Here is a 115,343-nt window from a genome sequence, read left to right on the forward strand (position 1 = left end):
CTTCCGGGTTGAAATCTACTGGCGTGAGTTGGTTCGGGTTCCATTGCGTCTCCAGCAAGTGATCGTCGGGATGAATGAGCAGTTGCCAGTCCGCAATCTGCCCGGGCTGATAGCCAAGCACGGCATAACATTTGGTATTCAGCCATCGCTGGTGTGGCCTTTCCAAGTCCCAATACCAGACTCCCTCCAACGCAAACTCCTGAATAAAATCAAAGACAGGTTCATTGTTTTGTAGAATTTTATAGAACTCGTCTTTTAAATGGATCATAAATTTGTTAAATAAATTAGCGAAAGCTAGGGATAACTAACACATTTGGGCTGGTCGGATGGCTGGGCTTGGACTGGTTTTAACGTCCTTTATTGGTCTAATAGCATCAAAATTATTTTCTTTTACACGGACTTAATCGGATGGCACAGACGGCCGGCCGCTACCGTCACACTGCACCAAAGCGGCATAAATTTCGTGTACTTAATTGAAATAAAGAGCATTCAATCCATTGCCTGGCGGAAAGGGCAGGCTTGTGTCAGCTACCCCCTTCCTTTACTTTGAACGTAAATCGGCGGGCGAACTTCGGCTCTTATGGGTTATCTGAACAGCTCATGTGGACCTTGATTGAGACCGATGCGGTTGATTTTACAGGTCTGTCTCTTGGACAGGTATGTAATGTAGCACAAATCATACCAAAAACTATTATTATTTTAATAAAATATAGAAACAATTAACCACCAGCAACACGGAATTATTTCATTGATAATTAATGACTATAACCTAATTTAACTCCCGATAAGACACCTTCGAAAGCCAAGTGAAAAAATTGCATTATTCAATTAAATGCCTTTTAGCACCAAGCACTACAGCGCATAGAAAGCGGCTGATTTTGGGGCTATTCTTAAAATTAGATCGGGGATTCTACAAATCACAAAGGAAAGTATCGGGAAAACCTTGTGAGAGCCCAAGCGATGAGTCAATCCCGGCTGTGCGGCCGCAACCGGTTCTTGATGGCGAGCTTAATCGGTCTTGATAAGGGCCGGAAAGTAAGGGAAGCAAATCCCTAGTATGGCCAGGGTGAGCCTGTATAGTTGGTTGCTTTAGTGAACCTTGATGGGTACGAAAACAAGAAGGGAAAGTCACCAACAGGCTCATCCGGTCGGGTATAAAAATAACGCCGGATTCGTCCAAGGAATCCCACTGTCAGTCTACTTCTGTTGGAGTTCTTGTTGCAAACGTTTTTTTGGCTTCTTTTGGCAAATGGGTCGCAACGCCCGGTACGCTTGAGCGGAAACGTAGCAGAATAGTTGGGGGCCCAGGCGGGACCGGCCCAAACCGGAGGAAAGAAGTTTATCATTGATTTTCGATCGGGGCAACCGACCAAGGCTGTCCGTACCTAGCTGTCCACCCCGCAACTCACCCGGGCCGGTATTGGTTGGTATTTCAACCCCGACTACGAGCCTTATATGTTTCGGCCAGCCACGCTCGGTACGCTTGCTGTTCATGGATACCACGACGCGTGCTCTGCCCAATCCGTCGATCAAAAGTGACCTGCGGGGTGATAAATAGAACGGTTGACCCAGCAATTCCGCTGACCACCTAACTTCTTATTCCAGGAGGCCAGTATGGTTTGTTCGGTGGACTGCTACGGGAAGCATCCTCCTGCTGCTTTCCATAAGGGTATCTGCACAGGAATCGACCCGGCTATGCTGCGCCCTGATTTCCTGAAAACGAACCGATTGGCTCCAGTTTCAATTTTTTATGAACGGGCATTAACGCGCCGATGGGCTGTTCGGACGAGCGACTGCTAGTGGCCCACTAGTGCGCTCTGTGGGTTTTGGGCTGGCGATTGGGTATCAATGGCTGATCAAACGAAGGGTGGTGGTCGAGGTCGTCCACGGGCGAGGCGTGTTACCGCCTTCACTAACCTCCTACCACCCTACATTGCGGTACAGTACGTTGACAACCAACTCGAGCAATGATTACCTGACCTTTGACTTCCGAACGGGAATCAATCTGGGCGATGCACTTTAGTGACAATGGAAGGAAGAAATTGGGCAACCGCATACCTTAGTTGGTTTGCCAACGTGTTTGTCCCTCTACCAGAGCGGACAAGGATAGGTAACCACAACTTTGTCCAACCAGTAATCTGATAAACTTTTTTGGTTCATCAGGCAGGGATTTACCCTTCCGCTTACTTTGCCAGCCGTCAGGAATTGACCAACCGATTCCACTATGCTGCCTGTCAATAACTTATACACGCATTAATAGTCGAATTCTTTCGATACCTTGTACCCATACCGGAGCATAGACTTACCCCATCAAACCAGGCCATCCTACCGCATGGCTTAATCTGGGCCACAGCCCCTCAAGGAATACGCCATGAACGAAAAGAAGGTGCGGCAATTGGCTGCGGTTATGTTTGCTGACCTGGTGGGCTATACGGCCCTGATGCAACGGGATGAATACCGGGCCGCCACCATTCGGGCACGGCATCGATCGGTCTTCGAGCAACAGCATAAAGTACACCACGGAACGATTATCCAGTATTACGGGGATGGGGTCTTAAGTGTCTTTAAAAGTGCCGTCGAAGCCGCTCAATGTGCCATTGACATTCAGAGGTTCCTGCAGGAAGGCGAGCCCGTTGCACTTGGGATTGGTTTGCACATGGGTGATATTGTGTTTGACAACACGGAAGTGTACGGCGATGGGGTGAATGTGGCGTCACGGATTGAAAGTCTTGGCATGCCCGGGGCCATTTTCCTTTCGGGGAAATTAAATGATGAACTAAAGAATCAGGCGACGATTTCAACCACTTCTTTAGGCCATTTTGAGCTAAAAAATGTAACAGGCACCGTGGAAATATTTGCGATCACCAATATCGGCATCAAGGTTCCACTAGCCACCGAACTAACCGGAAAACCGGCTCAGACAAACCAACCCATTGCGGCATCTCCTATTAATATGAGTTCTGGAAAAGAAAATGATGTGCTCTTGACCAAACTCCATCTTTCTCCGCCCGGTAGCCAAACCGTTCATCGCGCTGAACTTTTTGAAAATCTGGCGACCGGCCTGAAAACTAAATTAATGCTCATCTCGGCTCCGGCCGGATTCGGGAAAACAACCCTCGTCAGTGATTGGATCATCCAGCAGAAGATTCCGGCGGTCTGGTACTCCCTGGATACGAGCGATAATGATGCGGCCAAATTTTTAAGTTATCTGATCACCGCCATTCAAGGCTTCTACCCGCAAGTTGGCCAAAATGCCCGGAAACTATTGCACTCACCCGGCCAGATCAGCCAGACCGCTATTGTCCAGCTTTTAATCAATGAACTCCTGGCTTTGCCAGCCCACTTTTTCATCGTATTGGACGACTTTCATGTCATTCATAACCGGGAGGTTTTAAGCCTGTTGACGTATTTTATCGAGTACATGCCCCCTACTATCCACCTGGTTATCCTCACCCGGGCCGATCCCCTTTTACCCATTGCCAAACTCAGAAGCCAGCACCAACTCGTTGAATTAAGGGCCGCTGATCTTAGTTTTTCTACGAATGAAATTCATGTTCTGTTTAACCGGACGCTAAAACTAAAGCTTAGCCTGGCGGATGTGCAATCCCTGGCCCATAAAACGGAAGGGTGGATTGCGGGTTTGCAACTCATTGCCCTGGCCCTGCACGGGCGGGAAGATGGGTCGGCCTTTATCCGGAATTTTAAAGGAGACAACCGGTATATTATGGATTACCTGATTGAGGAAGTTTTAAAAATTCAAACGCCTGAAATCAAAGAGTTTTTACTGCAAACGTCCCACTTAAAACAACTGTCCGGACCGCTTTGCGATGCGGTTTTGGATCGCCAGGACAGCCAAACGGTTCTGGAAATGCTGGAGAAAAATAACGTTTTTATCATTTCGCTGGATGCGGAGCGGAAATGGTACCGCTACCATCACCTGTTTGCCGATTTACTTCAACAACGCCTTCTAGTCCGGGAAAAATCGGAGGTAACGAAACTGCATACCAACGCCAGCGCCTGGTTTGAGCAGAACCAACTGTTGCCGCTGGCGATTGAGCATCGGCTGCAAGCCCAGGATTATGAAAAAGCCATGGCGTTGCTGGTTGAAATCATCGAGGAAATGTGGGAAAACGGTCAGCATGCTTCCATTATAAAATACGGCGATCTCTTGCCAGATGAGCTTATAAAAAAGAATCCGGGGTTTAGCGTATTCTATGCCTGGGTATTGATTACCGCCGGACAAATTCAAAAAGCCGCCCCGCTTTTAGCCCGTGCCGAACAACTCGCAAAGCAGAACCTGGACAATGGGCCGGCAACTGTGGACCAGAAAAAATTAATCGGTAAAATAGCGGTGGCTCTGGCCTACCAGCATTCTCTCCTGGGCCCGCCGGAGGTGATCCTGGAATACTGCCGGACCGCCCTGGAAAACCTTTCCGAAGAAGATCCTTTGTGGTTTAGCTGGGGATGGTATGCGGTCGGGATGGCCCAACTAGTCAGTGAAAACCTCCAGGAAAGCACCGAGGCTTTAAAAAAAGCATTGGCATTTGGTAAAAAATCCGGTAACATTTACCTCATCACCACCATAGCCACCACCCTGGCCTTCAATGAGGGCCGGTTGGGACGCTACAAGATTTCCTATCAGCGGAGCGTTGATCTGTTGGAATTCCTGAAAGAAAATGGGTACGCGTCTCTGGTCAAAACCGACTGGACCTTTGCGGTTTTGTTTGCCAATATGGCAGCCATCCGGTATTTCTGGGCCGATCTGGATGAGGCTGCCGAAAACATAAAAATAGCCTATAACCTCTGTATCCACGAAGCGGATATGACCTCCAAGGTCCTGGTACTGGTCGTCTATGCGGTGGTCTTGCATGGGCAGGGCGATCTGGCGGGGGCAGAACAAAAAATAAAGGAAATGGAAGCGATCATGCAAAAAAACAAGGTCAATCCGTTCCGGGAATCCATGTATATTGGCATCAAAGTCAGGTTGCTGATGATCCAAAACGAGTTGGAAAAAGCCCGTGCTTTTTTAGAGAGGCACGGCGTTGAAACGGGCAACGCCATTTCGTATACCGAAGAATACCGCTACCTTTCACTGGCTCTGCTGCTCATGGCAGAACATAAAATGGACGAGGCCTTTCGGCTGTTGTCACAGCTCTATGAAATGGCCAGCGCTCAGGGCCGCATTGAGCGCATGATTGAAATCAACGTTTTCCTTTCCATCATTTTCCTGGCGACGGGTGAAAAAGCAAAAGCCCTGGCTAGTTTAACCGAATCGTTGACCTATGCGGCCCCTGATGAAATTTTAATGTATCACCTCAATTACCTGGATCAGATCAACCCGCTCCTGGAGGAGGTATTCAAAAACCAGGCGACCGCTGAAGCAAAATTGCCGCTTCCATTTTTGGATAAACTCCGCCGTAGGATTGAAATTAGAAGGAAATCACCCGCTATCCCCGTTAACCTGACCACCCGTGAGCGGGAAGCCCTCCAGTTGATGGCGGAAAATCTGACCAACCAGGAAATCGCCGACACGCTCTTCATCTCCTTGAATACGGTCAAAACCCGGTTGAAAGATCTTTACCTGAAATTAGAGGTGGACAGCCGCAGCAAAGCCGTAGAAAAAGCCCGGCAATTGCATTTGCTTTAAATTTTAGTACACCCTTCGTTAAAATTCACCCCCAAAAACCACCCGAGCGGGTGGTTTTTTCGTTTGAGGCTACCCCTACTTTTGAATCACATTAAAGAATTCAATATGAAGGGCTTGACCGAAATAATAATAGAGGAAGATCTCGATCCAAAATGGGAAGACTGCTTTGACGGCATGACCATCCGGTATCGGGACAATCAGACCATTCTGCAGGTAACGTTAAAAGACAAAGCGCATTTGCACGGCATTCTGAACCTCATTCTGGACTTAAATCTGAAACTCATTTCGGTCAATTCACTGGAAGCGGGCTAGCCGGGGCCTCAACTCGGTAACGCCCATCGAATCGCGCTTTGAACGAAGTAAATCTCACAAAACAAAATTAAACATGCCATGAAATACCTCTTTATACTACTTTCCATCCTCTTCTTTTTATTTAGCCCGGTTTGGGGGCGGGCGCAGGTGTTGTCTCAAACCGTGCGAGGTACCTTAACCGATTCCGATAGCCAACTTCCCCTGATCGGGGCAACCCTGATCATCGCCGGATCTAATCCGCTGGTTGGTACCACGACTGACCAGAATGGGACCTTCAGATTAACAAACATTCCCACCGGACGCATTACCCTACGCGTATCGTACCTCGGCTATGAATCCAAAGCCATTCCGGATATTGTGGTCAACTCCGGTAAGGAAGTAGTGTTGAACCTGACCCTGCAGGAGTCCACCGAGAAACTGGCCGAAGTCGTGGTGAAAACCCACCTGGAAACTGGCAAAGCCCGGAATGAAATGGCCCTCATCAGTGCCCGTTCCATTTCATCCGAAGAAACGAGCCGCTACGCGGGCGGCTTTAACGACCCTTCGCTGATCCTGTCCAATTTTGCGGGGGTGGCCAACAACCCGAATGGCAACAACGACATCATTGTGCGGGGTAACTCACCCAAATATGTACAATGGCGCCTGGAAGGTGTCCAGATCACCAACCCGAACCATTTTGCTGACCAGGGAGCTATTGGCGGTGGTCTCAGCACCCTAAACAATAACATCCTGGCTACCTCGGATTTTTACACGGGTGCTTTTGCCCCCGAATACGGTGATGTTTTATCCGGCGTCTATGACGTAAAACTCAGAGCCGGCAATAATGAAAAACGGGAAGCGGTTTTGGGGGTAGGGATTCTGGGTACGGATTTAACCGTCGAGGGGCCGTTTAAAAAAGGGTATGGCGGGTCTTATCTGGTGAATTACCGCTACTCTACCATCTCCCTGCTAACGGATCTGGGTTTAACGGGGGTAAAAGGAAGCCCCAAGTTTCAGGATGCCGCGTTTAAGATTTTGTTGCCCACCAAAAAAGCCGGGGCCTTTTCCCTTTTCGGATTAGGCGGCTCGAGCAGTGCTTTCCTGAAAGAAGTAAAACCCGAAATTGCCGAAACCCCCGGGGACCGCTCCATGCTTAACGGAATTCGGGAGGACCTGGAGAAAGGGTCTTACTTAGTGAATCTGGGTTTGACCCATACGCTACCGCTTACCACCAGTAGTTATCTCCATACCACGTTGTCGTATTCGAAGGAGGGCATTAAAGATCAGGTTTTTGAATCCAGTATCGAAAAACAGTATGATGGTGCCGGGGCCTACCTGAACGATTCGGTGTTGACGACCCACCCGAATTACCAAAGCCACTTACTCAAATCGACCTACCGGGGCGGTCTTACCTATCACCATAAAATAAATGCCCGAAACACGATCCAGGTCGGCACGCAATACACACTGGTCGATTATGATTACCGGCAAAGCCATTTACGGGAAGGTTCGGACCATCGGGTGTATGTACTCGATTTCCAGGAAAAGGTGGGGACGATCCGCAGTTACATCAGTTGGAAACACCGGTTCAATGAAGCGGTAACGTTGGTTACAGGTGTACAAAATATGAATGTGCTGCTTAACCATCAAAGCACCCTGGAACCTCGGGTTTCCCTGAACTGGCAACTTAATCCGACCAATTCGTTTCAGGTCGGTTATGGAAAACACAGCACGATGGAAAGCGCCCACAACTATTTTACCCAGGTTGAATCGGCCGATGGAAAACTCAGTGAGCCCAACAAGAATCTGGGTTTGCTGAAGGCCCACCATTTTGTATTGGGGTACGAAAAACGGTTTACCCAGTCGCTAGTGACCAAAGCGGAAATGTATTACCAGTCCCTCTACCAACTCCCGGTCGAAAACCGGGCGAACAGTACGTTTGCAACCATTAACGAAGGCCCGGATTTTAATTATGTGGGTTTAGTCAACAAAGGGACCGGGAAAAATTATGGAATCGAACTGACTCTGGAACGGTCCTTTAGCCATCATTATTACTTTTTACTCAACGGCTCCCTGTACAGTTCCACCTATCGCACCTTGGAAGGAAAAACCCGAAATACGCCCTACAACGGCCATTATCTGATCAATCTGTTAGCCGGTAAAGAATTTACAAACTTGGGCAGAAAGAAAAATCAGGTCCTGGCCGTGAATGCCAAACTGTTTTTCAGCGGGGGTAGGAACATTATTCCGCTCTTAAGAGATGCGGCTGGAAATTTAGCCGTTGATCCGGCTACGAACACGTTCTGGGATTACGAAAAAGCGTACGAAACGTCCCTGGGCGATCTGGCCAAGTTAGTGCTCTCGGTCAGTTACAAATGGAATAAAGCCCGGACGACGAACGAGTTGTTTCTGAACCTGGATAATGTCACCAATCGGCAGGGCAAGCTGACGGAATACTACGACCCCAGCCAGCCTGGTTCGGTGGGCCACACGACGCAACGGGGCCTGGTTCCCAATCTGATGTACCGCTTGTATTTTTAGTCTGGACAGCAGCGTTTCAAAAATTAGTACTTGCCGAAACGACCCATGAAAAAGAAACGATTGATTTTAGGGCTTTGGTTTTTCCTTATTGGCGTTTATTTAAAGCGCGTTTAGAACTGTCCTATTGCGGTTTTCTTGTGTTTATCCTGGGCGTAAATACGCTAATCTACGGTTACATATTCTTCAACTCCGAGCCTGTTCCCCGAAAACCGGTATTGCCTGCAAGTACCGGAGCGGCTTCGCTTTCATGTTTTCCTGGTACACTTCTCCTGTTGCCACAATTGAATGAGTCTTACTTCAGAGCTTATAGTCAGAGCTTTAAGCATACCGCTAAAGTAGTTAATCAAACTTTCAATTAAACACGTAAAACTAAATTATCATGAACACTCCAATCAACTCAGTATCCATTTCATTCGCAGCCCTGGTGCTGTTGATGACCATTTCGATTACCTCTTTTTCGCAAGAGAGCCGGTTCAGTCTGTCTCTTAATTCCCTGACGACGAACTTTAACTACGGAAGTATGAATAAGGCCTTGCAACCGTATAAGAAAGATTTTAAAGGATTACAAATCGGTGCATCCTATCAGGCTGAAATAAGTCCGCTATTTTCGGTTGTGCCGGAGCTTTATTTTGCTCTGAAAGGAGGAAAACTGAAAGAGAATAATCCGCTGACCATCAACCCATCAACCGTACGCCTTTATACGGTTGAGCTGCCTGTTTTAGCCCGTATACACCTCCATCATTTTTATGTCAATGCCGGTCCTTATGCAGCTTACACCTTAGGAGGTCGCTTGAAAATAGCGGGTTCTGAAGAGATTCCAGCCTCTTCAAACAGGATTTCCTTTGGAACATCTTCGGGTGACTTCAAACGGTGGGATTTGGGTTTCCAGGCGGGTGCGGGGTATAGCTTTCGAATCAAAAGAACCCAACTTTTATTGGATGCTCGTTACGGCTATGGATTGGTAAACATCTCTCAGGACATCAAGCGATACAACCGAATGCTCAATATCAGCCTGGTTGTTTCGAAGAAGCCAAAGAAGAACCAAACTGAAAAACGGGGATAAAGATTAGTTTGCCGCGGTCTCAAAATAACTGCTAATCCATAAACCAGGTGTCCTGAACCCTTTGACGTGAGCCAGTGAAAGTTAAGTTTTTTACCGCACGGGCGGCCCCGCAACAGGATCTTTGAAGTTGCACAACAGAACAAGCCCGTTGAGTAGGCACCCGGTAATCCTTCATTAAGCTAGCGGCCAGCATCCGTTTCTGGGCTGGCCCACGCGGGCGGCCCCGTTAGAGCCACGTCCTGAAGCATTTGCTTATCCAGACTCAGATCGGCGACAAGCTGTTTTAATTGTTGATTTTCCTACTCTCCAGCGGCCCGGCTCCAATTGTCGAAGCCTCCGGAGATCAGGAACTCCCGGGCCAGCATACTTCTTCCACGCGGGCGGCCCCGTTCCAATTGTAGTAGGTGGCCTCACTTACGCGCATCTTCCGACAAACCTCCGCCACGGGTATGCCAGTATCAGCTTGACGTAGGGCGAAAATAATCTGCGCTTCGGTGAATTTGCGGTCCGCTGCCGCGGGTCTTTTTCAGAAGCGATTTTTCTATCTGTTTAAGTTATCAAAATCGCCCGAATTTCTCCACTCTATGAATGTCCAGTTTTGGGCTAAGGTCATTTTATGGACTTTACTCCTTAACAATTTGAGTCGGTACAAATAATGGAATCTGGATAATCAATGTTTCTATGCCTAAAGGAGTACAAACCGATTTAATCTGCCCACTAATGGTAAAATTGAATTTTGTCGAATCTGCCTGCCAGTTGGGATCCATCAAGGTCGATTCACAAAGTTGAAGTCCCTTAACTGATTTATCATTTTGAGGGTCTCTATACATAAAAAACCTTTTTCCGGTATAGGAAGCCTTCACATTATTGAGCACCTGGAAAGCTTTGCCATCGCAACCACAATCAGGCTTTGTAATATCTTTCTGCTGGCACGAAAGTAAAAGTGCTGCTCCCAGAATCGGTAAAGCGGAAAGTCTCATTGAATGAATTGGGTTTAATTTTTTACCTGACCCATTTGAAACACTAGCCGTTGTAATATATTGAAGATAAAATATTTAATAGTCTAAAAAACTTCCCATTAATCAGTCATACGTCTATTTGATATGCCACACTTGCCCTATGTTTTTGGTATCATAACCCATTAAACCAAGAGTTACTATAAGCACAGCTACGTATAGGAAAGCGGCTTTAAAATTCTCAAAGCTGGCTATACCTCCCAATAGTACCATCTGTGATTGTGGATCAATATAACTTAAAAGGAAGTCAAACCCATAAATCACAGTACCACCTAAAATGATTGCAAGATTTAAGACAACAATCAGTAAACCTAAGGATGCACACATAGCGATTGCTATTCTGGCATAGGCTGGTGGATTGGGGAGTAAAATCTTCTTCATAATAAACAAAGTTAAGCAACTTCTATAAAACTAACGTCCATTTATAAACCACACGTTTTATGGACTTATAAAAATACCAATAAATTTTTGGTATTTTGGGCAGCATACCATTGGATTATACAACATCATTCCTCCTATGCCTGACGAAAGTAAGTTCTACATCACGGCCATTGGGGTATCCGCTGGAGGACTGGAGCCCTTGCATAGTTTCTTTGCGCAAATACCGCCTGATTCCGGGCTTGCCTTTATTATTATTCCGCATTTAAATCGAGACTATGTGAGTCTAGCGGATCAACTCTTAGCCAAGTATACGACTATGCCTGTTTGTTGGGCTACTGAAGGGCAAGAAATAAGACCCAATAGCATATACATGATACCGATTAACAAAATGATGACCATTGAAAACAGTTATCTACACTTACAGGATAGACAGGTCGAGGAAAAGAGCAATTGGGCAGTCGACATTTTCTTTAAGTCATTAGCCAAGTCTCAGCAAGCGTATGCGATCGGTATTATTCTTTCAGGCGCTGGCACCGATGGGACCTTGGGCGCCATTGCCATTCACAATGAACAGGGCATGGTCATGGTCCAGGATCTCCAGACCGCTGAATTTACAAGTATGCCCCAGTCGGCTATCTTGAAGGACCATCCCACTCAAATTTTATCGCCAAAACACTTAGCGCAGGCTTTATTAACTTTTGTAGCTGAGTTAACCTGATTGCTACTTATAGAACCACAAAAATGAATATAAAGACAATTGCGAAAACAACGGTTGTTATACTAGTAGTAGCATCAAGTGTTTTATTTATTTTTCAAGGGAGTTTTACATTGTTTGATGAAGAGCCTATTGAAATTACCCAATTCAACTATAATAAAGCATCGTTCGCGATTTATTACATATCATCAAACGCTACTCAGCAAGACTATATTCAAATTAGAAGAATACTTTTGAAGGGTAATTTTAAAGTGCTTACTAGTTTTGAGCGGTACCAGATTCTATCGAGTTACAAACTATTTAATGATACTTTACAACTTGTTTTGTCTGATACATCCTCCTATAAACCACGGCAAGATACATTAAAAGTTAGAATTGAATAAGTGGGCACTAATTGCCTAAACAGGACATATCCGATTATGGATTCTTTATCTTATTTGGTTCCCGGTGACTCCGGCTATAGCACACGGTCAAGAGGATGGCCGGAATAATACGACCTGACAGTATTAAACCCTTCCAAACGGTTAAAACCCATGAATAGTAAAATATAAATCGATGCTAATTATTTAGAATACTGGAACTGTAGTCATCATTTGATACACTATCATTCAAGGCTCCAAGAGCAGCAAGGAATAGCCAAACCACTTCTAGGTCTAATCGGCGGTAGTGCCCGGTGGTAAATTGGCAGGGCTTGTTACGAAAGATAGCGGTTTTTACTAATACGATACCGTAAAATCAGCGAGTCAAATGTCCTTCAGTTTACCGTATCGCCTTCTAAAAAATCGCCAACGGTTGTTTACCATTTGTTATATTACTGATATCTTGCTACTTTTTAAAGCCTAATCTGATGCAAAGATGACTGCCCGGCAAAGCAAAAACTGGTGGCTTTACAATGACATATACTCCTTGCTATCTTTCGAAATACGCCGGATGATTGAAGACCTTATAACTCAGCTACCCGAGTTGTATAACACTCAGTCGTTTAAAATCAGGCTAATGAAGCGGTTGCTTAACGATGCCCTCAGTAAGGAGTCTCCTACCTTGCTGTTGGAAGAAATAGGAGAAATCGTTTTGGCAGCCTCTCTGGCAGGTGTACCCAAAAAAGTTCTCTTAACTTCCTCGTATGAACAAATCGCAAAAGCAACCATTACCGAGGCAAGAAAGTCGCCTAAATTCAAACAGGGAACTCTTTATTGTAAGGATTAATCGTATAGCAACGAAACCACCTCTTTCATGGCCGAACAAAAAGAAATATGGGGCTTAGTACCGGGTTTCTATTAAAAGTCTGGGAGCTTCAGGACTCGGATTGGATGAACTGCAGTCCGGGACGCACCAATTAGTACTTAAAAGCGGCCGTAACAGATCCAGCAATTTCGCATCTTTCAAATTGCTTGTTTTATCACTCAAACCAAATTCATTATGAAATTGAAACTGATCGTATCGTTTTTTCTTTTAACCGCTGGTTTTGCTGCGTTTAGTCAGGGAAAGCAAACCGCACCTGGTGTTGAAAAAGGCTTAATTAAAGTATCCGTCATGTACCCTTATGCCGAAGGTAAAACCTTCAATATGGAATACTATGAAACGAAGCATATGCCTATGGTAGCCGGGTTTTTAGGGGCAAATCTGGTCAAATACACCATTGAAAAAGGACTTTCCAGCGGTATTCCTAACCAACCACTGCCTTTCATGGCCATTGGCACATTCTATGTAAAAAGCTTAAGCGATTATCAAGCGGCCATCGCGCCAAACCGGGACGCCATTCGGGCAGACTTCCCAAATTACACGAATATCAGCCCGGTCATTTTGGTGAGTGAGGTAGTCAAGTAACCAGGGGTCAGAGGCTTGGCCATGCATCAGGTAAAGGCTCCCACAATTCCGGTAGTGCCTATCCGTAAACGATTGCTCGGTAGCAGACTAACGGCTTCTGAAACCATCGTATATACACCAAGGTATACCCCAAAGGCGGTTCTTTCGTTTCATTCCGGAAGCCTGTCTATCGGTAAGAAACAGAGCCGTCTACATGTCTCATCACTGTTTTTCCGCTAGTTAAATTAAAATAAGCTTTCTCCTGCAAAATAATTCACAGTGGGCGCAAGCTAGATGGCTTTCAAGCGTCAGGCGAAGTACAACTCCCGCCCAAAATAATATGCTTTTAAGTTGCTAGCGATAGTGATTCCACCAAATAACTAAATGAATAGTTTTTTAACTAATAAATAAGTTATACATTAGCCCACGGTTATCAGCAGAGAACCCAAACTCCTTATCTGATCACTAATTCACGTTGGCTATGATTCGGAATTATATCAAAGTTGCCTGGCGTCATTTGCTAAAATCCAAGGCGATTTCGTCCATTATGATGTTCGGATTAGCGTCTAGTATCGCTGCTTTCCTGCTAATTGCCCAGTACGCATCCGCTGAGTTTAGCTACGATGAATTCCATACCAATGCGGAAAACATCTATCGCATCCGGCTGGACGATTACAAACAGGGTGTTCTGGCGACCAGCAGTGTAATCAGCTACTATGCCGAAGCTCCGGCGATAAAAGAAGCCTTTCCAGAGGTCGAAAATTTCGTGCGGTTGCACCGGGCCGATGGCATGATCAGTTACCGCAAACCAACGGGTGAACTAGTCAGCTATCATGAGAAAAAAGCATTCTATGCCGACTCGTCTTTATTCAATGTATTTTCATTCCCGCTGCTAAAAGGTTCTACCAATCAGGTGTTGCGTCGGCCCGAGTCCGTTGTGATTTCAGAGACGATGGCCCGGAAATATTTTGGACCGAACAATCCGATCGGCAAAACGCTTCGGTTAAGCACCGATTGGCAGGGCGGTGACTACGTTGTGGAAGGGATATTTGCTGACATTCCGGCAACTAGTCACATCCATTTCGATTTTGTTTTTTCCATCCAGAATCTGCTCAAAAATCAGCAGTTTGCCACGGGAGGCTGGTACTGGACCAATTTCTATACGTACCTGCTCCTCAAACCAGGCACCTCGCCAGAAGCCCTGGAAGGCCGACTGTCCAGTGTCATCGAAAAGCACATTGGTAATCAATTGAAAAAATACAAGATCAGACAAACGTTCGTTCTACAACCTCTTCGGTCCATTCACCTCTATTCCCAAACGGCTTCAGAAGTCGAAGCTAACGGAAAAATTGGCAGCGTTTATGTGCTGATCCTCGTCGCTTTTCTGATTCTGGCCATTGGCTGGCTTAATTACATTAACCTGGCCACGGCGAGAGGGATTGAACGAGCAAAAGAGGTTGGTGTCCGAAAAGCGATGGGGTCTAAAAAAGGCCAGCTCATCAAGCAGTTTCTGGTTGAATCCTTCGGCCTGAATCTGGTATCCGTGTTGATTGGAATCGGTCTTTTTTTTCTGGCACTTCCCGTATTTGACGACTGGATTCAGGCTACCAACGGTTTTCACCGACTTCAGAAGCCCTTATTTTGGGTCATATCCCTGACTGTAGTTTGTCTGGGGTTCTTTTTTGCCGGATTCTATCCCGCTTTTATCCTTTCCTCGTTTAAACCAATTGCCATTTTAAAGGGGCATTTGCCTAAACAAGCCGGTGGCGAATCGTCCCGAAAGGCCCTGGTGGTGTTTCAGTTTACAGCTTCGATTTTCCTGATCATTGCCACCCTGGTTATTCATCAGCAACTCAATTTCATGCAGCAGCAGGATTTAGGGATGAACATCGACCAGAAGCTGATTATTAAAGCGCCCAAAGTATTACGAACGGATAGCTTCACCAATGACATTCGCTTTTTTAAGGACCAGCTATTGGTGCATACGTTCGTTCAGCAGGTGGCGACCTCCTCCGAAGTTCCGGGGCAGGAAATTTTCTGGACGGACGAATGGCAGCGGTTTCATGAGGCTGCCGCCGATTACAAACGGTGCAGTATGCTGGCGGTTGACGAAGATTTTATTCCGACGTACAAAATCAAGCTGCTGGCGGGCCGAAACTTCAAAAAAGAATTAGCGCCTGATAACGATGCGGTTATCATCAACCAAAGTGCGTTAAAGGCTTTTGGCTTCGCCACCGCAGAACAGGCTATCAATCAGGAGATTGGCAACGTAATACCCAAAAAGATCATCGGGGTCGTGAATGACTTCCATCAACAATCGCTTAAAACGGCAAATCGTCCCCTTATTTTTCAGCACATTCCCTGGAATAGTACCTTTCTGACAGTTTCGCTGCAAGGCAATACGGCACGGGAGTCGATAGCAATGCTTCAAAAAGTCTATCAGGAAGCATTTCCCGGCAACGCATTTGAGTTCTTTTTCCTGGATGATCATTTCCAGCAACAATACGAATCGGATGAACAGGTAGCGGCTCTGTTGAGTTGGTTTGCGGTTTTAGCGATTAGCATTGCCTGTTTGGGTCTTTTGGGTCTGGCTCTGTTCACGGCTAAAAACCGTACGAAGGAAATCGGTATTCGAAAAGTACTGGGAGCCAGCACGTCGAGCATTGTCCTGCTGCTATCCAGGGATTTTCTTAAGCCAGTCGGTCTGGCTATTCTTCTGGCTTCCCCCATGGCCGGGTACGCCATGAATTGGTGGCTACAGGAATTCGCTTATAAAACGGACATCAGGTGGTGGACGTTTGCCGCAGCGGGTGGACTTGCCGCAGGAATTGCCTTGGTAACGGTAAGTTTTCAAAGTGTCAAAGCCGCGTTGAAGAATCCCGTCAAGAGCTTGCGTAGCGACTGAGTTGGGGTTTAGTATGAGCCCGTAAAACCGTCATTTACGTTCTGTAAACATTCTTTTCCAGCCCTTCAGACGCAGTCACTTTCTACGGAAAAACCATCACGGACTTTAAAAGTCAAGAGGCTCAGAAGTAAGCGGCATTTTTAGGTGAATAGCAGGGTTCAAAGGGAGAGGCCGGCCCCACAATTAATTTACAGTGACCTGACTAAAATCAGTCGTAGCTTCCTTTTGCCGGTATTAATTTTTCTATCATTTTCGCACCTTTGCCGATGGGCTTGCTTTTGAGATGAGTTCTGGTTCTGCGGCCTTACTTCCCAGAATCGGATCCTGTGACAAGCAATAAAAAAAGGGGAGCGATAAAACTGGACTCCATCAAAATTCGATACCTTTCTGAAACCAGAGCTTTGCTGGAGCGAGGCCGTTTATTGATAGACGAACATGAAAAAACTGTATCTAGTACTGCTGTGTATGAGTGGTGTGTGGTCGGTCATGGCCCAAAACCGGGTGACGATCAAGGCCGATGAGTCCAAAATCGTGATCAATCGTCACATTTACGGCCATTTTGCCGAACACCTGGGGCGTTGCATTTACGACGGGTTTTACGTGGGCGAAGGCAATGCGAAAATTCCGAACAAAAACGGGGTGCGGCTCGACATTGTTGCCGCCCTGAAAAAAATGAAAATCCCGAACCTGCGCTGGCCGGGCGGCTGTTTTGCCGATACCTACCACTGGAAAGACGGAATTGGTCCGAAAGCCCAACGGCCCAAAATGGTGAATACCTGGTGGGGCGGGGTAACGGAAGACAACAGCTTTGGAACTCACGACTTTCTGAACATGTGCGAGTTGCTGGGCACCGAGCCGTATCTGGCCGGCAATGTCGGTAGCGGAACGGTGCAGGAACTGAGTGAGTGGGTGCAGTACGTCAACTTTCCAAAAAATAGCCCCATGTCGAATCTCAGACAAAAAAACGGCCGTCCGGAAGCCTGGAACGTGCGGTATTGGGGCGTGGGCAACGAAGCCTGGGGTTGCGGAGGCAATATGACGCCCGATTATTACGCCAACATCTACCGGCAGTATGCAACGTTCATGAACCCGGCGGTGGGCAAGGAACGCATTTTCCGGATTGCATCGGGGGCCAATTCCAGCGACTTTAACTGGACGGAAACGCTTATGAAAAACATTCCCCTCAACCTGATGGAAGGTGTGGCGCTGCACCACTATTCGGTGCACAGCTGGGAGGATGGCAAAAAAGGATCGGCAACCGATTTTACGGAAGCGGAGTACGTCAAAACCATGAAACAGGCCCTGAAAATGGACGAGTTTATTGAAAAACACGCGGCCATTATGGATAAATACGACCCGCAGAAAAAAATAGCCCTGGTCGTCGACGAATGGGGCGGCTGGTACAATGTGGAACCGGGCACCAACCCCGGTTTTCTCTTCCAGCAAAATACCATGCGGGATGCGGTGCTGGCCGGAGCAACGCTGAACATTTTCCATAAACACGCGGAGCGGGTCCGAATGGCCAATCTGGCCCAGGTCGTGAACGTATTGCAAGCCGTGATTCTGACCGAGGGAACCAAAATCGTGCTGACTCCGACGTATCACGTACTGGAAATGTACAATGTTCACCAGGATGCGACTTTATTACCGATCGATATTTCCACCAGTGATTATACGTTTGAAAAAGAAAAACTCCCGGCGGTTTCGGCTTCGGCCTCCCGCGACAAGGCGGGTAAAACACACGTGTCGCTAGTCAACATCCATGCCGGGCAGCCGCAGACGGTTACGGTTAACCTGAAAGGCATGAAAGCATCCGGTGTGACTGGCCGAATTCTGGCCTCATCGAAGGTGCAGGACCACAATACGTTCGATAATGCCAACAAAGTTAAACCCGTCGCTTTCTCCGACGCCAAACTCTCCGGCGATGAACTAACGGTCATATTACCACCCGCTTCGGTCGTGGTGCTGGAACTTCAGTAGCTGGTAAAACCGCAGAAGAGATTCGCTGGCGGTTCAGCAGCAGGAGCCATAAAAACGCGGATCGCCCCTACCCTTTCATTGTCAACTATTGATCTACATCAACAGGTTTAATTACCATACCTCATCGGTTTGCCGGGGCGGATGCTAGTAAGTTTGCTCCTGCAAAAGCGAGCAACCGTGATGATACAAAGAACCGTTTCCCGATTATATACACCGCACAACGAACCGGGCTTTCTGGGCGCCGGTCATGTGGCCCGTACCGTTTTGACAGGCGGCTTCGCCCAAACCGATCCGTTCATTTTCCTGATGGACGATATGCTGGACAAAAAAGACAACGAACCCGCCGGCGGCCCTCATCCCCATGCAGGCTTTGAAACGGTGTCTCTTCTGATCGATGGGGAAATAAAAGAAAGGCTGGAGTCCATGAAAAAGGGCGACTTCCAGATCATGACGGCCGGTAGCGGTACGGTTCACACCGAAACCATCGATGGGCCAACCAAAGGGCGTTTGTTTCAGATGTGGCTGAATCTCCCCCGAAAAGACCGCTGGGTTACACCCCGTATCCAGATTTTGCCTGCCGGGCAGGTACCGGTATTGGACAAAGACGGTGTCAACATGCGGCTCTACAGCGGCACGCTGGCCGGTATTCATTCACCGGTTAAAAACTACACACCCCTCATTGCCGCTGAGTTTACCCTGAAAGCAGGTGTTGACACCAGCGTTCAGTTTCCGGCCCGTTTCAACGCCTTTTTGTACGTCATCAGCGGCTCGGTCCAGATCGCGGATACAAAAATAAACCATGATCAGGTAGCGTGGCTGGATGTATTCGACACCGAAGACGCTAGTAATCTGACGATGCAGGCCGGCGAAAACGACACACGGTTCGTGCTCTATGCGGCAGAACCTACCCACGAAAACATCGTTTCCTACGGGCCTTTTATTGCCGATACCCAGGCCGAGATTGCCGACTTGTACCACCAATACAGAAACGGGACGATGACGCATATCGCTGCCGCCCCCGAAGCCCGGAAACTGACCTATTAATTTTAAAACAGAACGAACATGAGTTACACAATCGGCATCATCGGTTCAGGACATATTGGCCGGGCACTGGCCACGCATCTGGCCAAAACCAATTACCGGATATTGATCACCAACAGCCGCGGGACAGCATCGTTGACCGACCTGGTGGCTTCCCTGGGCGGATCGTTAACGGCCGCTGACTTTAACCAAACCATTGCCCAGGCCGACGTTTTATTTATTGCCGTTCCCTGGACCCAATTGCCGGATCTGGCCAGCGAAGTACAGAAATATAGCGGCAAGATCATGGTCGATGCCACCAACAATATCGTTTCAGCCAGCCCGTTTCAACTGGCCGATACGGCGGGTAAGCCAACGGGCGAGTATGTTGCGGCCCTGTTTCCCGCGCAGCGGGTGGTCAAAGCGTTCAATACCCTCGCGGCTGCTACCCTTGCCCAGCCCTCGCAAACCAGCCTGGGCAATACGGTTATTGTGATCAGTGGTGAGGATGCCGATGCGAAAAAAGAAGTAGCCGAAATTACAAAAGCAATGGGTTTTGAGCCGGTTGATCTGGGTACGTTCCGGCAGGGCGGTCACCTTCAGGATGTGGGCGGGGCTTTGTCGGGAATTGAATTCATCAAAGTAAAACGGTAGGCAACAGAATACGCGGGAAACAGCCTGTTCATTACCAGCGGCAGCCGGGGAATTGGTACCGGCATCGTAAACCGGTTATGCCTGCTCATCATCAACCCATATAATGGGCTGGAACAACGATCTTTATTGATCTATATCAACGTTTCACACCAACTTCGACGCTTACTTTTAAGCAGGAAAACCGGATCGTTCTGGCATTAAACCAACTAGCCTACCCATGGATACCCAATCAATCAATACGCTTCAGCAGACCCATACCGCTGTCTGGAACGAAAAAGACCGCACAACGCGTGATGCCCTGATGCAAACCATCTACGCCGACGCTATAAAAATGTACGACAAGGATTTTATCCTTACCGGCCCTACCGCCATTTCGGACTTTATCGACACGCTGTTTGCGGGTGATGCCAATTTTAAGTTTACGGTAACAAAGCCCATGGAAAGTACCCAAAATGGAGCCCGGCTCTACTGGGATATTCGTACGGGGCCGAATGTTTTAACGGGTATGGATTTTTTTGTTCTGGAAAAGGAGAAAGTAGCGCATCTGTATGTTTTTATGGATGCTCGGTAACCAGGTTACGGCAGGCGGTTGAAAGGTCATGTCCGGTTATCAAAGCACTGCCCGTTGCTCTGGCCCATCCTGTATTTCTTACTGATGGGCCGGTTATTTTTTTATCGATTGATGGCGAATGCGGCTCAGTGTTTCTTTGGTTATACCCAGGTAAGACGCGATCAGGTGCTGCGGAAAACGCTGCAAAAATTCAGGATAAAGTTTGATCAGTTCGCCATAACGATAATCAGCCGTGTAGTTTTTTGCCATATTCAAGCGTTTCTGCGCGGCAATGTACTGATTATCATCAAGCTTTATCCGCATTTCGTTGAAGGCAGGAATCGTATTGACCCGCTCGTAATACCCGTTTGCCTTGGGTAATAACAGCAACTCGGTTTCTTCCCAGGCGTCTATATTGTAGATAGACGGTATTTCTTTATGAAAGCTCTCGCGGTCGGACGTCCACCAGTTTTCGATGCATAAATTAAGCACATGCTCATGCCCTTTTTCGTCGACCGTGTACTGGCGGGTAGCCCCCTTCACAATAAAGGCAATGGATTTGCAGACTTCACCTTCCTGCAACAGAAACTGTCGTTTTCTCAATTTTTTAGGAATGAACGCTTCCTCGAGCAAGCGGATATCTGCCTCGGAGAGCGGACTGGAGGACCGTTCTTGTATATACTGGATAAGCGAAGTGAGCATCAAAACAGGATTGAACACTAGTATCGATCTGAGATGGACGTTTCAAGAATTTAACTTTGTAAAGATAAGGGCTGGCAAAGCAGCGTTTACTGAAAAAGAAAAATTGTAGGAAGCCTGGCCTGACTTCGGGAAGTCCTGCTTGAAAACGGATCGTTTCCGAAGAGATAATTGACCCACACCCAACTAGTGCAAAGAGAACTTCTTGGGTTTCATGCCGATATGCGCTTCAAACGTGCGCGTGAAATGACTCAGGTTAGAGAAGCCCATTTCGTATCCCACCTCCGAGACAGTGAGCTTATGCTCCTTAAGCAGCCGCGCTGCCGCGCTCATCCTGAAGCGCTGATAGTAGTTAAAAATGCTTTCCCCAAAGATCTGCTTGAACAACCGCTTTAGTTTGGACTTACTCATACCGGCGTCTTTGGCAAGATCATCCAGAACCGGGGGCGTAGCCAACTCAGCCAGAATCTGATCCCTGATGCGGTAGATAGCCTCCGCATCCGCTTCATGAAGCACCTGAATGGAAGTATCCTGCCTTTTCAGCAACGCTGCAAAAGTGAGACAGATGAGCTCTTCCGCTTTGATCCGGTAAAAAAAGGGGTGAAAAGCTTCCGGCAGGTCATTTTCGGTGATCTCTAAAGCCACCTGTTGAATTTTTGGTGAAATGATCTCTTCAAACAGGGTAGGCTGATCGCTTTCAAGGATCGTCTGCAGCACGGCATTGACACTTTGCAAGCCGAGCAGGCTCTTTAAACCAGACGCCTTTATGGCTACCAGAATGGACTTGAAATTAGTATGGCTGGGGTAAAACATTTCAAGGTTCAGATTGCCTTTACCAATCTGAACGGACGGGATAGTGCGGATGTTTGCCGGGCCCGGACCCTGGTCTCCGGAAGGCAGCACATTATTAAAAGTCATCAGGATGCGCTCATGCGGGTTAAGGTTGAAATTCCTTTTGATCAAAAGATCATCATTGAATTCACAATCCCGGATCATCAGCCCAAGGGCATCGCTCAATACAAAACCATGGAGATAGCCCCGCCCCCGGGTCTCAGGAACTTGCAGGTAACCGTTATCGCAGGTCGTCCCTAAAATTTCCGCCAGCTTGTCCAGAACGGCATCCGGCTCATTAACACTGAGTTCCAAAAATTGAGCTTTCACGACTATTTTTTGGCCAAAAGTAGCTATTTTACTCATAGTAGGCCCATTACTTTTGTTGAAATAACGATTTAGCGATGAAAACGACAAAACAAACAATCCTGCTATCCGGTGCAAGCATTGCCGGGTTGACGATGGCTTACTGGATGAGCCGTTATGGTTACGAGGTAACCGTTGTGGAAATCGGTGCTGAGCCCAGACGGGGCGGTTCGCCCATTGACGTACGCGGTGAAGCCCTGGATTGTGCCAGCCGGATGGGCATCCTGGATGCAATCAAAGAAGCAAAATTGCCCACGGAAGGTCTGAAATTCATGAATGCACAAAACGAGGTGCAGGGTATCATGCTGGTTGAGGAAATAGGCGCCATAAGGCCGGGTGATGATATCGAAATACGCAGGGACGATCTGGTAGACATTTTATATAAAAATGTTCGGGATGGTATTACGTACAAATTCAATAACCGGATAACAGCACTCGATCAGGATGCGGAAAAAGTAACGGCTACATTTAAAGACGGAACAACAGGTACGTACGATTTCGTTATTGGCGCCGACGGGATTCATTCCGGTGTCAGAAAGCTGGTATTTGGCCAGGAGGATCAGTTTACCCATTTCTTAAACTATTACTTTTCTGTATTTGCCGTGGATGGACGTCTGGGAGAGAAAAACTATGCCCATATGTATAATACACCCAATACGATGGCCACCGTTTATTTTTACAATACCGATTCAGCCGATGCGGTTTTGGCCTTCAGGTCTTCTCATAAAATCACTTACAATCGCTATGACATCCAGGAACAAAAGCAACTGGTTAGTGATGCCTTTGAGGGAATTGGCTGGAAAGTGCCCCAACTTATTGAAGAGTTAAAACAAGCTGATAACTTTTATTTAGATCAGGGTTGCCAGATAAAAATGCCGACCTGGACGAAGGGAAGGGTAGCTTTAATTGGTGATGCAGGGTATGCTCCCGCATTTCCAACGGGCATGGGCAGTACACTGGCCATCCAAGGTGCTACCGTGTTAGCCGATGCAATGGCCCAAAATGAAGATTATAACCGCGCATTCAAACTTTACCACGAAACGTTTCGGCCTGTGGTTGAAACGCTACAGGCCACCGTTTATGACGGAATGTCATTCATACTGCCGGAGACACAGGAAAAAATTGATGAACGGAATAAATCAGGCAGAGAAACCAACTAGTTTATTGACGGACCAAGGCGTGGTACAACCATCAGTATAATTGCGTAGCGGAGTTCTTCTAGAGACGACACGTTAATAATGATGCGTTATACCTTCTTCATCGGCTGGATAACAGCCATTCTCCTTCTGGGGTCTACCTTGATGGCATACGGACAAACGACCGCCGTGCTGACCGGTTACGTAACGGATGCCACCACGGGAAAACCGATGCCGTTTGCCAACGTCTACGTCAATGGATCAACGCGGGGCGCCATTACCGACGAAAAAGGCTATTATGCGCTGGCAGGTGTGCCCCTGGGTACGGTCGAAATTGCCGCTTCATTTGTGGGTTATCAACCGGCTACGCAAAAAATCCGATTTGATAATACGTCTCCTCAAAAAGCCAGTTTTCGGCTGCAACCCAGCGTCCAACTGCTGGATGCCGTAACCGTCCGGGGCAATCCGAAGAGCTGGGAGCGGCACCTGCGTCAATTTAAAAAGCTACTCTTCGGCGAGCCGTTCGGCGGACAGTGTCTGCTGGTCAACAGCGAAGCGCTCAATTTTAAAGAAAAGAAGGAGCATCTGTATGCGACGGCGAATGAGCCATTGATAATTGAGAATCAGGCGCTGGGATACCGGCTGATTTATGCGTTGCAACATTTCGACGCGGCTCCGTCGGGCAGCGTTTATTCGGCCGGTACGGCCCGGTTCGAAGAATTAAAACCCGAGAACGAACGGCAGGCCAGCCGCTTCCGGCGTAACCGGCTGACCGCCTACCAGGGATCGATTCGCCATTTAATGGCCAGCCTGATTGACAATACGTTCCAACAGGCCGGCTTTCAGGTTTATCAGGAAGACGGCACCAAAATGATACCGCTGGAACGCAGGCAGATCACCCTCGTGGCTGCAGTTAGTGAGTATAAGCGTCTGATTCCGGTTCAGGTTTCTACCCTGATTCAACCCGGTCGATTATCGACCGAACGCCGATTGGTTTCGCCCCTGAAACTGATCGTATTCTATACGCATGCGTCCTCGAATTTCTCGCCCTATCCCGATGCCCGTTACGCCTATACGGAAATGAACCTGCCTGGTGGTCAGATGCAAATGACCGTCAACGGGGTGATTACGATGCCGGAAGGGATGGAAGCAAAAGGTTCGATGGGCAACGACCGGTTATCGACGATGCTGCCTGCCGACTGGAAACCCGAAGGAAATGAGAAAGAGTCGCTTCCAAACGGCCCGCTGGCTACCCAGGGAAAACTCGCCCCACCCGACGCCAGCCTGGAACGGATTACGGCGGCTTTCAACGACCGATTCAAGGTGCTGGCACCCAGCGTGTTTGTTCACATCGACAAACCCTTGTATGCCACGGGAGACCGGCTCTGGATGAGTACGTACGTACTCGACGCGACCCATTACCAGCGAACCGGTGGCCAAACGGCCCTGCATGTCGACCTGTTAACGTCATCCGGGAAACTTGTGCAGCACCAGTGGGTACGGATCGTTGATGGACGCGGCCAGGGCAATTTCCGTCTGTCTGATACCCTGCTGACCGGAACGTACCGCCTGCGCGCTTATACCGACGAAGATGAGGCCCAGCGACGCCCCGCTTTCGAGCGGTCGGTGGCGATCTATAATCTGCTTCGGAACGAGGTATCCAGCCACACGGATTCGGTTCCGCAGCCGGTAGACGTTCAGATTTTGCCGGAAGGGGGGCGCTGGATTTGGGGTTTGCCCGCGCGTCTGGGCATAAAAATTATACAGTCAAACGGTCACGGCCTGCCCGTCGCGGGACGCATTGTGGATGATTTAGGAACTGAAGTCGTCCGTTTCAAGACCAATCAGCAGGGAATGACCAGCGTATCGATGGAGCCAAAGCCGCAGCGGACGTATTACGCCGAGGTCGCGTATACCAACCAGCCGCAACGCGTTCCGTTGCCCCGACCCGAAACGGAAGGGCTGTTGCTTTCGGCCGATGCGATCAGCGATACAACCCGCCTGGCGTTGACGGTCATGAGCACGAACCGCACCGGTTTAGACTCCGTGTATATTCTGATTCAACAGCACGGCCGTATGGTCGATCAGCGAAAAATTATCCTGCAAAATGGGGTGGCGAAGGTAAGCTTGCCCATGACGAGCTGGTTACCGGGCCTGGCGCAAATCACCCTTTACGATGCCATCGCCAGGCCGCATGCCGAGCGACTGGTTTTTGTTTCCGAATTCAGTGCGCCGGTGCGTGTGTTGATGAGCTTCAACAAAACCCGGTATCAGCCCCGCGAGCCGGTTGTTCTGAGCGTCAATCTGAATGATAACGGCGCACCGGCCTTAGCCGCGTTATCGGCATCGATTACCGATGCCGGCCAGGTGCCGGAAGATACCGCCGATGCCACGTTGCAGGCGCATCTCTTGCTGACGGGAGAACTCCGGGGACGAATCGAGAACCCCAACCACTACGTCGTGAATCATTCGGCCGAAACCCGGCAGGCGCTGGACGACCTGCTGCTCACCCAGGGCTGGCGACGGGTCAGTGGCACACCAGACCCGGAACCGCCCGGTGGTATATCGCTCAGGGGCCGCATTCTGAATTCAAAAAATCAACCCCTACCCGGAGCCCAGCTTACCGTGGTCTCGACAGCCGTTGGGCAATCGTTCGTAAAATCGGCAGACGCTGACGAACAGGGGCGGTTTCGATTGGCGGGGCTGGCTATAACTGATACCATTCAATTGATGACGCAGTTCACGGATCGTCGGTCGAAAAATAGTCTTTCAAAAGAGGCTTATCTGGTTCAGGAAGAGCCGGGCAGCCAGTGGGAACCCCTAAAAACAACCTTTGCTCCCCACTGGCCGGACTTCCGCGCTCAACTGGAAGCGATCCGTATCCGGCAGGAGGCAAACGCCGATTTTTACCGCGACAAAACGGCGAACGTGCTGAAAGAAGTGACGGTTCGGGCGCGAAAAAACGAGGAGAGGCCCGAGGATATTCAACGGCGTAGTTTGCACAATACGGCGGATGCCGTTCTGGTGTTCAATGACAAATCCCCTGTTTACTCAAATCTGTACGAAATGATTCAGGGACGATTGGCGGGTGTGACGGTTACCCGGGAAGGAGCCGCGCAAGCGCATAGCTACAAAGTATTCATACGGGGGGTGAATAGTTTCAAAAGTGGCCTGCAACCTTTGTATTTGATGGACGGTATTCCCATTCAGGACCCCGACGGAACCGCTTTGATGCAATTCAATTCAAGGGATATCGAACGGATCGAATTGCTGAAAAATTCGGGTACGGCGGGTATTTATGGGGTTCGGGGAGGGAATGGCGTAATTGCTTTTTACTCCAAAAGCGCCCGTTCTATGCAGAGCAGCGCGAAACCCCAAGCGGGGTTGACGCCGATCCAATTCATTGGGTATCCGTCGGTGCAGCGCGAATTTTATGTACCCCGCTATGATACGGATGTACCAACCGCCCCCCTTTCGGCCCCGGTCGATTCCCGGGACGTCTTGTACTGGAAACCCCTGATGCAAACCGATGGTCAGGGCCACAGCCAGCTACGGTTTCCGCTATCGGACGTCGTACAGACGTTGCGCGTAGTGATCCAGGGTATTACGGCCGATGGTCGTCCGGTATTGGGCGTTCAGGTGGTCCGGGTTCACTAAGGTTTCCTGAGCTTACCGGCCGGATCTTTAAAGGAACTTCACCCCAACGACCGCCCGGTTAAATCCGGTGCTCAGGCACTTTTTGGATCGTTTGACAGGCTTAATCGAACGTCTGCGCTCATTCTGAGGGAAGTTTATCAGATCCCTTTCGTTTGAGAACAGCATCAACGGCTCCTTCAGATCCCTGATTATGATGGCAAAGGCTTAGGTTCGCTGGCTTCAGTCCTCTTTCGGGCTAAATTTAAGGCTGTTGGAACCAAGCGGAAACGCCTTTATTTCATCCTTAAACTGCACGACAATCAGTGAGGGTCGGCCTTTTGGCCCTTCGACCCTCAGAACCGTTCCTTCACCGTATTGCTCATGCGTTACTTTTTTGGTAGCGAATCCTTTTTTCATTTTCATAAAAGTTTAGGGTAGTAATTTCATAAAAATCCGGGATTATTCAACTGTAGATTCGCTCACCAAGGCCCGGTTTGGTGCACGTATCAACGGGACAAAAGTTTGACGGGTCGGATAAAAGTTGTCGGCACTTTCAAGAAAGCCGTCAAAAGGAATCGAAAAATAGAAATTATCCTTCTAATCAATGGTTTGGTCCAATAATTGTCGTACATTTTGCCTCCACCGTAACAAAGCGATACCCATGTCTCAATTTATTCAGATTCAGCAAAACGATACCGTTATTCTCAACCGATTCGTCGAGTATTTGCAAAAGCAGGGACTCTGTGTTGGTCGGGAAGGAACCTACCTGGGAGAAGGCATCTGGTCTTCATTTGAAAAACACAATACCGAACAGGTACTATCCGACTTTAAAAACAGCATTGCCAATTATCCGGTCCAACCATCTGCCACAGTCAGAGCAGGCCGATAATTCCGGTCAGTGATTTTCATTCAACCCGAAGGACCGTTTTACTACCACCAAAGACACGGCGGAAAAAGCCGCCGTGTCTTTTTTTAATTTGGTGACGGCGGAAGGGATTCTCCGCACGCGGGGACCCGTTCAGGAAGCCCGTGCCTGTCGAATCATGCGTAAAACCCGCCGACTTTATCCGGGTTGCGAAGGGTCGCGCTTTTGCCAGTGATAGGCCGCCACCGAGTTCTTCCAGAAGTATTTTTCGGCCACGGTCCGGCTTTTGGCGCTGAAGTAGTCATTCACCAGGCCCAATCCGACGTGAAAAGGCAGCCACTGATCGCTGTTGGGCCAATCGCTCCCATAGAGCAACCGGTCTTCACCGAAAATACCGAAGAGTTCATCCAGCCGTGCCCGGTAGAAACTGAGTGTCTGCGGAATGGTTCCGTTCACCCGGCGCAGAACTTCCGAAATCTTCACATAAACCTGCGGGCGCTTGCCCAACTCCTGCAAATCGGCTTCATAGGCTTTTCGCGCGGCAGCCGCTTCCGGCGGATTCAGTTGCGGAAGATGATCGATGACGACCCGCAGGGCAGGCACCTGATCCGTGACTCGTACGATGGCAGCCAGCAGGGCCGGATTGGGGTTGGCGGCATCCAGGGTTAGTCCCGCCTGAGCCAGAAGACGCAGGTCGGCTACAAACCGGGGATTCGACAGTTGGCGGGCCGGATCACGGTCCCAAAGGTTTCCGTTCCGAATACCGCGAAACAGCGGATTGCGCCGGAAGCGTTCAAGCTGCCGCGGGAAGTCCGGCTGGCCCGGTTCAAGATTGCCCACGGTTCCGACAATGATGGTGTCTTTGCCAGCCACGTCGAGTACCCACTGGTTGTCTTCCAGCCAGGGGCTGGCTTCCACGACAATAGCGCCCCGGATTCCGAGGGGTGCCGCAATCTGGCGATAGCGGTCTGGCAGCGCGGGTTGATAAAGAATACCGTCTTTTTTGCTCGGCCAGGGTACGCCCTGGGGGCGATTTGGATCGAACAAATGAATGTGGGTGTCAATAATCGGGATGGCGGTATCCTCCCCGCCTAACGAAGGAAATCCGGTTGCCGCGGAAGCACCAACGGCCAGGGTCAGAAAATTACGACGGTTCATGGGCATGAAATTACGACCGTTTCCAGCCAGGGTCGGCAGCCATTGGCCTCCGATTGTTCGGCTGGAAGACCGGATTACGGTAAAGCAGTTCGGTTACCTTGCTACAGACCTCAGTTAATTTCCGGAGCGTCGGTGGCTGCTGTCGGTGGCTTCGGAAAGCGTTTATAAAACGGATTAGGATCGAACCGACTGGCATAAATCAGGTCGGTCAGGTAATCCAGTTTACGGGAAATCATGGGTGTACCATCCAGCATCAATAACTGCTGGTCTTTGGCCAATTGTCTTACCTGCGAGGCAGGAACGCCGGTAACTTCTTCAATCCGGCGGGCGATCTGCTGGTTTTTGCTCCCAAAAAACTGCAATGCTCCGCAATTATTCATCAATGTTTGCCAATCGTACGGGTAATTCGATTCCAGTTGCTGAAAATCCTGCCAGATTGTCCAGCATTTCAGTCCGTAGCCCCGGCACAAGGTGATGATACTGTAGAGGTAAGCAAAATGCCCTAATTGACCGGCCTCATCCAGCATAAACAGCGTTTGGGTATCCGGAATAACTTCGCGGCTGGTAATGGTCTTCAGCAAGATGCCAATCCAGAGTTTGAGCAGCGCCCGGTGCGAGGTGAGTTTGTCGGGCGGTACGACCATATAAATCGAAACAGGCCGGCCATCCCGGAAGTCATTGAGCGAAAAACTCGATGTGTTGGTAGCCTGCATCACATCGTTGCTGAGAAAGGGGGTGAGGTAGGCATTTGCCGTTGCCAGCACGCTGGGTCTGGTATTCTGATCGGGCATGGCCAGAAAAGCCGCAATCTGATGGTAACTGGCTTTGGGGATTTTCTTCCCAACCGTATCCAGAATTACCGCCAAAGAATAGACCGCATCATTGTCAAACAGCACATTACGAACCGACTGAAGAGTCCGCTCTTCCCGAGGTTTCATCGTGGCCACATACCCGATGACACCCGCCAGCAGCATACAGGCTGTAAGATCCCAGAACGGTTCTTTCGAACCCCGATTCCCTTGTGAAAACAGCTCGGCCATCAGCTGGGCCTCGGTTTCGACGTCGATGCCCGGCAAATCGAACACATCCATTACGTTAAAGGAGTCCGTTTTTTCGCCATTGACGCCAAAGGGATTCAGGCGGATGACGTGCTGCCCCATTTCGCGCCGGGCGCGGGCTGTGACCTGATAATTTTCGCCCTTAGGATCAAGCACCACCACCGAGCCCGGGTAGGTCAACAGCGTTGGAATAACGACACTGCGCCCCTTGCCGGTGCCGGTCGGTGCCACAGTCATGAGGTGGGCCGTACCGTCATAAAATAGATGTTGTGGTTCAACAGGCGGCTCCTCAACCACTTTTGGCCGGGCGTGAAAACCGGCAATTTCAAACGAATACGCAGAAGGATTGAGGGAATCGTCGCTGGTGTAGCCAACCAATACAGAAGCAGAGTCAAGGGGCATGAATTCAGGAAAGTAATGGGTCAGGAATAGAGAAACGGGTTTGTTAATCAATCAAAAATAGCAGATTATCCGTTTAATCCAACATGGCAAGACGGCCTCTTTTTCCTGATAAAAACCGCTTACCGGCTTCCCATTCTGGTGCTTCAACACGATCCTTGGCTCGTCACCGGCTGATGTATTCTAATATGACATCCGTTTAATCGCTCTAATAAAACCGCCTGGTGTATGATAAAACGAGACTTAAAAACGGCACGCTTGTTTTCAAAAAAAAGGTTTTTAGGCTGGCTGGTCAAGCGCGAATACCGGTGAGAATAGAAACCGCTTTTGGACCGGGTCGTAAACGTAATCGCCCTCCGGCTCCGATAAGCCTTCTTTTTCGAGGTACTCAATGACCGCAATATGGTTATTGAACGAAATGGGAGCGTTATCATCAGCTTTAAGTTCAAAAGTTGATTGATCGATGTTGTAGGAAACCGAATATTTCATGGCGTAAGGTTGAACGATAAAGGTCAATCAACATAACATCAGGCAGTGGGTTACTGTTTCTACCCATTGCTCTGTAACCAGATCAGGGTTTACTTTTTATCTTTGCCAACTGACAATCTCAACGATTATGAGCAAGACCCAAACTGAAATAACGTAGGATGAGTTAGAGAAAGAGGCCCGGCAGATCAACGAAGTTTGTCGGCCGGAGAACTGCGGGAAGTTTTCACGAAAAGCTTTTGCCGTTCGATATCCGGAGCGGTTTTGAGTTGAAGTTGCGGATTAGTATTCGCTCAAACCAAGGCCAACTCAGCGTACGACTCAACCAAAAATCAGTTATGAAAATCCTTTTAGTTGAAGACGAAGAGCGATTGGCCTCTTTTATCCGCAAAGGCATATCGGCTGAAGGCTACGAGGTCGAAGTCGCTTATGATGGACGTACCGGCCTGTCGCTTTTTCGCCGGGATAGTTATGATATCATCATCCTGGATGTCAATCTCCCCCAGATGAACGGCTTTGAGGTGTGTCGGCTGATCCGGTCGGAAAACGAGTCCGTACCCGTGCTGATGCTGACGGCACTGGATAGTCTGGCCGACAAGGCAGACGGTTTTAACGCCGGTGCTGACGATTACCTGGCCAAGCCCTTTGAGTTTCAGGAACTGCTTTTACGGCTTCGGGCCCTCACGCGCCGGAGTGGCTCCAAGCCCAAGCAGGTGGTGCGCCTGGCCGATTTGGAATTGAACCTGGACACGAAAACCGTGACCCGCGCGGGCAAACGCATTGACCTGACGACCCGCGAATACGCCCTGATTGAATACCTGATGCTCAACAAAGGAAAAATTATATCACGCGTAGACATCAGTGAACGGGTCTGGAGCCTGAACTTTGATACGACCAGCAATATCATCGACGTGTATATCAGCTACCTGCGCAAGAAGATTGACAAGGGATTTTCGCCCAAGCTGTTGCATACCATCGTTGGAATGGGGTATGTTCTGCGCGAGGATTGACCCGGACAGCGCGTACTGAAAATTACCTTTTTTCAACGTTTCAAAAAAAACCTTCGTGCTGATTCGAAACCGCCTGACGATTGTTTTTACCCTGCTGGCAACGGGCATTCAGCTCACGTTGTCGCTGCTGGTGTGGTATTTCTATTCATTATACCGACAGGAGGAATTTTATAGCCGGCTGGAGTCAAAAGCCCGCATTGCCGGCCGGGTCCTGATTTCCCGGCGACATCTCCATGATGATTTTTTCAAGAACATGGTCCGCACCGACTTGCTTACCATCGTGGAAGAGCAAATCAGCATTTATGATCAGAAGCACAACCTGGTATTTACCAACCGAACCCTGAAGGAATCCGATTATTACAAAGAAAAAATACCGCTCCTGACCACCGAATCGCTGGTTGAATTCAAAAACGGCCATCTGGAATCCATTGTCATCCCGTACCGGGACCGTGGGCAGCTTTTTTACATTTTTGCCTCGGGCTACGACCGGATCGGCCGGGCCAAACTGGGCACGCTGCAACAAATCCTGCTGCTGGCGAATCTGCTGGGTTTCGCCCTGATTGTGCTCGCCGGCTGGTACTTTTCCGGCGGAGTGCTCAAACCCATTGCCCAGATTGTGGATGAGGTGGAGCAGATCACGGCCGTCGATCTGCACAAGCGGGTTCATGAAGGAAACCGCCGGGATGAAATCGCTCAGCTCGCCATGACGTTCAATCAGATGCTTTTCCGGCTGGAAGATGCGTTCGTCTCCCAACGCAGCTTTGTCGCCCACGCTTCCCACGAACTGCGCACCCCGCTCACCAACACCCTAGGCACGCTGGAAACGTCGCTGCGGTATGACCAAAACCCCACCGACTGGCGCGACAGCATGGAAATAGCCGTTGAAGAACTGAAAAAAGTAATTGCCCTGACCAATGGCTTGCTTGGATTGGCGAAAGTTACGGACGGCCCCGTGGCCCTGACCACCGTTCAGGTAGACGATTGCCTGCTCACCGCCATCGGGCAGGTTCAGGGTAAGTATCCGGGTCGGAGCCTGCCGCTTCAATTCATGACCAACGAGGAAGAATCGTTCACCGTCAAAGGCAACGCAACCCTGCTGACGACCGCTTTTCTGAACATTCTTGATAATGCCTGCAAATATTCCAGCGAAGCGGTTTCGGTAGAACTACAGGCGAAGAGAGAACAGATCACGGTGACCGTAGCCGATCGGGGGCGCGGCATTTCCGAAACCGATGCCGCTCATATTCTGGATCCGCTCTACCGGGGAAACAATGTTGAAGGGGTTCCCGGCTACGGGATTGGCCTGGCCATTACGCAGAAAATCATCGACTTACACCAGGGCATCCTCCAGATCACCTCCAACGTAGACCAGGGAACGACGGTGACGATTAGTTTGCCGGGTCTGGTGTAAGCAGCCCAGCGTCCCGATTCACAGTAAGACGGGTTGAATTCACAGTAGCTTGAATTGAGATCAGGAAATCGCTTTTTTTTGATGTCAAATCGTTCGACAACATGAAAAAAGCAGTTTTAGTAGTGATTGCAGGTCTACTGACCGTTGCTGCCGCAAAGGCTCAAATCAACTGGGGTGCGTATTCCCACAGCTTTCCCGGCGAAGTTCAGGAGAAGCCTTCAGCCGTGGGTTTGATTTTGGCGATCCGGAAAGAGAATAACGCATTTTGGGCCATCCGGGAAACGAGTGACCATTTTTATACGCTGAATGCCGACTCCTCGTTCCGACGGCTACGCCCCCGGGAAATGGTGGCGCGTACGACGTTCGATACGGCCCGCGCTCAGTTCTTTTTGCATGGCGTTGGGCCGCAAAACGCTCCTCTGTACCAGTTTCGGGTTACGGAATACCCCGGTAATCGTGTTTTGGTCCCCTGGCGGGGTATCAACCGGTTTACGGATTCAACCCTGATCCATGACTCCGGCTTCCCGAAGATGGCTTATCTGGGTGGCTACCGAACCCGCCTGGGTTCTATGCTGATCATGGATGTGCGGAAACTGGAAGGCAATCAAATTATGGCCACCTCCTTGATTGCGTGGGAGTCTATCAAGCCGGTTGTAACGAATGTCTACACCTCCGACAATATTGACGAATTCCTCCAGCGGTTGCAATCCCCCTGGCTACCTTTCAACCAGCCCGCTGGTCGGCAGTCGCCCGTTCTGACCGTTTCCTCCACGAACACCAATCTGATATTTCTGCTGGGGAGCAACGCTTTCAGTAGAAACCAACTCCAATACGAAGTGATCCGGAACGGCAGCGTTTACACCCCCTGGCGAAACAATGATTACGATAACAGTTTTGTGTGGATCAAGGAGTATCCACCGGGTAGGTATGTGCTGAAAATGCGGTTTTCTGTCCAGCCAGCGCATGTTACCGAGTTTCGTTTTGAAATAGAACCGGTCTGGTACCAAACGAACCTGTTCCGCATTTTGGTCGGTATTTTTGTGGCGGCTTTGCTGGGGGCCGGTTTATTCCTAATCTTATTGGTTCAGCAACGGCGGAAAACCTGGCAGGAACAGGCTCATAAAACGAAGTTACAGCTTGAACTGAAGGCTATTTACGCTCAGCTAAATCCCCATTTTGTCTTCAATGCGCTCAGCTCGATTCAGAGCCTTGTCAATAAACAGGATCTTAAAGGTGCCAACAACTACCTGTCCGATTTTGCCCGGCTTATGCGGGAGTCGCTCAATCATAGCCACAAAGACGAAATAGCCCTTCAGCAAGAAATACAGACGCTGGATACGTATTTGAAGCTGGAACAGTTGCGGTTTAATTTTCAGTACAAAATCAGTGTCGATTCAACGGTTAATGGATCCGAAACCAGTGTGCCAGCCCTGCTCCTGCAACCTTTGGTTGAAAACGCGGTGAAACATGGCGTAGCGGTCCTGCAGGAAAATGGGTACATTACCGTTCATGTTAACCAGTCTGATCACACCATGATCATTACCATAACCGATAATGGCAATGGCTATACCGAACGTAAATCATCCGCCGGTTTGGGACTGCGACTTGTGCGGGACCGGATCAAGCTGCTGAATGAGCTTAAGCCGGAGCAGCCGATCTCGCTGACAATCAACACCCTTGTTCCCCGGGGAACCCAAATTACGCTTGCCTTTACCCACTGGTTTTTATGAAAGCGAAAGCCCTCCTGATCGACGATGAACAACCTAATCTGGATAATCTGCAGGCCCTGCTGGGTATGTACTGCCCGCAGGTGGTGGTCTGCGGGACCGCCCTCAATGCGGAGACCGGTAAAAGCCTGTTGTATACGCACCAGCCGGATTTGCTGTTTTTAGATATCCAGATGCCCCACCAAAGCGGCTTTGATTTGTTGCGTAGCCTGCCTGAGCACAATTTTGAGGTAATTTTCGTAACGGCGTACGATCAGTATGCCATCCAGGCGATGCGGTTTGCTGCGGTTGATTATCTGCTAAAGCCGGTGAACATCGGTGAATTACAGACCGCTGTAGACAGGGCCCTCAAACAGCGTCGTCTAAAAATCCAGAATCAACAGCTTGACAACCTGATGGATTTACTGACGGCGGGTTCTGCTAAAGAAGAGCAGCGTATTGCGCTGGCCACTACGAAGGAGACGCGTTTTGTGAAAATAAGCGAAATCATCCGTTGCCAGTCGTCCAACAATTATACCACCTTTTATTTGACCGATGGGGAAACATTGCTGGTATGCAAACCCATTTACGAATATGATGAGTTGCTCAAAGACTATGCTTTCCTGCGCTGCCATCAATCGCACCTGGTCAATAAACGGTTTATCAGGAGCTGGAAAAAGGAGTTTGGCGACTTTTTGGTGCTGACCGATGGGGCCGAAGTCCCCATTTCCAAAGGTAAAAAGGACGACCTAAAAAAAGCGCTGCACTTATAAAACGTGATGGGAACGCGGATGGAACGGATCAAAACGGATTTAATCGGTGTGGATCCGTTTTGATCCGTTCCATCCGCGTTCCGATTCCCTAACTGGCCCTGGTAACAAGGTTTTTGGGTCATATTTAGCCGTAACCGATCATCGGCTGGTGAATAGGAACAAGCGTTAATTTGTTCCTTGTAAATAAAAAATAAGATTATTTTTATATAATAACTCTTCACGGCGAACTATATGCGGTACGGTATTACACTTTTTTAATACCTTTTAATTTGCTTCTCATACCGTTCTAATGTTACGGAGCTTGCTTTGTGCTAACGTAAGACAGACACAAGCAATGCGACGCCGGAATTTCCCCTCCATTTTACTCTACGGCTTTGGGCTGGCACTGGCTCTTTCACTGGGATTCAATGGATTTCTGCTGTATGATCAAAACCGGCAGCGAAATCTTTACGGATACGAATTAGGCTATTCCGTCCATCCGATGGATCTCATGGCCTGGCAACAGCAGCTTTCGGATTGTAAACGAGCCAATCAACAGAAAGACAGCCTGATTCTCCGATTGGAGCAGATCCCCAACGCACCTCCGGGTGGAACCGTTGCCGTTCAGCGTATTCATTCAAAATAGTATCATCCAACATGTACATAACCCCCAAATACTCAGCTATGTTACCTAAGATTCTTATGAAGAGAATCCTCATTCTCCTAAGCATATGTGCCTTGTTGGGCAATATAGGTTGTTCAACACAGGCAGAAGAAAAGAAAGAAGAGGACGTCAAGTATCTCGTTACAAGCCCTTTACAGAAAGACACCCTGGCAACCAAAGACTACGTGTGTCAAGTCCATGCCATCCAGCACATTGAAGTAAGGGCGTTGGAAAAGGGTTACCTGCAAAAGATTTTTGTGGACGAAGGGCAGTATGTCCAACAGGGCCAGCTGATGTTCCAGATCATGCCCGTGGTTTACAATGCCGAACTGCAAAAATCGCAGGCAGAAGCGAACTACGTGGGCATCGAATACCAGAACACCAAGCGGCTGGCCGATAGCAACATTGTATCCAAAAATGAACTGGCGCTGGCCAAAGCCAAGTTCGACAAGGCCAACGCCGAAGTGAGCCTGGCGAAAACGCATTTGCAGTTTACCGAAATAAGAGCCCCGTTTAGCGGTATTATGGACCACTTTCAGGTCCGGCTGGGAAGTCTGGTCAACGAAGGCGATTTGTTAACGACCCTGTCCGACAACAGCAAAATGTGGGTGTATTTCAACGTACCGGAAGCCGAATACCTCGACTACAAAACCCACCAGAACGACAACATGAAACACGTGAAGCTGGTGATGGCCAATAACGAACTGTTCGACCATCCGGGCGTCGTACAAACCATTGAAGCCGATTTCAACAACGAAACCGGTAACATTGCCTTCCGGGCCACCTTCCCCAACCCCAAAGGTCTCCTGAGACACGGCGAAACCGGCAGCGTACGAATGACGGTACCGCTCAAACATGCGCTGATTATTCCCCAGAAAGCGACCTTCGAAGTCCTGGAAAAGAAGTATGTTTTTGTGGTGGATAAAAACAACGTGATCCGGTCCAGGGAAATCACCATAGCCGCCGAAATGCCGCACATTTTTGTGGTTCAGGGCGGTTTAAATAAAGGAGACAAGATCCTGCTGGAAGGCTTGCGTCAGGTACGGGAAAACGAAAAAATACACTACACCTTCGTCAAGCCGGACTCTGTCATCTCTCATTTAAGTCTGTATGCCGAGTAATCAACCCGTTTAAAAAGCAGAAGACATGTTCAATAAATTCATACGTAGACCTGTATTCGCTATTGTGATATCGGTCATGATAGTCTTTATAGGTATACTGGCGATCAAGAGCCTGCCTATTTCCCAATTCCCGGACATTGCCCCCACCACTGTCAATATCTTTATTGCGTATCCCGGTTCCAGTGCCGATGTACTGGTTAAATCCACGCTGATCACCCTGGAGCAGGCCATCAACGGCGTCCAGGACATGCGGTATATAGCGACCGATGCAACCAGTGCGGGGGAGGCCACCTTACGGATCATCTTTGAGCCGGGGACCGACCCCAATGTCGCCGTTATACGGGTGAAAACGAGGGTCGATCAGGTGATGCCGCTCCTGCCTGAACTGGTTCAGCGGGAAGGCGTTATCATTTCGCCGGTTCAACCCAGTATGTTGATGTACGTCAACCTCTATTCCAAGGCGAAGAGCATTGACGAGAAATTCCTGTTCAACTACGCGACGGTTAAAATGATCCCTGAAATTCAGCGGACCAGAGGGGTAGCCCGGGCCCAGATCCTGGGTAGCCGGCGTTATGCCATGCGCGTCTGGCTAAACCCGGAACGCATGCGGGCCTATAACATCTCCGTTGAAGAAGTTATGAAGGCCCTCGGGGAGCAAAGTATTATCGGGCGACCCGGCCGGATCGGTCAAAGCTCCGGTATTGCGGCCCAGTCGCTGGAATATGTGCTCACCTACAAAGGGCGGTATAGCGAGCCGAAAGAATACGAAGACATCATCATCCGGGCCAACTCCGAAGGGGAAAGCATCCACCTGAAAGACATCGCCAAAGTCGAATTGGGTAGTGAATTCTTTGATATCTATTCCAACCTGGACGGCCACGCTTCGGCGGCCATTGTGTTGCGGCAAAACTACGGCAGTAATGCCAGTGTGGTTATTGAGGAAGTAAAAAAGAAGCTCGAGGACATGAAAGCGTCCTTTCCGCCGGGTGTCGATTATAAAATCAGCTATGATGTGTCCAACTTCCTGGATGCGTCGATCGAGCAGGTTATTCATACGCTGCGGGATGCGTTTATCCTGGTTGCGCTGGTGGTGTTCATCTTCCTGGGTGACTGGCGTTCTACGCTGATCCCGATCCTGGCGGTTCCGGTATCGCTGATCGGGGCCTTCTTTGTGATTCAGGCGTTTGGCCTTTCCATCAACCTGATTACCCTCTTCGCCTTGGTACTGGCCATCGGGATTGTGGTCGATGATGCGATTGTGGTGGTGGAAGCCGTGCACGCCAAGATGGAAGAAGAGCCGCATCTAACGCCCTTCCGGGCGGTTCAGAAAGTGCTCGGTGAGATTAGCGGGGCCATTATCGCCATTACCCTCGTGATGGTCTCGGTATTCCTGCCTATCTCTTTTATGTCGGGTCCGGTGGGTACGTTTTACCGCCAGTTCTCGATCACCATGGCCAGTTCCATCGTAATTTCGGCCCTGATCGCCCTGACACTGACGCCCGTGTTGTGCGCCATGCTGTTGAAAAACCACCATGGACATCCGCCCAAGAAAAATATCCTGACCCGATCACTCGACAGTTTCAACCGGGGATTTGATAAAATGACCGGGCGCTATGTGGGCTTACTGAAATTAATCGTCAACCGCCGGTTCGTCACGTTCGCCATCCTGATCGGTTTCTGTCTGGGAATTGTATTCGTGAACAAGATTTTGCCCGCCGGTTTTATTCCGAACGAAGATCAGAGTACGATTTACGCCATTATCCAGACGCCACCGGGTTCTACACTGGAAAAAACCAACGAGGTGTCCCGTCGGCTCCAGAAAATTTGTGAGGAAGTTCCGGGAATCGAGTCAGTATCGTCTCTGGCCGGCTACGAGATCATGACCGAAGGCCGGGGTTCCAACGCCGGTACGTGTCTGATCAACCTGAAATCCTGGTCGGATCGTGACAAGAACGTGAAGGAGATCATGGAAGAACTGGAGGAGAAAACGCGAAACCTCGGCGCAACGGTCGAATTCTTCGAACCACCGGCCATTCCTGGTTTTGGTACGTCAGGCGGTTTTTCGATGCGCTTGCTGGATAAAACCACCGATACGGACTACAGCGAGTTCGATAAAATCAACAAGGAGTTCATGGACAATCTGGGCAAGCGGAAAGAACTCACGGGTTTATTCACCTTTTTTGCCGCCAATTATCCGCAGTACGAACTGGAAATTGACAACAAACTGGCCATGCAGAAAGGCGTGTCGATCGGAAAAGCGATGGATAACCTCAACATCATGATCGGGAGTACCTACGAACAGGGCTTTATCAAGTTCAACCAGTTCTTCAAGGTGTATGTCCAGTCCGACCCCAGTTTCCGGCGGCTTCCAACCGATCTTTTAAAGCTGTTTGTCAAAAACGATGCGGGCGAAATGGTGCCCTACTCGGCCTTCATGAAGTTGAAGAAGGGCCAGGGACCCAATGAAATCACCCGTTTCAACCTCTATAATTCGGCCGCCATCCAGGGTCTGCCCGCGAAGGGATATACCACGGCCGACGCCATCCAGGCCATCCGGGAAGTGGCCGCCAAGACGTTGCCACGAGGTTACGACATCGCTTTTGAAGGTCTTTCCTATGACGAATCGATCCGGGGCAATGAGTCTCTGTATGTATTCCTGATCGTGCTGGCCTTTGTCTACATGGTATTAGCCGCCCAGTACGAAAGCTTCATCATTCCGCTGGCGGTAGTGTTCTCGCTGCCGGTTGGGGTCTTTGGTTCGTTCCTCGTCCTCAAACTGATGGGGCTGGAAAACAACATCTACGCCCAGATCGGGCTCATCATGTTGATCGGTCTGTTGGGTAAAAATGCGGTTTTGATCGTGGAATTTGCCGTCCAGAAGCGACAGCAGGGTGAAACGATTCTGAACGCAGCCATTGAAGGTGCCAGAGTCCGCTTCCGCCCGATCCTGATGACCTCCTTCGCCTTTGTGGCCGGTCTGATTCCGTTGATCATTGCCACGGGTGCCGGTGCCATCGGAAACCGGACCATCGGGGCCTCGGCCCTCGGCGGTATGTTGTTCGGAACCATTTTCGGGGTCATCATCATCCCTGGATTGTACTACATATTTGGCAGTCTAGCCGATGGCCGAACGATGATTAAAGATGAAGAGGCTGATTCGCTGACCGAAAATCTGGTTCATCAATTAGACGCTTTTCCCGTAACCGAAGAAAGCACAAACCATGTTTAAAAAACTCATCTATACAGGTCTGGGAGTAGCCTGCATGACGTTAGCCATAACGTCATGCAAAACCCCGGCATTGGTTGGACGAATCGAGAACAGAACCGTTCCGACCAGTTACAACACGGTTCAGGACACGCTCAATTCGGGGAAAGCCATCTGGCGGGAATTTTTTACCGACCCGAACCTGACCGCCTTGATTGATACGGCCCTGAGCAACAACCAGGAATTGAACATTACGTTGCAGGAGATTCAGATCGCCCGGAACGAAATCAGAGCCCGAACGGGGGAATATCTGCCGTTTGTGGGCCTGCAAGCCGGTGCCGGCGTCGACAAAGTGGGCCAGTATACCCGGCCGGGAGCCATTGAAGAGAGCACCGAAATCCGGCCGGGCCACCAGTTTCCCAATCCGTTGCCAGACTTTCTGTTATCGGCCAATGCCTCCTGGCAGGTGGATATCTGGAATAAGCTGCACAACGCAAAACGGGCCGCAGCCATCCGGTATTTATCCTCCATCGAAGGGAAAAACTTTACGGTCACGAATCTGGTTTCCGAAATTGCCAACTCCTATTATGAGTTATTAGGCCTTGATAGTCAACTGGATATCATCAAACGAAACATTGATATTCAGACCAATGCCCTGGCCATCGTCCGCATCGAGAAAGAATCAGCCAAGGTGACCGAGCTGGCCGTCCGCCGATTTGAAGCCCAGGTGCTGCATACCCAAAGTCTCCAATTTGAAGTTCAGCAACGCATTGTTGAAACCGAAAACCGGATCAATTTCCTGGTAGGCCGGTTTCCGCAGCCCGTCCAACGCACGTCAACGGACTTCAACACGCTGGTGCCCGAAGTGATGCATGCCGGTATTCCTTCGCAACTCCTGCAAAACCGGCCCGATATCCGGCAGGCCGAGCGGGAACTGGAAGCCGCCCGGCTGGATGTTCAGGTGGCCCGAGCCAATTTTCTGCCGTCGCTGGACCTCTCCGCAGCCGTTGGGTTTAATTCGTACAAGCCCACTCTGTTGTTAACGCCCGAATCATTTCTGTATTCCCTGATCGGCGGTTTTACCAGACCTTTGATCAACCGGAATGCGATAAAATCGCTTTATTACAGCGCGAATGCCAAGCAGATCCAGGCGGTTTACAATTACGAGCGTACCATTCTGAACGCCTACATCGAGGTTGCCAACCAGCTATCCAACATTACGAACCTGCAAAAGAGCTATGATTTGAAAGCCCGACAGGTGGAGGCTCTGATCCAGTCGACCAATATTTCCAATACGCTCTTCAAGTCCGCCCGGGCCGACTATATGGAAGTCCTGCTGACCCAACGCGATGCCCTGGAATCCCGGTTCGACCTGGTTGAAACGAAAGTACAGCAACTGAATGCGATGGTCAATACGTACCGGGCACTGGGTGGCGGCTGGCGCTAATCGTTCCGCAACCTCCCGGAGCAGTTTAAGACCGGCAGTTCCTTCGAAGTGACCCCGCAGTGATTCCAAGCTTCCTCTTAATAAGGTATTTTACAGGCTATTATGCCCCACGGGAAAAGAAAAACCGGTAAGAATTCTTACCGGTTTTTCTTTTCCCGTGGGGCATTGCGTTTCGATGGCGGGCAAGTAGACACGGTCGGTATGGGCTACTCCGTTTTGTGAATAGTTACTTCCCCGATAACCAGCCCCTTGCGCAGATCAGCCCCACCCGCATACCGGATGTCCGATTCGCCGAAAGCCATTACGCCAATGCGGTTTGACGCATAAACCCGCAACTGGCTATCACCGTAGGCATGCGCGGAGACCGTCTGCCCGGTCAGATTCTCGGTGTCCAGGCGGTTTTCGCCGTAAATGCGAAACACCTGCTGGTCGGCCCTCCCCGACTGAATGGTCACCTTATTCTCGCCATACAGGAACGCTTTGAAGGTTTTCGTGTTTAGAGCAGTCAGGCAAACCGTTGCCTGCCCGTAGATCCGCAACTGGAATGAATCACTTGCCAGCAAGTCCCGGCATATGGCTTCTTCCTCACCCCGCACCTGCAGGTTTTTCAGGTGCCGGTAGGTTACGTATGCGGTTACTTTCACGTCTTTATCATAAATCGGTTTTTTATACGTCCGGTCTCCATCGTTCCACGTGCGCTGTTTTACCGTAAAGCGGGCATCATCCAGATAGATACGCAGGGTCTGGTTCCGAACCGAAACGTTTACCTTTTCCGGCGCAATGTTCTGATAAACCAACTGGATACGTTCCTGTTCACCCGCCACCAGAACGATACTGACGTGCGGACTCGTGATGACTTTGTCGAAAGAAGACAGGGGCTGAACCGGCGATTGGGCCTGGGTTAGCGGGGTCGCCATTGCAAGGCAAACGATTACCCCTATGATAAGCAGTTTTTTCATGAGAAATTGATTTAACGTTTCGATCGATATCGGCACCCGCTTGAGAAAACGAAACCGTATCCTCTCCGGCCACCCGTATAAATGACCCACAACCAGGTTGCTCCCCCCAGTCGACAACCTGATTTGTCCGAAATCGGACAAATGCGCGGAATGTGAGGGCAATTTTCTCCACCAACAGGCATCGCGTTGAATCAGCAACCCGTTCGATCCGGGCTACGGGTTTTGTTTTAACAGTAGGTTAACAAAACCGCTTCAGACTTGATGATACCGTAATCTGCTTCCAATTCCCTGGTTTTACCTTTGTTCAATAGCATTCGGTGCCGGTTAGTATCCGCGATGCCCGGCAAAACCTTCTGCCTTGCCCGGCCTCTTCCGTTCTGAAAGCCAGCAGGAAGTCCATTCGACTACCATCAGCACCAGTCAATCGATTTACATAACCCCTAAAATTCTCTCCTCTATCTATGAGTAAACTATCGTTACCTCTCTCGGTCGTAATTTTTGGTGTATTGGCGGGTGGGTTTGCCGTGACCTCCTGCGATGACCACCGTATTCCGGCCATTTCCTATCCGACCTTTGCCGAAGCAAGCGACCCGCGGGTGCTGGCCATTTCTCCCAACAATACGGTTATTTCCAACGGCGGTTTTGGCTCCGCGGTTGCCGCCGACCCCTCCGATCCGACCGTTTTTTATCTGTTGACCGACCGCGGGCCGAATGCCGCCGGATCGCAGGCGAATTCCATTATTTTCGGAAAAGCCGATTTTACTCCTCAGATTGGCAAATTCCGGCTGAAAGGGAGTCAACTGGTTCTGGAAGAGACGATTTTGTTGAAAAACGCTGCCGGGCAGGTATTGACCGGTTTGCCAAACCCCAGCGGAGCCGGAAGCACGGGCGAAACCGCCTTTGATTTGCAGGGCCAGGCCCTGACTCCCAGTGCAGACGGGCTGGATTCGGAAGGGCTGGTTCTGGCCTCCGACGGTACATTCTGGGTCAGTGATGAATATGGCCCTCACCTTGTTCATTTTGATGCGACGGGCAAAACCATCGAGCGGATCAATCCTTTTGGCAGTGGTACAGGCGGGCGCACGCTGCCCATGGTCCTGGCCCGGCGCCGGCCAAACCGGGGTATGGAAGGGCTGACGATCACGCCCGACGGCAAAACGCTGGTGGGCCTCATGCAGTCGCCACTCTATAACCCGTCGGCGGTATCCGGCTCAACCGTTATCCGTGTTTTGACTTTTGATATCGCAACGGGTACCACCAGGCAGTACGTTTACCTGATGGAAAATGCGAGTCTGACCGGTTGCAGCGAAGTAGCTGCTATTACCAATACCACCTTTCTGGCCTTGGAGCGCGATGGCGATTACGGCGGCAATCCGACTAAACCCGCGACCTTCAAGCGGGTGTACAAATTTGACCTGGCCGGCGCAACCGACATTTCCGACCCCGCTAACGGCGCTGGCGGTAAACTTTTCGGTGGGATGACGGTCGAGCAACTCAAAGACAAAGCCGGTTTGCAGGCAGCCGGAATTGTGCCCGTTACCAAAACGCTGGTTTTTGATTTATTGACCAACCTTTCTCCGGTATATCCGCACGATAAAGCCGAGGGAATTGCCCTTTTGGGACCGAATCAACTGGCGATTTCAAATGATGATGATTTTGGAGTTGTCGATAACGGACAAAACGGTTTTACGACCAAGATTTTGCCGGCAACGGGAAAAGCGGATTTGAATCGGATTTACTTCGTCACCTTGCCAGCTCCTTTGAAGTAGACCCGGACGCACGTTCACTAAACCGTTTTTCAGCTCGACTGGCATTTACCCGGGTTGTTTACCGACCGAAAGCCCTCCGGTATCGGTAAACAGCCCATTCCAGCCGTCTGGTAGTAGGCGTCTGGGCAGGAACAGCCCGGTTTTTGCCCCTATCCCATCGCTAAAATACCCTTTCCTTCGCCGTTCAGGCAATCCCAGGGTTCACCAACACAACATTTCTTACCCATTCGGCCGAACAAGCGCGGAAAATTTGCGTAGTCAAATAACTACATGTATATTTGTAGTCAAATGACTGCACGATGAATTTAAGACGCGACGTTTTTCAGGCCATAGCAGACCCGACGAGGAGGGCCATCCTGCTGCTGGTGACCTCACACTCCATGACCGCTGGTGCAATAGCCTCCAACTTTGACACCGCCAGACCAACCGTTTCCAAACACCTGCAAATTCTCACCGAGTGCGAATTGCTCGAACAAGAGCAAAACGGCAGGGAGATTTACTATCACATCAATGCCGGAAAAATGAAAGAAGTGGCCGACTTTATCGAGCCGTTCCGTACCCTATGGGAAGACCGATTTACGGCATTGGAAACCATCATGAAAACCTATAAAAGCAAGTAATATGGAACAAAAAACGAAAGTTATTGCCGAAGATGGCAAACAGGAAATCATCATTACCAGGGAGTTTGAATTGCCGCTCGAATTACTTTTTAAAGCATTTTCCGAACCCGAACTTGTTGAACAGTGGATGGGGACGAAAGTGCTGAAACTCGAAAGTAAAAAGCACGGAAGTTACCAGTTTGAAACGAGTGATGCCAAGGGAAATGTCGTATTTAAAGCCGATGGGGTATTCCACGAATTCAGCCCAAACCGGAAAATTATAAGAACCTTTGAAATGAATAATGCGCCCTTCGGCGTTCAGCTTGAGGTATGTGATTTTGAACCCCTTACGGACGACACCAGCCAACTACGGATGCACGTTATCTACGAATCCGTTGCCAAACGGGATCAGTTGTTGAAGTTCCCGTTTGCCCAGGGCTTAAATAGCGCACACAACCGGATTCAGGAAATACTCAGTACCTTAAAACAAACCCATTGAACCCTATGAATAGCCCAAAAAAGGAGTTATCGCCAGCAGAGCGGGAAGACGTAATCAATGGATTGAAAGCCCGTTTTGAGAAAAACAAGAGCCGACATCCAGGTCTTGAATGGGCCAGCGTACAAGCAAAACTGGATGGTGATGCTGAAAAATTGTGGTCGCTCAACGAAATGGAAAGAACGGGCGGTGAACCGGATGTGGTTGGTTATGACGACAGTACGGGTGAGTTCATTTTCTATGATTGTTCGGCCGAAAGTCCTAAAGGCCGCCGAAGTATTTGCTACGACCGGAAAGCTTTGGACGCCCGGAAAGACTATAAACCGGAAACGACCGCTATGGATATGGCCGCTGATATGGGCATTGAGCTATTGACGGAAGAACAGTATCGGGAATTGCAAAAAATCGGGAATTTTGACACCAAAACGTCGAGCTGGATTCGTACTCCGGACTCCATTCGAAAACTCGGCGGTGCCCTCTTTTGCGATCGGCGCTACGATACGGTTTTCGTGTATCACAACGGGGCCGAATCATATTATAATTCCAGAGCTTTCCGCGGCTTGGTAAGGGTTTAACTTTTGAAAAAAACCATACCCGTTCGATAACATACTATGAATTCCGATATGGATTAGTATGGCAATAAAGCCGATTTATTTTTTCACCTGATCCGGTCGCCAATAGGGTTCGGCTGATGCAATGAACTCCAGGGGCACTTCGGAGATGAACGTCTTTAGCCATTCCGCACAGTATTTCATCCCAGCCTGTTCGGACACCAGATGTCCCAAGATGATCAGTGCCTTTTTTTGGCCGGAAGCAATGGCATCCTGAACATACTCCATAAGTTCCCATTCGTGGGTTTCGCCCACGATGAGCGCGTCGGCTTGTGCCAGATAGGGAACACCGGGCATGAGGCTGACATTGCCCCAGCTGGCCATTACCCGACGCACCGGCAGCTGAGGATCCCCGATTACCCGCATGGTTTTTATGTTCAATTTAGCGGCCATTTCCTGCGCCAGCCGGGCCAATGTGGTTTCAGGAAAGGTAAAGAGTCGCGGGTTTTGTGGATCGAGCCTTTTCTCCCACCCCAGTTCCCGGATCATCCCCGTGGCGATGCCATCCGGCCGGCGCCCGTGCCAGTGATCATGGAAGTGAAAAACCGCCATATTGTGCTGCCGGATAAAATCACGTTTCAGCTGATAAAGGGGATCCTGCTCGACGGGCTCAATCCGATCCTGGTGCGAGTAATAGGTCGGCTCGTGGGTAATGACCATGTTCAGCCCCCTGGCTGCAGCCCGCTGGAGAACCTCCAGGGTAGCCATCATCGTACTGGCTATTCCCTGAACGGGCATTTCCGGAGTCCCCGCAATCAGATTGTCGACGGTCTGGTCGCGCCAGGGAATGCCGACATTGGCTTTGATGCGGTCAATGACCTGACCGACGGAAAGTGCCTGAGGGCCCGAGGGCCGAATGGCCTGGATTGCGGTCATTCCCAACGAAGCCATCAGGAAGGTGCGACGGGACGTGGTGTAGGTTGCCATTTAATCCACTTTATTTGAATTGTTTTCAATATAGTACGAATGTACACTTAATAGGATTCGTAGCCCCTACTCAAAACAAGAACTTTTTAACGTGTCAACAGCCCGCAAGTCCATCACAGCTTTATGCCAAGCCGGTCGCACCAGCCCCGAAAAACCGTGTAGGTATCGTCCAGAATTTTCTGTTGTTCTTCCGGAATGGCCTTTGCCTTGGCGCGGGTGACCAGTTCGAGAGGTACTCCTCTCTTTTTCAAAAAGTATTTGGAACTGAGCGGATAAAACTTTGAGATAATAGGTTCTGTCCGGGTAATTTCGGCCTGAATCCAGCTAAGGTCGGCCGCTTTTGACGGGTCATTTGCGTATTGGCACAGCCAGCTGTGAATTTCGGGGTAAAAATTACCGGAAATGGGCGACATTCCCCGGGCTCCTTTTTGCAGTGATTCCACGGCCGTAGCGGTATGCGCATTGTAGAATTCGAGTTGGGAACCCCGGGCGATGGCCAGCTTTGCTTCAATATTTTTCAGGTCCTCGGACGTATCTTTGTGGTAAATCATCCGTTTGTTGGCAACGAGCGATCTGAAAACATCGGGCGAAATAAGCCGCTTGTAGGGTGTCGGGCATTCATACGTCCCCACCTTCATGGTGCCGGTCAGCGAGAGAAACTTCTCAAAATTAGCCTGCAAAACGGCATCGCTTTCACTTTTTTCGGCAAAATGACTGGAAATAAGAATAACGCCATCGACGCCGGTATCGTGGATTTTTTTGGCAAAGTCGACTTTCGCGGAGAGCGTATCCCCGAATGAACCCGTCGATACGACCGGCACTTTTCCATTGACGTATTTCACCACATGGCGCGTCAGATCGATCCGCTCCTGGTCGGTCAGAAAGTACATTTCACTGCTCAGACAATTAGCAAACAGCCCTTTCGCTCCGGCGGCCAGGTAAAAATCGATCAGCCGGGAAACCTGATCATAGTCGATGGCCGACTGGCTATCGTAGGGGGTAATCATCACCGGGACAAACTTTTTCACTTCAGGCTTAACCGGAAAATTGAAGCCACTGGATGCGGTATTTGCCTGGGACACGGAGGGCATAAGCGTCTGGGCACCGGCCAGAGCAGCCACAGCGGTCATTTTTTCCAGAAACTCTCGTCTGGAAAGCGGGTTGAGCGGTTTCATTGTATCGTCAGGGTTTAGATGGAGAAGTTCTGGATAGGAACACGGATTGTACGGATCAAACGGATTTTAATCCGCGCAAATCCGTTCGATCCGTACAATCCGCGTTCCTATCCAAAATAGCAGACTGCTTACGAAGTAATACTTCAAACCAGGGCAATCGGTACTCCTGGTTTGCACTCTTTTTTTCAAGATGTTCCAAAACCGCCTTCTGGATCACGAATTGGCAGTTTTTGACAAAAAATAGTCCTGAACGAAGGACCGGCTCGGTCGTTTTGCAATTTATTTTCTAAAAATAGAAATAAACGTAGTACACTATCGGCCTACGGGCGTATATGTACTGGTATCGCATCTTTATTGCACACCCGCAACGATTCCTGCTTATTCCAAACCCAAATTTTATTGCATGAAAGGATTTCTATTACCAGACCCTGGTATACCCCTCGCATTTTTCCGCAAGCGGTATACCCTGCTAGCTGCTATGGCCCTTGTGTCGGCCACCGCTCATTCGGCACCGGCACTGAACCCGGCATCACCGGAACGAAAAACCGCAAAAGCCGCGTTGATCCGGTCGTTAGCAAAACCCGTTGAAACCATTAAAGGAAAAGTAACTGACGAAAAAGGCGAAGCGTTGCCCGGCGTAAGCATTTTGCTAAAGGGTACCCAGAAAGGAACCACCACCGACGCAGCAGGCACCTTTTCAATCGACGTTCCTTCCGCCAATTCGGTGCTGGTTTTTTCTTTTGTCGGCTACACCGCGCAGGAAGTTCAGCTTACGAACCGCACGAACCTGGAGATCAGACTACTGGCCGAAAGCAAGGCGCTGGACGAAGTGGTGGTTACGGCCCTGGGTATCCGCAAGGAAACGAAGTCACTCGGTTATTCGGTCACCAAAGTGGACGGGGAGAGTTTTACAAAAACCCGGGAAACTAACTTTGCCAATTCACTGAACGGCAAAGTAGCCGGTGTCAACATCAGCCCGGCGGCCACGGGACCGGCCGGTTCGAGCCGGGTTACCATTCGCGGAAATACGTCGATTTCGGGGAATAACCAGCCGCTGTACATCATCAACGGCCTGCCGATGGACAACACCCAGTTTGGCGGACCGAAAAATGACAACCCGGATTTTGGCGATAATATTTCCAGCATCAACCCCGACGATGTGGAAGACATTACCGTACTGAAGGGAGCCACGGCAGCCGCCCTGTACGGTTCCCGGGCTAAAAACGGTGCCATCGTGATCACCACCAAATCGGGCAAAGGCAACAAAGGGCTGGGCGTCGAATTCAATACCAACAACACCTTTGAAGTCCCTTATTTTATCTGGGATTTACAAAAGGAGTACGGCCAGGGCTATGGTGGTGTAAAACCGGCCAGCCAGCAGGATGCCGCCAACCACGGCCAGAACCACTGGGGCGCGTTATATGACGGTTCGGAAACCATTCAGCTGGACGGCGTAAAACGGCCCTATTCGTACGTAAAAGACCAGGTTCTGAATGATTTCTACGGAACCGGTCACACCAGTGCCAACAACATTTCATTTTCGGGCGGTGGAGACAAAGGCAGTTTCCGGTTGGGAATCACCGACATGCGCAACAAAGGTATTATTCCCAATGCCACCATGCGACGGGACAATATCAGTCTGGGGCTCAACCAGAACATTACCAAAAACCTGACGCTTTCGGCCAATGTCGATTACATCAACGAGCGCGTCGATAACCGCTACATCTTCACGGGCAATTCGGGAAACAGTGCCGGAACGATCCTGTATGTCAACAGCAACATGCCCACCAGCGCCCTGTCGCCGGGGTATGATGAAAACTTCAAGGAAAAGGTTTTGGGAACGGATTTAAATGCGACCAACCCGTACTACACCCTGAACCGGATCTCAAACCGGACCAACAAGGACCGGTTTATTTCCACGGTCAACCTGCGGTACAATATTGCCGACTGGCTCTTTGTTCAGGGGAAAGTCGGGCAGGATTATTACGGTTTTATGACCAACAAGATTGTACCCGAAGGAACGGGGTATCGGCCGGGTGGTCAGATCGACCAGTCGCAGCAAACGTTCTGGGAACGGAACTTTGAAGGGCTGATCGGTTTGAACAAGAGTTTAAACAAGGATTTTGACCTGTCGGTGAATCTGGGCGGAAACCTGATGTCGCAACACCGCTATACCACCCTGATTGTCGGCTCCGGTTTTGTGGTGCCGCAGTTGCACGTGATCAACAATACCGCCAACCGGAACACCACCACGGCCACCTACGACAAAAAGATCAACTCCGTATTTGCCACCGCCGAATTGAGCTACCGGGACTACCTGTATCTGAACCTTACCGGGCGAAATGACTGGTTTTCGACGCTGAACCCGAAATCGAACAACTTCTTTTATCCGTCGGCGGGCCTGAGTTTCGTGTTCTCGCAGGCGTTTAATATGCCGAAAGCCATTAGTTTCGGAAAGCTGCGGGTTGCGTATGCCGCCGTTGGCGGTGATACCGATCCGTATCTGCTCAACCTGACGTACGGCCTGCTGCCGTACAATTACGACGGCCGTTCGCTCGGAACCATTAACCAGTCGACCGTACCCAATAGCAGTTTACGGCCGCTGAGCGTCAACGAGTTTGAAGCAGGTCTCGATCTGCGGTTGTTCAACAATAAACTCGGTTTCGACATTGCCGCCTACAACAAGCTGACGACCAATGACATTGCGGTCGAGAGTATTTCTTCTACCACCGGTTATTCCGGAGTGTCGGTCAATGTGGGTGAAATTCGCAACCGCGGGATTGAATTGCTGGTGACCGGAAAACCGGTAACAACCCAGAATTTCCGGTGGGACGTTTCCTTTAACCTGGCTTACAACAAAAGCAAGGTGCTGAAGATCTCGAATACGTCCAAAGAGCTGATTCTGGCAACGTCGACCAAAGCCTTTATCAAGCATGTGGAAGGCGAAGAGTATTCGCAGATCGTGGGCCGGACCATCAAACGCGATGCGCAGGGTCGGGATGTGATCGATGCGACCGGACTGCCCATCGTTCCCACCAACGTGGTTTCTTTCGGTTCCGGGATTAACAAATACACGACGGGGATCATCAACAATTTCTCGTACAAAAACGTCACGCTGTCGGCGCAGGTGGATGGAAAATTTGGCGGCAAGATTTACTCCGAAACCAATTACAGCCTCGACCACCGCGGGATGTCACCGCATTCGCTTCTGGGAAGAGCATCGGGAGCCATTCTGCCCGGTGTAACCGAAAGCGGAGAAGAAAACAAGGTGCTGGTGACGGCGGATCGGGTGAATAACCGGGCCATCATCGTCCGCCGGCGGGATGCGCTCGACGACTACATCTACGATGCCAGTTTTATCAAGCTGCGGTATGTGTCGCTGACCTACTCGTTGCCGAAGTACCTGTACGAAAAAATCGGGTTTGTCAAGGGTGCCAGCGTATCGCTGGTGGGCCGGAACCTGAGTATCCTGATGAAACACACCCCCGGTCTGGACCCCGAAACCAACCTGTCGGCGGGGAACGACCAGGGCATTGAAATGACCCCTTTGCCACCGACCCGGAGCTACGGGTTCAACGTGAATTTGAAATTCTAGTTTAGCAACGGTTACCATTCATAGACATGAAAAAAATTGTATTTCTAGTTTTCACCGGCTGCCTGTTTTCGCTTTCGGCCTGTGACAATGGGTTTGAAGAACTCAATAAAGACCCCAATGCCGTTACCGCCGACCGCTTCAACCCGGCGTATCTGTTTACGACCGGCCAGTACAACACGGCGAAGGGCGATGAAACCACCAGCCTGAACTATGCAGAACCGTTCGTTCAGCACATGGCGACACTGAGCAATGTGGGAATTTTTGATTTCCAGGGCGACAAATACGTCTACCACAAGGGCAACAACGAAGCCATGTGGAAAGGCACCTACAACGCCATTTCCGGGTCTTCCAAACTAATCGAGGACGTGATCACCCTGTCGAAAGACAAACCGCAGTATTATAATCTGTACCATATGGCCCGCATCTGGAAAACCGTGATTTATCACCGGCTGACGGACATGTACGGCGACCTTCCGTACTTTGAAGCCAACCAGGGCTATTATCAGCAGATTTATAAACCCAAATACGACGCCCAGAAGGACATTTATGCCCACATGCTGGCCGAACTGGAAGACGCCACCGCCAAACTCGATGCGAGCAAGCCCCTCTACACATCGGCCGATATTGTGTACGCGGGCAACATTGCCAAATGGAAGCGGTTTGGCTACTCCATGATGCTGCGTCTCGGCATGCGGCTGTCCAAAGTGGATCCGGCGGCAGCCGAGTCCTGGGTCAAAAAAGCGTTTGCGGGTGGGGTTTTCACGACCATCGACGACAACCTGTTCATCAAGGGAACCGACAAAGCCGGGACGCAGGAAGTGCTGACCAACGGCCAGAGCTGGACAATCAGTGTTTCGGGAAGAAGCCCCGGCAAAATCGCCAAGACCTTTTTCGACTACATGAAAAGTCACAACGATCCGCGGCTGAAGTACACGGTGGCGGTTTATACAGACCCCACCAACGTGGCGACCAAAAACACGGATCCGGCGGTTCAGAAAGGTATGCCGAACGGTCTGGACCGGATTACCCTGCCCAAAGATCCCAGTTACAACCCAACCGCACCGGGTCAGGAACACCAGTATTCGGGCGTGAACCGCGATGTGTTTGGCAAGCTCGACGGACCGCGAATGCTGCTCACCTATGCCGAAGTTCAATTGCTGCTGGCGGAAGCCGCCGTCAGAGGCTGGGTTAGCGGAGATGCGGCCCAATATTACCGCAACGGGGTCACCGGGGCCATGAAAATGCTTCAGCAGTACGACGTGTCGGCCACGATACCGGATGCGGACATCACGGCCTATCTGACCGCCAACCCGTTTGCGGGTGTTGCCGACAAGGAAAAGGCGTTCGAGCAGATCAATTCCGAATACTGGGTTGCGACGTTCCTGAACGGTTACGAATCGTACGCCAATGTCCGCCGTTCCGGGTATCCTAAATTAATTCCGGTCAACTACCCCGACAATGAAACCGGTGGCACCTACCCCCGCCGGTTGCGGTATCCGGACGACGAACCGGTTTTGAATGCCGCCAATTACAATGCCGCCGTGGCGCGTCAGGGAGCGGATAATTACAAGACCAGAGTGTGGTGGGATAAGCAGTAATTGAACGTCGATACCGGCGGTTTTAGTAAGCGGGTCAGGCTGCGGTTGGCTAATGGGGCAACCGCAGCCTGACCCGCTTTTTTTGCAAGGAAAATCCCACCGGGCGATTCCTGAACGCTCTGTACCGGGCTTGCATCAAATGCCGTATCTTTGTAAAAAGCCAGTTGCATGAGAACCAATCAGTTTACCGTAGCCGAAATCAGATCGATCGCCAAAGGGGTGCGTCCCGCTTTTCGTAAAGCGCTGCAGGAATGGGGGAATGCACTGGATGAATCCGACGATTCGGCGTACGTTTTGTTCTGTAAACCGACCACAAAGGCCGTTCATTTTAATATAAGTTTTGCCAAAGGTAATTCGGATGCCGCCCGCGAAATGGATGCCTACTGTGAGCAAAACAGGCTCGAAGTGATCGGTTATTTTTCCCAGTTCGAGATAAGTGAAATGGACGATGTGGATGTTGCGGATAAAATCATTGACCAGCTTTACTAGAAAGCCCTGAATTTCAACGGAATGATTTGAGAGCTTAGACGGTTCTGCCTCCGCAGCAACTGGCCAATCGGTGATCCATTGAGCCGGGTCTTTTCTGCTTTAAAAATTGTTGGGAGCGGCACATCGTTTCCAGTATTCCATAATGACCGAAATGGTTTTTTCCAGCTCAGACATGGAATCCTGTTTGATAAAAAAGCCCTGAGCCGACATGCTGTAGGCTTCGATAACCATTTCCTGGCTTACAGCCGTGGAAAAAAACAGGTAAGGAATGCATTTAACTTGCAACTGCGAATCAGTAAATATTTTCTGCCTTAATGCAAACCCATCCAGTTTAGGCATATTGACATCGGAGAGAATCAGAAACGGCATCAACTCTGTCCTGTTTAAAAAACCGAGAGCCTCTTCTCCGTCAGAAAAGTAAATGACTTTGTTGGAATAGTTTAATTTTTTAAAGATCTGTTCCAGCAGGAACTGGTCATCAGCATCGTCTTCAATGATTATAATCGGTCCATTTTTATTCATCCTATGGTTTTTGAGGCAGGCTATACCTCAAACATAGAGATAAAAAATCACTTCATTTCATCTTTGCCGCTGTTATTAAAAAAGACGCCTTTATTCCGTGGGCTTAGCCACGTCCGGTTCAAAAACAACGCGTGCATCCCCGAGCTTCACTTCCTCATTTTTCGTAATTCGTTGCAAGCGGCCAAAAGCATCTTTCCGCACCTGGATCGAGGCATCGTCGAAACGTTTGAAAGTCACCCAGTCAACGTAGGCGCGGTTGGATTCGATATCCAGAAAACCGCCGTATTCAAGGTTGTGTTTATCGAGGTCCAAAACGTAAATCACCGTCAGCGTAATGGGTTCGTTTGTTTTGGAATAGAAAGTCCAGGTCAGTTTCATACCATCAAAATTGGGTGTGTCATCCGGTTTTCTGCTCAATCTAAACCGAATGGCAGAATCGGCCTAAAATTAACAGATTCTGATGCTTTTTTACCAATGGAACGTATCTCTGCTGGAAAAAACACCCCGGTTTTCAAGGCACGGCCTGTCGAAATTGGCCCTTGCCAGAAGCAACGCTTCCGGCTTCACATCGCATTCGGCGAAGAGATTTATCGCTTTCTGCCAGGGGCTGCTGACATAGGGCTGTCACCAGGTCAGAATACCTTTGTAACGTAAACAAACTCTTACAACTATGTCACAGATCGAAATGCTTTTGAAGGAAATGAATCAGGAAGCCAACACGACCCGGAAAATGCTTGGCCGCATTCCCGACGACAAATACGACTGGCAGCCGCACGAAAAAAGCATGACCATCCGGTCTCTGGCAACGCACATTGCCGAATTGCCGTCGTGGGTAGCGATGGCGGTGACCACCGACGGGCTCGATTTTGCCACGACTCCCTATCAACCCAAACCGATCGACAACACGGCCCAGGTTCTGGAGTTGTTTGAGGATTCGCTCGCCGAGGGAAAAGAACAGTTGACCAACGCGACAGAAGATCAGTTGGAAGGCCGGTGGGTCCTGCGCAATGGCGACCAGGTTTTAAGCGACTCCACGAAGGGCGAAATAATCCGGATGACGTTCAGCCAGATTGTTCACCACCGCGCACAACTCGGCGTTTACCTTCGGCTGTTGAATATTCCGATTCCGGGCAGTTATGGCCCCAGCGCCGACGAGCCTTTTTGAGAACACGAAAGCGTCAGGAACCGCATTGACGGACGGGTGAGATCAGTGAATAAAGACACAAGCTCCAACTTTACCATGCGTTTATTCGTCCTTCTCACCACGTCACTGTTCCGTCTTGCGCTCGGTCAATACCCTTTTAAACTTAGCGCTTCGGTATCGATCATTTCAACGCGTTTACCCATTTTTTTCTGGATGATTTTAAAATGGTGCTCATCGTCGGGGGCTATCAACGAAATCGCTTCGCCTTCGGCTTCGGCCCGGCCCGTCCGGCCAATCCGGTGGATATAATCTTTGGGCGATCGGGGTAATTCGTAGTTGATCACAAACGGCAGTAGCTGAATATCGATTCCTCTGGAAATCAAATCAGTAGCCACCAGTACCGGTAATTTCCCCGACTTAAATCGGCTCAGGGTGTCTGTTCGGGCACCCTGACTTTTTTCCCCGTGAATGGCTTCGGCCTGAACGCCATTTTTACGGAGTTTAACCACCAGATTATCTGCCGTTCGGGTGGACGAAACAAACACCAGCACCTGCGTCATCTTGCGTTCCCTGATCAAATACCGCAGCAAAGGTCCCTTCCGTTCGGGATCGATCCGGTAGGCAACCTGCTTGATCAGATCCAGATTCTGGGGCTCTTCGGCAATTTCAATTTTAATTGGATTGCGCAGCAGGTTTTCCCGTATTCCCTGAATCGCATCGCCCAGGGTGGCCGAAAAAAGCACATTCTGGCGACTTTTGGGCAACATCTCGAAAATCTGGTTCATTTCTTCCGCAAAACCGAGATCCAGCATTTTGTCTGCTTCGTCCAGCACCAGGATGTCGACTTCCCAAAGGTGTAAGGCGTTGGAAGCCACCAGGTCCAGCAGCCGGCCGGGCGTTGCCACCACAATCTCGACGCCCTGCAAAGCGATCATTTGCGGATTGATGGACACCCCGCCAAATACCGCCAGCGTTTTTACTTTTCGGGGCAGATTAGCCCCGAACGTTTGGAAAACTTCGGCCACCTGCACGGCCAGTTCGCGGGTCGGCACCAGCACCAGGGCTTTTACCTGACGGTTGCCGGCGATTTTTTTACGCTGAAACAGTTCGAGAATGGGCAAGACAAAACCGGCGGTTTTGCCCGACCCGGTTTTGGCAATTCCCAGCACATCGTGGCCCTTCAAAATGGTCGGGATGGCTTCCTGCTGAATGGGATACGGCTGGGTATACTGTTGTTCCGCGACGGCTTTCAGGAGCGGTTCGGATAAACCAAGGGATAAAAAAGACATAAATGCTAACCTGTTTGGGCTAAAAACCCGTTTACAAGCCTCAAATATACCACTAAATACCGCAAGGGAGTGGGTATCTACTCCCGGAAGCCATTTTCACCCGTATCGAGCCCGGTTATTCGCGTTGGCCCGTGAGCGCTGAGAATCAATACCGTATTCGTTGTTTTGCCAGGCAACCGCTTCCGTGCTGTAGGCTTCGATACCATCACGGATGAAGCGGGTTGCCTGACTTTTCAGGCTCCATTAATTATTCTTCCGGGTTTTCTTAATCGGTTTGCCGTATTTTTTCATCATTTCCTCCGCGTGATTCCGGCGAACATTCACCTTCTTGTTCTTCTCGATCTTCTCGTGAAAAGCCCCGCCAAAGGTGTCGCTGAGGTGAATTTTCACGCCGGGATTTTTCATGTTCACCTTCGGCTTCTCGTCTTCGGTCAATACATCCGAAATGTCAAGATCGGCGGGCAATGGCAGCATCGGAATGGCATAATTCATCAGTTGTTCGATGGCCTCCTGCCGTTCTTTTTCCCTTTCGGTACAAAACGCGATGGCAATGCCGTTCTTGTCGGCCCGGCCGGTCCGGCCAATCCGGTGAATGTACATTTCCGGCACTTCCGGCAGATCGAAATTGATCACGTGCGAAACCTCCGCCACATCCAGCCCGCGGGCAATGATGTCGGTCGCAATCAGAAGGCGGTAATTTCCCTCCTGAAACTGCCGGACGGAATTGAAGCGGTGATTCTGCTCCTTGTTGGAATGGATGACGCCAATCTGCTCCGGATACTTGGCTTCCAGTTGCTCGTACAGCTGATTTGCCAGGTTTTTGGTGGCCACAAAAACCAGCACTTTAGTCATGTCGGAATCCTGCCGCAGCAGCAGTTCCAGCAAATTGATCTTCGTATAAAAATTAGGAACCGCATACGCCGTCTGACGGATATTTTCCAGGGGCGTTCCCGTCGGGGCCGCTTCGACGCGCACGGGATTATTAAAATACGTTTCAATCAGCCCCTCAACCTCTTCGGTCATGGTAGCCGAAAACAGCAGGTTTTGCCGTTTGGGGGGCAAAAGATCCAGGATGGTTTCCAGCTGGGTCCGAAAACCGAGATTCAGCATTTCATCCACTTCATCGATTACCAGCCGCTTAACGCTTTTGGTTTTCAGCAACCCTTTGATAGACAGGTCAATCAGTCGGCCCGGTGTTGAAACCAGCACATCCATCCCCTGCTCTACTTCGGCAATCTGGGGTCTGATATTGACGCCCCCGTAAATTCCCACGACCACCAGATTTAGGTACGTAGTCAACTGCTGCACGGCTTCAACGACCTGCACCACCAGTTCGCGCGTCGGAACAATGATGAGCAATTGCGGAAGGCGTTCTTTCGAATGCTGGATCTGTCGCAGACAGGGCAGCAGGTAGGCAAACGTTTTTCCGGTTCCGGTTTGGGCAATTCCGCACACGTCCTTTCCCGACATCACCACCGAAAATACCGTCTGCTGAATCGGCGTAGGCGTAGTGTAGCCCAGATCCGTCAGGGCATTTAACAGCGGTTTATTCAGATTTAAATCTTCAAAAGTCATATCCTTGTCTGTCTACTAAACAATGCAGACCGTTTTAATCTTTAGTAGGAACGATTACCCCTGCAGCCCGGCACCGGTTGTCCGGCCTTTTGGGGCTTGGGGATGATGTTCAAATTTCAACCAGCCTCCATGAAAACGCAAAATTACGAAAACCACGTTCGCTATTACCCCCCTCACCACTTTGTATTTTATCCGGTCGTCCTGGTGCTCCTGGGACTTAGTCTCTATTTCGCCTTTACCTCCGAAGAACAGTCGCTGATCTGGCTCTTCATTGCCCTTCTTATTGGCCTCATCACCTGGGTTGCCTTCATGCTGCGGCAGCATTATGCCCTTGGTAATCAGAACCGAATCGTTCGGCTGGAAATGCGGTTTCGGTATTATGTACTGACGAACCAGCGATTGGAAACCATCGAAAACCAACTTTCGTTCGGCCAGCTTCTCGCCTTGCGGTTTGCGTCGGACGAGGAACTCCCGGGTTTGACCCAACGCGCGCTGGCCGACCAGCTGAGTCCCGATGCCATTAAAAAGGCAATTGTCAACTGGACACCCGACCACATGCGGGTGTAATCAAATGCAACAGCGGAAGACAAGAGGGCCAATACCGGGTTTAGCGCCTTGCTTCTTTCGCCAGCGCATACGCCAAACCGGGGTAGCTGTTTACTTTTCTGGCGATCAGTCCCTGTCTGTTAATGACAAAATGGGTGGGATAGGAATTAACCTGCAGGGTATCCTCCAGAAACTTTTGCTGATTCGGCACGACGGCATAATCGAATTTCTTTTTCTTCAAAAAAGCCGCCACTTTTTCGGGGGAATCAAAACACAGGCTAACAAACAGAATATCATCCCGGTCTTTGTAACGCTGTTTTAAGTCGTTCAGAACCGGTATTTCCTGGATACAGGGCAGACAGGCCAGAAACCAGCATTTGAGCACCAGAATTTTCCCTTTCGTAGTTGTCTTGGTATACCTCTTGCCATCCAGATCGGTAAAGGTATAATCGGGTAAGGGCGTCCCTTCTTTCTGATAATGCTCCCATTCTTCCAGCCCCCAGTACTTAACCGTAATCCGGATGTCCTGATTGGTCGACGGAGTCAACGTTGCCAATTGATAAATGGCGGTGGAGTCTTTCGATTTCAGGCGCAACGGAAAGTAGTTTCCGGTTGCAATCAATTTCAGAAAGCTTCCCCGGTCAAGGCGGTTCGATACCGTATCGAGTGCCAGAAAATCCTCATCGAGTTTTACATTCTGCTGGCGGTAGGCCAAAAAACTCGTAATATCTTTCAGGATAACCGCAGGAGCCATAACCGGCTCTGCGGAATCCTTTTTCTGATCACAGGAACTGATCACCAGACTCAGGATCAGAAGTCCAAAAACAACGTTTACTTTCATAGTACTGGTTTACTGACTGATTTCTCCCCTATTTCGTGCCTTAAGTTCTGTCATTTTTTCATCTATTTTCCAGAAAAATCCTACTTTTGCATTTATACGGGCAAAGACGGATTGATGAACGAACCGGATTTGTACGTAAACGACCCGGAACCCGGGAAACTAAGGCCATCTCTTCGCCATCTGCAAGCTATTCCAGTCACTGCCCCTGTTTCGGGATCGACTGCGGGCGCATTGTACAAAGAAAAAATCCATTCCCGGCTTTATCGAATCAAGAATCAACTAACGAATGAAAATACCCTTTACAACCTTTGCCTTCCTGGCAGACATTTCCGGGTTGAAATTGCAAAAATGCTTTTTTTTCCTGACTCAACTGGTCCTTGTTTTTATCCTGGCTACCTCTTTTAGCAACGCGCAGGACCCTAAATTGAAAGTGAAGGGGAAAGCCCTGGATGCTCAAACCAACGCTCCGCTTATTTTTGCCAGCGTCCGGTTGTTCAAACCGGCCGACAGTTCCTTCGTTGCGGGCGCGATCACTACCGAAACCGGCGATTTTTCGGTCGATGCCGCGGCCGGGACTTACTACGCCGTGCTGGAATTTATTGGGTACAAACCGCTGAAAAAATCCGCCATTCGCCTGACCCGCGAGAATTCTCCGCTCGATCTGGGAACGCTCAAACTGGCGGCTTCGGCCAGCACGCTCGATGAAGTGGTGGTTCAGGGTGAAAAAAGCTCGATGGAGTTTTCACTGGACAAAAAGATTTTCAACGTCGGCAAAGACCTCGCCAACGCGGGCGGAACAGCCGCCGACATTCTGAGCAACGTGCCGTCGGTAGCCGTAGACGTGGAGGGCAACGTCAGCTTGCGTGGCAGTGGCAGCGTTCGCATTCTGATCGACGGAAAACCGTCGGGCCTGGTCAGCATCAAGGGCGGCAGCGGATTGCAGCAGTTGCAGGGCAGCAGCATTGAACGCATCGAAGTCATTACCAACCCCTCGGCGCGCTACGAAGCGGAAGGCATGGGCGGTATTATCAACATCATTTTAAAGAAAGAACGAAAAGAAGGTTTCAATGGCTCGTTCGACGTCATTGCGGGCCATCCGACCAATTATGGCCTGGCCGCCAACGTCAATTACCGGCGTAAGAACCTGAATTTTTTCGTCAATTATACCGCATCCTACCGAAATACGCCCGGTCGGAGCAGCCTGTATCAGGAATTATACCGCAATGATTCGACGTTTCTTACGCAGCAAAACTCGACCAGCAAACTCAAAGGGCAGAACAACAACGCCCGCGCCGGAATCGACTATTTTTTCAATGACAAGAACGTTCTGACGGGATCCTACACCTGGCGGCTCAGCAAGGGAAAGCGGTTTACGGACATCCGCTACCGCGATTACATTTCCACCCTGAGCAACCCGCAAAGCATCACCTACCGAACGCAGGACGAAACCGAAACCGAGCCGAATTCGGAGTATGCCATCAGCTACAAACGGTCGTTCAAGCGGCAGGGCCACGAGCTGAACGCCGACGTTCGCTACCTGGACAACTGGGAAAAATCGGATCAGTATTTCGGTCAGAAAACCGTGCAGCCCGATGGCAGCCCGTCGGCCCTGCCCAATACGCTGCAACGCTCGATCAACGACGAAACCGAAAAGCAGTTTCTGGTGCAGATCGACTACGTTCAGCCGTTTGCCAAAGACGGTAAATTTGAAGCCGGTTTGCGCAGTAGTTCGCGCGATATGACCAACAATTACTGGGTCCGGCAGCAAACCGCCGACGGGGGCTGGGTGCCGATTCCGGGCCTGACCAACGATTTTCTGTATGAAGAAAGGATCAACGCGGTATACGGTATTGTGGGGAACAAAACCCGCAAATTCTCCTATCAGGCCGGTTTACGGGCCGAATGGACGGACGTAACGACTACCCTTAAACAAACCAACGATGTCAATCCGCGCAGCTACGCCAATTTGTTTCCGAGCGTCCACGTCACCTACGACATGCCCCGCCAGAATGCGCTGCAACTGAGCTACAGCCGCCGGGTCCGCCGACCGAACTACAACGATTTAAGCCCATTCTCGACCTACAGCGACAGCCGGAACTTCTGGAGCGGCAACCCCGACCTGAACCCGGAATTTACCGATGCGTTCGAGATTGGGCACATCAAGTATTTGCCGAAAGGCTCGTTCGGCTCGTCCTTGTATTACCGCTACACCACCGGCAAAATTGTGCGCATCCGGCGGGTCGATGAAAAGGGAAATTCGTTTACCCGCCCGGAAAACCTGGCCACCGAAAATTCGTACGGGGCCGAATTTACGAGTTCGTTTACGCCGTTCAAATGGTGGAAAATGGACGGCAGTTTCAACTTTTTCCGCGCCATCACGAACGGCAACAACCTCGACGCCAATTTTCAGAGCGACACCTACAGCTGGTTTGTGCGGGCCACGAACCGCCTGACGGTCTGGAAAAATACGGATATGCAACTGCGCGCGAATTACGAAGCGCCCCAGCTAACGCCCCAGGGTAAACGCAAAGCCATCGCCACGCTGGACTTTGCGGTCAGCAAGGACATCATGAGAAACAACGCCACGCTGACGCTGAACGTAGTCGATGTGTTCAATTCACGCCGGTTCCGATCCATTACCGAAGGGTCGAATTTTTACACCGAAAGCAATTCGCAGGGGCGGCTTCGGCAGATCAACCTGACGTTCAATTACCGGTTGCGCCAGGCCAAGAAGAAGACGAAGGATGTGGGGGAAGGCGAATTTTAGCCGGTTTGAATCTCGACCGACAGGACACCCGTGCCACGACTTCTCCGGTCGTGGCACGATTCGTTTTTGAAGGGCTCGCAAGGTGACCAACTGGACCAAAACATCCCGCTATACAGTCAACTCGGCCAGTTGCCAATTCTCGAAAAAACAATACCGCTCCTTTTGCGACTTTTGAAGACTGCGCCGATGGCGGTTTGTCGGCCAGCGGTGAAACGGATTAGAAACACACAAACAACACATACGATGATGGGGTTATCCGACCTTTTTAAAACACCGACGCTGCCTTATAAAGACGCGTCGACAAACACAATTTATGAATTGCTATTTTGCGATCAGATTGAATTGTATCAAAACAATAATAACCAGAGTTACCCGTGGAATATTCTACTTTCTGAAACAGCTTATGTAGCCGATCTAAAAAAAATAACGATGGACGCTACCGTGGAAACGCGGGCTAAAATTCTGGCGTATACTAAACTTCAGGGAAGTGGACAACGTCTGGATAAGAGAGAATTGCTGGCGGTTATTGTTGAAGTTGGGCTCGATAATGGACTTGATGTGCTCGCTTCTTATCAGGATGGCAGCGCCCGTTATCTCAACCATTCCGGAAAAGTTTTAATCTGGCAGACCAAAAGCACGCAATCGAACAACCTGATTAACAACCTGTTTTCAGACAGTGTGGCCATTATTTCAAAAATTGGTCCCTGGAACAAACCCCGGCTGCCTTTTCCTGCGAGGGGGAATGTCCGGATTACCTTTCTGGTATCGGACGGGCTTTATTTTGGGGAAGGGCCAATCGATGCTTTATTCCGCGATGCCTTAGCAGGGCCGGCTTTGCGGTCAGCTACTGCGCTAATGACGTATTTAACCGAAGAAGTAATCACGAAACGATAACATTCGCCAGGAATACAAAAGCCCCTATTCCTGACTAGTCAGGAATAGGGGCTTTTGTAAAATCAGTTACTTATCAATCCAGCCGAAGATCTAAAAATTCCGTCTGCATCCGTAATTTAATCAAATACAAATTTCACTTTAAATCTTTTAGTACGTTTTTTTATAGCTGCGGTTTGCGTTTTAAAAATTCGTATCGGCACGCTTTAAATCCAGCTCTTTAATCCAGATATTCCGGTAATACACATCATGGCCTTCGGCTTGCAGTTTCAGCCCGCCCGGCGTGTCGGTGATGCCTTTTCCACCCTCATTGCCCCCGTCGATGCCGGAATTGGGGCCGCCCCACACCTGATTGATTGGCTGATTGGAATGCACTTTTTTGCCATTGAAATACATCGTCAGCATGGCTTTTTCGGTGCGTTTTCCGTCCTTGAAACGGGCGGCCCGAAAAACAACGTCGTAGGCATTCCACTTGCCAACGCCCTTGTAGGCGTAATACGGGGAGGGTGTTTCGTTGATCACGGCCGCCATCCCGTGCGAGGTGGTGTCGCCGTCGAGCACCTGAATTTCGTAGCGGTTTTGCAGATACACGCCACTGTTGCCTCCCGGTTTAACGATATAAAACTCAATATGCAGCCGGAAATCCCGGAAAGCCTGCTTAGTGACAATGTCAGCCGTGCCGTATTTACCACCCGCAGCCGTAGGGTCGTTGGTGTTCAGCACCGTCCCTTTCCCGTCCGGATCTTTTTCGATGGTCCATTTTATCGGCGGTGTGGCGGCAAACCGGGGACCCTCCCAGTACATCCATTTTGAATCGAGCATCTGGCGGGAGCCGTCGAAAAGGATTTCGGCATCTTTGGGAGCCTGGGTGCCCACGCCAACCGGTTGGGCTTCAACCTGCGCCAAAACGCCTGAACAAAAAGCAAATACGAAACTAAGGACCAGGGATTTAGGGGCCAATGTCAAAAATCCAAAATTAGAAGGGTTCATCAGGAAATAGGGTTTGGAACCGATTATAATAAGTTGGCCTAAAGATAAGCGTGTTTCCGGTAATGGCCGATTGGAAATTTTCAATTATCCAATTAATTTACACGGGGTTAACTAGCCTGACCGGTGACTTTGCAAGCCGGTGTTTCTTCCTGATTCCTGAACCTTATCACTTTTTAAAATGAAAAAAGACGCTTTAACCCTCTCCCGGCGGGATTTTTTACTGGCGGCCGCGGCCACCGCACTGGCTCCACCGCTGGTGGTCCAGGCCTCGAAAAAGAAGTTCGGCCCCAACGATAAACTTAACCATGCCTGCATTGGCGTGGGCGGTATGGGCTGGGGCGACCTGCAACAATTCGGCAAGCATCCGAGAGTAAACATCGTGGCGCTCTGTGATGTGGATGCCGTTCGGTTAAAAAAAGCATCCGACGCTTTTCCGCAGGCCCGCACGTATACCGACTGGCGTGAACTCCTTGAAAAAGAAGGCGATAAAATTGATTCGGTCAACGTGACCGTGCCGGATCACAATCACTTTGCCATTGCGATTCAGGCCATTCGAAACGGCAAACACGTGTACTGCCAAAAACCGATGTGTCACGATGTCGCCGAGGTTCGGGTGTTGACGGAGGCCGCCGTCAAGGCCGGGGTAGTTACCCAGCTTGGCACTCAGATAGCGGCCAGCAAGGGCGACCGCACGGCGGTGCAATGGATTAAAGAAGGCGCCATCGGAAAAGTTAAACACGCTTATTTGTGCTCCAACCGCCCCGGTGCCGTCGAAACCTACCGACTCGTAGGGCCGCGCCCCGCCCAGGGGCAGGAAGCCCCTTCGACGCTGAACTGGGATCTCTGGGTCGGCACCGCACCCATGCGCCCCTTTTCGCCGGATATTTACCATCCGACCAAATGGCGGGCGTGGCAGGACTTCGGAACCGGCTGGTCGGGCGACATTGGTTGTCATATTTTCGATGCCGTCTGGAAAGGACTCGGACTAAAACCGCCTAAATCCGTGATTGCCGACGTTCAGAAATCCTGGGAAGAATCAGCAGAGCGCCGGGGCGACACCTGGCCGCAGGGCAACCACATCACGTGGTCGTTTCCGGGCAATAAAATGACCGCATCCCGCACCCTGCCGGTCGAGTGGTTCGACGGCGAATTTTACCCGCCGGAAGAAATCCGCGCCTTATTCTCGGTTGCTGATTATCCGGCAGAGTCGGCCATGCTGATCGGCACGAAAGGCGCTCTGCTGATTCCGCACGGCGGAATGCCGGTATTATTGCCGGGCGACAAATTCAGGGACTACAAAGCTCCCGAACTGGACGAACGCAACCATTACCACCATTTTGCGGACGCCTGTTTGGGTGGACCCAAAACCGAGTCCCACTTTGCCCAATCCGGCCCGATGACCGAGGCCATTCTGCTGGGCACGGTAGCGATTCGGGTACCGGGCAAATTGCTCGAATGGGATGCTGCCAACCTGAAATTCCCTAACCATCCGGATGCCGAGCGCTACCTGAGCCGCATCTACCGGGATGGCTGGCGCGTTGCCGGTTTATAGGTGGCCGCCTGGCGCGGTGGCAGTTGGGCGAAACCGGTTCGCTGTCCGGCGGTTGGTTTTTCGCTGTCAACCGCGCCACTACTCTTCTACGCTTCCGCCAACGCCAGGTTGATGTGTGCCAGATGGTGTTGCACATGCCAGGCCGACATGGCAATGGCCTGGGCCTGCGTGAACCAGAGCTTCCGAACCGGATGGAAGTATTTAATGGCCAACTGCTCATCCGTCAGCGATTTCATCAGGTAGACGTACCGGCGGGTCAGGCCATCAAATGAAACCAGTGAATCAGCAATCGGCGCGGCTATGGAATCCGGGGTGGCCACCCAGGCATCCATGTTAATCAGAGTGACGACTTCGTAATCAGGCTCGGTAAGCGCTTTTTTCATTCGCAAAAAGTGCAGCAGTTGAATATCGCTGACGTGGTGAATCAGTTGCTGAACGGTCCAGCTTCCTTCGCGGTAGGTCTTGGCCAAGTCCTCCGGCGACCGGTTTTCAACCAGTTCCCGGTAGCGGGCCGGCATGGGTTCAATGATGGCAATCAAGTGCCGCAATTCCTCCGGCGAGTAGGTTTCCTGCGCGGTAAAGGGGCCGATGGGATATTTCCGGTTTTCCATATTAGCTCAAAAGTTCTGTGGTGTTGTACCAGAATGGATTGGCAATTTCATAAAAAAGCCGCAAATCAAACTGACCTGCGGTTTTTTTATTCGCAAACTGACTCAGGAAAGTATCCATCCGAAAACCTTTTAGCTGGCCCGTATACGGATGAACCGGTTTTTAAACGCACGGGGTACGTTAATTACCTGGCGATGGCAGAGCGTGAATACCTGCGATTGTCCGGCCAGAGGTAGCTGAAGGTTCTGCCAGGCTTCCGTGACCTCGATCGGAACCAGGAAAACCGGAATGACTAAACGTCAGAAAGCGTGGGCACCAGTTGGGCACCGAGTTGCAGCACACGGCCCAGATCGTCGGCATTGCGCCAGGTTTCCATCATCATACCATCGACAATGTGGAAGATAAACGTGCAGGTAAAAACCTGCTGCTTTCCCCGGCCGGGAATACCCAAAAAGCTGTTTTGAACGCAGGTGTTGGTGGCCCGAACCGCCACTTTGTCGCCCTCGGCCACCATCAGATTGACTTCCCATTTCTGATTGATATGGTCGAAGGTGCCGAATAAGTAACGGACTCCATCCGGTCCGATCGGCATATTGGGAGCCCCGCCGTGCATTTTCCAGGTCGGGTGCGTAATGGCGCAGATTTCTTCAACTTTCCCTTCCGTAATGAGCTGAAGCCAGTGCTGAGCGAGTTTTTTATTGGTTTCGATGAGGGTCATGATGTTCTGAAATAAAAAGTAGAAAAAACCGGACGACTCGGTTGCCGTCCGGCAGTTACGATTACTGCGCCGGAGCGACGAGTACGAATTTGGGGTTGGCGGCCGTGCCTTTCACATCACCCCGCACCACATCGTTCTGGAAATAATACAGCGGTTTTTTGTTGGCCGTGGTCTGCTTGGTGCCGTCCGCCCGGCTGATCGAGCCGAAGAAGACACCGTTCAGCGTTGACGGAGCAATGGCCGAAGGTTGAGCCAGAAACTGCGGCCATACCGTCAAACAGCCATCTTTACAGTTGCTGATGTCGTCGGTGTCACCGGTAAAGGTATACAGCGTCCGGCCCCCAATGCTTACCAGATATTTTCCGGCGCCTTTATCGGCCACCATCACGGTATAATCCGGTTTCGCCACGTAGAAGCTGTTCTTGCCCTCGCCGTTTACCTCACCGGCTTTCGTGTCCTGCGCAAAGCGGTACAGGGGCCAGCCTTTGAAGGTATTCTGTTTGCTGCCATCGGCGCGGGTAATGACGCCGAACTGCGTGGAGTCAAGGCTGGAATCGAATACCCGGTTTTTTTCGTAAAACACGGGCCAAACATCCGTACAACCGCCGGAACAGGCGCTTTTACCCTCGACATCCTTGGCAAATAAATAGAGCGTGTTGCCAGAACCGTCGGTCAATACCTGACCAAATTTGGCATCCTGACGAACGGCGATGTTGGCCGTCGGGCCAGCGGGTGTTGGCGAATCGGAGCTACTGCTCTGACAGCCCTGCAAGATGGTCAAACCGACTACGGCGGTGAAAGCAATTGACTTAAATGAGTGGTTCAAAAGCGTATTCATTGTTTTAAAGAATAAATGGTGGATAATTAAAAAAGTGTAAATTGAATTGTAAATCAAACAGTTACGATGGGTACCTGGCCTAACTTTCAGGATTCAATCATCGCCATCCGAATCGGAGTCCCAGCCGCCGTCCGAATCGTCACTCAGGTAGTCCGACTCTGGACCGAAGAGCCGTTTCACCAGACTATAGAGGTAGAGCATTCCGCTGAGCATCAGCAGGAAAATGTAGAAGATCAGGCCGGACGTGGTTAATCCAAGAAACAGAAACATGGGCGTGTTTTTAAACGGTGGAGATCCAATCGGAATTAGCCTTTGTTGGCAAACTCAACTTTATTCTGAACCTTGATCTGCTCGGCGATTTTCATCATCACCAGTTTCGGAACTTCAATTTTGTGGGCCTCCAAAGCCACCGTGAAGTCGGAAACCAGCGTGATTTTACCGGGTTCGATGGTCAGTTTTCCGGTCAGCGTACGGGGTTGTTTGACACCGTGAATGTCGAAGATTCCTTTGGCGGTGACGGGATACGTACCCGGTTTTTTCCAGTCGATTTTTTCGTTGATCACGCCTTCAAAGCTGGCGTTGGGGTATTTTTCCGACTCGATGTAATTTTCATTGAAGTGTTCCTGCATCAGTTTATTCGGAAATTCGAAGTCGGCCATGGTCATCTTGACGGCCAGCTGGTTGGTGGCCGGATTCAGGGCGGCTTTCACTTTGGAATTGGCGGCCGAGATGTTTTCCAACGGCGTTTCGGAGAAAAACTTACTTTCACCTTTGCTGGCCGAAAGAACCTGAGCGGAAGCGTTGACGGTCAGGGCCAAAGCGGGTATGGCAACGAGAACGAGTGATTTGAAATTCATGGTTTGTGTGGTATTAAAAAGTGGAATTGATTGGTTAAAAATTAATGGTCGAAACTGAAGGTGCGGGAAACGCTGAAGCCAAAATGAATGTCACCTTTTTCAAACTGCCCCCCATAGGCCCCGCCGGTTTGCGTCAGGAATTGCTTCTCGATCATGCCGAACGAGTTGGTAAAAATGAGCTGGAAAACGTGGCCACCGGTTTCAATGTCGACGCCTAACGCCAGGGGGTTATACGTCGCGAAAGGCTGGCCGGTTTTGAGCAGATTCTGATCGACCCAATAGTACTCCGCATTGAACGACATCCGTTTGTTGAACTTCAGTCGGCCGCCAATTCCCACCGCCGGAACCACCTGTGTCCGGGCCGGAGCCGTGGGGCTGGGGCGGAAAATCGCCGTCGGCATCAATTGCAGCGAAAACGATTCGCTGAACTTCCGGGCAATCAGCAAATGGCCGCTGCCCACCAGCCGTTCCGAATACACCTTAAACTCGCCACCCTGGGTGGGTTTGCGGGGGTCCAGCGCCAGCGTCCCCAGGGCGGAGATCGTTACCGGAAACGCGTGAGCCCCTTTCGTCTGGCGGATCAACCGGGCTTTCAGGTAGCTGTCGATGTTTTTTTCAATCGAGCTGCGCCCTACTCCGAATGTCAGGTTATCGTTGATACCGTATTCCAGACCCAGCCGGACGGTGGCGAAATCCAGCCCAAACAGCTCATCGACTCCTTTGTTCACCCGGTCGAACCGGTGCGAAATCCGGAAGTCCAGGTGCTTCGCCTTGATGGTTTCTACCGTGTGGCCGTTCAGTAGCCGGGTAGACTTGAAGGTGGCTGTTACGGGCCGGGTGGCGGGCCCCGCGTCCAGGTTAGACAACAGATCCGTTTGGGCAAAAGCCGGCCCGCCAGCCAGAAAGGCCAGAATAAACAATGGTTTCATGTGTCGGTGGAAGTTGAAGAAGATTCCGGTTTAGGCAATCTTCAGGGTGTTGGTGGTGGGATCGAACGTGGTTTTGAACGTTTTCAGGGGCGAACCGGCCGGGCCGTTGATGACGCTGCCGTCGTTCTTGAAATTCGAACCGTGGCCTGGGCAATGGATGCGGTTTCCGGCGGCATCGAATTCGACCGTAACCCCGGCGTGCGTACAAACCTGCGACACGGCGATAAAACTACCGTCTTTGGTGCGGGCGATAATCATCCCGTTCTTGTACATAAAACCGCCGTTCTGCTTCAGCTTGGCATTGGCCGCATCGTTCAGGTTCAGCGTCAGGCCTGTGTTGCCGCCGGTCGGAGCCGGAGCAACGCCGTCGGCCGGGGCCGAGCAGCTACTCAGGCAGTTTGACAGGACAATGGCGCCGATGCTGGTTCCGACGAGGGAAAAGAACGTGCGACGGTCGAGTGATGGATGGATTGTTTTCATTGGAAAGTGAGATCAAATAGTACTTGTTTGACGGGTGTTGTTACATTGACGATTCAAATTTGGCGGATGAGTTACCGGCAGAAAAATAAAGGACCTCAAGTGGTCGAAATAAGTGGTTGGAAAGTAGTGTATTGATATTGAATGGAATACGGGAAATCGGAAGGCGTTCCTGCCTGGAACCGCCGAATGCCCACGGCAATTCGGGCCGGTTTTTGAGCCAGCCCACGGTTTTCCCGGCTAGCCTTAGAATCAGGCACAAAAAAGCCCACGACCTAAACCGTGGGCTTGATGACGTGAATCTTGTTAGGGTTTAAACCGCCGGTGTTTGCATGGCTTTACTGATTTCCTGATAACACTGCTTCCAGGCGGCTTTGACGGTGGGATTCCAGTCGCTGCCCAGGGCCACTTCCAGCGTCCAGAGGATCGCTTTTTCCACTTGTGTGTACTGCTGCGGTTTAACGCCGTAACCCACGTGGCGTCGGCCCAGCTCCCTTAATTCAATCGTCAACCGTTCGGCCTGATCCAGATTGGTCACCATCACGTCAAGCATTTCGACCAACTTCCGGTACTGTTCATCCATCCGCGAAGCGAACATCGTCCGCAAACCGGGGGCATCGATAAACAGCCGGGAATAAAACACATCGCCCAGCAGCACGGGATTTATTTTTCGCAGAATTTGCCAGCTCTTTTTCACTAATCGTATTTCTTCGTCCTTCATTCGGCACGCCTTACTCGTTTGTTATGGGTCAAAATTGCCACTCATGCATTGCGTGACCAACTATTTATCCTCCAATGGGCTCATCCGGTGGTTGAATAGTAGCCGTTGTTCGATAAAAGACTTGGGGATTTTTACCATTACCGCTTCAACACCCGGATTTTCAGTAGATAAGGAATTCTCAGCGGCACATTCAAACCGTATTTTATACTATTTTTGACTACTTACTCAAAAACCATTCGTTCCGGATCACTACCGTTTTAAACCGGTTTTACATCCAGTCGATGACGTTTTTTTCGTACGATCGCTTTGTTTTCGGAAGTTTTGACCAGCAATTATTTTACTCCTTTCCCTTGACGATATGAATGCCATTGTCATCGAGGACGAAAAACTCGTAGCGCGTGAGTTTGCGTTCAAACTGGCCGAAGTTGCCCAAGATGTACGGATTATTGAAACGCTGCCCAGCGTGAAAACGGCCCTGCGCTGGTTTAGCGAAAACGCCGAACCCGATGTGGTTTTTGCCGATATTCAACTGGCCGATGGCGTAAGCTTCCAGATTTTCGAAACTTTTCAGCTGGCCTGCCCCATCATTTTCATTACGTCCTATAACGAGTATGCCATTCAGGCGTTCAAAGTGAACGGCATCGATTATTTGCTGAAGCCCGTAGAACCGGAAGATCTGGCCAAAGCCGTTGCCAAAGCGCGCCTTTTCAGCCGCCAGAAAGCCGGGTTACCGATCAATTTGCAGAAATTGATGGATGCATTGCAACAACCGGGTGCCCTGCAGCCGATGTATAAGGAAACCTTCCTGGGCAATTCACGCACGGGCTGGGTACCGGTCAAAGTGGCCGACATTGCTTTTTTTCAGTACGATGCGGTTATTTTTCTGGTAACCAAAACCAGCGAACGGTATCCGCTCGATTATGAAACGCTGGAAGAAGTGGAAGAACTTCTCGACCCAAACCGCTTTTACCGTGCCAACCGCCAGTTTATTGTCCATTCCGACGCCATCCACAGCGTACTCAGTTTGCATAATTCCAAACTGGTTCTGAAGCTTAATCCGCCCCATCAGGCGGTGGTTATTGACATCAGTCGCCAGAAGGCTCCGGTTTTTAAACGCTGGCTGGACCGGTAAAAGCTCCTGTTCTATGGCGAATTTCATCCTGAAATGGCTCGTCGGAATCCTCCTTAGCGTGCGTGTTTCAACCGCATTGCTGGCGCAAAGCAGCCAGTTACCGCTTGAGTTTCATCACATTCAGGAACCACAGGGCCTCTCGTACAACGTCGTCAATTCATTTTTGCAGGACCGCGACGGGCAACTCTGGATCGGCACCTACGGCGGTCTGGACCGCTTCGACGGCAGCCATTTCACCACCTTCAAGTCCGACCGGCAGAACCCCGATAAAACCCTGAGTAACAACATCGTCCATGATTTATGTCAGGACAGTACCGGCAACATCTGGGCCGCTACCAACAACGGCATCAGCCGCTACGACCGCCAGACGGGTCAGTTCGTCAACATCCGTACGGCGGAAGGAATTGCGTTGGGAAAGTGCCTGAATATTCTGTGCGATCGTCAGGGGCGCATCTGGTTTTCCAGCCACGGGAACGGCTTGTTTCAGTTTGATCCGCAGACCAGCCGGTTTTGCCACTATGAACACCGCGCCAATGACCCGGCTTCGCTTTCGGGGACCATGCTGAGTAAAAATGGGCTGGTTGAAGACCCCAACCGGGCCGGGTTATGGGCCACTATTGAAGATGGAGCCGGGTTGAATTACATCGATCTGACGACGGGGCAGTGTTTCAATTACCGCAACAACCCCGAGAAGTCTCCCCTTTTTCACCCGCACGAAACCTCGGCCCTGACGCTGGACGGAAACCGCCACCTGATCTTTGCCGATAACACCACCGAACGGGTTCTGGTGTATAATCTGGAAACAAAAACCGTTGTCAAAAGCATTGGGCTCCACAGCAAAACCCGTCATTCGTCTTTTCCGGTGGCCACAATTTTTGTGGATCGGAACCACAATCTGTGGACCAGTTCGTGGACGTACCACATGTATTTCGTGGAAGCCAAAACCTACCAGCCAACCGAATTTTTTCATGATGTGGCCCAAAAAACGTCGATTGCCGGGGATTTTTTCTGGGCGGGCTGGCAGCAACCCGACGGCACCATCTGGTTCGGAACCGTCAACGGCATTTCGTATACCAACCCCGAAAAAACGTTTTACCGGATTCATAACCTGGGCCAGCTGGTCCCGGAACTAAACCGGGATCAGGGGCTGGCTTCGTTTCTGGAAGATCCGGACGGAAGCTGGTGGTTTACGTCCGTGAGTCACAAACTGATTCAGTATGACCCGGTTCAACGGCGGGCCAGGACGTATCCTATTCCGCTGCCGGCCGCCAATGAATTCCGGTTCAACCTGCCTTTGGTCATTGCGGCTCCTGACCCCAACGAGCTGTTTATCTGCACGTTGCGCAACGTTTATACTTTTAACAAACGGACGCATCGGTTTACACTTTTTCCGCTGCCGCCCCTGGTCAACAACCGCTCCGATGGGTTGAATACGCTGCTGCTGGTGCGGGGTGACTGGCTGTGGCTGTTTGCGACGAGCGACGTAGTTTTTCAGTGTCACCTACCCACCAAACAATGGCGGACGTTCCCTATGCCGTTCGGAACCGGCAATCGGGTACGGACCCGGGCGGCCGGTTTTGATCCGAAGGGCGTGCTCTGGGCGGATGTCCTCGACCGGGGTGTGGTGCGGTTTTCGTCGGCCTTGGGCATGTTTACATATTACCCGTCGCAGCCGCGCATTACGGAATTTACCGATCATTTTGCCTTTCGTATTGATTCGCAGGACCGGTTGTGGTCGCCGGTTTCGGGCTACGGGCTGATCGAACTCAACAGCCAGTTCAACACGTACCGCGCCTGGACCGAACAGGATGGTTTGTGTTCCAACGATTGCAAGGCAGTTAGTATCGATTTATACGGCCACGTCTGGGTGGCATCATTCAATAAGTTTTCCATTTTCAACCCCGCCCGTTCGTCTTTCCAGAATTTTACGCTTCCCATTAACGAAGCCACGATCAATTACATCAATTACATGTATACCCTTCGGAATCAAAACATTTTGACGACACTGAAAGGATACGCCGTTGAATTCATGCCGCAGCGAGTCAATAGCCAACTCCTGACTACCAACGTTCTGGTCAGTACGCTGACGCAACCCGATACGACCCTGGTCATTCAGGCCAAATCCCCGGCGGTTCGGCTGGGGGCAAATGGCAACAACTTCAGTATCAATTACTCCGCGCTGAGTCTACCCCAGCAGGCCTACACGTATTTCTATAAACTGGATAATTATGATGACCATTGGGTCCGGGCCGGCTCCCGAACCGTCGCCAATTACACAAAAATACCGGGTGGAACGTACGTCTTTCGGGTGAAGGCGCTGGTGGGCAAAAAAGAAACCGCAGAAACCACGCTGACGATTCAGGTCGATACGGCTTTTTACAACACCCGCTGGTTTAAGCTCGGTATGGTGCTGGTCCTGGCCGGGCTGATTTACGGCGGATACCGCTACCGGATTCAGCAGACGTCGCGTCTGCATCACCTGAAAATTCAGGCCACGCGGCTTGAGCGCGACAAAACTGAAATTCAATACCAGAACCTGATCAATCACCTCAACCCGCATTTTCTGTTCAACAGCCTGACGTCGCTCAACAGCCTGATCATCACGGAACCCAAACAAGCCTCCCGGTTTTTGCAAAAACTGTCGGCCATATACCGGTATATTCTGCAAAACCGGGACCGGGAAACCGTCACGCTGGAGAACGAGCTGAATTTTGTGCAGCATTACATCATCCTGCAAAAATCACGGTTTGAGGAAGGCTTGCTGATCACGATCGACGTTCCCGAAACGTATTTAAACCGGCAGATCGTGCCGGTCACGCTTCAGAATCTGTTCGAAAACGCTATTAAGCACAACACCATCGACGACGATGAACCGCTGAAAATCCGTGTATTTATTCAGGGCGAATACCTGTGCATTGAAAATAACCTGCAACGAAAACGTTTCGTTGAAACTTCCAACCAACAGGGACTGGAAAACCTGAAAACGCTTTACCGGTATTTGAGCAACCTCCCGCTTACCGTTTCGACAACCGAAACCCATTTCGTTGTGAAGGTGCCGCTGCTGTGATTTCCCGTGACACCTTGTAATTGAACAAGTTACCTTTCTACACCAGCCGGGTGCGTTTGTTCGCGTTGTGGCTATTTTTTTACTATTTTTGTATTCCAACACGTCGAAAACCGCATCAGACAGACTATGAAAAATCTAGCCCTCCTGACCCTCGCCCTCGGAATCTCGCTCAGCGGATTTGCGCAGGACAATGTAAGCTACCACGGCAAAAAAATTACCGCCGACAACGCCACGCCAACCACCGCGCTGGCTTCTAAAATGGGCGACAAAAAAGAACTTGCCACCAAATTAGAAGGTACCGTCGAATCGGTTTGTCAGGTCAAGGGCTGCTGGATGCGGGTTAAAACTGCCGATAACCAAACCATGCTGGTCCGGTTCCGCGACTACGGTTTTTTTGTCCCGAAAGACATTGCCGGTAAAAACGTCGTTTTTGAAGGAACCGCCGAAACCAAAACCACGTCCGTCGCCGAACTGCGTCACTACGCCGAGGATGCCGGTAAAAGCAAGGAAGAAATCGCCAAGATCACCCAGCCCGAAAAAGCCCTTACGTTTACGGCTGATGGCGTGATCGTTAAAAAATAAAAAGCTGAAAATCAGGCTTGAACCGCATTCAGATTCTGATAAATACCGTATCTTGAAAGCCGCACCGTTTGCGGCTTTTTTGCTTTAAAACCACCAACTGCATGAAAAAACGCTACTTCCTCGCCCTTACGGTTTCCTTCCTCCTCGCATTTCCCCTGCTCGCCCAGCAACGCACGCTGCTTCACTGCGGCAATCTGTTCGACGGCGTCCGCAACGACCTCCAGCGTGAAATGACGGTGGTCGTGGAAGGCACAAAAATTACGGCCATTCAGAAAGGTTATGCCAAACCAGCGGCTTCGGATCGACTGATCGACCTGAAAAGCAAAACCGTATTGCCCGGCCTGATCGACATGCACGTCCACCTCGAAGGCGAAACCCGCCGGGGCGGAACCATCGACCGGTTTACGATGAACGTGCCGGATGTGGCTTTCCAATCCACAAAATATGCCCTCAATACCTTACTGGCGGGTTTTACGACCGTTCGGGATCTGGGGGGTAGCGGAGTTAACGTCGCTCTACGGAATGCCATCAATCGGGGCCTGATCGATGGCCCCCGCATTTTTACGGCCGGAAGAATCATTGCCACGACGGGTGGTCACGCCGACCCGACCAATGGCTACCGCAAGGATCTGATGGGTGATCCGGGGCCAAATGAGGGCATTATCAATGGTCCTGATGATGCCCGAAAAGCCGTTCGGCAACGCTACAAGGACGGTTCTGATCTGATCAAAATTACGGCAACCGGTGGCGTTCTGAGTAATGCAAAGGATGGGTCGGGGCCCCAGTTTACCGAGGAAGAAGTCCGGGCGGTGGTCGAGGCCGCCAAAGATTACGGTTTTGCCGTGGCCGCCCACGCCCACGGTGCCGAAGGCATGAAACGCGCTATCCGTGCGGGTGTTACCACCATCGAACACGGCACGATGATGGACGATGAAGCCATCGAGTTGTTCAAAAAACACGGCACGTATTATGTCCCAACCATTATTGCCGGAAAAGTAACGTCCGATTCCGCCAAAATTTTTGGCTATTATCCGCCTTTTGTAACCCGTAAAGCCCTGGCAATCGGGCCATTAATTCAGGGAACGTTTGCCAAAGCGTACAAAGCGGGCGTCAAAATTGCGTTCGGCACCGACGCCGGTGTTTTCGTTCACGGCTACAATGCGAAGGAATTTGAATACATGGTCGAAGCGGGCATGCCACCCCTGGAAGCCATCCAATCCGCTTTGATGGTCAATGCCGAGTTGCTGGGTATGAAAACACAGATCGGTTCCGTCGAAACCGGTAAACTCGCCGACCTGATCGCCGTCGATGAAAATCCCGTTCAAAATATCAAAACCCTGCAGCAGGTGCGGTTTGTGATGAAAGAAGGGAAAGTGTATAAACAGTGATTAACGTACCCCCGGACTTTAGTCCGGGGGTACGTGATTAAAACTTAAAATACTCTTTGGCATTGTTGTAGCAGATATCCTGCACCAACTTGCCGATCCAGTCAATATCATTGGGCAGTTCGCCATTTTCGACGTCAGTACCAAAAATATTGCACAGAATCCGGCGGAAATATTCGTGGCGCGGATACGACAGGAAACTGCGTGAATCGGTCAGCATCCCGACGAACCGGCTCAGTAATCCCATGTTCGACAGCGCATTGATCTGTTTCTGCATCCCCTCCTTCTGATCCTGAAACCACCAGCCGGAGCCGAACTGAATTTTGCCCGGCATCGACCCATCGTTGAAATTCCCGATCATCGTGGCCATCACTTCGTTGTCGCCGGAATTAAGGTTATACAGAATGGTTTTGGCCAGCTGATCGCGGTCGTCCAAACCGCCTAGAAAACGCGTGAGCGGCCCGGCCTGCCGGTAATCGCCGATGCTATCCCAACCCGTATCCGGGCCGAGCGTCCGCAAAGCCCGCTTGTTGTTGTTCCGCAACGCGCCCAAATGGAATTGCTGCGTCCAGCCTTTTTCCCAATCCCATTCGGCAAACCGGTCGAGCATATACGACTTGAATTGCAACCGCTCGGTTTTGCTCAACGTCACGTTGAAAAGCAGTTTCTGGAAGGCAATCCGCACGTCTGATTCCCTATACGGCTGGGCGTAAACGGTTTCCAGGCCGTGGTCGGACAACCGGCAACCCGCTTTTGCAAAGTAATCGTGCCGCTCTTTCAGGCAATTCATGTACGTGTCCAGGGAGCGAATCTCCTGGTTGCATACCTCGCCCACCCGCTTTACATACGCCTGAAAAACAGGAACGTCATCGATGGCCATCGCCTTGTCGGGCCGGAAGGTCGGCAGTACTTTTATCTCAAAACCGTCGTCGGCGATCTTTTGGTGATGCTCGAGGGAATCCGTCGGGTCGTCGGTCGTGCAGACGGTTTTAACCTTGAAATGCCGCAACAGGGTTCGGGTCGACATGCCGGGCAGTTGTTCCGTACAGCGATCGTAGACCTGCCGGGCGGTGGCTGCATTCAGAACCGTTTCGACACCGAACGGATTTTTCAACTCCATGTGCGTCCAGTGGTAGAGCGGGTTCCGCATCGTATACGGCACGGTTTCGGCCCATTTTTCAAACTTTTCGTAGTCTGCTGCATCGCCCGTGCAGTATTTCTCGGACACGCCGTTGGTGCGCATCGCCCGCCATTTGTAGTGGTCGCCATACAGCCATATCTGCGTCAGGTTGTCGAACGTTTTGTCGGCAGCAATCTGATCGGGCGGCAGGTGACAGTGGTAGTCGATGATGGGCATCGCCTTGGCGTAGTCGTGGTAGAGCCGCCGGGCGGTATCGGTCTGAAGAAGAAAATCTTCGTCCAGAAAGGATTTGATGGTCTGATCAACCAGCATGATTTCGATGGTTTTGGTTTACAGTCAAAATGCAGTTTCAGCACCTGTTGGGTTTTGTTTAACACCGGTCAGGTCTTGAAGACCTGACCGGTGTTAAACAAAACCCAACAGGTGCTGAACAAAATTTGTCTTACAAACTCGAGCGCTCAATGCCCAGCATCAAGCCCCGCAGTTCGGCCAGTCCGCGCAGGCGGCCGATGGCCGTATAACCGGGATTGGTTCGTTTGCCGGAGTTCAGATCGTCGAGCATTTTGTGGCCGTGATCGGGCCGGAAAGGCATCCGTGCATCGTCAAGACCTTCCTCTTCCCGGCGTCGCTGTTCGCCCAGTAACGCGCTGATGACGGCAAACATGTCAACGTCGCCGTCCAGGTGATTGGCCTCAAAGAAGTTACCTTCCTCGTCCCGTTTCGTGCTTCGGAGGTGAATAAAATGAATTCTGGAGCCCAAACGTTCCACCATACCCACCAGGTCGTTGTCGGGCCGGACCCCGTACGAACCGGTGCAGAAACACAATCCGTTGGCGGGCACATCCACCGCATCCAGCACCAGCCGGGCGTCGGCTTCCGTGCTCACCACGCGGGGTAAGCCCAAAATCGGATACGGGGGATCATCGGGATGAATCGACAACCGGACACCTGCGTCCTGCGCAACGGGCGCAATCTCCCGCAGAAAGGCATACAGGTTTTCACGCAACTCCTTGTCGCCGACGTGCTTATACGCATTCAGGGTTTCCTGAAACTGCTCCACGGTGTAGCTTTCTTCCGAACCCGGCAAACCCGCCAGGATGTTGCGCTGCAACCGCCGGGCCGCGGTTTCGTCCAGTGCTTCAAAGCGGGTCCGGGCTTTCTGAATCTGTTCGGGCGAATAGTGCGCTTCGGCGCCGGGCCGTTTCAGGATAAACAATTCAAAGGCGGCAAATTCAGCGGCATCGAACCGCAAAGCCGTTGAACCATCCGGCATCGGATAGTCGAGATCGGTACGGGTCCAGTCCAGAACCGGCATAAAATTGTAGCAAACCGTATCAATACCGCAACGCCCCAGATTGACAATCGACTCTTTGTAATTTTCAATATACTTCTGAAAACCGTCAGCACGGGTTTTAATGGCATCGTGAACCGGAATACTTTCCACCACCGACCAGGTTAGCCGGTGTTCGCCCGGTGAGCCAGCTTCAATGATGGATTTGCGCGTAGTGATTTCATCGACCGACCATACGTGTCCGTTGGGAATGTGGTGCAGTGCGGTTACAATTCCCGTCGCACCGGCTTGTTTAATGTCGGCGAGGCTAACGGGATCGGCGGGGCCGAACCATCGCCAGGTTTGTTCTAATGCCATTTTTCTGAACGTAATTTTGATTGAAAAAGCAAGCAATGGAATGGCTCTACTCATTTTACCCGCCCGGGTTTCGATGTACTATTTTTCGCGGCATTTCGGTAAGTTTGGCAAAAATTTGTCTTTTTAGCGTGGCTAACCCCTTTTCATGATGTCCGACCCATCCGGAAACTATCGCTGGCGCATTGTGCTGCTTTTGTTTTTCGCGACGACCATCAACTACATCGACCGGCAAGTGCTTTCGTTCACGATGATCGACGAAACATTTCGGCGGGAAATGATGGGCAAAACCGCCGGGGAAGCGTTGACGGAGAGCGATCTGGACCAGTTTAAAGTGCTCTACAGCTATGTGGATACGGTTTTCAAGATTGCGTATGCGCTGGGTTTTCTGCTCATCGGCTGGCTCATCGACCGCGTCGGCACCAAACGCGGTTTTTCAATTTCCATCATTATCTGGAGCATTGCCGGTGTTTTGAATGCCTTTATCGGATCACTGCGCGGACTCAACATCGTGCGGTTTATGCTGGGCGTTGGCGAAGCCGGTAATTTTCCGTCGGCCATCAAATCCGTGGCCGAGTGGTTTCCCAAAAAAGAACGCTCCTTTGCCACCGGATTGTTCAATGCCGGCACGAACGTCGGTATTATCGCCACAGCAGCTCTGATTCCGCTGTTTACCATCCGGTTCGGCTGGCGGTTTTCGTTTGTGGCCACGGGTCTTCTGGGATTTCTGGTTCTGATTGCCTGGTTAAAAATATACCGCCGTCCCGAAGAACATCCCAGGGTTAGCAAATCCGAACTGGTTTATATTCAACAGGATAAAGAAGAAGACTTTCCAGAGGAGAAACTGTCCTGGTGGCGCTTGCTGGGCTTTCGGCAAACGTGGGCGTTCATTGTCGGCAAATTTATGTGCGACCCCATCTGGTGGTTTTACCTGAGTTGGCTCCCCGATTTTTTCAACAGCAGCGAGTCGCTCGACCAACGCCTGGATTTGAAAAATGTCGGGCTGCCTTTTCTGGTCATCTACATCGTTTCCGACGGCGGCAGCGTCCTCTTCGGCTGGCTCTCTTCCAAGTTTATTCACCTGGGCTGGTCAGCCAATCGGGCCCGGAAAACCACCATGCTGATTTGCGCCATTTGCGTTATTCCGATTTTTTTTGCGGCCCAAACCAGTAGTATTTACGTAGCAATTGCCTTGATTTCATTAGCGACGGCGGCCCACCAGGGCTGGTCGGCCATTATCTATACCTTTGCATCCGACCTTTTCCCTAAAAGTGCGGTAGCTTCGGTGACAGGCATTGGCGGGATGTTCGGTGCGATGGGCGGTATTTTGCTGGCGGCTGTTGCGGGCAATATTCGCGTCAGTCTGGGGTATTTGCCCTTATTCATCATCGCCAGTTCGACATACCTTATCGCTCTGGTTATCATACACTTTTTGTCGCCAGCCATGGAACCGGTGACAAAAAAAGAGTTGGATCGTATCGGCGTATAAACCCGAGGAATAAGTCATGAATGATTCGATGGTTTCAAGGGGTCAAAATGGTTATGATGCAATCCCAAACCGCCATGCCAATTTTGTACCCATCAAAGCCATTATAAGCTGTTTTAACCATCAAAAACCCTATCAACCATTCAGTACTTGAAAAAAATTGTCACTTTCGGCGAAGTCATGATGCGTCTGGCTCCACCGGGTTTTGCAAAATTTACGCAGGCACATTCGTTGAATGTGGTCTATGGCGGAACGGAAGCCAATGTGGCCGTTTCACTGGCTTATTTCGGTTGTCAGACTACGCACGTAACCCGTTTTCCTGACCATGCCCTTGGTCATTCGGCAGCGGCCACCTTGCGCTACCACGGCGTCGACACGTCCCGCATTAGCTTCGGCGACGGGCGGCTGGGTCTGTATTTTCTGGAAACCGGGGCGGTGAGTCGCGCCAGTCAGATCATTTACGACCGGTATGATTCAGCCTTTTCGCTGATCCAGCCCGGCGATTTCGACTGGAAAGCCATTTTGCAAGGCGCAGACTGGTTTCACTGGTCGGGCATCACCCCGGCTCTGTCGCAACAGGCCGCCGACTGTCTGCAGGAAGCCATTCAGACGGCTAATCAACTCGGGGTGATGGTTTCGGGTGACATTTATTTTCGGAGTAATTTGTGGAAATACGGCAAAAAACCGCAGGATATTTTGCCCGCTTTAACCGCGGGCTGCGACCTGGTTTTGGGGAATCAGGAAAATTTTGAAGAGCTATACGGCGTTAAAGCCGATTCCTTTGAATCGGCTTGTCGGGGAATGCAAAACAAATTTCCCCGGATTCGGTATTTTACGGATACGGAACGCCAATCCCTCAGCGCATCCCACAATCGGCTAATGGCTAAGATTTTCGATGGTTCAACCATCTATTCATCGGATGTCTATGATATTACGCACATTGTCGACCGGATTGGCGGTGGTGATGCGTACCTTGCCGGACTTATTTACGGCTTGTTAACCAAAGACGATCTGCAATATGCCGTTGAGTTCGGCGCAGCGGCTTCGGCCCTGAAGCATACCGTCGAGGGCGATGCAAATTTAGTTTCTGTTCAGGAGGTTGAAGCCATGGTCGGTGGCGATAAGTCCGGACGACTGAGAAGATGATTTTAAAAACGATGAATGATGAACGATGAACGATGAGTGTATGGCGTAAGCCCATTCATCGTTCATCATTCATTATTCATCATTCCCAAAAAAACTGTGGCTCGTTTTTCAAGATTAGATGTTTACCAGACCATTCGGCACGTGCCGGTGGTACCGGTTTTTTACCACGCCGACGCCGATGTTTGCCGCGAAGTGCTGGGAGCCTGCTACCGGGCCGGAATCCGGGCGTTCGAGTTTACGAACCGGGGCGATTTTGCCCATGAGTTGTTTGCGGAACTAGCCAAAAGTACGGCCCGCGATTTTCCGGATCTGGTGCTGGGTGCCGGAACACTCCTTGAAGCCGGAACGGCGTCCCTTTACATTCAGTCAGGGGCTAATTTCATCGTTGGACCGTCGTTTCACGAGTCCATTGCCCGCACCTGCAATCGCCGGAAAGTAGCCTACATGCCCGGCTGCGGCACGCTGACCGAGATTTCAACGGCGGAAGAGTTTGGCGTGGAAATAATTAAGGCATTTCCCGGCGACACCCTGGGACCCGGTTTTGTAAAAGCCGTGAAAGGTCCGATGCCGTGGACGAGCATCATGGTGACGGGTGGCGTCGAACCTACTAAAGAAAGCCTGAGTACCTGGTTTCAGGCGGGCGTTACGGCCGTCGGAATTGGCTCGCAATTGTTCCCGAAAGACGTATTGAAAAACCGGCAATTCGACCAGATTGAAACCAAGGCGAAAGAAGTGATCGCCATTCTTCAGGAGTTAAGCGTGGTGAGTTAAAAGTGAAGAGTTGGGACAGAATTACGGATAGAGTTAGCGTGCGTCAGCCAACTCATAATTCTTCACTTATAATTCTTCACTCCCAACGCTTCACCAGATTGCGCTCTATGCGTTTAAGATTTACTTTTACACGATTAGTAACACTTACTGCCTTTCGATACCAGAGAGCAACGTATCCATCATCATGACACCACTGAATCGTTCGAACCATCCGGCAACCATCCACCCTGAGCGCGTACTGCAATTTGGTACGGGCGTTTTGCTGCGTGGCTTACCCGACTATCTGATCCATAAAGCAAATGAGCAGGGGATTTTCAACGGCAGCATTGTCGTCGTTAAATCAACCGGCGGGGCAACGGATGAATTTGCCGAACAGGACAGTTTGTATACGGTGGTCACCCGCGGTATTCAGAAGGGCCAGTCGGTTGATAAACACACGGTGGTGTCGGCCATCAGCCGCGTTATTTCGGCGCAGGACGATTGGAAAACCGTGCTCGACGTGGCTAAAAAACCGACGTTGCAGATCATCATTTCCAATACCACCGAAGTCGGAATTCAATACGTTGCGGAAAGTATTTTTCAGAATCCTCCGCAGTCGTATCCGGCCAAACTGACGGCTTTTTTATACGAACGATTCAAGAATTTCGGGGGAGGACGCAGCAAAGGGCTGGTGGTTATTCCCACCGAATTAATCACCGATAACGGGTTGAAACTGCGCGATATCGTTGAGAAAGTTGCCAAACACAACGAACTGGGCAAGTTGTTCATGAAGTGGCTGAAATACCACGTTCGTTTCTGCAACTCGCTCGTCGATCGCATCGTACCGGGCAAACCCGACGCAGAAAGTATGCAACAGCAGCACAAGGCGCTGGGGTATGAAGACAAACTGCTGATCATGGCCGAGCCGTACCGCTTATGGGCCATCGAGGGCGACGACCGCGTCAAGAGTGTCTTGTCCTTCGCCAAAGCCGACCCGAATGTCATCATCGATGAAGACATTAATTTTTACCGGGAACGCAAACTTCGTGTCCTGAACGGTGGTCACACCATCAGCGTCCCGCTGGCGTATCTGCTCGGTCTGGAAACGGTCAATGAAATGATGCAACACCCGCTGATGGGGCGTTTCGTTGAAGAAGTAATTACGCAGGAAATTGTCACGACTTTGCCCCAGTGGATGATTCCGGAAGAAAAACCGGACGCAGTTCGTGAATTTGCCGCCGACGTTCTCGACCGGTTCCGCAATCCGTACATCGAGCACTTGCTGCTAAGCATCACCTTGCAGGAAACGTCTAAAATGCGCGCCCGGAACCTGCCGACCATCCAGCGTTATCTGGAGCAACAACAACAGGTTCCGCAGCGGATGGCCCTGGGATTTGCCGCTTATCTACGCTTTATGAAAGCCGTCCGGTTGGAAAAAAGCACCTATCTGGGCGAAACCGCCCTCTCTACCGGTGGCATTGTGTCTTACCCCATTCGGGATGATTATGCGGAATATTTCTACACCATGTGGCAGAAAGTCGATGTACACGATGCGGCTTCCGTCCGAAATTTCGTTCATGCCATCTGTGACGATTCGGCCCTGTGGGAAACCGACCTGAGTGTATTCACGGGGTTTGCGGACGCCGTTTCCGAACACCTCAACAATCTGCTGACCCTGGGCATCGAAGCAACCCTCGAACGCCAGATGGTGTCGGCAGAATCTACGACCAGCGGCTCAGGAATTGATTGAACGTTTCCTTGTGCTGGTCACTTACCGGAATCGTAGCGGCTCCAATCTGGATGGTATTGCGCGTTACGGCTTCGATTTTGTCGAGCGCAACGATGAACGATCGGTGGACGCGCATAAACCGCCGGGAAGGGAGTTTGTCTTCCAGGGCCTTTAAGCTGGTCAATGACAGAATTGGCCGCGAAACGGCTTCGGGGCGGTCTTTCCGCAGGTGCACTTTTACGTAATCTTTCAGCCCCTCGATGTAGAGAATATCATTGAATGCAATCCGAACCAACTGATATTCAACTTTCAGGAATAAATATTCTTCTTCCGGTTCGGGCACGGACGGCAGGGTAATCGTGGGCCGGTTGATGAGTTCAAAATAGGCGCGTGCCTTGTTGGCAGCCCGCAAAAATTCTTCGTAATTAAACGGTTTTAGGAGGTAATCCAGCGCATCGACTTTATAGCCTTCCAGGGCGAAATGATTGAAAGCCGTTGTAAAAATGATCCGCGGGGCACTGCCGGTCTGGTTGCGCTCCAGAACCCGGGCCAGTTCCATTCCCGTTAGATCAGGCATCTGAATATCCAGAAACAACAGATCGACCGGATGATCGTGGAGCCCTTGCAAGGCTTCGACGGCACTGCTGTAACGTCCGGCCAGCGTAAGAAAGGGCGTCTTGTCGATGAACGCACACACCAGCCCGAGAGCCAGCGGTTCGTCGTCAACTGCAATACAAGTTAAGGTCATGACAGTTGCAGGTTCAGATGAACCAGGTACTCGTTTTCGGGGGTATCCTCTATAACCGAAAGTTCATACCGTTCGGGATAGAGCAGGTCGAGCCGCCGACGCGTGTTGGTGAGGCCGATGCCACTGCCGACTTCGAGTGACTGATTTTTTTCGGGAAAGATCGTATTTCTCACTTCCATTTCCAACTTCGATCCCTCCTGATGAATGATAATGCTGATGCGGCTGGGCATCATGGCACTGACGCCGTGTTTAAAGGCATTTTCGACAAACGGCAGTAACAACATCGGCGCCACGGGCACGTCCCTCAATGGGGTAGGCTGTTCGAGCGTCACGGTTACTTTGTCCGTTAGCCGCAGCTGCATCAACTGAATATAATCCTGAACAAAGTCGATTTCTTTGCTCAGCATCGTCGTGTCGTTACCGGTTTCGTAGAGCACATACCGCATCATCCGCGACAGCCGGTGCAGGGCTTCCCGCGAGGCTTCGCCGTCGATTAGCGTCAGGGCGTAAATGTTATTGAGCGTATTGAAAAAGAAGTGCGGGTTGATCTGGGCTTTCAGAAAAGACAGTTCGGAGCTCACCCGGGCCTGCTCCAGACTAAGCCGGAGCCGGGCATCCTCCTGCCACTTCTGAACCGAAGCGATGCTGGTGCCGATTCCGAGCATGAGAAAGGTGGTGACCAGAACCGACTGGCTCCAGCCCCAGATGTTGCGCGGTTTGCGCACTCCGCCCTCCGGGTGAAAAGCCCGGAACATCAGCTCCGGCAGATTAAACCAGGTATCGATATTGAAGAGCAGGATTAAAACCGTTGCTGCGGTTATTACCAGCGAAAAGACATACATCCCGGTTTGGTCGCGGAAAAGTAGCCGGGGCACCAGCACGAGCGTGTTGAAGTAAAAAGCACCAACCAGAAGACAGAAATAAATGCCCTGCTTAACCCAGAATATCGGAGGTAATGTAACATCCCAGTTCAGTGGCTGATAAACCAGTAAGGCAAAACCGAGGAGGCCCCAGGCCAGTACATGGATCAAAACCGGCACATTCCGGCGTAACGTGAGTAGATTCATGGGACGCTATAATTGTGGGCACTATTCCCAAGTTAACGGATTTCTTCTATAAATGACAAAACAACCTGGCATCAAATGAAACCAGGTTGTCCAACTACCATCTCTATTAAAAATATCTATATGTATCGCCCGACAAAATCATACAGTGAAGGTGTAGAAGCGGTTAACGGCGTCAATTGATTTACAATCATACGTCACAAAAATCAAAACCGCCCCGGAGAATCGACTAATTGGCAGCTTGTCCCGACCAATAGCCAATTTTTACCTATTAGCTCCCTCTTCCGGTTTATTCCGAACAAAGCGCCCCGGTTCGCAGCACTTATCGGTCAGATCCAGCTTTTAATCGACGTCCCTAACTCGCTGGTATATTGCGTTTTGCGGACCATTTTATCCGGTGTTGTTTTGTCCAGTCGATCAGCCGCCAGCAGGCCGCTAACCAACAATCACTTCGTTTCACGTAAAACAACGACTATAATGAAAACCGCATTCGCTTCCCTCTTCATCGCTTTCGCCATCAGCGCATCGTCCGTTAGTTTCGCCAGCACGACAGGCAAAACCGACGATTCGGCCCCGTTTCAATCCTCCGTGGTTGCGTTTCCGTCTTCCATGAAAATTGATGTAGTCGTCGAGAATATGGAAAACGCCCACGTAACCATCCGTCTCATCGACAGGCTGGGCGTTACGCAGGCTACCCAATGGCTGAACAAACACGAAAAAGCCGTCCGTACCCGTTTTGACATCAGTGGCCTGACCGATGGCGTTTATACGATCGTGGTTTCGGACGGTGCCACCACGCAAACGAAAGAAATCAATATTTCGACCAACGTCCCCACCCCCGCTCCGTACCGAACCGTTTCGATCGGGTAATTTCAGGACCCTGACACCGGTCAATCGGCTCGTGTCAGGGTCCTGATGACTCAAAGTCCCTTTTGAGTTCATCGGTAAAATGACGTCATCCGGCGATGTTCCCGCCCTTTTAGTCTATTCCATTTTCCAGACTACTCCCACAAGTGTTGATTTGCATATTCATTGTCTAATGAACTCAAGCTCATGAACAAGTTTTCCCAGTCTCTGTTTTTTGTTGTATTGATCCTGGCCGCCGTCCAGACATTCGCTCAGTTTCCGGGCGGGGGCGGACCGGGTGGTGGTTTTGGCGGTCAGCGCGGTGGTATGCCGGGCCAAAATGGTCAGCAAAAAGAAAAAACATTCATTCCCGGCACCGCCGACGACGACAAACCACGCGGCAATGGCAAGATTTCGGGGGTGATTATGGACTCGACTTCCAACAAACCCGTCGAATATACCACCATTGCGCTGATGGACATTAAAAGTGGTAAACCCATCGACGGAACGACGGCGGATGGCAAAGGGCAATTCGTCTTAGGTAAACTGGCTCCGGGCGAATACAAACTCCAGTATTCCTTCATCGGCTACCAGAATAAATTATCGGCTCCCATCAAAATTGAAAAAGGATCGAATATCAACGTCGGCGTCATCAAACTGTCGCAGGATGTTCGCCTTTTGGGCGAAGTAACCGTGACGGGTCAGGCGGCTTTGATTGAAGAGAAAGTGGATCGGCTGGTTTATAACGCCGAAAAAGACATTACTTCCAAAGGTGGTGACGCGGCCGACATCATGCGGAAAGTGCCGATGCTGAGCGTCGACCTCGACGGCAATGTCAGTTTGCGCGGTAGCAGCAACGTCCGGGTTCTGATCAACAACAAACCGTCGACGATCGTGGCCAGCAGCGTGGCCGATGCCTTGAAGCAGATTCCGGCCGATATGATCAAGTCGATCGAAGTGATCACCAGCCCCTCCGCCAAATACGATGCCGAAGGGTCTGCCGGTATTATCAACATCATCACCAAGAAAAACACCTTGCAGGGCGCTACGATGAACGTCGACGTCGGCACGGGAAACCGGAGTTCGAACCTGAACCTGAACGCCAGCTACCGCCAGGGTAAAATGGGCTTCAACCTGGGCGGTTTTGGCCGGGCCATGTATAACGTCAAAGGCGCGTTCAACAGCACCCAAACTACGGTTGGTCAGATGGGAACTACCACAACCATCCAGTCTGCCGACACCCGTCAGGCCGGTATGTTCGGGAATTACCAGCTGGGTTGGGATTACGACATCGACAAAAACACGTCGTTAACCGCCAGCCTGCGCTACGGGATGCGGAACATGATCAACTACCAGGACAACCTGCAAACACTTTCGTACATCAATCTGCTGGCCAACATGTCGGGCCGGAACGTGAAAACGAAAAACCTATCGGGTACGGTCGATGCCAACGTCAGCTACACGAAGACCTACAAGCCGAATCAGGAATTCAGCGTTCTGGGGTTATACAGCCGCAACAACAACACCAATAACTTTGTGGCAGAATTGCTCAAAGGCACGGATATGCAAACCATTACCAGCCGTCAGCGCAACGACAACCTGAGCTACAACCAGGAATCGACCCTGCAGATGGATTACCAAACGCCGATCCGAAAAAATCAGTTGCTGGAGTTTGGTGGCAAAGGCATCTTCCGGAACGTAAACAGTGATTATCAATACTTTACGACGGTTGGCGATAACGAAAACTATCAGGTGAGCCCGATTCAACCGGCCAATACGCTGAACTACGACCAGAATATTATGGCGACTTACGTGGCGTATACGTATGCTTCGAAGACGAAATGGACGTTGAAAGCCGGCGGTCGGTACGAGTACACATTTATCAAGGCGCGTTTTAGTAACGAGCAGGGCAGTGATTTGAGTGATATTCCGGACTACGGCGTTTTTGTACCGAGCGTCAACCTGTCGAAAGGATTGAAAGGCGGAAAAATCATTAAACTGGGGTATAACCGCCGGATTCAACGGCCGGGCATCCAGTTCCTGAATCCCAACATCAATGCAGCGAACCCGCTCAACATCAGCCAGGGTAACCCGTATTTGAAGCCTGAATTTACCGACAATGTGGAATTAGGGCTAAGTGGTCAGATTAAGAAATTCTACATGAATGCCACGCTGTTTGCCCGCCAAACCAATAATTCCATCACCAATGTGCGGGATGTGCGTCAGGTCAATACCGGAACCGTGGAAAATCCGGTTTACCAAAACGGGATCAGCAGCACCTATCAAAACATCGGAAAGGAAAATGCCTACGGGGTGAATTTGTTCACGAACGTGACGCTGTTCTCGAAATGGCAGCTCGGTGGCGGTGTCGACCTCTATCATACTTCTCTGACCAACAACAACGCCAGTGCCATCTACGGCGCTTCCAACTCGGGCTGGGTCATTGGCGGCCGGTTGTTCACGAGTGTAACGCTGAAAAACGGCTGGGGAATCCAGGGCTTCGGCGGTGGCCGCGGACGGCAGATTCAGTTGCAGGGCTACCAGGGCAGTTTTGCCTTCTACAACCTCGGGGTCAAGAAGGATTTCAACAACAAGCGGGGCAGCGTGGGTCTGAGCGCGGAAAACTTCTTCAATCACCCGTTCAAAGTACGTTCCGAGTCGATATCACCAATTCTGACGCAACAAAGTGTCAACAGCATGTATAATGCCGGGGTTCGCGTGAATTTCTCGTATCGTCTGGGTAAAATGAGCCTCGATGGTTCCGGATTCAGCTTCGGCCGCAAGAAAAAATCCATCAACAACGACGACCAGAAAGGGGGCGGTGACGACAATGGCGGTGCCCAACAACCAGCCCAACCGGCAACCGGCGGTGCTCCGGGCGGACGTCCCCGTCAATAATCCAGTTTGACTATTCCTGAATTCCAACCGAAAAGATCGACAGAACCGCTTGGTTCTGTTGATCTTTTCAACCTACAATCTCACCTTTTAACCAACCTCTCTATCATGAAAACCAACCCAATTGTAGCCGGTTTTTTAGCCGTCCTGCTGTTGACCACCACCCCGCTGATCACCATCGCCGGCGCTAACGGTCCCGGGAAACGTTCCGAGAAAACCATTGCCAAAACCGTTACGTACGCGGTCGACACCGAGCAGAGCACGGTGGTCTGGAACGCCAAGAAAGTGGGGGGCGAACACACCGGGAACATCAAGCTATCCAAAGGCGAGTTCGTTTTCAATGGCAACAAATTGACGGCGGGTAATTTCACGGCCGATATGACCACGCTCAGCGAGAATAAAAACAGCGAGCGCGTGGTTAACCACCTGAAAGGCGACGATTTCTTTTCGGTTGAAAAAAATCCGACGGCCGCTTTCAAGATTACCAAGCTGGACGCCATTTCGGGTGCCAAAACCGGTGAGGCCAACTACAACGTTACCGGTGATCTGACCATCAAAGGAACCACCAACCCGATCACCTTCCCGGCGGTTGTCAAAGTTTCCGGCGACGCGGTCGAAGCAACGGCCAAGCTGGTGGTCAACCGGTTAGCGTACGACATCAAATACCGGGCTGCGGTAATTGGTACGGCGGCTGATAAAATTATTGAAGATACGTTTTCGCTGGACCTGAAGCTGGTCGGGAAGAAATCGAAGCCGATGTAATCCGGGCAGCCGTTTGCTCATTACCTACTGTCATTCATTGTCAGAAAGAGTTTACCATTTTCATTGATTACTTACGTTAACTAATCAAAAGGGAAGACTTTTTCTAACAATGAATGATTTCTTGTTTGAACCAATACTCAACAAACCACAATTAAGGCTAACCATCTATGATGAACTATAAACGCTATTTGTCAAAATCGCTTTCGATTTTACTCAATACATCGCTAATCGCCGGATTGGCGTCGTTCACGATTCAGGACAATCCCAGGGATCAAAAACCGGATGAAAGCCGGTTTACGCCGGTCGTCATTGCCGAAAACCTGGATGAGCCGATGGTCTTTGAAGTTCTCAAGGACGGGACGGCCTACATCATCGAACGCAAGGGGGCCTTCAAGAAATACGACCCGGCCACCAAAACCGTCAATCTGATTGCCACGATTCCCGTCAATACCAAATACACCAGCGCCGAGGGCGTTTCGCGGGAAGCGGAGGAAGGGTTGATGGGCCTTTCACTCGATCCGAATTTTGACAAAAACCACTGGGTTTATCTGTACTACGCCCACCCAACCGAAAAGAAACACCTGCTGACCCGCTGGGATTTGCGCGATGACAAACTGATCACCGGCTCCGAAAAGGTGCTGCTGGAAGTGACCACACAGCGCGAAGTTTGCTGCCATACCGGTGGCGGAATGACCTGGGACAAAGCCGGTAATCTGTACCTGACCGTTGGCAACAATACCGGAAATCAGCAGGCGGCCCAAACCGATGAGCGGCCCGGCCGGGCCAGTTGGGATGATCAGGGACACGCCGGAAATACCAACGATCTGCGCGGCAAAATCCTGCGAATCCACCCCGAGCCGGATGGTTCATACACCATTCCGGAAGGCAACCTGTATCCGAAAGGAACGGCCAAAACGCGCCCGGAAATTTACTCGATGGGCCACCGCAACCCCTGGCGGATTGCGGTCGACAGCAAAACCGGTTTTGTTTACTGGGGTGAAGTGGGTCCCGATGCCAACGAAGATTCCGAGATTGGTCCCCGCGGCTACGATGAATTGAATCAGGCTCGCAAACCGGGTAACTTCGGCTGGCCGTGGTTTGTCGGCAATGACCAGGCTTTCCCGGTTTTTGATTACGGCACCAACAAACCGCTGGAAAAGAAAGACCCCAAAAAGCCCGTCAATACGTCGCCCAACAATACCGGTTTAACGGAATTGCCGCCGGTTGCGCCGTCCTTTATTTATTACCCCTACGGCGTTTCCGAGAAATTTCCGCTGGTGGGCAGCGGGTCGCGCAGTGCGACCGGCGGACCGATTTATCACCGCTCCGATTTCAAAGATCCCAAGCGTCCGTGGCCAGCCTATTACGAAGGCAAATGGATTGCAACCGACTTCTCGCGGGGCTGGATCATGGCCATTACGATGGACGCAAACGGCGATTACAAATCCATGGAGCGGGTGTTGCCCAATTACCGCCCCGTTGAACCGATCGACATGAAGTTCGGTCCGGACGGCGATTTGTATACCCTGGAATACGGCAGCAACTGGTTCCGAAAAAGTGACAACTCCCGACTCGTGCGGCTGGAATACAACGGCGGAAACCGGAAACCGCTCGTTCAGGCATCCGCCAGCAAAAAAGGGGGAACGGTGCCTTTTCAGATTACTTTGTCGTCGGAAGGCAGCAAGGATTTCGATGGTGACGCCCTGAAATACCAGTGGAAAGTGGCTTCGGCCGGTGGTGCCGCCCGCGTCTTTACGACCGCCAACCCGACGGTTTCCTTCGACAAACCGGGTGTATATACCGCCACCCTGACGGTGAGCGATCCGAAGGGGGCCAGCAACAGCCAGTCGGTTAAAATCATCGCCGGAAACGAGCCGCCCGTCGTTGCGGTGAATGTGGTCGGCAACAAGTCGTTTTACTTTCCCGACAAACCGATTCAGTATTCGGTTCAGGTGACGGATAAGGAGGATGGCAGCACGGCGAAGTCGAACGCGAAGCAAATCAATCCGGGCCGGGTTGCCATGAGCATCGACTATACGTCGGAAGGTTTCGACTACGCCGAAGTGGCGCAGAGTCAGCGGAGCGTCGATGCCTCCACGCAATTCGCTGTGGCCCAGACGCTGATCGGTCAGAGCGACTGCAAGGTCTGTCATCAGGTGGCGACCAAATCGGTCGGTCCGTCGTTCAACGATGTGGCAAACCGGTATAAAGGCAAGCCGGAAGCTGCCGATCATCTGGTCAAAAAAATAATCAATGGCGGTGGTGGTGTCTGGGGTGATGTGGCCATGCCGGCACACCCGGCCATGTCGACCGCCGATGCTGCCGCTATCGTCAAATACATTCTGAACAGTACCGAAAAGACGCTCAGTACCCTGCCGCTGGAGGGCAGTTATACCGTCAACGTTCCGCAGGGCGATAATGGAAAAGGCTCGGTCCTGGTGCGGGCGGCTTATACCGACCAACCCGTCAAGGCGATTCCCTCCCAGACGTCGGAAAGCCAGATTATTCTGCGAAATCCGGAAGTGAGCCCCGCCGACGCGGAAGTGAGCAAAGGGGTGGATATCAAGGCGCGGGGCATGGGAGCGGGTGTCAGCCTGATGGCTTTCTCCGGAGGCTACATTGGGTATAAAAAGCTGGATCTGACCGACATCAAACAGCTTGACCTGGTGGCTTCGGCCCAGAAACGCGAAGGCAGCGTTGGGGGAACGGTTGAGATTCGTCTGGATTCGCCAACGGGCGAAGTGATCGGCAAAACACAGGTTGAGGTGGCCCAGCCCAGAGCCGCCAACGCGGCACCAACCGCAACGTCCATTCAGATCGCCGGGGGAACAACCGCCAGTGCCGGAACGGGTGCGACCACCACTGCACCCAAGTCTACGACGGCAGCGGCACCCGCTTACACGCCCCGTGGCCCGGCTCCAATCCGGGTCGATCTGAAAGAAACCAACGGCGTGCACGATGTGTATCTGGTCTTTAAAAACAGCGATGCCAAGCCCATCGAGCCACTTTTGTCGCTGTCCAGCATCAAGTTTAGCCCGGTGAAGAAGTAACTTTCAAATCCATTATGAGCATGTCATCCCGAAGAGAGTTTCTAAAAAATTCCGGAGCATTCGCGTTGAGCGGTCTGCTGGTACCGGCTTTCGCGCGTGCCAGTTCGCTGACCGGTTTGCTGGCTTCGGCCCCCATCGGTCTGCAGTTATACACGATCACCCGCCTGATGGCCGACGATCCGAAAGGCACTCTGCAAAAAGTGGCCGCCATCGGTTACAAGGAAATTGAAACCGCGGGTGGCCTGAAAGAAGGCTATTATGGCTTTAAAGCCAAAGAATTCAAATCCATCGTTGAAGACCTGGGCATGAAATGGCGGGCGCACCACGCGGGTGGCGCTCCCTTCCGGCCCCGGGTTCCGCCCAGTGTGGGTGGAGCACCCGTCGGGGCTACACCGCCCTCGGCTGGCGCCCCACCGGTAAATGCCGATCGCCAGGCCCTTTTTGCGGCCATGGCCAAGCGGCCCAACCTGCGGGATAACTACCAGCAACTGGTTGACGAAGCCGCCGAAGGCGGGCTGAGTTACCTCGTCTGCGCCAGTACGCCCGTCAGCACGGTGGATGAAATCAATAAATCCATCGAGGTGTTCCAGAAAACCGGTGAAGCCTGTAAAAAAGCCGGTATTGCGTTTGCCTATCACAACCACGCCACGGAGTTCGATCCCGTCGATGGGGCCGGGGCAACGGCTGCCAAAACGCCTTACGAACTGATTCTTTCCCAGACCGATAAGGAGCTGGTCAAGATGGAACTGGATCTGGCCTGGGCCACCAAAGCCGGTAAGGATCCTGTTGCCTTGTTCAAGGAACAGCCGGGCCGGTTTCCGCTCTGGCACATCAAGGACATCAAACAGGATCTGAAAACGATTACCGAGGTGGGCAATGGCGTGGTCGATTTCAAGCGCATTTTCACAGCGGCCAAAACGGCGGGCCTGAAGTATTATTTCGTAGAGCAGGACGGCGCAACGGGTGTCGAAAACATTTCGACCAGCTACCAGAATCTGGCCAAAGTACTGGCGTAAGGACTGATTCGGGGAGCCGGATGCGTGGTTATCCGGCTCCCCAAATCGTTTAACTAAAGGCCAGGTTTCCTTCCTGCAAAGCTTTCCTGTACTTCTCTTTATTGAACCGGAAGAGGTACGGTGATTTGAAGGCCCCTCCCCTTCGCTGTTCTTCCAGCCGTTCGATGATCCCCAGCGCCCGCATCTTTTTGGAAAAATTTCGCGGATCGAGCGAGCGGTTCAGGATGGTTTCATAGAGCCGCTGCAACTCCGGCATGGTGAATTTTTCGGGTAACAAATTATACCCGATGGGTTGCCAGCTCAGCTGAACCCGCAAAGTTTTGAGCGCCACTTCAACAATGTGATTGTGATCGAAAAGTAAAGCGGGCAGGTTTTCGACATCCCACCAGCGGCATTCGTCCGTCAGAAAATCGGCAGCAGGCGTCACTTTCGAAAAATCGACCAACGCAAAATAGCCAATCGAGACGGTTCGGTCGGGCCACCGGCGGGTCGAAAGATCAGGCCAGTTTAGCTTTTGGCTAATTTCCTGCCGATTATACCGGACATCCTCGCCAAAGGTGTGAAATTGTTGCAGAAAAAGCTCATTGATTCCGGTTCGTTCCTCCAGAATCCGCTGCGCAGCGACATCGACCGATTCCTTCTTGTAAATAAAACCGCCGGGCAATCCCCACTCCTCGGTTTGTTTCCAACGCAATAGCAAGACTTTCAGCTGATTATCGTAAAATCCGAAAATAACACAGTCGATCGAAAGGCCCAGAATACACCGCTCATCAACCTCCTTAAAGAACTCTGCCAGCTGTTTTTTGTAATCCATAGGGAAAAAATAAAAAATAACCTGTATGTATTAAATACATACTCAATATTTATTTTTAGGTTGACGGTTCAAAGGGTAGACCAGCCCGGCCGTTCGGCAAAAGCCGAAGTTTTTGAGTGCGGTTACCAATTTCAAAACAGACACGCTCCAGCATGAAACAAGTCCCAACCCGACTATTCCTGTACTTTCTGTTGCTGGCCCCCATACCGGTGACCCGGGCGCAACAGGCTCACGTCAATTTAGACTGGAATCCGCACAAAAATACCCAGAATCTGAACCCATTTGGCGCTAACGTCATTTCACCCGAGGTAAGCGACGATCATAGGGTGACTTTCCGGCTGAAAGCACCCAAAGCGCAGGAAGTCCTGTTGACGGGCGGGCCGATACTGCTGGCGCTCAAAGCCACCAAACCCGTGCCGTTTAAAAAAGAAAACGATACGCTCTGGACGCTGACGGTTGGGCCCGTGCAGCCGGATATTTACGTCTACAAATTGATCATCGATGGCGTACCGGTGGTTGATCCCAACAATACCCTGACCGGTTTTTCGGACCAGCCCGGTTATAGCCAGCTGGTGGTTCATGGCACTGGTCCGGCTTATTATGACGCCCGGAAGGTACCACACGGTATGGTAACCCGCCACATTTACCACTCTGACGCGCTGAATGGTGAACGTGAAATGTACATCTACACCCCACCCGGTTATAATCCGAAGAAGAAATACCCGGTTTTATACCTGCTCGGTGGCAGCGGAGAACTGGCATCGACCTGGGCGCTGGACGGCCGGGCGAATTTCATTGCGGACAATCTGATGGCGGAAGGCAAAGCCGTCCCCATGATTATTGCTATGCCGAACAACCAGGTGATTCACCGCAGCGATCCACGTCATACTGAGCTGACGTTCAAGCTCTTTGAAGAAGAATTGCGCAAGCAGATCGTACCCTACGTCGATAAGAACTACAGCACGCTGGCCAATCCCAAAGGCCGGGCGCTGGCGGGGTTGTCGATGGGCGGGCGGCACACCCAGCTCGTCGGTTTCAACTGCCTGGATCTGTTCAGTTCGTTCGGCTGCCTGAGCTCCGGTGACCTGAATACCGAACAGGCCAGCGCGAAGTTTCTGAATGATCCGGACATCAATAAAAAGGTGGATTACCTCCTGGTTGGGCAGGGAACCGGTGAGGTCGCTACGATTGGGCTACGGGCCGTCGCCTTACACGAAGCGCTTCAGAAACACAACGTCCGGCACGACTACTACGTCGGTGGCGATGGGGCACACGATTGGGGAACCTGGCGGCATTTGCTGTATTACCGGCTTTTACCCAATCTCTGGTCAAAGAAATAATTCGCCCGTTCACCGGGTAAGGATGAATTGAATCCCGCCCGTTGACTGAGTTCAGCCGGGCCAGGTCCGGTTGGTCCGGCCATCGATCGAATGTTTACCGGGGCCGACAAAATAGATGGTCAAATAAATCAGGAAGTATAAAAGCGGCAGTTCTTTTTTTCCGAACGGGTCGCTCCCGTGGGCAAATATGGTAATTACCAACGTATTGATCATCAGGACCAAAGCGGCCACGCGGGTCTGAAAGCCGAGGAGAATCAGGATAGAGGCAACAAATTCGGCCAGCGTTGCCAGGAGCAGCGACGGTGTGCTTCCAATACCAATGGGATCGCCAAAATTGAAATTACCCGCCACTATTTTAGTGAATTTGGGCCAGCCATGCGTCAACATCAAAGCCGAAACACCCACTCGTAGCACCAGCAGCGCGATATGCACCATCGATGGACTGGCCTTGGTTCCTAACAGTGGTTTCATAGAAAGGTCGTTTTGTTTTTACTGCTAAACGACCATTTTATGACACTTGTTTCGTTATCGCTTTTCCGGCTTAAAACTGATACAATACCCGGGCCCGCAAACCGGCCGAAGTCCGATTGAGCGTAAACGGTGAAGTAGACAATGGATTCGATAGGTACGGGCTCGCCTGAACGGCCCAGTGACTCCATTGTTTTTCGACGGCAATGCTCACCAGCATGCTATTGTACCAGCCGGTCGGGCACTTGGCATAAAACGTTACCGGGTTAAACTCATTCGGTCCTTTCCGGTGCGTGAAAGTGACGTATTCACGGGCTCTCAGGCTGAAACTGGCGCCAACGGAAGGAATGATCGTAACCGAATTTCCCAGGGGCATTCGATAACCAAAAGTGATCGGGAATTGCCACGATTTCCCTTTTTGGTTGATATCGAGAATCTCGGTGCGCGGATCTGCAGGCGGTACTTTACCGGGAAAATCACCCCGGAAATCGCTCCTCCGTTGCACATTATACTGAATGTCGCTCAGAAAATGGTCTCCGGCCAATCGCAGTTTGCTCAAGCCAAGGCCAACCGTCAAATGATTTCCGAGCAACACCTCGCCCGCCAGTCCAAAACCCGATTGACTCCCGCCGATTTCGGCACTTCCCCCGATTCGGAAACGGACAAACCGTTGCGGTTCTTCAATAACCGGTTTGGCCGCCGACGAAGTAACAACCGGCGAAGACGTGGTCAACGGCCGGATTCGGCGGATCCGGCGCTGGTAGTTTTCGGCGTAATAATTTGAATCAAATTCGACAGGTCGGCTCTGTAGCGGCTTCCAGGAAATCGATGCAGTTTCTGACGAACCCGTCGTTGACCCGGCAGTTCCGGTCTGATGGTCCGAACCCGGTGCTCCGGACGACAAGGGCCGCGTGGTTTCAAAACCGGGTGGTTTCTGGTTCCCCGAATACCGCTCATTTGGGCGGTTCCAGCGGTCGCCGGACGGTTTTACCGAATTTCCGGTTGGCGTTCCATTCCGGTCAGGTTGTTCGGAGGGCTCACGTCCGGTAGTCGCTGGGTTGGGTTCGGTCAACTCTTTCGCCTGCGTGAATCGTTCGTTGGATCCGGTTTTTTCCGGCAATGGGGTTGCCTCCGGCCGAACACGATCTGATTTCTGGCGCACGGTTGGTTCCGAATCGTTGCGGCTTAAATCCGTTGCGGAATCATCGGTTTCCAACCGGTCGGGACCCCTCCGATTATCCTGCGAACGATAGTTGGGCCCGGAAGGCAACAACCGGGGTGTCGGAATTTCGCGCGTGATGTACACCGTATCGGTTTTTGGAAGCTGGGCCACGGTCGTTTCGGGCTGCGCCTGTTGCAGAATCGTTACGGTATCCTTCAGGGTCCGAACGGTTTGCTCCAGTTTCTGATTGGTACGGTATTGCCAGACTGTAAGAATCAGCAAACCGGCCACGGTGGCCGCACTCAACATCGGCACCAGCCAGTGGGTGGCCGCACCGCCGATGGAAGGCACGCCGTTGCGACGCAGAAAAGAACGGAGTTGCAACCAGTCGTTTTCACGGTATGGAGGGTCTATTCCCTCCAGCTTTTCTCGTATAGTTTCTTCAAATTTATCAGTTTTCATAGTAACGAATAGGAATCGCAGGATCGGATGGAAACAGGTGTGGATAAGCAGACCGGATCGCCTGCTGAAGACGTTGCCGCGACCGCAAAAAATGGGAACGGATCGTGGCTTCGTTGCTTTGTAACACCTCGGCAATTTCCCGAAGGCTGTAGCCATCGACTACATGCATCGAGAATACGGTTCGATAAGCGGGCGGCAGTTGCTGCACCAGCGCCAGAATTTCCTCCGCCGAAATCCGGCCAATCACATCGTCGTCGAACGGCACATCCTGTCCGGCTTCCAGCGCGCTCATGTCCAGTTTGTGGTATTTGCGGTAATAACTGATGGCCGTATTGATCAGAATTGACCGCAGCCAGGCCTTGAAAGGATGCGAAGCGTCGTATTGGTGCAGCCGTTGAAATACTTTCAGAAAACTTTCATTCAACACTTCTTCCGCTTCCTCAACCGTGGCCGAATACCGTAGACAAATGCTTTTGGAGTAGCTGTAAAATTTTTTAAACAAAACACGCTGCGCCTGCGCATCGCTGTTACGGCAGGCTTCGATAACACTGTCAATATCGTTTTCCGCGAAGGAAGGGCGCTTTCGGAAGAACAAGGCCGTAACGATTTTAAGTAAATGATTCACGCATACGATTTCCAATACGCCAATCCGGAGCCGACTGTTGCAGCCGTGAGCAACTTTTTTTTATTTTTTTTTGACACCTCAATTTCAACATTTTTTTTCGATTAAGGCTGCAACGGTGCCGGTTTTCGGGGCGTAATGTCAGTTGTATCGTCGGAAAAACCGGATCGACTCGACGCCGGGCGGTTTCATTTCGACTCCGAACCAGAAATTAACAGGCAATGAAAGTACATCTGTTGGTCATTGCGGATAGTCTCCATTACGACTCGGGCTTAAACTCCCGACAAAGCTATATCGACCAGTTTGTGCAGCAGCTTGAGCGCGGGGGTCAGGAAGTGGCCGTGACGTATTACGCTCCCATGGCACTTTGCACCATCGCGGAGGTGTTGCAGCGTGTTCCGCTCCGGCGCTATGATCTGATCATTTTGCAGGTTGCCAACCGCCATCTGCGCGATTCCCGGCTGGCACTCCGGCCCACGGCCGGTGGAAAACTCCTGGAACACCTCATGGCCTGGAAGTTACGCATCCAGTCCTTTCTGGTCACCATCCGGCCCCTGAGCGAAGTCCATGCGCATTTGTCCACGATTCTGGAAACCCTCCGATTTCACCGGGCGCGGGTGATTCTGATGACGCCCTTTCCCCACCGCGAACCGGTCAGCGGCTGGTTACGGCGAAAAGGGAGCGCCATTCTGAAAAGTGCCTGTAGACACCGCGGTTTCCGGGTTTTCGACGTACAGTCGCTGATCGATTCCCGCGAAGAATTTTTCATCACCGGCGACCGCGAACGTCTGAATGCGATCAGCCACGAACTGATCGGCCGACGGCTTTATGATTTTTACCGGACCGAGCCGAGCATTACCACCGGCCATTTGAAACTCGATACGTAATTCTCCACCAATCAATACCAATCCATAACGACTGCAAAACCATGAAAAAATCCCTTTTAATTGCACTGACTGTGCTGGGCGCGTGTTTGTACGGCTGTAATCAGAGTCAACAATCCGTCAGTCCAGATTCCGATTTGTCCATTTCGGCAACCAGTACCGCCCGTTTAAGCTCCGACAGTTCCGGTTTTTTTTGCAGGAAGAAAGTCACCAAAATAGCCGTAACTGACCTCCCGGCAGCGGTAAGCAGCTACATCACTTCCAAGTATGCCGGTGCTACCATCGACTATGCCGCTAAAGATGATACGGGCAATTTCCTGGTGGCCATTACGCAAAACGGCGAACCTAAAGCGCTGTTGTTCAATGCCGATGGAACCTTTAGTGAAGAATTAGCCCTGAAAGGCGGACCGGATGGCAGAGGACCCGGCGGAAAAGGGGGCCCACACGGAAAAGGCCCCGGTGGTAAGAATGGCAGCCTGGAACAGATCGCAGTTGCCGACCTGCCGGCCACCATTACCAGCTACATCACGACGAACTATGCGGGTGCGGAACTAAAAACCGCCGTTAAAGACAGCACCCGCGGTTATCTGGTCATGATTGTCGTGAGCAATCAGGCGAAAACCCTGCTGTTCAACCCGGATGGAACGTTCAACAAGGAAGTAGCCAAACCGGTACACGGTAAATTCACCGCCGTGGCCGTGGCCGATCTGCCCGCTGCCGTCACAAAATACGTAACCGATACGTATCCCGGTTCGACGATTAAAGATGCCGCCAAAAATGAGGACGGCCAGTTCGTGGTCATGGTGAAAACCAGCGATGGAAAACCGGTTGCTCTGCTTTTTGCGGCCGATGGCACCTTTAAGGAGGTGTTAAAAATGCGCCGTTGATGCGTGGATTCCCCATCCTTTCTGGCTCCGTAGAAAGGATGGGGAGTTCAAAACCCAATCCGATTAGCGGTTACCCCTACAAAACCTGAAAAAACCTATGAAAAACAAACTGCCGATTAAATCCACCTGGTGGGGAATGGCATTGCTATCCGTTTGGCTGCTGTCGGCCTGCCGCAAGGAAACTGACATCGTTACGCCGACGACCAGTTCAACCGCAACGACGGAAAACCAGACCATCGATAAATGGATTCTGGAAAATATGCAGGAGTATTATTACTGGAATGACAAGATTCCGGCAAATCCGGACCTGACGCTGGCTCCCTCCGATTTTTTTGATTCACTGCTGTATTCGTACGACGCTACCGCCCGTCCTGACGGCGACCGGTTTTCGTGGATCGAGGAAAATGCGGATGATCTTTCGGCATCGCTGAGCGGAGAATCCACCACAACCGGAATGGAATTTACGCTCTACCTGCGCTCGCAGGGATCGACCAGCGTCATTGCTCAGGTTTTGTACGTTTTGCCAAACTCACCGGCGGCCGCTGCGGGTTTCAAGCGGGGGGATATTATCAGCAAAGTAAACGGTCAAACCATTACCACCTCCAACTACGCTTCCCTGCTCTACTCGGGCGCTACGACGTTTTCGTTCGGTCTGGCCTCGGTTCAGAACAGCACGCTGGTGGACACCGATGTGGCTCGTTCGGTAACAGCGACCACCTTTCAGGCGAATCCGGTATTTATGGATTCGGTGTATACCGTTGGCGGAAAAACCATTGGCTATCTGGTTTACAACCAATTTGTGCCGGCACCCAACAACAGCAACGGGTCGGAATACGACGATCAGGTAGATGCCATTTTCAGCAAGTTCAAGGCCCGAGAAGTCAATGAACTGGTGCTGGATCTGCGGTATAACCCCGGCGGCTACACCTCGTCATCGGCCAATCTGGCCAGCCTGATCGGTAAAAATATTGATAACACCAAAGTGTATTTCCGGGAGGAATGGAATTCAACCCTGACACCTTATCTCAAGCAGCAATACGGAGATGCGTTTTTTCTCCAACGGTTCGTGACCAAATCCCAAAACATCGGCGGCAATCTCCAGCGGGTTTTTGTGTTGACGACGGATGGAACAGCTTCAGCCAGCGAGCTGATTATCAACGGGCTGCGGCCTTATATGACCGTAACGACCATCGGCACGACAACCTATGGCAAAAATGTGGGGTCTATTACGATAGTCGATGATTCCGGAAAAATTAAGTGGGGTATGCAACCTATCGTCTTCAAATCCTTCAACAGCCTGGGCCAGTCCGATTATTCAACCGGTTTTACACCCACCGTGGAAGTACAGGAACCGCTCAATCTGCTGCCGCTCGGCGACGTGAATGAAGCGATGCTGAACGAAGCCCTGTACCAGATTACGGGAAACCGCACCGCCCGGCGGGGTGTTGCCGAACCCAACCACCTGACCAGCCTGGGTTCGTCGATCCAGCGCAAGGCCGGCGGTGGCCGGATGATCAAAAGCCTGTCAAACTTTAAACCGATCAAGCTATAAGCAACACCTGTAAGCTGGCCCTGTCCCATGAAAACCGCTCTGACAACGTTCTGGCTCTCCCTCATCATCTCCCCCGCTTTTTCGCAGGGAATGACCGACTATTATCGCCCTCCGGTTGAAACCGTTGGCGATGACCAACCGGAATGGCGTTCAACCCGAACGCGCCGAACGGAACTGACGCAATTAGTGGCCCGCTACGGAGAAGCGTATATACGCGAGCGTTGGTATGTGGGTGGTGATGGTTTTTTTCGGACGGATCAGAGTCAGCTCGACCAGACTTTCAACGGGTTGATCAGTACAAAAGCCACCATTCGAACCGGCTGGAGCGCCCTCGTGGGCTGGGTTGGCAACGAACGCTGGGCCCTGGAAGGTGGTTATGCCCGCTCAGCGATTCACAACACGCTGGTCGTTGGCAGCGGCTCGAACGCCCTCGACCTCCGGTTTGAGAACAACAAAAACGGCTACGTTATCCGGGGAAAACGGCTCCTGCGCTTTGGCAACCGGGCCGCCCGGCGCTCCGGAGTATGGCTCGGAGCCGGTTTGTGGATGATTCCTAACAACGGCCGCCAGTTGAGTAGCTTTCTGGTTGAAGGATATACCTACAGCGGTTCCGGGGGTGGCTACCGTCGCCAGCCGAACCGCACGCAGATCGATACCATTCAAATTTTTGGCGAAACCCGCCTGAGTCCGAACGTGAGCGGTTTGGCCGAAGCGTCGGCGGAATATACCGTCAAACTCGGCGGACGGGCCGAATTGAGTTTTTTTGCCCGCAAATACTGGGGACTTGACCCTTCAATCACCACCAACCTGATGTACAGTGTCAACCACGGAGCGTCACAAGCCGCCGTTCTTCGGAGCGATGGCAGCGGCTGGAGCGTAGGCGTATCGTTGCGGTATGTCTACGCGCTCCGGTATGACCTGCGAAAAATGCCCGGTATTTTCAATCTGCGGGGCAACCGGCCGGAATCAGCCCCCGCTAAACGACGAAGTAATCAGCTCTAAAGTCCATGCTTTCCGGTACTCGAAAAAAAATAGGATCTGCCCTTTCTGTTCACCGCTGCCAGTCCGGCAGCGGATTTTTCTATGTAATCACTTTCCCCTTTTTTTCTATGAAAATTACATTCCCCCGTTTACCGCATACCCGGATGTCAACGGTAGTCAAATTCGTACGGAATCGCCATTCTGTAGTCATCACGGCTCTTTTTTACGCCCTGATCTGGGGCCTTTGGGGCAGCCTGCTGAGCAGTTGTAAAAATGACGATGCCGTTGCGGTATTGGGCGACTGGAACCGCCGGTCCGATTTTGAAGGTGTAGCCCGAAACGCGGTAGCCGGTTTTGTGCTGAACAATGTAGCCTACATGGGCACCGGTACCAATGCCGACAACGACCGGCTGAAAGATTTCTGGTCTTACAATCCCGCCAAAAACACTTGGACGCAGCTGGCGGATTTTGGCGGAGAAGCCCGCAACACCGCCGTCGGTTTCGCAGCCGGAACAAAAGGATACATCGGTACGGGCCTGAATGTCAACAGCGAACGGCTGAAAGATTTCTGGGAATTTAACCCGGCTACCAATGCCTGGAAACGCATCGCCGATTTCGGTGGAACCGCCCGCCGGAACGCCGTGGCCTTTTCGGTTGGCAGCAAAGGCTATGTGGGAACCGGTTTCGACGGCAATTACCTGAAAGATTTCTGGTCGTATGATCCGACCAAAGACGAGTGGCAAAAAATTGCCAGCTACGGCGGAGCCAAACGGCTGGGTGCGCTCTCGTTCGTCATCGACGGGCTGGCCTATGTCGGAACCGGCAACAACAACGGGTCGGCGGAAAAAGACTGGTGGGCCTACGATGCGAGCAAAGACGAATGGATCGAGAAAGGTGATTTTGAAAGCGATGAGCTGGTTCAACGCAGCTACGCCGTTGGCTTTTCGATCGGATCAAAGGGGTATGTCACCGTTGGCGACGGCAGCAATGCCGTCTGGGTCTATGATTCCACCACCGACGACTGGTACGAGCAGGGGACCTTCGAAGGTTCAGGCCGCCAGTACGCTTTTGGCTTTGCCATCAACGGAAAAGGCTACATCACCACCGGCAGCAGCGGTTCCGGCCGCTTCGACGACTTATGGGAGTATGACCCGACCGTTGAGCAGGATACGGATACCAACTAACCCACCCGATGAAACGGAAACCGTATCAATCACTGGCCGTTCTCCTGATCGGACTGGCCCTGGTTACAACCTATAGTTTATTCCGCCAGAAACCGGGCTATGAACTCGCGATCATCCACACACCGAATGGCTGGGGGTATCAAATCGTTCACAACGGAACAACCGTCATCGATCAGCCAACGGTGCCGGGACTAGCGGGCAAACACGGTTTTGAAACCGAGGAACTGGCCCGCAAAGTTGGCGAACGCGTCGTTTCAAAACTGCGTCGCGGAGAATTCCCTCCTACCCTCACAGCGCCGGAATTGAGCCAGTTAGGCGTTCCGGTTCGGTAATCTATACGGTTTACGGTATTCGGTTTACGGTTTACGGTAGCTGACGCAAGTTGCCCACGTCAGCCACCGAATACCGTAAACCGAATACCGTAAACAACTATACAGGATTTAGTCCCCTACTTTAGAAAATACTACATGCGAACCTTATTGCGCTTTGCGCTCCCGATCATGACCGGGCTGGTGTTCTCGGCCTGCCTGTCGGGCGACTTAGACGTCGGGCAGAATCTGATCAATCCCGATGAAATGCAACTTCAGTACATCGATACGGTTACAGTCAACCTGTCGACGGTGATGGTACCCGACTCCTTTGTTACGTCTTCCGACAGCAGCGTTCTGGTTGGTCGCTGGACCGACGCCCAGACGGGCCAGATGCAAGCCCGGGGGTTTGCTTCGCTGTCGTACGTTGCCAACGATTTGCCCGATCAAAAAGGCATCCGGTTCGATTCGCTGGTGCTGGAAATGGTGTACGGGTATTCGGTGGGCGACACCCTGAAGCCGTTCATGCTCCAGGTTCACCAGCTTCAACAACCCCTCGAGATCGGGGCCGTTCATTACAACACTCAGGCCGTTGCCTACGGAACCACTCCTCTGCTGCAATCGACGTTTCTTCCGCAGTTCAAGGAAGAAATCCGGCAGGTTCGCATCCGAATTCCTGACGCGATGGCCCGGACTTTCTTTGAAAAACTGGTTAGTAAGGACATCAACAGCAGCGAAACCATGTCCGATTACTGGAAGGGATTCGCGTTTCTGAGTCCGACAACCAGTAACGTCTTTTTAGCCTTTAATCTCACCTCGTCGCTTTCCGGCATCCGGTTGTATTACCGGGGCAACGACATTAGTCAAACGGCGAATAACGTACTTTTTCCGTTTCAGGCGTCGCATTTCACCCAGTTGACCAGCAACCGCAGCGGCACGGCTCTACAGGCTTTGCAACGACCATCGGATGCCGTATCAAGCCGGACGACGGACAATTCGTCCTTTATTGTTCCCGGAGCGTTCCTGTATACCCGACTTGAAATCCCGTCGCTGAGTGAATTCATCAAACCGGAAAATTTCATCGGACTCAACAGGGCCGAGTTGATCATCGAACCGATCAGGCGGGATTTTCGCGACAACAACCCGCCCCCCTCCCAATTGGGGCTCTATTTCACAAACAATCAGAATGAAACCGTTGAGGCTGTTCCCGGTTTTTCTACCGGAGCGAGCGCAGCCGTGGCCAGCTATTCGTATTTGTCAAATGCCATTGAACTCGAAGATGCGTACGTATTTAACATCACGTACTACGTCAACCAGATCATGAAAGGTCAGGCCGTCAACCGGCCCATGTTGTTGCGGGTGCCGATCGGACAAAACACGATGAAAACCATGATTGAACGCATCAAATTCGGAAACCGGCAAAGTACGACCGACCGAATTCGCTTGAAATTATACGTAACGTCGGATACCTAGCGGGTCGGCGCAACGGCTAGATCAAGTCCCACTTTCGGCGGTATTCGCGCGACAAATAGGCGTTGGCTTCCCGGTCGTGCACAAACTTTTCTTTTTTGGGATTCCACTCCAGCTTTCTACCCAGCCGGTACGAAATGAGTCCCAGGTGCATCGGCATCGTCATTTGACGGGCGTATTCCAGATTGGATTCGGGCTGCGAACGGGCTTTCACGGCATCGACAAAGTTTTGCTGATGGCCGGGAGAACGCACCAGCGTCCTGGCGATTTCCGGCATATCGGTCATGATCACGCCGTTGACGGTAATTTCGCGGGTCCCGTAATCGCACAATAACGTGCCCTTATCTCCTTCAAAATACGCACCAATGCCTTTTTTAGCGGCTCCCGGCACATTGGGAGGTTCCGAGGTCCAGTAGAGTTTCAGGTTTTCAAACTCGTAATCGATGCTGATCGACTTGGGAGCGTCGGCAATTCCGTCCGGCGCTTCCCCGGTTGCGCTCACACTTTTCAGATTTTTAGGCTGAATCGACCACCAGACGACATCGGCGATGTGGCACCAGAAATCCTGAAAAACGCCCCCCGAATAATCCAGAAAATACCGGTACGTAAAATGGCACCGCTGGGGCGTGTAGAGCGACTGCGGAGCGGGTCCCAGCCACATGTCCCAGTTCAGGGTCGATGGCGGGGTTTGGTAGTTGGCCGGCCCTAAATCGGGCGGCAGGCCGGTTTTCCACAAGCGGACCGTATGCACGTTGCCAATGGCTCCACCCCGAATCAGTTCAACCACGCGGTGGTAATTGTCTCCGGCGTGAATCTGGGTTCCGAGTTGAAAAACCCGCTTGTGGCGGTTCAGATTTCTGAGCATTTTCTGCCCTTCGCGAACATCGAACGAAAGCGGTTTTTCGCCGTATACGTCCTTCCCGGCCTGAAAAGCCAGAATGGCCACCTGGGCGTGCCAGTGATCGGGCGTAGCGACGGTAATGGCGTCGATGTCTTTCCGGTCCAGAATGTGCCGGAAATCTTCATACCCTCTGGCTTTCGTTTCGGGATTCAGTTCCGACAACCGTTTCAGACTGCCGTTCAGATGATTCTGGTCCAGATCACACAGTGCGACAATTTCGACCTCGGGCAGTTTGGCAAACCAGCCCATGTGGTTGTTGCCCATGCCGCCCAGACCGATGTGGGCAATGCGCAGGCGGTCGCTGGGTGCTACTTTCCGTACGGTTGGAAACAAGGCCAAACCGAGGGCACCGGCGCTACTTTGTTTTAGAAACTCCCGGCGGTTAAGAGGATGATTCATGCAGTTAGTCAGGGTAGGAAATTGGAATTTCAAGTTACAAAAATTAGCGGGCTGCCTTTCAACACGTCACGAAAAATTAACAGGCTGGAAACCAAAGAGTCCGACGGCTTTTTGTTATTTTACACCATCATCTTCCCCACGGTCAAGCCTTTTCCACCGAATATGACTCCAGTCCTACGCAACCTCTGCCTGATACTCTTTCTGGCTGTAAGTCGCCTTCCGCTCCTGCAGGCCCAGCAAACGCAAAACGTCATTTTAGTCACGCTCGACGGTGTCCGGTGGCAGGAGGTCTTTTCGGGTGCCGATTCAACCTTGCTTTTCGACCCGGTTTATTCGCCCGATACGGCCTCGGCGCGAAAATTTTTCTGGGCTTCAACCCCACCAGAACGGCGGCAGCGGCTGTTTCCGTTCTTCTGGAACACCATCGCCAAACAAGGCCAGTTGTATGGCAACCGACTGAAAAACAGCCGGGTAAATACGTCCAATCCGTACTGGTTCAGTTATCCGGGTTACAATGAAATTCTTTCGGGATATTCCGACGACCGCATTAAATCGAATGATAAAATTGACAATCCGAATACCACCGTTCTCGAATTTTTGCACAATCAACCCGCCTACAAAGGTAGAATTGCGGCTTTTTCGTCCTGGGATGTAATCGAAGCCGCCGTGAACGAGAAGAAAACCGGTATTTATGCCAATTCGGGGAATGAACCGGTTCCCGCGCCCAAAACCAGTACCGATTCGCTACTCAACAGCATGATGAGCACCATTCCGGCGCAGGTTTGGGACAAAACCGTACGCAGCGATTTCCTGACGTATTTTGCCGCCAAAAACTATCTGCTGCAAAACCGCCCCCGGGTGTTGTTCATGCAATTTGACGAAACCGACGGGCTGGCCCATGCCGGCCGGTATGCCGACGACCTGAAAATGGTGAATACCGTTGATGCGTTCATGGCCGATCTCTGGAAAACCATCCAGCAACTGCCGCAATACGCCGGAAAAACCACGCTCATCGTCACAACCGATCACGGGCGGGGTCATACGCCGAAAGCCACCTGGAAAGGGCACGGCACCAAAACGCCGGATTCCTACCAGATGTGGTTTGCCGTCATCGGGCCCGACACGCCCCCCACCGGTGAGCAATCCGGCGGACCGGTTTTGTTTCAGAATCAGCTGGCCGCTACGGTGGCCCGGCTTTTGGGACAGGATTTCCGCTGTGAGCACCCGGTTGGCCCACCGGTTCTGACGGTTTTGAAACCGTAGACAAAAAACAAAGGGGATCACTGAAAACTCAATGATCCCCTTGTATGGTCGCCCGTTTTAAGGTAGTTACAAAACGCTTCCATCCATTTCGAATTCCCGGTTCATCAGCCTTTCAAGATCCTGCGCATCAGAATGACACTGACCACCAGGCCACCGGCAATACCGACGGCATCAGCCGCGAGGTCCAACCATTCGAAGTTCCGGTTGATGGGCATAACCAGCTGGTAAATCTCAATCAAAAAACCATAGAGCACACCAATTACAAAAAGGCGCAGCGGAAACCGGTAAACCGTTCCCCACAGGAAACCCCACAACCCGAAAATACTTACGTGAATGACTTTGTCATTTACCGTAAAATCCGGAGAAGGATAGTCACTTGGCCAGGCACAGCCAATGAAAATAGCGATTGTCCAGCCGATTGCGGCCCATTTTACCAGAACGTCAAGTCGCATATCAGCGGGTGAGGGCGGTCATTCGCCACTCGGTCAGAAATAAGAAAACCGTAATCACACTCAGTAAATAAATCACATTCCGGGAGTCGATCAGGCCACGTCCCAACGCCTGATACTGCTCGTCGAGCGCAATCCAGGTCAGCGGATAAGACAGCGTGCCCCAAAACTCCAGGCCCGCAACGGAGCTGATGCCCATGTATAGCAAAAAACACAGAAATACGCCGACAACAAACGCAACTACCTGATTGTCATTGACGGATGAAGCGAACAGGCCCACCGCCACAAACACGCCCCCCAACAACAGCAGCCCGACGTAGGAACCGAAAACGGAAGCGGAATCCAGATTACCGGGCGGATTACCCAGTTGATACACCGAATAATAGTAGAGCAGCGTGGGCAGCAACAACAAAACCACCACCAACCAGTTTGCCATAAATTTGGCCAGAACCAACTGCCAGCGCATCAGCGGTTTGGTGAGCAGCCACTCGATGGTTCCGGCCCGAACCTCCTCGGCAATGGAACGCATGGTGATGGCCGGAATCAGAAACAGCATGACGTAGGGTGTTATCGAAAAAAAGCCACCCAGATCGGCGTAGCCGTAATCCAGCAGACTCGTGTCCGGAAACACCCACAGCATCAGCCCCACCGCCGTCAGGAAAACGACCATGATGACATAGGCGACCGGCGAACTAAAAAAGCCGTTGATTTCTTTACGGAAAACAGGCAGCATAGCGTGATCAGACCAGAGAGGACAGACAAGAGAAAAAGATACGCTGAAGCAGGTCTGGTTTATCTCCTGTCATTTCTCTACATCAATTTTGAAAATCGGAAAATGGCGGTTTATTCCGCCGGATAAACGCAGCAGCAATTAAGGAGATGAGCACCCCAAAAATAGCCGCAAACAGAATACCGACCAGAAACTGCAAGCCGGGGCTCTGAATTTTTTCGGTAAATTCCATGGCCTGTTCGATCTGTTCGTCCGCCATGCCCCGGTTTTCCATCTGCTCGCGCGCATTGTCCAACATCTGCTGGCGAATGGTTGGGTCGATGAAAGTCGTATAAATAAGGTTGTAGGTGATCGAGATTAACCCCGAAATCACGGAAAGTAACGTTCCCAGACTAACGCCTTCGCCAAAACTCATAAACCCGCCGTTAAGCGTGCGGAATTCACGCATCGCCATGACGATAAGCACAATAGAAATCAGCAAACTCAACCAGGGCAAAGCCGTATTGGAAAATTGCCCGGTAAGGTTGATGACGGTGGTATAAACCATAAAAATGACGCCGGATATCAAGCCCCATTTAAGAGCCAGGCGAGCGGTAGATGGTTTTTCTTCCATTTCAATACGAGTTTTCGATTAGGATTTGGGGGATTGGGAGCGGTCCGGTTCGTCGGGGGCCGGATTGTACAGACTATAGTCTTGCCTTCTGAAAAGTAAGGAAATTATCAATACGGGTAAGATAGCCAGCACGGTTTTCTTACTTATTTCGTCCCCCACCAGTGTCTCCAGCGTAATCTGGTCGACTTTTTTGAGCATTTTGACGTATTCAGCCTGGCCCAATGTCTCTACCAGCCGCCCTTTCGTTGCCATAATCAGCTGCCGCATTTCATCGAGATAGTGCGTAAAAACCGTGGGGTCGATATACTTCAGAAACAGATAAATCAACCAGGCCGTCAGCATGGCCCCCACCGTGTTGACCACGTAGCAGATGCTGAGGGCCTCCCAAAGATGCAGAAAACCGTGACCGATGTTCTTGCGATAATACCAGACAGCCGCCACCATCATGATGATCTGAAAGCCAAAATCCAGCACTTTATGATTGCCCAGGGGCATAATGCCCAGGCCATAAAGGGCCAGAAAATACGCGAAACACAATACCCCCGCCAGTATCCCGAAAAATACCGGGACCTTTAATAACGGATGGTTAAAAAACGAAATAAGTTGTTTCACTGCGTTTTATAAATGTTCAATAAAGCCTTTGTTGATAATCCATAACGCCTTTCCCCGTAAAGTCTTGCCAAAAAACGGCGAGTTTTTTGACCGGGAAGCGGTTCGTTCGTACGTCCACTCCAAATCCGGATCGAATACCGTCAGGGTGGCGGGTTGATTTTCGTCGATGGTCAGCGACGGCAGCCGCAGAATCTGGCGTGGCCGGTGCGTCAAGGCTTCGATCAGCGGTTCAAGCGGCCATTCGGGATAATGGGTACGGACCACCGCAAAAGCGGTTTCCAGGCCGATAAGGCCAAATTCGGCGTGGTCGAACTCGATGTTCTTGCTTTCGTCGTCCTGCGGATTATGGTCCGAAACGATGGCGTCGATGGTGCCGTCGGCCAGTCCCTGCTTCAGAGCTTCAAGGTCGGCGGGCAACCGAAACGGGGGATTTACTTTCAGATTGGTATCGAAACCCATCAACGCCGAGTCCGTAAAAGCCAGCTGGTGGGCGGCCATATCGCAACTTACCGGCAACCCCTGCTGTTTGGCCTGCCGGATCAAATCGACGGCGCGGGCCGTCGAAATGGTGGAAAAGTGCAAAACCGGCGTCTCCACGGACCGCCGGGCGGCCCCGTTCAGTCCTTGCGATTCGGAACCTCCGTCCCCGCCTGCAACGGCCTCTTTCTCCCGGTCAAAGTCAGCCCCGTCAAAGGCCGGATTTTCACGGATTGGAGTCCGCGGGTACAGGTAGTCCAGAATCCGCAAATCCCGCTCGATCATCATTTCTTCGGCCATCGCGGGCATCCCTTTCAGGCCCAGCAACGTACTGGAAAGGCCCTCGTTCATCTGCCCGAACAAGGTAAGATGCTGCTCTTCCGGGCGATTCATCAGCAAACCGTTGAAAGGGCGCAGATACTGGAGCGTTTTCAGCAGCAGGTCGGGATGGGTCAGCGGTTTTTCACCATCGGAAAACGCCACCGCCCCGGCATGATGCAGATCGATCATATCCGTAAAATCCTGCCCTTCCGTTCGTTTGGTGATGGCGGCAATGGCGTGCACATTCACCGGTTGCCCCAGTGTGGCCTGCCGGACATACCCGATCGTATCTTTCGAATCGAGAACGGGTTTGGTATTGGGAAGAATGGCGATGTCGGTAAAACCGCCGAGCATGGCGGCCCGGCAAACCGTAGTCAAATCTTCCTTTTGTTCATACCCGGGGTCTTTGGCCGAAACCCGCAGATCGACCCAGCCCGGAGAAATACACAAACCAGCCTGTTCAATGATTTTGACAGCGACACCAGACTCGTCGGCATCAGCGCTGAGGGATTCGCCGATCTGGCGGATCAGACCATTTTCTAGTAATACGTCACGAACCTGTCCATTAAATGGCGACTGTGCGTCTACGATTCGGGCGGCACGGATGAGTAATTTCATGAGAATGCAAAAAAAAAGCCCCGGCTGGAGCTTCCTGATTCAATCGGTGGCTTACGCGCCCACCAAATCTTTATAGGCTTCGGCCGACAGCAAATCTTCGGCTTCGGCACCGTCGGTTAGTTTTACCCGAATAATCCAGCCCCGGCCGTACGGATCGTCGTTGACCAGTTCGGGTGATTTTTCAACTTCCGGATTAATTTCAAGTACTTCACCCGGAATGGGCAAAAACAGGTCAGACACGGTTTTTACGGCTTCAATCGACCCGAATATTTCACCTTTCGCCAAACTCTGGCCAACGCTCGTGATGTCCACGAACACAATATCACCTAATTCACTTTGGGCAAAATCCGTGATACCGACGAGGGCCGTATCCCCCTCG

Annotated in this window: 99 protein-coding genes and 1 pseudogene (2 of these 100 only partly in view); 58 read left to right on the forward strand and 42 right to left on the reverse strand. The window is 51.1% G+C overall.

Translation table 11 applies throughout. From position 1 onward, the window contains the following. A protein-coding gene (locus EHT87_RS16680; protein WP_124907790.1) for a PAS domain-containing sensor histidine kinase crosses the window boundary here: on the reverse strand, nt 1-268 show its start. 1,967 nt of this gene lie to the left of the window's left edge; only the first 268 of its 2,235 coding nucleotides appear in the window; its start codon is at nt 266-268; the stop codon falls past the left edge of the window. 1,551 nt (nt 269-1,819) lie between these two features. On the opposite strand from EHT87_RS16680, the gene EHT87_RS31850 reads away from it, so the two are divergent. The 5 genes from EHT87_RS31850 to EHT87_RS16705 all read left to right on the forward strand — a co-directional run bounded on the left by EHT87_RS31850 (nt 1,820) and on the right by EHT87_RS16705 (nt 9,542). Continuing rightward, entirely contained in the window at nt 1,820-2,023 is a 204-nt protein-coding gene (locus tag EHT87_RS31850) for a DUF3575 domain-containing protein (protein WP_185716256.1), read from the forward strand. A 348-nt stretch (nt 2,024-2,371) separates the two neighbouring features. After that, nucleotides 2,372-5,647, forward strand: coding sequence for a winged helix-turn-helix domain-containing protein (locus tag EHT87_RS16690; protein WP_124907791.1), 3,276 nt, complete (start codon nt 2,372-2,374; stop codon nt 5,645-5,647). A gap of 81 nt (nt 5,648-5,728) precedes the next feature. Then, nucleotides 5,729-5,959, forward strand: a complete 231-nt coding sequence (locus tag EHT87_RS16695) for a DUF8691 family protein (protein WP_229321132.1) — start codon at nt 5,729-5,731, stop codon at nt 5,957-5,959. Between the two features lie 78 nt (nt 5,960-6,037). Further along, nucleotides 6,038-8,479, forward strand: a complete 2,442-nt coding sequence (locus tag EHT87_RS16700) for a TonB-dependent receptor (protein WP_124907792.1) — start codon at nt 6,038-6,040, stop codon at nt 8,477-8,479. A gap of 379 nt (nt 8,480-8,858) precedes the next feature. Further along, complete coding sequence (locus tag EHT87_RS16705) at nt 8,859-9,542, forward strand: porin family protein (protein ID WP_124907793.1); 684 nt, start codon at nt 8,859-8,861, stop codon at nt 9,540-9,542. 343 nt (nt 9,543-9,885) lie between these two features. Here the strand turns inward: EHT87_RS16705 and EHT87_RS31855 are convergent. From EHT87_RS31855 to EHT87_RS16720, 3 genes and pseudogenes are all read right to left on the reverse strand, one after another. Continuing rightward, nucleotides 9,886-10,038: pseudogene (locus EHT87_RS31855) on the reverse strand (transposase); the annotation flags it as partial. A gap of 127 nt (nt 10,039-10,165) precedes the next feature. Continuing rightward, on the reverse strand, nt 10,166-10,522 hold the full coding sequence (locus EHT87_RS16715; RefSeq protein WP_124907794.1) for a hypothetical protein: 357 nt from the start codon (nt 10,520-10,522) through the stop codon (nt 10,166-10,168). Between the two features lie 114 nt (nt 10,523-10,636). Continuing rightward, the gene (locus tag EHT87_RS16720) at nt 10,637-10,939 is read right to left on the reverse strand and encodes a hypothetical protein (RefSeq protein ID WP_124907795.1); all 303 of its coding nucleotides are present in this window, start codon (nt 10,937-10,939) and stop codon (nt 10,637-10,639) included. Between the two features lie 136 nt (nt 10,940-11,075). On the opposite strand from EHT87_RS16720, the gene EHT87_RS16725 reads away from it, so the two are divergent. The 8 genes from EHT87_RS16725 to EHT87_RS16760 all read left to right on the forward strand — a co-directional run bounded on the left by EHT87_RS16725 (nt 11,076) and on the right by EHT87_RS16760 (nt 20,590). Then, nucleotides 11,076-11,657 (forward strand): chemotaxis protein CheB, encoded by a 582-nt coding sequence (locus tag EHT87_RS16725; RefSeq protein ID WP_124907796.1) that lies wholly within the window; start codon nt 11,076-11,078, stop codon nt 11,655-11,657. 852 nt (nt 11,658-12,509) lie between these two features. Beyond that, entirely contained in the window at nt 12,510-12,860 is a 351-nt protein-coding gene (locus EHT87_RS16730) for a hypothetical protein (protein ID WP_124907797.1), read from the forward strand. Nucleotides 12,861-13,073: 213 nt separating this feature from the next. After that, nucleotides 13,074-13,481, forward strand: a complete 408-nt coding sequence (locus tag EHT87_RS16735; RefSeq protein WP_124907798.1) for an EthD family reductase — start codon at nt 13,074-13,076, stop codon at nt 13,479-13,481. Between the two features lie 460 nt (nt 13,482-13,941). After that, nucleotides 13,942-16,365 (forward strand): ABC transporter permease, encoded by a 2,424-nt coding sequence (locus EHT87_RS16740; protein ID WP_124907799.1) that lies wholly within the window; start codon nt 13,942-13,944, stop codon nt 16,363-16,365. Between the two features lie 435 nt (nt 16,366-16,800). Beyond that, a complete protein-coding gene (locus tag EHT87_RS16745) occupies nt 16,801-18,345 on the forward strand; it encodes an alpha-N-arabinofuranosidase (protein WP_124907800.1) in 1,545 nt (514 codons plus the stop codon). Between the two features lie 180 nt (nt 18,346-18,525). Then, a complete protein-coding gene (locus tag EHT87_RS16750) occupies nt 18,526-19,389 on the forward strand; it encodes a pirin family protein (protein ID WP_124907801.1) in 864 nt (287 codons plus the stop codon). Between the two features lie 18 nt (nt 19,390-19,407). After that, entirely contained in the window at nt 19,408-20,019 is a 612-nt protein-coding gene (locus EHT87_RS16755) for an NADPH-dependent F420 reductase (protein WP_124907802.1), read from the forward strand. A 217-nt stretch (nt 20,020-20,236) separates the two neighbouring features. Next, complete coding sequence (locus EHT87_RS16760) at nt 20,237-20,590, forward strand: nuclear transport factor 2 family protein (protein WP_124907803.1); 354 nt, start codon at nt 20,237-20,239, stop codon at nt 20,588-20,590. Between the two features lie 93 nt (nt 20,591-20,683). Here EHT87_RS16760 and EHT87_RS16765 read toward each other — a convergent pair whose 3' ends face one another. After that, nucleotides 20,684-21,172 carry a Crp/Fnr family transcriptional regulator gene (locus EHT87_RS16765; protein ID WP_229321134.1) on the reverse strand — a complete coding sequence of 163 codons (489 nt, stop codon included), beginning with the start codon at nt 21,170-21,172 and terminating at the stop codon, nt 20,684-20,686. 282 nt (nt 21,173-21,454) lie between these two features. Then, nucleotides 21,455-22,465, reverse strand: coding sequence for a helix-turn-helix domain-containing protein (locus tag EHT87_RS16770; RefSeq protein WP_124907805.1), 1,011 nt, complete (start codon nt 22,463-22,465; stop codon nt 21,455-21,457). Nucleotides 22,466-22,503: 38 nt separating this feature from the next. On the opposite strand from EHT87_RS16770, the gene EHT87_RS16775 reads away from it, so the two are divergent. Continuing rightward, entirely contained in the window at nt 22,504-23,625 is a 1,122-nt protein-coding gene (locus tag EHT87_RS16775; RefSeq protein ID WP_124907806.1) for an FAD-dependent monooxygenase, read from the forward strand. An 81-nt stretch (nt 23,626-23,706) separates the two neighbouring features. Beyond that, a complete protein-coding gene (locus EHT87_RS16780; protein WP_124908142.1) occupies nt 23,707-27,258 on the forward strand; it encodes a carboxypeptidase regulatory-like domain-containing protein in 3,552 nt (1,183 codons plus the stop codon). A 219-nt stretch (nt 27,259-27,477) separates the two neighbouring features. Here the strand turns inward: EHT87_RS16780 and EHT87_RS31335 are convergent, their stop codons facing one another. Beyond that, nucleotides 27,478-27,654 (reverse strand): hypothetical protein, encoded by a 177-nt coding sequence (locus EHT87_RS31335; protein WP_185716257.1) that lies wholly within the window; start codon nt 27,652-27,654, stop codon nt 27,478-27,480. A 244-nt stretch (nt 27,655-27,898) separates the two neighbouring features. Here EHT87_RS31335 and EHT87_RS16785 point away from each other — a divergent pair, with 244 nt between their 5' ends. After that, complete coding sequence (locus tag EHT87_RS16785; protein WP_124907807.1) at nt 27,899-28,126, forward strand: hypothetical protein; 228 nt, start codon at nt 27,899-27,901, stop codon at nt 28,124-28,126. 174 nt (nt 28,127-28,300) lie between these two features. Here the strand turns inward: EHT87_RS16785 and EHT87_RS16790 are convergent, their stop codons facing one another. The 3 genes from EHT87_RS16790 to EHT87_RS16800 all read right to left on the reverse strand — a co-directional run bounded on the left by EHT87_RS16790 (nt 28,301) and on the right by EHT87_RS16800 (nt 31,206). Beyond that, complete coding sequence (locus tag EHT87_RS16790) at nt 28,301-29,266, reverse strand: amidohydrolase family protein (RefSeq protein WP_229321136.1); 966 nt, start codon at nt 29,264-29,266, stop codon at nt 28,301-28,303. 104 nt (nt 29,267-29,370) lie between these two features. Beyond that, on the reverse strand, nt 29,371-30,720 hold the full coding sequence (locus tag EHT87_RS16795) for a type IV secretory system conjugative DNA transfer family protein (RefSeq protein ID WP_124907809.1): 1,350 nt from the start codon (nt 30,718-30,720) through the stop codon (nt 29,371-29,373). Nucleotides 30,721-30,996: 276 nt separating this feature from the next. Then, on the reverse strand, nt 30,997-31,206 hold the full coding sequence (locus EHT87_RS16800; RefSeq protein ID WP_124907810.1) for a hypothetical protein: 210 nt from the start codon (nt 31,204-31,206) through the stop codon (nt 30,997-30,999). Between the two features lie 335 nt (nt 31,207-31,541). Here EHT87_RS16800 and EHT87_RS16805 point away from each other — a divergent pair, with 335 nt between their 5' ends. The 8 genes from EHT87_RS16805 (at nt 31,542) to EHT87_RS16840 (ending at nt 42,519) form a co-directional block, all read left to right on the forward strand. Beyond that, nucleotides 31,542-32,213 (forward strand): response regulator, encoded by a 672-nt coding sequence (locus tag EHT87_RS16805; RefSeq protein ID WP_124907811.1) that lies wholly within the window; start codon nt 31,542-31,544, stop codon nt 32,211-32,213. Nucleotides 32,214-32,268: 55 nt separating this feature from the next. Continuing rightward, nucleotides 32,269-33,624 (forward strand): sensor histidine kinase, encoded by a 1,356-nt coding sequence (locus EHT87_RS16810; RefSeq protein ID WP_124907812.1) that lies wholly within the window; start codon nt 32,269-32,271, stop codon nt 33,622-33,624. A gap of 101 nt (nt 33,625-33,725) precedes the next feature. After that, nucleotides 33,726-35,354, forward strand: a complete 1,629-nt coding sequence (locus EHT87_RS16815) for a sensor histidine kinase (protein WP_124907813.1) — start codon at nt 33,726-33,728, stop codon at nt 35,352-35,354. Next, the gene (locus tag EHT87_RS16820; protein ID WP_124907814.1) at nt 35,351-36,103 is read left to right on the forward strand and encodes a LytR/AlgR family response regulator transcription factor; all 753 of its coding nucleotides are present in this window, start codon (nt 35,351-35,353) and stop codon (nt 36,101-36,103) included. Before EHT87_RS16815 ends, EHT87_RS16820 begins: the two co-directional genes overlap by 4 nt. A gap of 334 nt (nt 36,104-36,437) precedes the next feature. Then, complete coding sequence (locus EHT87_RS16825; protein WP_124907815.1) at nt 36,438-36,728, forward strand: hypothetical protein; 291 nt, start codon at nt 36,438-36,440, stop codon at nt 36,726-36,728. A 56-nt stretch (nt 36,729-36,784) separates the two neighbouring features. Then, entirely contained in the window at nt 36,785-37,867 is a 1,083-nt protein-coding gene (locus EHT87_RS16830) for an efflux RND transporter periplasmic adaptor subunit (RefSeq protein ID WP_124907816.1), read from the forward strand. 25 nt (nt 37,868-37,892) lie between these two features. Then, the gene (locus tag EHT87_RS16835) at nt 37,893-41,096 is read left to right on the forward strand and encodes an efflux RND transporter permease subunit (RefSeq protein ID WP_124907817.1); all 3,204 of its coding nucleotides are present in this window, start codon (nt 37,893-37,895) and stop codon (nt 41,094-41,096) included. Continuing rightward, nucleotides 41,089-42,519 (forward strand): TolC family protein, encoded by a 1,431-nt coding sequence (locus tag EHT87_RS16840; RefSeq protein WP_124907818.1) that lies wholly within the window; start codon nt 41,089-41,091, stop codon nt 42,517-42,519. The genes EHT87_RS16835 and EHT87_RS16840 overlap by 8 nt, the downstream gene beginning before the upstream one ends. Before the next feature lie 206 nt (nt 42,520-42,725). Here the strand turns inward: EHT87_RS16840 and EHT87_RS16845 are convergent, their stop codons facing one another. Continuing rightward, nucleotides 42,726-43,478: a GIN domain-containing protein gene (locus EHT87_RS16845; RefSeq protein WP_124907819.1), complete on the reverse strand. Its 753-nt coding sequence runs from the start codon at nt 43,476-43,478 to the stop codon at nt 42,726-42,728. A gap of 461 nt (nt 43,479-43,939) precedes the next feature. On the opposite strand from EHT87_RS16845, the gene EHT87_RS16850 reads away from it, so the two are divergent. The 4 genes from EHT87_RS16850 to EHT87_RS16865 all read left to right on the forward strand — a co-directional run bounded on the left by EHT87_RS16850 (nt 43,940) and on the right by EHT87_RS16865 (nt 46,917). Then, entirely contained in the window at nt 43,940-45,247 is a 1,308-nt protein-coding gene (locus tag EHT87_RS16850) for an esterase-like activity of phytase family protein (protein ID WP_124907820.1), read from the forward strand. A 299-nt stretch (nt 45,248-45,546) separates the two neighbouring features. Next, on the forward strand, nt 45,547-45,867 hold the full coding sequence (locus EHT87_RS16855) for a metalloregulator ArsR/SmtB family transcription factor (protein WP_124907821.1): 321 nt from the start codon (nt 45,547-45,549) through the stop codon (nt 45,865-45,867). 1 nt (nt 45,868) lies between these two features. Continuing rightward, on the forward strand, nt 45,869-46,345 hold the full coding sequence (locus EHT87_RS16860) for an SRPBCC domain-containing protein (protein WP_124907822.1): 477 nt from the start codon (nt 45,869-45,871) through the stop codon (nt 46,343-46,345). A gap of 5 nt (nt 46,346-46,350) precedes the next feature. Next, a complete protein-coding gene (locus EHT87_RS16865) occupies nt 46,351-46,917 on the forward strand; it encodes a DUF4256 domain-containing protein (protein ID WP_124907823.1) in 567 nt (188 codons plus the stop codon). Between the two features lie 75 nt (nt 46,918-46,992). Here the strand turns inward: EHT87_RS16865 and EHT87_RS16870 are convergent, their stop codons facing one another. Continuing rightward, a complete protein-coding gene (locus EHT87_RS16870; RefSeq protein ID WP_124907824.1) occupies nt 46,993-47,880 on the reverse strand; it encodes a Nif3-like dinuclear metal center hexameric protein in 888 nt (295 codons plus the stop codon). A gap of 113 nt (nt 47,881-47,993) precedes the next feature. Beyond that, the gene (locus EHT87_RS16875) at nt 47,994-49,055 is read right to left on the reverse strand and encodes a dihydrodipicolinate synthase family protein (protein WP_221622032.1); all 1,062 of its coding nucleotides are present in this window, start codon (nt 49,053-49,055) and stop codon (nt 47,994-47,996) included. A 403-nt stretch (nt 49,056-49,458) separates the two neighbouring features. Here EHT87_RS16875 and EHT87_RS16880 point away from each other — a divergent pair, with 403 nt between their 5' ends. The 3 genes from EHT87_RS16880 to EHT87_RS16890 all read left to right on the forward strand — a co-directional run bounded on the left by EHT87_RS16880 (nt 49,459) and on the right by EHT87_RS16890 (nt 54,737). Next, nucleotides 49,459-52,650: a SusC/RagA family TonB-linked outer membrane protein gene (locus EHT87_RS16880; protein WP_124907825.1), complete on the forward strand. Its 3,192-nt coding sequence runs from the start codon at nt 49,459-49,461 to the stop codon at nt 52,648-52,650. A 26-nt stretch (nt 52,651-52,676) separates the two neighbouring features. Beyond that, nucleotides 52,677-54,248 carry a SusD/RagB family nutrient-binding outer membrane lipoprotein gene (locus EHT87_RS16885; protein ID WP_124907826.1) on the forward strand — a complete coding sequence of 524 codons (1,572 nt, stop codon included), beginning with the start codon at nt 52,677-52,679 and terminating at the stop codon, nt 54,246-54,248. Nucleotides 54,249-54,416: 168 nt separating this feature from the next. Further along, nucleotides 54,417-54,737, forward strand: a complete 321-nt coding sequence (locus EHT87_RS16890) for a hypothetical protein (protein ID WP_124907827.1) — start codon at nt 54,417-54,419, stop codon at nt 54,735-54,737. Nucleotides 54,738-54,836: 99 nt separating this feature from the next. Here EHT87_RS16890 and EHT87_RS16895 read toward each other — a convergent pair whose 3' ends face one another. Together EHT87_RS16895 and EHT87_RS16900 are read right to left on the reverse strand one after the other, a co-directional pair. After that, nucleotides 54,837-55,259 carry a response regulator gene (locus EHT87_RS16895; protein WP_124907828.1) on the reverse strand — a complete coding sequence of 141 codons (423 nt, stop codon included), beginning with the start codon at nt 55,257-55,259 and terminating at the stop codon, nt 54,837-54,839. A 90-nt stretch (nt 55,260-55,349) separates the two neighbouring features. Beyond that, a complete protein-coding gene (locus EHT87_RS16900) occupies nt 55,350-55,637 on the reverse strand; it encodes a hypothetical protein (protein WP_185716259.1) in 288 nt (95 codons plus the stop codon). A gap of 292 nt (nt 55,638-55,929) precedes the next feature. Here EHT87_RS16900 and EHT87_RS16905 point away from each other — a divergent pair, with 292 nt between their 5' ends. Then, a complete protein-coding gene (locus EHT87_RS16905) occupies nt 55,930-56,424 on the forward strand; it encodes a DinB family protein (protein WP_124907829.1) in 495 nt (164 codons plus the stop codon). Between the two features lie 125 nt (nt 56,425-56,549). Here the strand turns inward: EHT87_RS16905 and EHT87_RS16910 are convergent, their stop codons facing one another. Both EHT87_RS16910 and EHT87_RS16915 read right to left on the reverse strand, forming a co-directional pair. Next, complete coding sequence (locus EHT87_RS16910; protein WP_124907830.1) at nt 56,550-57,692, reverse strand: DEAD/DEAH box helicase; 1,143 nt, start codon at nt 57,690-57,692, stop codon at nt 56,550-56,552. A gap of 243 nt (nt 57,693-57,935) precedes the next feature. Further along, entirely contained in the window at nt 57,936-59,267 is a 1,332-nt protein-coding gene (locus tag EHT87_RS16915) for a DEAD/DEAH box helicase (RefSeq protein WP_124907831.1), read from the reverse strand. Nucleotides 59,268-59,396: 129 nt separating this feature from the next. Between EHT87_RS16915 and EHT87_RS16920 the strand changes: the two genes are divergently transcribed. Next, entirely contained in the window at nt 59,397-59,834 is a 438-nt protein-coding gene (locus EHT87_RS16920) for a DUF6526 family protein (protein ID WP_124907832.1), read from the forward strand. Nucleotides 59,835-59,874: 40 nt separating this feature from the next. Here the strand turns inward: EHT87_RS16920 and EHT87_RS16925 are convergent, their stop codons facing one another. After that, nucleotides 59,875-60,654, reverse strand: coding sequence for a TlpA family protein disulfide reductase (locus tag EHT87_RS16925; RefSeq protein WP_124907833.1), 780 nt, complete (start codon nt 60,652-60,654; stop codon nt 59,875-59,877). Between the two features lie 286 nt (nt 60,655-60,940). On the opposite strand from EHT87_RS16925, the gene EHT87_RS16930 reads away from it, so the two are divergent. Together EHT87_RS16930 and EHT87_RS16935 are read left to right on the forward strand one after the other, a co-directional pair. Next, on the forward strand, nt 60,941-63,421 hold the full coding sequence (locus EHT87_RS16930; protein ID WP_124907834.1) for a TonB-dependent receptor: 2,481 nt from the start codon (nt 60,941-60,943) through the stop codon (nt 63,419-63,421). 243 nt (nt 63,422-63,664) lie between these two features. Continuing rightward, complete coding sequence (locus EHT87_RS16935; protein WP_124907835.1) at nt 63,665-64,315, forward strand: hypothetical protein; 651 nt, start codon at nt 63,665-63,667, stop codon at nt 64,313-64,315. A 180-nt stretch (nt 64,316-64,495) separates the two neighbouring features. Here EHT87_RS16935 and EHT87_RS16940 read toward each other — a convergent pair whose 3' ends face one another. Then, complete coding sequence (locus tag EHT87_RS16940; protein ID WP_124907836.1) at nt 64,496-65,302, reverse strand: 3-keto-disaccharide hydrolase; 807 nt, start codon at nt 65,300-65,302, stop codon at nt 64,496-64,498. 178 nt (nt 65,303-65,480) lie between these two features. On the opposite strand from EHT87_RS16940, the gene EHT87_RS16945 reads away from it, so the two are divergent. Beyond that, entirely contained in the window at nt 65,481-66,854 is a 1,374-nt protein-coding gene (locus tag EHT87_RS16945) for a Gfo/Idh/MocA family protein (RefSeq protein ID WP_124907837.1), read from the forward strand. An 86-nt stretch (nt 66,855-66,940) separates the two neighbouring features. Here the strand turns inward: EHT87_RS16945 and EHT87_RS16950 are convergent, their stop codons facing one another. The 8 genes from EHT87_RS16950 to EHT87_RS16980 form a co-directional block, all read right to left on the reverse strand. Beyond that, nucleotides 66,941-67,465 carry a YfiT family bacillithiol transferase gene (locus tag EHT87_RS16950; protein WP_124907838.1) on the reverse strand — a complete coding sequence of 175 codons (525 nt, stop codon included), beginning with the start codon at nt 67,463-67,465 and terminating at the stop codon, nt 66,941-66,943. Nucleotides 67,466-67,755: 290 nt separating this feature from the next. After that, nucleotides 67,756-68,181, reverse strand: a complete 426-nt coding sequence (locus tag EHT87_RS16955) for an ester cyclase (RefSeq protein ID WP_124907839.1) — start codon at nt 68,179-68,181, stop codon at nt 67,756-67,758. Nucleotides 68,182-68,242: 61 nt separating this feature from the next. Beyond that, a complete protein-coding gene (locus EHT87_RS16960; protein ID WP_124907840.1) occupies nt 68,243-69,019 on the reverse strand; it encodes a hypothetical protein in 777 nt (258 codons plus the stop codon). A gap of 93 nt (nt 69,020-69,112) precedes the next feature. After that, nucleotides 69,113-69,289, reverse strand: coding sequence for a hypothetical protein (locus EHT87_RS31340; RefSeq protein WP_185716260.1), 177 nt, complete (start codon nt 69,287-69,289; stop codon nt 69,113-69,115). A 35-nt stretch (nt 69,290-69,324) separates the two neighbouring features. Further along, nucleotides 69,325-69,876, reverse strand: coding sequence for a YceI family protein (locus EHT87_RS16965; protein WP_124907841.1), 552 nt, complete (start codon nt 69,874-69,876; stop codon nt 69,325-69,327). Nucleotides 69,877-69,917: 41 nt separating this feature from the next. After that, nucleotides 69,918-70,805, reverse strand: coding sequence for a DUF5777 family beta-barrel protein (locus EHT87_RS16970; RefSeq protein WP_124907842.1), 888 nt, complete (start codon nt 70,803-70,805; stop codon nt 69,918-69,920). Nucleotides 70,806-70,835: 30 nt separating this feature from the next. Next, the gene (locus EHT87_RS16975) at nt 70,836-71,285 is read right to left on the reverse strand and encodes a QcrA and Rieske domain-containing protein (RefSeq protein WP_124907843.1); all 450 of its coding nucleotides are present in this window, start codon (nt 71,283-71,285) and stop codon (nt 70,836-70,838) included. A gap of 310 nt (nt 71,286-71,595) precedes the next feature. Next, the gene (locus tag EHT87_RS16980; RefSeq protein ID WP_124907844.1) at nt 71,596-72,003 is read right to left on the reverse strand and encodes a globin domain-containing protein; all 408 of its coding nucleotides are present in this window, start codon (nt 72,001-72,003) and stop codon (nt 71,596-71,598) included. Between the two features lie 358 nt (nt 72,004-72,361). On the opposite strand from EHT87_RS16980, the gene EHT87_RS16985 reads away from it, so the two are divergent. From EHT87_RS16985 to EHT87_RS17000, 4 genes are all read left to right on the forward strand, one after another. Next, nucleotides 72,362-73,135 carry a LytR/AlgR family response regulator transcription factor gene (locus tag EHT87_RS16985; RefSeq protein ID WP_124907845.1) on the forward strand — a complete coding sequence of 258 codons (774 nt, stop codon included), beginning with the start codon at nt 72,362-72,364 and terminating at the stop codon, nt 73,133-73,135. Between the two features lie 13 nt (nt 73,136-73,148). Then, the gene (locus EHT87_RS16990; protein ID WP_124907846.1) at nt 73,149-76,202 is read left to right on the forward strand and encodes a ligand-binding sensor domain-containing protein; all 3,054 of its coding nucleotides are present in this window, start codon (nt 73,149-73,151) and stop codon (nt 76,200-76,202) included. 126 nt (nt 76,203-76,328) lie between these two features. Further along, the gene (locus EHT87_RS16995) at nt 76,329-76,784 is read left to right on the forward strand and encodes a DUF4920 domain-containing protein (RefSeq protein ID WP_124907847.1); all 456 of its coding nucleotides are present in this window, start codon (nt 76,329-76,331) and stop codon (nt 76,782-76,784) included. A gap of 101 nt (nt 76,785-76,885) precedes the next feature. Beyond that, a complete protein-coding gene (locus EHT87_RS17000; RefSeq protein WP_124907848.1) occupies nt 76,886-78,172 on the forward strand; it encodes a metal-dependent hydrolase family protein in 1,287 nt (428 codons plus the stop codon). A gap of 37 nt (nt 78,173-78,209) precedes the next feature. Here EHT87_RS17000 and uxaC read toward each other — a convergent pair whose 3' ends face one another. Together uxaC and uxuA are read right to left on the reverse strand one after the other, a co-directional pair. Continuing rightward, nucleotides 78,210-79,622 (reverse strand): glucuronate isomerase, encoded by a 1,413-nt coding sequence (gene uxaC, locus EHT87_RS17005; RefSeq protein WP_124907849.1) that lies wholly within the window; start codon nt 79,620-79,622, stop codon nt 78,210-78,212. Nucleotides 79,623-79,752: 130 nt separating this feature from the next. After that, nucleotides 79,753-80,958 (reverse strand): mannonate dehydratase, encoded by a 1,206-nt coding sequence (gene uxuA, locus EHT87_RS17010; RefSeq protein ID WP_124907850.1) that lies wholly within the window; start codon nt 80,956-80,958, stop codon nt 79,753-79,755. A gap of 145 nt (nt 80,959-81,103) precedes the next feature. Between uxuA and EHT87_RS17015 the strand changes: the two genes are divergently transcribed. The 4 genes from EHT87_RS17015 to EHT87_RS17030 all read left to right on the forward strand — a co-directional run bounded on the left by EHT87_RS17015 (nt 81,104) and on the right by EHT87_RS17030 (nt 86,087). After that, the gene (locus EHT87_RS17015) at nt 81,104-82,444 is read left to right on the forward strand and encodes an MFS transporter (protein ID WP_374756030.1); all 1,341 of its coding nucleotides are present in this window, start codon (nt 81,104-81,106) and stop codon (nt 82,442-82,444) included. Nucleotides 82,445-82,591: 147 nt separating this feature from the next. Continuing rightward, nucleotides 82,592-83,587 (forward strand): sugar kinase, encoded by a 996-nt coding sequence (locus tag EHT87_RS17020; protein WP_124907851.1) that lies wholly within the window; start codon nt 82,592-82,594, stop codon nt 83,585-83,587. 96 nt (nt 83,588-83,683) lie between these two features. Next, nucleotides 83,684-84,358 (forward strand): bifunctional 4-hydroxy-2-oxoglutarate aldolase/2-dehydro-3-deoxy-phosphogluconate aldolase, encoded by a 675-nt coding sequence (locus EHT87_RS17025; RefSeq protein WP_124907852.1) that lies wholly within the window; start codon nt 83,684-83,686, stop codon nt 84,356-84,358. A 184-nt stretch (nt 84,359-84,542) separates the two neighbouring features. Next, nucleotides 84,543-86,087, forward strand: coding sequence for a tagaturonate reductase (locus EHT87_RS17030; protein WP_124907853.1), 1,545 nt, complete (start codon nt 84,543-84,545; stop codon nt 86,085-86,087). On the opposite strand, the gene EHT87_RS17035 is transcribed toward EHT87_RS17030, so the two are convergent. Next, nucleotides 86,059-86,814: a LytR/AlgR family response regulator transcription factor gene (locus EHT87_RS17035; protein WP_124907854.1), complete on the reverse strand. Its 756-nt coding sequence runs from the start codon at nt 86,812-86,814 to the stop codon at nt 86,059-86,061. The two genes, EHT87_RS17030 and EHT87_RS17035, sit on opposite strands and share 29 nt — an antisense overlap. After that, on the reverse strand, nt 86,811-87,881 hold the full coding sequence (locus EHT87_RS17040; RefSeq protein ID WP_124907855.1) for a sensor histidine kinase: 1,071 nt from the start codon (nt 87,879-87,881) through the stop codon (nt 86,811-86,813). The genes EHT87_RS17035 and EHT87_RS17040 overlap by 4 nt, the downstream gene beginning before the upstream one ends. A gap of 474 nt (nt 87,882-88,355) precedes the next feature. Here EHT87_RS17040 and EHT87_RS17045 point away from each other — a divergent pair, with 474 nt between their 5' ends. From EHT87_RS17045 to EHT87_RS17065, 5 genes are all read left to right on the forward strand, one after another. Next, a complete protein-coding gene (locus tag EHT87_RS17045; RefSeq protein ID WP_124907856.1) occupies nt 88,356-88,748 on the forward strand; it encodes a T9SS type A sorting domain-containing protein in 393 nt (130 codons plus the stop codon). Nucleotides 88,749-88,931: 183 nt separating this feature from the next. Next, the gene (locus tag EHT87_RS17050; protein ID WP_124907857.1) at nt 88,932-91,622 is read left to right on the forward strand and encodes a TonB-dependent receptor; all 2,691 of its coding nucleotides are present in this window, start codon (nt 88,932-88,934) and stop codon (nt 91,620-91,622) included. Between the two features lie 105 nt (nt 91,623-91,727). Then, nucleotides 91,728-92,381, forward strand: a complete 654-nt coding sequence (locus EHT87_RS17055) for a YceI family protein (RefSeq protein WP_124907858.1) — start codon at nt 91,728-91,730, stop codon at nt 92,379-92,381. Between the two features lie 170 nt (nt 92,382-92,551). Next, a complete protein-coding gene (locus EHT87_RS17060; protein WP_374756032.1) occupies nt 92,552-95,431 on the forward strand; it encodes a PQQ-dependent sugar dehydrogenase in 2,880 nt (959 codons plus the stop codon). Nucleotides 95,432-95,451: 20 nt separating this feature from the next. After that, the gene (locus tag EHT87_RS17065; protein WP_124907860.1) at nt 95,452-96,447 is read left to right on the forward strand and encodes a sugar phosphate isomerase/epimerase family protein; all 996 of its coding nucleotides are present in this window, start codon (nt 95,452-95,454) and stop codon (nt 96,445-96,447) included. A 49-nt stretch (nt 96,448-96,496) separates the two neighbouring features. Here EHT87_RS17065 and EHT87_RS17070 read toward each other — a convergent pair whose 3' ends face one another. Beyond that, nucleotides 96,497-97,261, reverse strand: coding sequence for an NUDIX hydrolase (locus EHT87_RS17070; protein ID WP_124907861.1), 765 nt, complete (start codon nt 97,259-97,261; stop codon nt 96,497-96,499). A gap of 152 nt (nt 97,262-97,413) precedes the next feature. Between EHT87_RS17070 and EHT87_RS17075 the strand changes: the two genes are divergently transcribed. After that, nucleotides 97,414-98,601, forward strand: coding sequence for an esterase (locus EHT87_RS17075; RefSeq protein WP_124907862.1), 1,188 nt, complete (start codon nt 97,414-97,416; stop codon nt 98,599-98,601). Between the two features lie 51 nt (nt 98,602-98,652). Here EHT87_RS17075 and EHT87_RS17080 read toward each other — a convergent pair whose 3' ends face one another. The 3 genes from EHT87_RS17080 to EHT87_RS17090 form a co-directional block, all read right to left on the reverse strand. Next, a complete protein-coding gene (locus EHT87_RS17080) occupies nt 98,653-99,072 on the reverse strand; it encodes a DoxX family protein (RefSeq protein ID WP_124907863.1) in 420 nt (139 codons plus the stop codon). 70 nt (nt 99,073-99,142) lie between these two features. Then, the gene (locus tag EHT87_RS17085; protein WP_124907864.1) at nt 99,143-100,693 is read right to left on the reverse strand and encodes a hypothetical protein; all 1,551 of its coding nucleotides are present in this window, start codon (nt 100,691-100,693) and stop codon (nt 99,143-99,145) included. Further along, the gene (locus EHT87_RS17090) at nt 100,683-101,288 is read right to left on the reverse strand and encodes an RNA polymerase sigma factor (protein WP_124908145.1); all 606 of its coding nucleotides are present in this window, start codon (nt 101,286-101,288) and stop codon (nt 100,683-100,685) included. Before EHT87_RS17090 ends, EHT87_RS17085 begins: the two co-directional genes overlap by 11 nt. 248 nt (nt 101,289-101,536) lie before the next feature. On the opposite strand from EHT87_RS17090, the gene EHT87_RS17095 reads away from it, so the two are divergent. The 7 genes from EHT87_RS17095 (at nt 101,537) to EHT87_RS17125 (ending at nt 108,584) form a co-directional block, all read left to right on the forward strand. Next, nucleotides 101,537-102,202: an SGNH/GDSL hydrolase family protein gene (locus tag EHT87_RS17095; RefSeq protein ID WP_124907865.1), complete on the forward strand. Its 666-nt coding sequence runs from the start codon at nt 101,537-101,539 to the stop codon at nt 102,200-102,202. A 41-nt stretch (nt 102,203-102,243) separates the two neighbouring features. Further along, nucleotides 102,244-103,086: a PepSY-like domain-containing protein gene (locus EHT87_RS17100; RefSeq protein ID WP_124907866.1), complete on the forward strand. Its 843-nt coding sequence runs from the start codon at nt 102,244-102,246 to the stop codon at nt 103,084-103,086. Nucleotides 103,087-103,183: 97 nt separating this feature from the next. Next, the gene (locus EHT87_RS17105; protein WP_124907867.1) at nt 103,184-104,638 is read left to right on the forward strand and encodes a S41 family peptidase; all 1,455 of its coding nucleotides are present in this window, start codon (nt 103,184-103,186) and stop codon (nt 104,636-104,638) included. Nucleotides 104,639-104,665: 27 nt separating this feature from the next. Beyond that, on the forward strand, nt 104,666-105,640 hold the full coding sequence (locus tag EHT87_RS17110) for a hypothetical protein (protein WP_124907868.1): 975 nt from the start codon (nt 104,666-104,668) through the stop codon (nt 105,638-105,640). A gap of 107 nt (nt 105,641-105,747) precedes the next feature. Continuing rightward, nucleotides 105,748-106,803, forward strand: a complete 1,056-nt coding sequence (locus tag EHT87_RS17115) for a Kelch repeat-containing protein (RefSeq protein WP_229321138.1) — start codon at nt 105,748-105,750, stop codon at nt 106,801-106,803. A gap of 8 nt (nt 106,804-106,811) precedes the next feature. After that, a complete protein-coding gene (locus EHT87_RS17120; protein ID WP_124907869.1) occupies nt 106,812-107,135 on the forward strand; it encodes a DUF4907 domain-containing protein in 324 nt (107 codons plus the stop codon). A 135-nt stretch (nt 107,136-107,270) separates the two neighbouring features. Next, nucleotides 107,271-108,584, forward strand: coding sequence for a DUF4270 family protein (locus tag EHT87_RS17125; RefSeq protein ID WP_124907870.1), 1,314 nt, complete (start codon nt 107,271-107,273; stop codon nt 108,582-108,584). A 16-nt stretch (nt 108,585-108,600) separates the two neighbouring features. Here the strand turns inward: EHT87_RS17125 and EHT87_RS17130 are convergent, their stop codons facing one another. Next, entirely contained in the window at nt 108,601-109,881 is a 1,281-nt protein-coding gene (locus EHT87_RS17130; RefSeq protein ID WP_124907871.1) for a Gfo/Idh/MocA family protein, read from the reverse strand. Between the two features lie 162 nt (nt 109,882-110,043). On the opposite strand from EHT87_RS17130, the gene EHT87_RS17135 reads away from it, so the two are divergent. Continuing rightward, nucleotides 110,044-111,144: an alkaline phosphatase family protein gene (locus EHT87_RS17135; RefSeq protein ID WP_124907872.1), complete on the forward strand. Its 1,101-nt coding sequence runs from the start codon at nt 110,044-110,046 to the stop codon at nt 111,142-111,144. Between the two features lie 104 nt (nt 111,145-111,248). Here EHT87_RS17135 and EHT87_RS17140 read toward each other — a convergent pair whose 3' ends face one another. The 6 genes from EHT87_RS17140 to gcvH all read right to left on the reverse strand — a co-directional run. After that, on the reverse strand, nt 111,249-111,596 hold the full coding sequence (locus EHT87_RS17140; protein ID WP_124907873.1) for a VanZ family protein: 348 nt from the start codon (nt 111,594-111,596) through the stop codon (nt 111,249-111,251). 1 nt (nt 111,597) lies between these two features. Further along, nucleotides 111,598-112,326: a gliding motility-associated ABC transporter permease subunit GldF gene (gene gldF, locus EHT87_RS17145; RefSeq protein WP_124907874.1), complete on the reverse strand. Its 729-nt coding sequence runs from the start codon at nt 112,324-112,326 to the stop codon at nt 111,598-111,600. Between the two features lie 82 nt (nt 112,327-112,408). After that, complete coding sequence (locus EHT87_RS17150) at nt 112,409-112,936, reverse strand: DUF4199 domain-containing protein (RefSeq protein ID WP_124907875.1); 528 nt, start codon at nt 112,934-112,936, stop codon at nt 112,409-112,411. 18 nt (nt 112,937-112,954) lie between these two features. Then, nucleotides 112,955-113,548: a DUF4199 domain-containing protein gene (locus tag EHT87_RS17155; protein WP_124907876.1), complete on the reverse strand. Its 594-nt coding sequence runs from the start codon at nt 113,546-113,548 to the stop codon at nt 112,955-112,957. A gap of 6 nt (nt 113,549-113,554) precedes the next feature. Further along, nucleotides 113,555-114,964: a dihydroorotase gene (locus tag EHT87_RS17160; RefSeq protein ID WP_124907877.1), complete on the reverse strand. Its 1,410-nt coding sequence runs from the start codon at nt 114,962-114,964 to the stop codon at nt 113,555-113,557. 51 nt (nt 114,965-115,015) lie between these two features. After that, nucleotides 115,016-115,343: the 3' portion of a glycine cleavage system protein GcvH gene (gcvH, locus tag EHT87_RS17165; protein WP_124907878.1), read on the reverse strand. Its footprint extends 53 nt past the window's final position; 328 of the gene's 381 nt are visible here — the last part of the coding sequence; its start codon lies off the right edge, out of view; its stop codon occupies nt 115,016-115,018.

This window comes from Larkinella knui (assembly GCF_003858645.1).
Lineage (GTDB): Bacteria > Bacteroidota > Bacteroidia > Cytophagales > Spirosomataceae > Larkinella > Larkinella knui.

Excerpts from the sequence above, each read along its gene's own strand:
- EHT87_RS16745 (WP_124907800.1), top strand. The coding sequence starts at position 16,801 with ATGAAAAAACTGTATCTAGTACTGCTGTGTATGAGTGGTGTGTGGTCG.
- uxaC (WP_124907849.1), bottom strand. The coding sequence starts at position 79,622 with ATGCTGGTTGATCAGACCATCAAATCCTTTCTGGACGAAGATTTTCTT.
- EHT87_RS16805 (WP_124907811.1), top strand. The coding sequence starts at position 31,542 with ATGAAAATCCTTTTAGTTGAAGACGAAGAGCGATTGGCCTCTTTTATC.
- EHT87_RS16815 (WP_124907813.1), top strand. The coding sequence starts at position 33,726 with ATGAAAAAAGCAGTTTTAGTAGTGATTGCAGGTCTACTGACCGTTGCT.
- EHT87_RS17130 (WP_124907871.1), bottom strand. The coding sequence starts at position 109,881 with ATGAATCATCCTCTTAACCGCCGGGAGTTTCTAAAACAAAGTAGCGCC.
- EHT87_RS16715 (WP_124907794.1), bottom strand. The coding sequence starts at position 10,522 with ATGAGACTTTCCGCTTTACCGATTCTGGGAGCAGCACTTTTACTTTCG.
- EHT87_RS17115 (WP_229321138.1), top strand. The coding sequence starts at position 105,748 with ATGAAAATTACATTCCCCCGTTTACCGCATACCCGGATGTCAACGGTA.
- EHT87_RS16885 (WP_124907826.1), top strand. The coding sequence starts at position 52,677 with ATGAAAAAAATTGTATTTCTAGTTTTCACCGGCTGCCTGTTTTCGCTT.
- EHT87_RS16705 (WP_124907793.1), top strand. The coding sequence starts at position 8,859 with ATGAACACTCCAATCAACTCAGTATCCATTTCATTCGCAGCCCTGGTG.
- EHT87_RS16740 (WP_124907799.1), top strand. The coding sequence starts at position 13,942 with ATGATTCGGAATTATATCAAAGTTGCCTGGCGTCATTTGCTAAAATCC.
- EHT87_RS16780 (WP_124908142.1), top strand. The coding sequence starts at position 23,707 with ATGCGTTATACCTTCTTCATCGGCTGGATAACAGCCATTCTCCTTCTG.
- EHT87_RS16985 (WP_124907845.1), top strand. The coding sequence starts at position 72,362 with ATGAATGCCATTGTCATCGAGGACGAAAAACTCGTAGCGCGTGAGTTT.
- EHT87_RS16820 (WP_124907814.1), top strand. The coding sequence starts at position 35,351 with ATGAAAGCGAAAGCCCTCCTGATCGACGATGAACAACCTAATCTGGAT.
- EHT87_RS16990 (WP_124907846.1), top strand. The coding sequence starts at position 73,149 with ATGGCGAATTTCATCCTGAAATGGCTCGTCGGAATCCTCCTTAGCGTG.
- EHT87_RS17015 (WP_374756030.1), top strand. The coding sequence starts at position 81,104 with ATGATGTCCGACCCATCCGGAAACTATCGCTGGCGCATTGTGCTGCTT.
- EHT87_RS16850 (WP_124907820.1), top strand. The coding sequence starts at position 43,940 with ATGAGTAAACTATCGTTACCTCTCTCGGTCGTAATTTTTGGTGTATTG.
- EHT87_RS16750 (WP_124907801.1), top strand. The coding sequence starts at position 18,526 with ATGATACAAAGAACCGTTTCCCGATTATATACACCGCACAACGAACCG.
- EHT87_RS16945 (WP_124907837.1), top strand. The coding sequence starts at position 65,481 with ATGAAAAAAGACGCTTTAACCCTCTCCCGGCGGGATTTTTTACTGGCG.
- EHT87_RS16790 (WP_229321136.1), bottom strand. The coding sequence starts at position 29,266 with ATGCCCATGAACCGTCGTAATTTTCTGACCCTGGCCGTTGGTGCTTCC.
- EHT87_RS17080 (WP_124907863.1), bottom strand. The coding sequence starts at position 99,072 with ATGAAACCACTGTTAGGAACCAAGGCCAGTCCATCGATGGTGCATATC.
- EHT87_RS16840 (WP_124907818.1), top strand. The coding sequence starts at position 41,089 with ATGTTTAAAAAACTCATCTATACAGGTCTGGGAGTAGCCTGCATGACG.
- EHT87_RS17040 (WP_124907855.1), bottom strand. The coding sequence starts at position 87,881 with ATGAATCTACTCACGTTACGCCGGAATGTGCCGGTTTTGATCCATGTA.
- EHT87_RS16730 (WP_124907797.1), top strand. The coding sequence starts at position 12,510 with ATGACTGCCCGGCAAAGCAAAAACTGGTGGCTTTACAATGACATATAC.
- EHT87_RS17000 (WP_124907848.1), top strand. The coding sequence starts at position 76,886 with ATGAAAAAACGCTACTTCCTCGCCCTTACGGTTTCCTTCCTCCTCGCA.
- EHT87_RS16855 (WP_124907821.1), top strand. The coding sequence starts at position 45,547 with ATGAATTTAAGACGCGACGTTTTTCAGGCCATAGCAGACCCGACGAGG.
- EHT87_RS17070 (WP_124907861.1), bottom strand. The coding sequence starts at position 97,261 with ATGGATTACAAAAAACAGCTGGCAGAGTTCTTTAAGGAGGTTGATGAG.
- EHT87_RS17095 (WP_124907865.1), top strand. The coding sequence starts at position 101,537 with ATGAAAGTACATCTGTTGGTCATTGCGGATAGTCTCCATTACGACTCG.
- EHT87_RS16720 (WP_124907795.1), bottom strand. The coding sequence starts at position 10,939 with ATGAAGAAGATTTTACTCCCCAATCCACCAGCCTATGCCAGAATAGCA.
- EHT87_RS17045 (WP_124907856.1), top strand. The coding sequence starts at position 88,356 with ATGAAAACCGCATTCGCTTCCCTCTTCATCGCTTTCGCCATCAGCGCA.
- EHT87_RS16995 (WP_124907847.1), top strand. The coding sequence starts at position 76,329 with ATGAAAAATCTAGCCCTCCTGACCCTCGCCCTCGGAATCTCGCTCAGC.
- EHT87_RS16910 (WP_124907830.1), bottom strand. The coding sequence starts at position 57,692 with ATGTCTTTTTTATCCCTTGGTTTATCCGAACCGCTCCTGAAAGCCGTC.
- EHT87_RS16870 (WP_124907824.1), bottom strand. The coding sequence starts at position 47,880 with ATGGCAACCTACACCACGTCCCGTCGCACCTTCCTGATGGCTTCGTTG.
- uxuA (WP_124907850.1), bottom strand. The coding sequence starts at position 80,958 with ATGGCATTAGAACAAACCTGGCGATGGTTCGGCCCCGCCGATCCCGTT.
- EHT87_RS17060 (WP_374756032.1), top strand. The coding sequence starts at position 92,552 with ATGAACTATAAACGCTATTTGTCAAAATCGCTTTCGATTTTACTCAAT.
- EHT87_RS16800 (WP_124907810.1), bottom strand. The coding sequence starts at position 31,206 with ATGAAATATTCGGTTTCCTACAACATCGATCAATCAACTTTTGAACTT.
- EHT87_RS16865 (WP_124907823.1), top strand. The coding sequence starts at position 46,351 with ATGAATAGCCCAAAAAAGGAGTTATCGCCAGCAGAGCGGGAAGACGTA.
- EHT87_RS16905 (WP_124907829.1), top strand. The coding sequence starts at position 55,930 with ATGTCACAGATCGAAATGCTTTTGAAGGAAATGAATCAGGAAGCCAAC.
- EHT87_RS16875 (WP_221622032.1), bottom strand. The coding sequence starts at position 49,055 with ATGAAACCGCTCAACCCGCTTTCCAGACGAGAGTTTCTGGAAAAAATG.
- EHT87_RS16930 (WP_124907834.1), top strand. The coding sequence starts at position 60,941 with ATGAAAATACCCTTTACAACCTTTGCCTTCCTGGCAGACATTTCCGGG.
- EHT87_RS16965 (WP_124907841.1), bottom strand. The coding sequence starts at position 69,876 with ATGAATTTCAAATCACTCGTTCTCGTTGCCATACCCGCTTTGGCCCTG.
- EHT87_RS16980 (WP_124907844.1), bottom strand. The coding sequence starts at position 72,003 with ATGAAGGACGAAGAAATACGATTAGTGAAAAAGAGCTGGCAAATTCTG.
- EHT87_RS16955 (WP_124907839.1), bottom strand. The coding sequence starts at position 68,181 with ATGACCCTCATCGAAACCAATAAAAAACTCGCTCAGCACTGGCTTCAG.
- EHT87_RS16825 (WP_124907815.1), top strand. The coding sequence starts at position 36,438 with ATGCGACGCCGGAATTTCCCCTCCATTTTACTCTACGGCTTTGGGCTG.
- EHT87_RS16770 (WP_124907805.1), bottom strand. The coding sequence starts at position 22,465 with ATGAGTAAAATAGCTACTTTTGGCCAAAAAATAGTCGTGAAAGCTCAA.
- EHT87_RS16835 (WP_124907817.1), top strand. The coding sequence starts at position 37,893 with ATGTTCAATAAATTCATACGTAGACCTGTATTCGCTATTGTGATATCG.
- EHT87_RS17035 (WP_124907854.1), bottom strand. The coding sequence starts at position 86,814 with ATGACCTTAACTTGTATTGCAGTTGACGACGAACCGCTGGCTCTCGGG.
- EHT87_RS16950 (WP_124907838.1), bottom strand. The coding sequence starts at position 67,465 with ATGGAAAACCGGAAATATCCCATCGGCCCCTTTACCGCGCAGGAAACC.
- EHT87_RS17055 (WP_124907858.1), top strand. The coding sequence starts at position 91,728 with ATGAAAACCAACCCAATTGTAGCCGGTTTTTTAGCCGTCCTGCTGTTG.
- EHT87_RS16880 (WP_124907825.1), top strand. The coding sequence starts at position 49,459 with ATGAAAGGATTTCTATTACCAGACCCTGGTATACCCCTCGCATTTTTC.
- EHT87_RS16860 (WP_124907822.1), top strand. The coding sequence starts at position 45,869 with ATGGAACAAAAAACGAAAGTTATTGCCGAAGATGGCAAACAGGAAATC.
- EHT87_RS17160 (WP_124907877.1), bottom strand. The coding sequence starts at position 114,964 with ATGAAATTACTCATCCGTGCCGCCCGAATCGTAGACGCACAGTCGCCA.
- EHT87_RS16975 (WP_124907843.1), bottom strand. The coding sequence starts at position 71,285 with ATGAAAACAATCCATCCATCACTCGACCGTCGCACGTTCTTTTCCCTC.
- EHT87_RS16920 (WP_124907832.1), top strand. The coding sequence starts at position 59,397 with ATGAAAACGCAAAATTACGAAAACCACGTTCGCTATTACCCCCCTCAC.
- EHT87_RS17125 (WP_124907870.1), top strand. The coding sequence starts at position 107,271 with ATGCGAACCTTATTGCGCTTTGCGCTCCCGATCATGACCGGGCTGGTG.
- EHT87_RS17100 (WP_124907866.1), top strand. The coding sequence starts at position 102,244 with ATGAAAAAATCCCTTTTAATTGCACTGACTGTGCTGGGCGCGTGTTTG.
- EHT87_RS17110 (WP_124907868.1), top strand. The coding sequence starts at position 104,666 with ATGAAAACCGCTCTGACAACGTTCTGGCTCTCCCTCATCATCTCCCCC.
- EHT87_RS16915 (WP_124907831.1), bottom strand. The coding sequence starts at position 59,267 with ATGACTTTTGAAGATTTAAATCTGAATAAACCGCTGTTAAATGCCCTG.
- EHT87_RS16960 (WP_124907840.1), bottom strand. The coding sequence starts at position 69,019 with ATGAATACGCTTTTGAACCACTCATTTAAGTCAATTGCTTTCACCGCC.
- EHT87_RS16785 (WP_124907807.1), top strand. The coding sequence starts at position 27,899 with ATGTCTCAATTTATTCAGATTCAGCAAAACGATACCGTTATTCTCAAC.
- EHT87_RS31335 (WP_185716257.1), bottom strand. The coding sequence starts at position 27,654 with ATGAAAAAAGGATTCGCTACCAAAAAAGTAACGCATGAGCAATACGGT.
- EHT87_RS16895 (WP_124907828.1), bottom strand. The coding sequence starts at position 55,259 with ATGAATAAAAATGGACCGATTATAATCATTGAAGACGATGCTGATGAC.
- EHT87_RS31340 (WP_185716260.1), bottom strand. The coding sequence starts at position 69,289 with ATGTTTCTGTTTCTTGGATTAACCACGTCCGGCCTGATCTTCTACATT.
- EHT87_RS16795 (WP_124907809.1), bottom strand. The coding sequence starts at position 30,720 with ATGCCCCTTGACTCTGCTTCTGTATTGGTTGGCTACACCAGCGACGAT.
- EHT87_RS16845 (WP_124907819.1), bottom strand. The coding sequence starts at position 43,478 with ATGAAAAAACTGCTTATCATAGGGGTAATCGTTTGCCTTGCAATGGCG.
- EHT87_RS17135 (WP_124907872.1), top strand. The coding sequence starts at position 110,044 with ATGACTCCAGTCCTACGCAACCTCTGCCTGATACTCTTTCTGGCTGTA.
- EHT87_RS17030 (WP_124907853.1), top strand. The coding sequence starts at position 84,543 with ATGACACCACTGAATCGTTCGAACCATCCGGCAACCATCCACCCTGAG.
- EHT87_RS16775 (WP_124907806.1), top strand. The coding sequence starts at position 22,504 with ATGAAAACGACAAAACAAACAATCCTGCTATCCGGTGCAAGCATTGCC.
- EHT87_RS16830 (WP_124907816.1), top strand. The coding sequence starts at position 36,785 with ATGAAGAGAATCCTCATTCTCCTAAGCATATGTGCCTTGTTGGGCAAT.
- EHT87_RS17050 (WP_124907857.1), top strand. The coding sequence starts at position 88,932 with ATGAACAAGTTTTCCCAGTCTCTGTTTTTTGTTGTATTGATCCTGGCC.
- EHT87_RS16940 (WP_124907836.1), bottom strand. The coding sequence starts at position 65,302 with ATGAACCCTTCTAATTTTGGATTTTTGACATTGGCCCCTAAATCCCTG.
- EHT87_RS16700 (WP_124907792.1), top strand. The coding sequence starts at position 6,038 with ATGAAATACCTCTTTATACTACTTTCCATCCTCTTCTTTTTATTTAGC.
- EHT87_RS16935 (WP_124907835.1), top strand. The coding sequence starts at position 63,665 with ATGATGGGGTTATCCGACCTTTTTAAAACACCGACGCTGCCTTATAAA.
- EHT87_RS16900 (WP_185716259.1), bottom strand. The coding sequence starts at position 55,637 with ATGAAACTGACCTGGACTTTCTATTCCAAAACAAACGAACCCATTACG.
- gldF (WP_124907874.1), bottom strand. The coding sequence starts at position 112,326 with ATGCTGCCTGTTTTCCGTAAAGAAATCAACGGCTTTTTTAGTTCGCCG.
- EHT87_RS16690 (WP_124907791.1), top strand. The coding sequence starts at position 2,372 with ATGAACGAAAAGAAGGTGCGGCAATTGGCTGCGGTTATGTTTGCTGAC.
- EHT87_RS17105 (WP_124907867.1), top strand. The coding sequence starts at position 103,184 with ATGAAAAACAAACTGCCGATTAAATCCACCTGGTGGGGAATGGCATTG.
- EHT87_RS16890 (WP_124907827.1), top strand. The coding sequence starts at position 54,417 with ATGAGAACCAATCAGTTTACCGTAGCCGAAATCAGATCGATCGCCAAA.
- EHT87_RS16760 (WP_124907803.1), top strand. The coding sequence starts at position 20,237 with ATGGATACCCAATCAATCAATACGCTTCAGCAGACCCATACCGCTGTC.
- EHT87_RS17120 (WP_124907869.1), top strand. The coding sequence starts at position 106,812 with ATGAAACGGAAACCGTATCAATCACTGGCCGTTCTCCTGATCGGACTG.
- EHT87_RS17065 (WP_124907860.1), top strand. The coding sequence starts at position 95,452 with ATGTCATCCCGAAGAGAGTTTCTAAAAAATTCCGGAGCATTCGCGTTG.
- EHT87_RS17085 (WP_124907864.1), bottom strand. The coding sequence starts at position 100,693 with ATGAAAACTGATAAATTTGAAGAAACTATACGAGAAAAGCTGGAGGGA.
- EHT87_RS17075 (WP_124907862.1), top strand. The coding sequence starts at position 97,414 with ATGAAACAAGTCCCAACCCGACTATTCCTGTACTTTCTGTTGCTGGCC.
- EHT87_RS17150 (WP_124907875.1), bottom strand. The coding sequence starts at position 112,936 with ATGGAAGAAAAACCATCTACCGCTCGCCTGGCTCTTAAATGGGGCTTG.
- EHT87_RS17140 (WP_124907873.1), bottom strand. The coding sequence starts at position 111,596 with ATGCGACTTGACGTTCTGGTAAAATGGGCCGCAATCGGCTGGACAATC.
- EHT87_RS16925 (WP_124907833.1), bottom strand. The coding sequence starts at position 60,654 with ATGAAAGTAAACGTTGTTTTTGGACTTCTGATCCTGAGTCTGGTGATC.
- EHT87_RS16735 (WP_124907798.1), top strand. The coding sequence starts at position 13,074 with ATGAAATTGAAACTGATCGTATCGTTTTTTCTTTTAACCGCTGGTTTT.
- EHT87_RS16755 (WP_124907802.1), top strand. The coding sequence starts at position 19,408 with ATGAGTTACACAATCGGCATCATCGGTTCAGGACATATTGGCCGGGCA.
- EHT87_RS16725 (WP_124907796.1), top strand. The coding sequence starts at position 11,076 with ATGCCTGACGAAAGTAAGTTCTACATCACGGCCATTGGGGTATCCGCT.
- EHT87_RS16970 (WP_124907842.1), bottom strand. The coding sequence starts at position 70,805 with ATGAAACCATTGTTTATTCTGGCCTTTCTGGCTGGCGGGCCGGCTTTT.